The organism is Desulfomonile tiedjei (assembly GCA_016212925.1).
Lineage (GTDB): Bacteria > Desulfobacterota > Desulfomonilia > Desulfomonilales > Desulfomonilaceae > JACRDF01.
In genome coordinates this window covers 1-115,343 of record JACRDF010000037.1, presented here as the reverse complement: position 1 = coordinate 115,343, position 115,343 = coordinate 1, and the positions used below count along the sequence as shown (strand labels likewise).

Genomic DNA, 115,343 nt, shown 5'->3' with positions numbered 1-115,343 from the left:
TGAAAAATAGTACCTAAAGCCTCTTTCAAAGAGCTTGTCGGAGCTTGCGCCTCCGCTTATGAGGGGGTACTGGTATTTCTCCGCTACCGCGCTTTGAGCAAAGACCTGGCTGCTCCCGAACCCTCCGAGGAGCAGGTCCACTTTGTCGCTGACGATCAACTGTTCGGTCAACTTGGCATTGGTCGCGGGATCGCTCTTGTCGTCATAGAAAATAAGCTCAACTGGGTGGCCGTTCATCCCTCCCTTGGAATTCACAGCGTCCTTCCAAATCGTGTAAGCATCCTTGACGAGGGAACCGTCTTTGCCGAAAACCCCGGTCAGTGACACAGCCACTCCGATACGCCATGGCTTGACTTCCGCTGCATGGGAGGCCGTGCCTATTACAAGACAAATCGCCAAGGCCAGTCCCAATGCTTTTATGCCCTTTGAATGCATTTTTCCCTCCTGACTGGATTGAGGACGTTATTTCTTGGAAACCGCTTTCTCACCAAAAGGACTTGCAGACAATCACTATTCTGGAGACGATAGAATTCATCGCCTGAAAGCACCCTTGTCCTAAAACGTTGGGGGACTGATCACCCAGACGACGATTGCCTCGACATTGCCCGGGTTCGTCCAGCTGTGAGGCTGGGAAGAGTTGTAGTAGAAGCTTTCGTTCTCCCTGACGCGATGAATGGTTCCGTCCAGGTCGATTTCCAACTCTCCTTTCAGCACCAGGCCGAATTCTTCTCCCACATGACTGTACAGGCCGTGAGATCCGCCTCCGGGTTGTATCGTGGTGTAGAACGGGTGCATGCGTTTGGTTCTGGGATTTATCACCAGGGACTGAATCTCGGCGTTCCACCGCTCCAGTGATAACTTAATTCGTTTGTCCGGCGACAGAACCACGGGGTCGTCATCCTCAGATTCCACGAAAAAATCAGTGATTTTAGAGTGTAACGCGTCGGCTATCTTCTTCAGACTCGCTATGGAAGGCGACACACGCCCGTTCTCTATCTGAGATAGGTACGCATCGGTGCAGCCGACCTTTTCCGCCAACTGCTTCAGGGTCAGATGATTGCTCTGCCGGTGGGCCTTGATCCTTAGGCCGATCTCTGTTTCAACAGCCATGATACTCTTGGCACGAAGTATTAAGTATTTCTTAATCTAATAAGTATCTGTTAATATCTCCAGCTGTCAAGACAAATTTTTTCGACTGGCGACCAGTCACTAAGCCCGGCTTGTAAGCGGGTGCGGGGTAGCACGCGGGGCCGACAAGATGCCGGTCCTGCTTTGCCACGGGGATCATGACTCAACCGGGGGTAAAACGCGCGAGGTAGGACCCGCGTCCCGCCGGTCACTGTCATTTCCCTGAGCTATCGCTGCCTCCCGTGAAAGATGGAAGGGCTGCTCCGACTAATTACCTCTCCTTAATGAATGGCGAAAAGATGTTTTCGGGGAAGCGCGCTCCGGTGAAGAGAATCATCTAATGCCCGGACAACTTCCTGGAGATTCCTGAATGACTGTGCTAGATTAGTCAGCCGTTGAGGGAAACGGGCATGCCGCAGGCTACTAAGAAAATCAGTGCCAAAGACATCATGAATGATATTCGCGCGAGGATGACGGACAGTGACCTGATCGCGAAGTACAAACTGTCTCCAGAAGAGCTTCAGGTGGTCTTCAGAAAATTGCTGGACGCCGAGGTTTTGAGCCCCTTCGAATTTCAAGCGTGGTCCATCTTCTGCAATAAAACCGTTCCGCTGAAGCACGTTCGTCTCTTTCGCAGAGACCGCGTGAATTTCCCTCTGCCTATCTATGAGGCCGATGAACCCGAGAACCGGGGCAAGGTCGTGGACATCTCCGCCAATGGCCTGGGAGTAACGGGCATCGAGGCCGTAGTAGATGACATCAAGACCTTTGTCATCCCCACGGACGAACTCCTTGGCCTCCCTCCCCTGGTATTCGAGGCTCGATGCATTTGGATAGCCCAAAACGGCACCGAAGAAGGTCGCTCCAAGGGCGGATTCTACCTGATAGACGCGTCGGCAAAAATCTGGCAAGAATTGCGCAGATACATTCGAGAGCAGACAGGGACTTCCCCTCCCAATTGATCGATTTTGTGGGACGGTCTTTCAGGGCATACGCGGGCAAGCTCCTGTGGCGCGTTCGATCCTTGAACACGAGTTCGATGCCGAAATCCCCGCCTTCGGCAATGAATTGTCGGCCGCGCGACGATCGGGGACGGGAGTGCCGATGACCCAACACGGAAGGAATAACCCGGACGCAACCGACTCAAGCGTGCGAGACAGCATTGTCGAAGTGAACGCTGAGGCGTTGCTGGCCGCTGCGGAATCCGGAAACGAAGCCGCAGTCAGAGCGATCCTCGTGGCCGGTGGCAGCGCGGACTGGAGGGGTCCCTCTGATGACACCGCCCTGATCAAAGCTTCACAGCAGGGGCACGCGCAGATCGTAGAGCTGCTCATTGAGATCGGGGCCGACGTCAACGTATCGAATGCATACGGATTGACGCCGCTTATGAGCGCCTGTGAATTCGGACATCCCGAAATCGTTAGGGTCCTATTGCGAAGCGGAGCCGACGTCAACGCGGCGAACGTCCAAGGTGGCGCTACGCCCCTGATTATGGCCGCTGCGTGGTGCGCCTCCGATGCCGACTGCAAACAGATCGTGCAAATGCTTTTGGACCACGGCGCTGAAATTGATGCGCAGACCGAGGATCAGCGAACCGCGCTTCTGCATGCCGCCGGCGAAGGGCGCAGCGAAATAGTGGGACTTTTGTTGGACTACGGAGCAAACATTCATGCCAAAGACGGCCTGGGGCACAATGCGTTGTTGATGGCCGTTACAAAAGGTCGCCCCGAGGTGGTCGGTCTTCTGATGGAGCGCGGTGCTGATCCCAACGTAAGGGACAGGCTTGGATCGCCGGCCCTGGCCCTGGCCGCCCGCGGAGGCCCCAGTGAGGTAATCGCCAAGCTGTTGTCCTACGGGTGTGAAATCGAAACGCCGGACCCCAGAGGGTGGACGCCGTTGATGTGGGCCGCTTCCATTGGTCGCGACAAGGCGATCGAGCTTTTACTCGACGCAGGCGCGAACATTCATGCAACCGACCGGTACGGGGCAACCGCATTGATGAAGGCCTCGCGACGATGCCAGGCGCATTCTGCGAGACTGTTGCTGGATCGTGGAGCCAAGGTCAATGTGCACGATCACTCCGATGTCACAGCCTTGATGAGAGCCACAAGGACCGGCTGCATTGAAGTGGTGGGACTGCTTCTCCAGTGCGATGCAAATGTGAACCTTAGCGATGAGAATGGATGTACCGCTCTGATGTTTGCATGCAGCGCGGGGGAGACGGAATGCGCCGGACTGCTGATAAAATCAGGAGCAAAGGTTGACTCTGAAGACGAGTATGGCGCAACAGCCTTGATTTACGCGTGCAGGGCAGGGCACAGGCAAGTTGTGAACCTCTTGTTGGATTACCTCGCCGACGTCAACGCCTGTGACGAAGCCGGGCGCACCCCCTTGATATGGACCTGTATGGGTACAACCGTTCCGGCCTTGGGTGAGCATCACTCCGAACAATCAGCAAGGTCTCCCGGCAGAAGAGCGGATCGTGGGCTCGACCGAGCCGCCGTAGTGCGGAGTCTTCTTTCCGCAGACGCCGATCCCAACGCACAGGACCGCGATGGCAACACCGCGCTGATTGAGGCGGCTCGGAACGGATTTCATGAGGCGGTAACCGTTCTTTTGGAAACCGGTGTGAATTTCGACGCGGCCAATAATGACGGGCGCACGGCCTTAACGCTGGCTCAGTTCCACGGCCATTACGCTATAGCTGAGGAGCTGCGGGGATTGGGCGGCAAGTAAGTTCGCGTTTGAGGCAGGACTCGGAGAGTAAGACAGACGGTCCGGTCTTCGGTCAACACCCGTTGGTTGGCAGGAAATTTTCATGGAAAATGAGTTGATATATGCGGCTCAACAAGGAAACATCGAAAGAGCCGGACAATTGGTGGCCGACGGTCATGATTTGAATGCTGTGGACGACGTTTTCGCCGCGACCGCTCTCATTTTCGCGGCATCCGGCGGGCACGGGGCCTTAGTTGATTTTTTGCTCGAAAATGGCTCCGACGTGGACGCTCGCAACAAGCATGGAAGAACAGCCTTAATTGAGGCATCGGCGCGAGGTCATGTCGATGTGGTCAAGACCCTCCTGGACCACCATCCCGAGGTCAACGCCCAAGACTCTTTAGGTAAAACCGCTCTCATGGAATCCTGCCGGCTAGGCAGTACGGAGGTTGCCGCGCTTTTGATAGAGGCCGGTGCTGAAGTTGAGGTTCAGGACGAGTTGGGGAGAACCGCTGTTGTTATTTGCACGGTCGAGAACAGGGCCGAACCGGCGCGTCTGCTGTTGGCCGCCGGCGCAAATATCCATGCGCTTGACAGAGGTGGCTGGACTGCCCTGCACTGGGCCGCATTTGAAGGGCATGTCGAAATGGCGGAAGCCCTCCTGGACAAGGAGGCAAAAATTGAGTCCTGCAACGGCCGGCGGAGCACTCCGTTGCATGTTGCATCCCGTGCAGGGAGTACCGAAGTGGTCGAGTTGCTTGTTGCCAGGGGCGCCCGTATGGAGTGCGAAGATGCGAGAAGTCGTACAGCATTGTTCCTGGCGGCCGCCAAAAATCATTTGGACACGGTGGGCTTTCTCGTTGCCAATGGCGCGCAAGTAAACGTGAGGGACGTATTGGGAAGGACTCCGCTCATGATGGCCTGTGTAAGGGGCCATTGTGATGTGGCCGATGCGCTTCTGAGCCACCGGGCGGACTTTACTTTGGAAACCAAGGAAGGTTACACTGCCATGCTCAGCGCATGTGTCGCCGGCCAGGCGCGAATGGTAGAGTTGCTTCTAGACAGGGGTGTGGATGTAAACGCGGTCAATTCCCTCGGCTACTCGGCTGTCATGGTCGCTTGGAAAGCAGGCCGTCAAGACGTGGTGAAGCTTCTCCTCCGGAGGGGGGCTGCATCGTTCCTGAAAAAGGAAAACCATTCGCTGTAAACAGAGTCATTCTCCAGGATCGCAAAGAGAGATCAACGTGCCGTTAAGGAGGTCTTCCTTGCCCGTTTCCCCTGATATGGCCTCGAAAAGCTACTTTTTTTCCGAAAGGGCCAAAGCCTTGTGTTCAGCCCTAACACGGAACGCTCTGCTCGTAATGGTGGCTCTGGCCTTGATTGGCTGTCGGCTGCCGTCGCAGGAAGGCCTAAAAAGCCCTTATTGGGGCACGGAACAGGCCGATATCGAGCAACCCGCCGCGGCACAAACGGATCAAGGTCTCATAAAACCTACGATCCCGCCTGAACGCCAGATGGAGGAGGCGGGTCCCCCGCAACAAGGCCAACCCCCTCGACCTGTAAGAGTTGTCATAGAGCCCCAGGCAGACCCTAAACCCCAGAAAAATGACTGGGAGGATGATAGGATTAGAAGCGCGGCCATTGAAATGGCAAGGGCCACTCCATCAGTAAAAAAGATGAAAATCTGCCTCGATATCAAACATAGTGAATGGTGGGTGATTCTTTACGAGGACCTCGGTCCTGCCATAGAGTTGCGACAATTCGTTTGGAACAAAGACCAAAAAAGATTCGAACCTCACCTCGTTTTGGACAGAATCCCCCGAGAGCAGCTTGAAAGGCACGCGTCGGAATCGGAGCCCGGCCGGGCTTGCGAAGCGGTAGAAGTCGGCGGGAAGCCTTAGAACAACTACGGAATGTAAAGATAGCCCCGTCCGGTGCTTTCGTCCAACAGGAGATATCGTCGCCATTTGTTACCCAGGTACCCGCCAGGCGTCAAGACAACGATGTGGGATGATCATCCTCCAAAAAACTGGCCGGGGCAAGACCCGGGAGCCATCTTGCCCCGTGGCTAAATCGTCTGAATGGCTCACAGGAGTCGGGTCATCCGGGATACTGATCTATCCCCGGAATGTTAATTATGTGCTTTCCCGCGTCTTTTTGGATTACCAGTTCCAGGCTGTCATTACGTATTCCCAGGGCGAGCGTCCCCTGTCCGGTGGGGCCTTCCACTCCGGTAATTTCCCGCAAGATCTCCAGGCCTCTGGCGATAATGTGAGGAGGCGCCTTGGGCAGGGTGTAAGTGGAATTCGAGAAAACAGTCACCCCCTGGTCCTTATCAATGGAAAGTCGCGGGGCTCGCTCCTCGATGGCGTCGAGCAGCACCAATGCCATGTACTTCAGAGGGGATTCGTCCACGTCGGTGCCCGGTTCGTCTTTCCAGCCCGTTCTCTCCCATGCTTCCAGAGTCGGGCGGGGTGTCACTTCAAGTTGGCAGTCAATTTGTTGCTGTAAGCGAAGATGAGCGCTCTCTACGTCAGGCATTACAGTACCTCCTTGAAAGGGAGACAGCTTACTAATTAATGGCAAGTCGCGCAGGATGTCGCCGAACAACTGCTGCACCCTGACTTTGCGGTCCCAAACGTTTTGCCGTCGCTACCGGACCCGGCGCCACTCTTGAAATTGCAGCATGACATCTGCCGTTCCACTTGGCCGCCACATGCGGGACATGCCACTTCTTCTTGGCCAAAGACCAGCTTTTCAAATGTGTCGTTGCACTTAGAGCATTTGTACTCGTAAATCGGCATATGAACCGGTTCCTCCTACGCTTTGTCTTCTAGGAATGAAGATGCTATTCCGCTGCAAAAGATGCAAGCCCTGTCGCCGGAAAAACACCCACGCCGTGTCAGTCTAAATGAAGCTCGTAGTAGATGAGAGTTTCTCCCTTGGGAAAGGTGAGGGTGCTTCCTTGCTTGGTCTCCACGTACCGAGCGGGCAGAAATCGATTTTTGACGGCAAGCATGGTGTCTTTTCGCACATTATCGGGATTGATGCGTTTCCACGCGACCTTGCCGCTGGCGTATTGTAGAAGCATCGCACCGTGCGGAGAGACATCAATAACCCTGGCCCAGCCGTTCTTGGACAGGGGATCTGCGAATCCCTGGTAGCAAGCGGCCAGGATCAGCCCAAAGGCTGCAAGAGCAATGAGCGCGGTTTTCATCATAAGGTTGCCGACACGTGGAACATCTTGATATTTTTAACATAGTGGGGACCCGAAAGTCAATGGGAAGCGGGCGGAAAACCGCCGGATAAGGTTCCGGTACGGGCACGGGTCAGGTGGCTTTCGCAACAATTTCGCTTGACTTTCGTATTATGTTCGTTATCATATGGACAAGGCGTTAATCAGTGGTGAACGATGCGAAGTCTGACCAAAAAACAGAAACTTGTCTTCGATTACATACGGCGTTTCATGGAAGAGTACGGCCACGCGCCGAGCTATGAAGAGATAGCCCGCGGTTTGGGGCTTTCTTCCCCCTCCAACATACACGTTCACGTGGAAAATCTGAAAACCAAAGGCTTCTTAACAAAAAAATGGAATGCCAATCGTTCCATAGATCTTGCCGAACCAAGGCCAACAACCCATGTGATTGAGGAAGTGCCCCTCTCAGGCAGGATTGCAGCAGGAAGCCCCATCGAAGCACTGGAAGATACCGAAACCATGGCCATTCCCGCAGCTATGATGGGACGCGGCTCTACGTTCGTGCTGCAAGTGAAAGGCGATTCCATGGTTGAAGATCATATTATGGATGGTGACTACGTGATCGTGGAAAAACGCGATGCAGCCGTGAACGGTGAAATGGTGGTCGCGCTTATAAGAAACAGCGAAGCAACCCTCAAACGGTATAGACGACGTGGAAGCCGCATCATGCTGGAGCCGGCCAACCCCTCTTATCAGCCTATGGTTCTGGACGAGAAAGATGTAACGATACAAGGGGTCGTGGTCGGGATCTTGCGAAAATATAGAAAATAAGGAGCGCCCAACTTGACGCGTTCTTAGCTGACTTACTGTAGCAGCTCTTTTCAGTTCCACTTCCAACAAATGTAAGCAATGTTCAGCACCTCATTGATACTTCATGTGGACGCGGACGCGTTTTTTGCTTCGGTGGAGCAAAGGCTGAGGCCTGAGCTTAGAGGCAAGGCTGTCATAGTAGGTGGCAGCGATCGAGGTGTCGTGTCAGCGGCATCTTATGAAGCCAGGCGGTTCGGTGTTCATTCCGCGATGTCCGTAGTGCAGGCCAGAAGACTTTGCCCCCATGCCGTGTTTCTTAACCCGAACTTTGCCGCGTACAGCGAATTCTCAGGCAAAATGTTCGGGTTTATGCGCAATTACTCCCCTGCGGTGGAACAAACCAGTGTGGATGAAGGCTATGTGGATCTTACCGGGACCCTGAGGCTGCATAAAGCGCCTGCGTGGGAGGTGGCTCACAGGTTGATGTGCGAGATAAGATCAGAACTGCACATCAATGTCTCCGGGGGTCTCGCGGGAACGAAAACCGAGGCTAAGATGGCTGCCGGCCTGGCCAAGCCCAATGGCTTGCTCTACCTGGACCCGCATTTGGCGCAACACGTATTGGGCGGACTTCCGGTGGCCAGCGTCCCGGGTGTGGGCAAAAATGCCGAGGAAATCCTCAGGCGAGAGGGGATTAGGCTTGTGGGAGAACTCGCGGACGCGGGGCCTGATCGTCTCCGGCGCCTTTTGGGCCGATGGGGCGAGAAGTTGTGGGAAACCGCGGTCGGGAGAGACAGCCGTCAGGTTCGAACAGAGCCGCTGGAGGGTCAGAAATCCTATTCCAAGGAGCGGACCCTGGCCAAAGACACGCTCGACTATTCTTTCGTTCGGTCAGTGGCCCGCGAGATGGGCGAAAAACTGGCCGCTCGGGTAAGGGCCGATCAGCAGGCCGCCACCACGGTAAGCCTCAAGATCCGGTACGCGGATTTCGTCGATGTTACAAGATCCATCTCATTCAAAGAAGGGACCAACGGTAATCGTGAAATCCTGGAGTGCCTTGATAGACTGTTCAAGAAGACCATCACCCGCCGGACAAAAATCCGGCAGGTCGGGGTCAAGCTGTCAGGGATAGGCCAATCGACCGTGCAGACGGATCTGTTCGACCCAAAGCGCCTCCAGCGCGGAATTCGAGACGGCATCGTGGACACTATTCGCAGTCGCTTTGGATTTCATGCGGTTAGAGTCTCGGGATGAGTCTCATCCCGGACAAAGTGGGATGCGGCATTAGGCAACAGGCACGGAGAGAATCGCGAGCAGCGCACGTCACCCCGTGCCAATTTGTTGGCAGGAAGCACAGACTGAATCTACGGGCAGTGGGGTTAAGAGGTTTCCGTCTTTCCACCGGCCTCGGCTTCCTCGGTCGGAGCCTCGGCTTCCGCTTCCTCTTCCTTCTTCGGCGCGGCCAGTGTGGCCAGAGCTACTCCGGCGTCCTCCAGGGCCACGACACCCTTGGGCAAGGTGATTGCACCTACGTGTACGGAATCTCCAATATCCAGCCCGGAGACGTCAACTTTAATGACATCGGGAATGTCGTCAGGCAGACAGGAAATAACCAGTTCCCTGGACGCGACGTGAAACATGCCTCCCTTGTCCAGTCCCGCTGGTTTTCCTTCGAACTCCAGAGGGACGGTCACTTGGATGGACTCGTCCATGAAGACCTCCAGGAAATCCAGGTGAACCAAGGTTCCGTCCCAGGGCCTGGTCTGGCGGTCTTTCAACAGGGCACGGCGGGTGCTGACTTCCCCTTTTTCGGTGATCTGAAGGTCGAATAGCGGGTTGGTCCCAGCCTGTTCCACGGCCTTCCTGAACTCGTGATTGTCCACCGCAATCTTAATGGGTTCGGTCTTCTTACCGTAAAAAATGGCCGGCACTTTTCCTGCCGCCCTGAGGCGCCGCGCTGGGCCTTTACCTGTCTTATCACGGTTATCGACGGTCAATACGATCTTGGACATAAATTCCTCCGGCAAGAGCCCGAGCCGGCCTCAGGCAGGCGGGCTTGATTTTCTGCTGCTACGGTCATACAAAAAGTTCGGAAACCGACACCTCTCTGTGAATTCTGCTTATGGCTTCTCCCAGAAGAGGGGCCACTGATTCGACTTGAAGCTTGGGACACTTCAGAGACTTCTCTTCCGTCGGAATTGTGTCGGTTATGTACAGCTTTTTAATTGGGGACTCGTTAAGCTTATCGACTGCCTGGCCGGAAAGAACCGGATGTGTGGAACACGCATAGATGCTACGCGCTCCGGCATTTTCCAGGGCCTGCGCGGCTTTCACCAGCGTTCCGGCAGTGTCCACCATATCGTCGAGCAGGATTGCATCTTTACCAGTTACATCACCGATAACATTCATCACTTCAGATTCATTGGGTTTGGAGCGTCGTTTGTCAATTATGGCCAGGCTGCTGCCTAGCCTCTTGGCAAAAGCCCTGGCTCGCTCGACTCCACCGGCGTCAGGCGACACCACTGTACACTCGCTGGTGAAATGGTTGGCTTTTATTGCCTCGGCCATGATGGGGCCCGCGTAAAGATGGTCCACCGGGATGTCAAAGAAGCCTTGAATCTGTCCGGCATGGAGGTCGATGGTCAGGACCCGATCTACTCCGGCAGCGGTTATAACGTCCGCGACAAGTTTGGCCGTTATGGGGGCCCGGCTGGCTACTTTCCGATCCTGGCGCGCGTAGCCGTAATAAGGCAATACCGCTGTCACGCGACTTGCTGAGGCTCTCTTGAGGGCATCAACCATCACCAGCAGTTCCATGAGATTGTCGTTGACGGGCTGGCAGGTGGATTGAAGGACAAACACATCCATCCCCCGCACATTTTCTTTGAATTCCACCTGAATTTCGCCGTCACTGAAAGAGCCCACGGTTGCCACGCCCAGGGGGATGCCCATGTATCGGGTGATGGCCTCGGCCAGGCGCGGGTTTGAGTTGCCGGCAAATATCTTTAGCCCTACTCTCATCGACGGATCCTTTGTGAGACAAACCTGTCTGGTAAGAAAATATCCATCTTAGTCTCGTGTCGGTCGCGTGTCAACGGAAATTCGCTCGTGTGGGCAACCATTCGGTCTTTCGGGTGGGAAGGTTCCTTTGGTGGGGTAGGTTTTCTGAGACTGTCTCAGAATTAGTGGCTGGAGGATTTTTTATGTAGGGGCGCTTCGAGAAGCGCCCTGATTTCGGCCGTTCATCCCGCGTCCCGCGGGACGCCGTACCGATGCCATCGCAGAACCCTCGATTCTGAGACAGTTTCTTCCAGCCTGCCATTGTCGGCATTTTCCAACCGGCAGGCTGGAAAGCCTGCCCCACAGTCCCCTGACATCGGCCCGCGCGAAGCACGAGACTGAGGTCCCTTGCCCTCGGATAACTGACGGCGTACTCCTCTTGGATATAAGGTTTTGATTTCAGCACCAATTGTAATTATAGTGGACCATTGCTACTGCAAACCTAAGGAGAAACGGCCCATGAAAAAGCTAAAAGGGGTCCTTCTGATTTCCGTTATGGGAATCTTCCTGGCTTCAACCGCGCCTGTAAATGCAGATACAGTGACCGGCTCAAAGGCCACTCGAACGACGGTTTACAACGCAAAAGAAAAATGCCAGGTCATTTGCAAGGCGCCGAAGCCCATTTTGGAAGTCTTGGAGGACGGTCTGGCTTTTGTGCTGGATATCCCGCTGGCCATGTTGAGTCCCATCACTTGCCCGGTCGTCTCGGCAATTACGGACGAGGACGACGCAAGCTCTGTTAGGCGTCACAGGCGTTCCAAGAAATGAATTCAAATCCGGAGTGCCATCCCGCGGACGCTCTGTCCCGGGAGGACAAGAACCGCATCTATTTCAGTCGAGTTGTGGAACTGGCAATAGTGTCAGGGCTCCTGATTCCCGACCCTGACACAGAAGTGGGGCATTTTGCTTTTTCCCGGCATTATTACCAGGGCAAGGAACTTGACCGAAAGTTGCGGTTCGCTCTGATCCGGTTTGAAGCACACCATCCGGAGATTGCCCGCGAACGGCGAGACGTCAGAAATGAGAGTTTTTTAGGAGCTGTTGAGGACTTTCTCGCAGCGGAAGACAGGGACAAGATTCAGGAGTTGATTCTCATGGGCGCGTCGCACGCGATATGGCCTACGGGGACATCCTTCGTATTAACATATCCATGGGACTTGAGCGGGAAAGGCTGGCCGGTGCGTTTCCGTGACAATCTAACCGAGTTTATGAAACGCAGGGTGCTGGAGATACTGAGGAAGGCGGGGAAACTCAGAAATCCCGAACTGTTCGCGAACCCCTGACCCGCGGAAATGGAGGTTTCCTAGGTCAAGGCGCTGCGAAGCCGTTCACGAAGGACGCATGCCGGCGCAAATAAGGTTTGTACAGTCACATCATTTCAAAACGAAACATTTTTCGTCCGGGAGTTCGGCTTTGAGCAAGATATCCATTTTCTGGGAGGCCAAGTCCTTGCGGCGCCCGGAGAGTTCCCATTCCTTGGTTTCACCGTTCCAGAAATACTCGTCTTCATTTAGCTTTTTACCTTTTTGCACATAGAGGAGCAGGTGCCATCCGCCGTATGCCTTCGAATAGCAGGTCTTGACGTGTTTGACATCTTTCTGGCCCTGAGCAAACATCAAAGCGGCCCTGCTCACTTCATCTCTACCGCTGAAATCCGATGGTTTTATAAGCGTACTGGGAGCGCCCGTGCTTCCCACTAACTTGTCCGGAGGAGGCGGCGTGGCAAGGAGTCTGTCCAGTTCGCCTTTCGGCACATTTGGCATCTTTGTGGTGACTGCTGGAGCGGGAACGCCCTTTGCGTCTGAAACGCGTTCAGTATTAGAATCGGACTTGGAGGACCGCAGTCCCGGCACGCAACCTACTACTGCGACCGTGCAGACGATTGAGATGATCACCACAATGCTCAAGACATCTTTCATGAATCTGTTCCGTTCCTACGAGGAGAAGCTGGGCCGGCGCAGTTAAAATATCATCACGACACCGGCATTTCAAGACAATACAGTGTCAAAGCGTGTTCAATTACCCCGAAACGTCGGGGCCTGCAAAATCCGGTTTTACAGCAGAAAACGCTGCGGTGTTGAATCATACGGATTCGCCTTCAAACGGTGAAGATTGTTTGATCCAAAATCAGCACTGACCTGGTTCCCAGGGCAGTGGCACCCAACAGCCAACCAGCATCGGCCTTCGGGTGCCACGGACCTGAGGTCACTCAGGTCCGTGCAGGATCTATCTGATCCTTCAGTGTTTGAACGCGACCTGGTATTACGGCATGCACGGTGTCTCTGCCATGACAGGTCTCAGCGTTCCCGCGTGAGTGAATGGTTGCCTCCAACGGCCCGATTGTTCAGGCTTCGCTAAGAAACGCTGAGGCCCATGGCTTTGTTGATTTGCGCTGAACAGTATTGGCCGAATGTGTTATAACCTTGACCATGGCTAAGGCAGCGAAAACCCTGGTCGCTCTGGTGGGGCGGCCCAATGTAGGTAAATCCACCATGTTCAACATGCTCTCGCGCTCGCGCAAGGCGTTGGTTGAAGATACACCCGGACTGACCCGCGACAGGAACTACGCGGAGGTGACGGTACGAGACAAGCCGTTTATTGTGGTGGACACAGGAGGGTTTGAACCGACAAGCCCCGATGTGATGCTCTCCCAGATGCGCACCCAGACGCTAGTCGCCATAGAGCAAGCTGACATAATTGTCTTCATGGGCGACGGCAAGGTCGGCATCACTCCCTCGGATCACGAGATTGTCCGGATGCTGCAACAAACGGATAAGAAGGTGTTGTACGCGGTCAACAAGATCGATTCCGAGAAAAGGGAGGATTTTGCCGTCGATTTCTACTCTCTGGGCGTTGATCCGATTTTTCCTGTCAGCGCGATGACCGGTTACGGCATGGACGAATTCCTGGATGCCCTACTGGGACAAATTCCCGAGCGAATTCCGCCGGAACCGTCGGTCGAACCCGATTCCGAGGTCGAACCCATGATCAAGGTGGCAGTCGTGGGACGACCGAACGTGGGAAAATCAACGCTGATTAATCTTCTTCTGGGACAAGAGAGGTTGGTGGCCAACCCCGAGCCAGGCACGACGCGAGACGCCATAGATACTGTAGTGCGCCATCACGGCAAGGAATATCTTTTCATAGACACCGCGGGGATAAGGAGGCGTTCACGGATAGTTGATCGGCTTGAGAAATTCAGTGTCATAAAGGCCTTTCGGAGCATTGATCGGGCCGACATAGTCGTAATGATGATGGACGCCAGAGAAGGCGTGACGGACCAGGACGCACGAATAGCCGGCTACGCGTTTGAAAAGGGCAGGGGAGTCATTCTTGTGTTGAACAAATGGGACCTGATTGCCAAGGACAGCAATACGGTCAGCCATTACCTCGACGAGGTGCGCCATTCTTTGAAATATCTGGATCATGCGCCGGTGCTTACTTTGTCAGCTCTGAAGGGGACCAGAGCCGTCAAGCTTTTCGGCTTGATCGATGAACTCAATGCGCGCTATCGAAAAAGAATCTCGACCTCCGAACTAAACAGGTTCCTCGAACAGGTGGTAAAACAAAATCCGCCTGGAATGCATCGCAAAACCAAGAGGATCAAGATTTACTATTTGACGCAAGTTCAGGCGGCCCCGCCGACATTTATGTTCTTTAGCAACTATCCGGAGTCAATTCATTTCTCTTACAAGAGGTTTTTGGAGAATCGTTTGCGGGAGGCCTTCGACTTCGGTGGAGCGCCGTTAAGGTTGGTTCTCAAGAAACGCCAAGGAAAATCTTTGCCGCAACATTGAACCCGGCGGAATTCCCAGTGACAAATAACATTAGGCCTGACGTAATGCCAGGGCCTATAATTCTTTCAGCCAAAAAAGGCTAAGGCAGGTTAACACAAAGGATCCATGCCATCGACCGGCACACCCATAGTTAGATTCGGCGAAATCCAGGATCTGGTCAAGTCCTACTATCCCGACGCTGACCTGGACCTTATTCGTGCGGCTTACGTTTACTCCGCTCAAGTGCATTTGGGCCAGACGCGGAGATCAGGTGAGCCTTACCTGGTCCATCCCGTCGCAGTGGCCAGAATACTCGCCCAGATGAAACTGGATGAGGCATCTGTGTCCACTGGGCTATTGCACGACACTGTAGAAGATACCCTCGCAACCATTGATGATATTGAACGTTTCTTTGGAAAAGAGATCGCAACACTGGTGGACGGCGTCACCAAGATCAGCAAGATTGAATTTCAGTCAAAAGAAGAGAGGCAGGCAGAGAACTTCAGAAAAATGATTCTCGCGATGAGCCGAGATATCAGGGTCCTGCTGGTAAAGCTCGCCGACCGCCTTCATAACATGCGCACTCTGGGTTACCTCCCGCGAGTTGCCCAGCAAAGAATAGCCCGCGAGACCATGGATATTTACGCGCCGCTGGCGTCCCGGCTGGGAATCTATTGGATGCGCACGGAGCTGGAGGACCTGGCCTTCCAGTTCCTCGACTCGGAAACCTACGACACCATAAAAGCCCGCCTGGAAGAATCCATAAAACAAACCGAAGAAAACGTTAACAACGTGCTGAGGGTTATAAGGGAGACACTCAAACAATACAAAATCAAGGCTGTCACCAAGGGGCGTAACAAGGAAATTCACAGCATTTACCAGAAAATGGTGTCCCAGAACTTGGAGTTCGATCAGATCCACGACCTGACGGCCTTTCGGATAATCCTCGGCACGGTCAGCGAATGCTACGCGGTCCTTGGCTTGATACATTCACTTTGGAGGCCCGCGCCGGGCAGATTCAAGGACTACATTGCCATGCCCAAGGGCAACGGTTATCAGTCGTTGCATACCACGGTCATAGGGCCTGAAGGAAGGCGGATCGAGATCCAGATCCGAACCCACGAGATGGACCTCATAGCGGAAGAAGGAATCGCGGCGCACTGGTCCTACAAGGAGGGGAAGGTTGTAGAAGCCGAGGACGCCAAGGTCATCAATTGGCTGAGGCAGATGATGGAGTGGCAGCAGGACCTGGATGATCCACGGGAGTTTCTGGAAAACGTCAGGGTGGACCTGTATCCCGACGAGGTTTATGTCTTCACGCCAAAGGGAGAGGTCAAGGAGTTCCCCAAAGGCGCCTCTCCGCTGGACTTCGCCTATTCCATCCACTCCGAGGTGGGCCACAGGTGTGTGGGTGCCCGCGTAAACGGCAAGATGGTCCCGCTGAAATACCAGCTAAAGACCGGCGACACCGTCGAGATAGTAACCGCGGTCCATCAGAAGCCCAGCAAGGACTGGCTCAAATACGTCAGGACCGGCAAGGCTCGCACTAAAATCCGCCACTTTGTTCTGGCCGAAGAACGTGACCGATCAGTCGAAATGGGAAAGAACAGCGTGGATAGGGAACTGCGCAAATGGAGAATTGATCTCGGCCGCGCGGAAAAGGAAGGCGAAATACTAAAGGTCGCGCAGGATTTCGCGTTCAAGACCGAGGAAGATCTCTACGCTGCCATCGGGTACGGCCGCGTCTCACCAAAGGTCGTGACAACTAAGCTGGTGCCGCCCCAAGAGCGGGAGAAGGCTAAGACCGCAGTTGCCGAAGAAGGACACGTTAGAAAGCAACGGAGCACAAAGAAGAGCGGAGTCAGGGTTCAGGGCCTGGTGGACGTCATGGTCAACTTCGCTAAATGCTGTAATCCATTGCCCGGTGACCCTATAAGGGGATTCATAACTAGAGGTCGGGGTGTCACGGTTCACAAAGAGGACTGCTTCAACATACGTTCTACGGATTCCTCAAGAATCGTGGACGTGAGTTGGGACCAAGACCAGGACCTTAGCCGAATCGTAAGGTTGGGGATAAGGACTCAAAACAGGACCGGCATGCTGGCTACCATCAGTGGGGTTTTCTCATCCAATGATTCTGACATTGTGCAAGCCAATGTCAAAGCCGTAAATGAGGATCAGGCCCAGGGGACTTTCATGGTGGCCGTTAAGAACCTGGAACATCTCAACCGCATCATGAACGCGCTAAAGAACGTCAAGGGAGTAGAAAAGGTAGAACGACTGGGAATGGCGTAATATCAATTGAGGTAGGACCGCCGGTTACCCGACGGTCCTACCTCAATCGAATGGACGTTCACGTTAGGCCGGTCATGGCGCCTTGGAAACCTTGTTGGAGCGGATGCAGCGAGTGCAGACCTTTAGCTTTTTGACGCGACCCGAGGCCTCAACGATCCTGACCTTTTGCAGGTTGGGAAAGGAGATCTTTTTGGTTCGATTATGGGCGTGGCTGACGTTGTATCCCATCAACGGTCCTTTGCCGCAGATTTCACAGATTCGAGACATAAAACAAACTCCTTAAAGCATAAGAATGGCGGGTCAACTTACCGCGGTTCTATTTTGAGGCCTCCACAAAGACCATTCTCAATTGGAATAGAGTTTCCTTCAGAATGGCTTGTTCCTGGTCGGTAAGATTTCCGCGTGTCTTCTCCTCGAGCAACCCAAGGATGTCGATAGTCTGACGTGCCCCGTTTAAGTCTTTTTGGGGTTCTTCCGACTCCGAGGCCTTGATCAGTCCAAGCTGGAACAGGGCTGTATTAGCGAGACTCATCACCAAGGTCGAGAAGTCGATTTTTGGAGGCGGCTGCCGCTCACCGGCTTGATCTGTTTTTTGAGGCTCAGGCGGAGGCTCTTGCCGAACGGAGCTGCTTTCTTTGGCTTCCTCCCCGTGTTGGGACTCTCCCTCCGATGTGAACCTCCGTTTGTCAGTTACTTTGAATTCTTCTTTGGGTTCGGAATCGTCCATGACGATGCTCCTTCACCTTTCACCCGATTTTTTTCCAGAGACCTTCTCTAGGGTTGACGGGATTGCGTCGATCAAACTCGGCCATGAGATCACGTGATACGGAATCTATTGTCTCCGGAACATATATGTGCACGGTGACATAAAAGTCACCCGTGCCGCCCTCATCTTTGAGCGACGGAAAACCCTTTCCCTTGAAGCGAAAACTCGTCCCTGATTGGGTCCCACCAGGGATTTTCAGGGCCAATCGGCCGCCGGGACCGGGAATCTCCACCCTCGCTCCTCGTATGGCTTCCCCAATGCTGATGGGGAGGACCATGTGGACATCTTTTCCTGTCCTTCGAAACACAGGGTGCTCGACCACTGTTATGTCCAGGAACAGGTCTCCCGAGGGTCCTCCGCGCAGCCCGGGCGCTCCTTGTCCTGCGAGGCGAATTCTGGAACCTGTGTCAACCCCCGGAGGGATGTGGACATTTATCTTCCTGTGAAGGATCCTGACCACTGCCGTGACACCATGATAGGCTTGGTCAAAGTCAATGGTCAGACTGTGCTCAAGGTCACTCCCTCGCGAGGCTCGGTGCTCCCCGCTTGTCCGTCGGCCCGGCCCCTTAAAGTAATCGGACAGGATATCCTCGAATATTTTATTGCCCGAAGCGGAGGTAAAGCCTCCAAAGTTGAAACGATAACCCGATTGGCCAAAGCCCGAGTCCGTGAAGCCTTCCCAACCGGAGGATTCGCTAAAATTGGGGTTCAAGCCGTCATGGCCAAAGCGATCGTACCTATGGCGCTTCTCTTTGTCGGATAGAATATCATACGCGTCCGACACCTCTTTAAACCGGTCCTCAGCGGCCTTACTATTTGCATTCAGGTCAGGGTGGTGCTTTCTGGCCAGCCTGCGATAGGCTTTCTTGATTTCGTCGCCGGTTGCGGATCGACTGACACCGAGCACTCTATACGGATCGCGCTTTCCCATACAATCCCTGGTCTAATCGAGGGTTGGCAGACAGTGCCTATGCCCTGTCCGATGATTTATGAAAACGCCCCACCTCCCCGCATGACCGATCAAACGAAAAGCAGTCCGTGACACCATCGACAAGGCGCAAACTTTCTTCATACCATTTTAGGTCCGCTGAGAAAATAAAAAAAAGCACTTCCCGTGAAGATCGCTGATAAAGCAGGTTATCCAAGATGGACCACAGAAATGCTCCGCTCGCTCTCCTCTTCCGACTTCGGGAGTGACACCTCCAGGATACCGTCGCGGTATTTGGCCTTGGCTTTCTCCACATCCACCGGCCCCGGCAAATTGAAGCTGCGCTGAAAGACCCCATGAACTCTTTCGATGGCGTGATAGGCCGCGATCGGCGGGTCTTTTTCAGTCGGCCGTTCACCGGAAATGGTGATACGTGTACCCACAACCTCCACATTAATATTGTCTTTTCCGACACCCGGCAGTTCTGCTCGAAATATGTATGATTCAGGGGTCTCCAGGATATCGACAACAGGGCACCAGCACGCGGATCGGGCCAACTGTCTTCTTTTCGCGAAAGCATCCATGACATGGCTTACGCGTTCCTGAAAGCTTAACATGTCCCTAAAAGGGTCCCACCGATTGAGCGTCATCGTACTAACTCCAGGTTGGAAAACTACAAGACCTTACTATTATTCCTCAAAATTCCTCAGGCTGAGCTTAAGTCTTTTTGCGTCGGTAGTCAAGTTCAAACGGGGAAATACAGCCTTCGCCGGCTGATCAAGGTTTTGTCCCCGAAGCCAGGTACCCGGCTTCCTTGAGCTTATTGACCACGATCCAGCCCTTGCCTTTGGGAACTGCGATTACGTGGCTCTGATTCTTCCCCTTTTCAACAGCGGGGAATATCCCGGCGGCGGGCTTAAGTTTAGGATTTATCTCCATAATTTCGCGAGGCGACACCCCCGCGATCCGTGAGATCTCGGCAACCGAAAGGTCTTTGGCAAGAGACAATCCTGTGATCTGATCAAAGGTCAACGGAGGGGTTTTTTTGAGCTTCAACCCGAAGACCTCTCTGTGGGCGTTGATTATCCCGAGAGCAATCCACCGGACAATCAAGTCCTCCGCAGGTTCGGGGAGTGGAAGATCCCAGTAGGACCGAGTGTCCCAGCGTTGTCGAAGGTCCTGAATGGTTTTGGCAGAAGTCACGTAAGCGGCTGCGTCCATCAGCCAACTTTCGTCGCCTAAATCCTTACGAATACGCTTCAGACGCAAGGTGAAACATTTTGTGGAGAGTTCCAAATCCAATCTATCGTCATGCCAGGAGTCCTCTGACATCTCGATCCCCTCGGACGAATCGCAAGCCTTTTCCAAGGCCCAAAAGCCGCTTCCGGCAGGACGCGAGGAAGCCCTGCTCAGCCCGGCCAGAACCGGGGCGAACAGGACGAAGTCCTTGGGAATCCCTTCCTTTGAAAAGGATTCCTCAAATATCCACGCGTATCGGCTTTTCTCGGTAAGCCAGTCCATCAGGACACTTCTGGCATCTAGAAGCAGAAAGTTCAATTGCAGCGCTATGCGCGCCCGAACCTCATCTCTTTGGAGTGGAACTAGTTCACCTGCGAAGAAAAAGGGTTTCTCCAACACCGACGCGGGAATGGAATATTTTACGCAGCTGGAAGTGTTTTCCTTCCTTGGTCCGGCGGCCTCGGAATGAAGCGCACATAATCCCAGCACAAGGACCGGGAAAACGCGTGAAAATTGCTTTATCAGTGAACGACTCATAGGCTTCTACCAGACGCCTCGCCCCTGCAATAGGGTTCACGACGGCAGCGTCTCGTTAAACCGTCTCATTTCTCAAAAACCAACGCCCGTTCAAACAAAAAAATTGCGACAAAAACCTGCACTGCGCACAGGCTTTCCCCAAGACAGGAGGGGAGACAGATCCTCACTTCGGTTGTTCAGGGAGTTCTTTCTCTAATTTTTCTAGCTTTTCCTTGACCAAGACGTTGTCCGGGTTGGCCTGTAGAGATTTGCGGTATGCTTCCGCCGCATCCGACTTACGGTCCTTTGCGGCCAGAATGTCGCCAAGATGCTCCGCGATCACCGGGTCCCCCTTCACCTTTTCCGAGGCCTTTTCCACGTGTTGAAGGGCTTCGTCGAGTTGGCCTTTCTTAAAGAGAACCCACGACAAAGAATCCATGATATAGCCGTCGTCCGGTTTAAGCTCTACAGCCTTTCGGATCAGCTTTTCCGCTCTATCCATATCCTTCCCCGATGAAGCCATGGTGTAACCGATGAAGTTCATGGCGCTGGCGTCGTCAGGGTTTTCAACCAGTATTTTTTCCATTTCTTCCAGGCCGCGGCTTCGACGACCGCTCTTTTCCAGAACATTGCCCAAAGAGTAAAGTATCTTGACGTTTTTGGGATCCAACTCAAGCGCCTTTTCGTACGAGTTCAATGCCTCCTCATATCGATTAAGCTCTTCGAGGATCGAGCCCTTGATGTGCAGCAGGTCCACCTCTTTGACTTCGGGGTCAATGGCCTCTTCTATGAATCGAAGCGATTTCCCCAGTTCTTTCCCTTTAAGGAACATGAGCGACAGCATTATCCTCGAATTGAGGAAGGTCGGCTGGCCCTTCCGAATCTGAATAAGCTCTTTTTCAGCTTCCTCGATTTTACCCTGTTCCTTGAGCACCCTTCCCCGATGGAAGCGGGCCTGGTCCCATCCGGGCTTGTTTTCGATGATCTTGTCCAAGATCTCCATGGCTTTGTCGTGCTGCTTTTGCTCTTCCAGAATCAGGGCCATTTTGATCTGGATCCTCATATCAGACGGCGCCAGTTTGGAGAGTTCTTCGAATACCTGATAGGACTCATCGAACTTCTTCTGATTGGCCAAGGTTTGGGCAAGGTTGAGCCGGGCTGTGATATTGACAGGGTCCAGCTTTATCGCCTCCCTGAAGTGTTCCTCAGCCTCGGGATACTGCTTCTGGGCGAAATAGATTCCGCCCAATTCAAGATGAACCTGTGCCCCGCTGTCCGGGCGCTTTTCCAAAAGCTCTTTGAAAGTCTCTGTGGCCCTGTCGAACTGGTTTTCGTCGATGTAGACCTTCCCGAGATAGAAATAGCCCTCTCTCTCGTCGGGAAACTGCTTAATCATTTTCAGGAAGGTCTTTTCCGCGTCTTGAAGCAGCTTATGGGAAGCCTGCAAGGAACCAAGGTACACGTAAAGGTCTTTTTCCTCAGGTTTGAGTTCCAATGCCCGATTGTAAGCTTCAATGGCCCGCCATCGGTCGCCGGCGACGGTGTAGATTTTCCCTAGAAGCGTGTAAGCTTCTTCGTAGTTCGGGTCGAAGACGGTGGCATTTTGGGCCATTATGAGAGCTTCGGCCATTTTCCGGTTGTGGGCCAACATCGTAGCGACGCGAGTGTGTAAGTAGGCGGAAGTGGGATCAAGGGCTATTGCTTTTCGAAAATAGGTCAAAACCGCTTCCGTATCACCGGCGGCCTCCGCCTGCTCCGCCAGGAGGAAAAAGAACCCCGGGTCCTTTTCCAGGTCAGGAAGTTCAATTCCCTTTGGGTCGGTGTTCACATCCTTGGGCTTTGAGTCCTTGTTCTTGGCGGCTAATGAAGGGGTCGCGACCAAAAGGAGAACGGTCACAAGGAGTAACAGGATGCGAAATATTCGGTAGGTTTTTTTCATGGTCAACCTATATGATCTCTCTCTGTCAAGATACCGACGATTCGGTTGCATTGTCGGGGGTCGCCTTGCCCGGCGGCAAGCTTTTTCTGTTAGAAACGGCAAGCCGAGCTTCCTTTAGAAGGTATACGGCCGGGCTTACATTTTGGCCGCAGATTCCTGCATGGCCCAAGCTGCTCTTTATGAGACGAGTTGCCTTCAAAGAGACCCTGCATCGCGCAGCTGGCCAATGATCGCACGATAAGGAGGGTTCCCAAAAACCGCGCTGCCGGCAACGAACACATCGGCTCCGTCGCGTGCGAGGGCAGGCGCTGTTTTAGGGCTTACACCTCCATCTACTTCGAGGAGTATCTGATACCCGGAAGAATCTATCATCTCTCTGCAAGCCCTCACCTTGGGCAGCATGGTAGGGATGAAGGATTGCCCGCCGAACCCGGGATTCACCGTCATAAGCATGATTACGTCAAGTTCGGCAAGCACGTGTTTTACGGATTCCAACCCTGTGGAGGGATTCAAAGCCGCTCCCGACTTCATTCCCAGTTCTCTGATTCGTGTAAGGGTTCTGTGCAGATGATGAGTCGCCTCGGGATGGACCGTCAGGACGTCCGCGCCCGCCTCATGGAAGGCTTCGACGTAGTAGTCCGGATCGGCAATCATGAGGTGCACATCGAGAGGGACCCTGGCCACTTTCTTTGCAGCCGCGACAATCATGGGTCCTATGGTGATGTTCGGTACGAAGTGACCGTCCATAACATCTATGTGCAGCCAGTCCGCGCCCGCGTCCTGGACCGCTTGAATTTCTTCGCCCAGGCGGCTGAAATCAGCGGATAGCAAAGAAGGGGAAACCAGGATTTTTCGTGCGCTCATTCAACTCCTCGTTTCAAATCCGGAGCAAGAATATTTTGGAGGGGATTGTAACGCGAGTGCGGTTAAATCTCCACTCCGTCTATGCGAAACCCGCATTTGGGGCAGAGGCCCTCTTTGATTTCTTCCGTGGCTACTTCGTACCCGACCCGGTCTATCAAAAGGTGTTCGCAGCCGGGACAATATGTTTTTTCCCCCGGATCCATGGGAACATTGCCTGTATACACGTAGTAAAGGCCTTCCTCGATCCCCATCTGCCGCACTCTACGCAGGGCTTGAACATCCGTGGGCGGCAGATCGGTCTCCTTGTACTGCGGATAGAACCGGCTGACGTGCCACGGCGTCTCTCTGCCCAGTTCGCTCCGGATGAAACGAGCCATTTCTCGGATTTCCTGAACGTCGTCGTTCAGGGTCTGGATAAGAAGAGTAGTTACTTCCAGCCATATCCCCAACTCTTTCATGTACCGGAGCGTATCGAGCACTCCCTCACGTTTGGCCTTGCAATAGCGTGTGTAAAAGCGGTCGTTGAACGCCTTCAGGTCCACATTGGCCGCGTCTATGAGTCCCTTTGAATCATCGAGCATGTCCCGAGTCATGTATCCGTTGGTGACGAAAACGTTCAGCAGGCCTCTCTTTTTCGCGACTCTCATGGTGTCGCGGGCCAATTCATAATAGATTGTCGGTTCCGTGTACGTATACGCAATGCTTCTGCAGCCGGTCTGGATTGCCATTTCCACTATTTGCTCGGGGCTGTACCGCTCTCCGAGTATTTGGCCTCTTTCGTGCGGCATCTGGGAAATAGACCAGTTTTGACAGAAAGAGCATCGAAAATTGCATCCCACCGTCGCAATAGAGAAGGATTTGGTTCCCGGCGCGAAATGGAACAGCGGTTTTTTTTCGATCGGATCGACGTTGGTGGAGACAACTTTATCATAGACCAACGTGTACAACGTCCCGTCGGAGTTCATGCGCACGCCGCAAATGCCCTTTTTCCCGTCGTCAATTTTGCATCCGTGGCGGCACAAGCGGCATTTGACCTCGCCCGATTCCAGTTTGTCGTAGAGCGTAGCCTCTTTCATCTTACTCGCCCCTTGAGCCGGTTCAGAAGACGCACGTGGATGTTGTCAAAGCTTCCATTGGACATAATTAGCGCCACGTCTCCCGGAACTACCTGCTCCAAAAGAAAATCAATTAATTTGTCGGTATCAAGGAAGGCCCAGGCCTTCTTCCCTTCAGAACGGAGCGTTTTGGCCAGCAAATCGGAACTGAAGCGATCCCGCGGCGGAATAGCCTCCACATCGCGGGGTTCTCGGAGAACCACGATGTCCGCATCACCGAACGCTGAGGAATAAAGCTCCTGGAAAAAGGCCCTCTTACTGGTGTTGGTCCTGGGCTCGAAAACGGCCACCAGTCGGCGTTGTGGAAAATGTGACTTTATCCCTGCACAAGTTGCTTTCACCTCGGTGGGATGATGCGCGAAATCGTCTATAACCAATACTCCGGCCTGTTCACCGCGAATTTCCTGGCGCCGTTTCACCCCCTCAAAGGATTGAAGCGATTCCATAGCCTTCTGAGGAGCCACACCTAAACATGCGGTCGCGGCAATCGCTGCCAGGGCGTTTAGAACATTATGATAACCAACCACGGGCAATGTTCCGGCAGCGACCTGACGGCCCCGGTGCATTATCGTTGTCCGGAATCCGTTACTCTGATTCTCGGCACGCAGAACCTGCCATTCCGCGGCGTCGTCGGAGCCATATATATGGACGGGAGTACGAGTGTTCTCGACTATGGTGCGAACTCTGTGGTCCCCTCCGTAGGCTATCAAGCAGCCTCCACTGGGGATTAATGCCGTGAAAGCGGCGAACTGGCTTTCTATCTGTTCCAGACTGTCGTAAATGTCTCCGTGATCGAATTCACATGAGGTCATGATCCCCACATGGGGCTCGTAGTGTACAAATTTGGGGGTCTTGTCAAAATATGCGGTATCGTACTCGTCCCCTTCAATGACAAAATGCGGCCCGCTTCCCAGGCGATGGTTTTTGAGAAAATTTCCGGGTAGGCCCCCGATCATGAAGCCTGGGTCAAGCTTCTGATCGTGAAGAATCCAAGCGATCATGGAGCTGACCGTTGTCTTGCCGTGCGTGCCGGTAACCACGATTCGAGTTTTGTTTCGTGCAAAAAACCGTATGAGAGCTTCGGGCATGGAAACAAAGGGCACGCCCGAATTCTCCAACTCCACAGCTTCAGGGTTGGTGCGACGGATGACATTTCCTACGACAACAAGGTCAGGCCTTGGCTTGAGGTTGGACGCTGCGTACCCTTCCATGACCTTGATCCCCATTTGGCTCAAGAAATCGCTCATGGGAGGGTACACGCCGTTGTCAGAGCCAGTCACCGTGTAGCCATGCTCGTGGAACATGCCGGCCAGTGAGCCCATGCCTGTGCCGCAAATCCCCATCAAATGCACGTGAGCAGGTGGGCGGGGAATCGAGACATCTGCACGATCGTCTCTTATGAAGCGGTTTGTCATCACGCTGAGTTGCTATCATCCCCATTAAGCTATGTCAAGCAAGAGGCGCCGTGTAGAGCAGCGAAAAGGTAACATCGCTAAAGGGAATCGTCGCCGTTACCCCTGCGACCGTGTTCAGCTATCTGATGGGGCATAGAAGCACTTTTTGGGCGATACGACCATCCCTTTCTTCTTCAGCGAGTCAATTATCTTGGAAACTTCTTTGGAATCCATGTCCACTGATTCTGCCACGTCACGCGGCCTGACCGGTTTTCCCGCTCTTTTCATCGCATCAATGACTACCTTTTCCTTTTCCTCCATGAGAATTCGCTCCTTTTCCCCAATTGTTTAAATTCGCAGGAAACTAAGTAATGACATAAGAATCATTTTAAGGCCGGCAGTTGACAGGCGCAACTCTTAACCGCCATTCCGTAATGATTCATTGCTCCCAGGCAATCAATCTGGTACAAAATCGCCTTGTTCGAACAAAGTTGTACTGGCTCACCGGGCTTGAAGCGGTTTTGCGCCTATAGTTTGTACGAGAATTTGAGCTTGTCCCGGTGAACGGTTACGCCGAACTCCTATGAAAGGAGAAGCAGTATGCTGGAAGATTACCCCAAGGAGATCATGACCAAGGACGGGACACCCATTCTCCTCCGGCCACTAACACGTGAGGACGAGCAGCGGCTGGCGGAATTCTTTTTGAGAATTCCCGAGGATGAACGGTGGTTCCTGAGAGATGCCGTGGACGATCCCAAGATCATGCGCCAGTGGATCGAGAACCTCGACTATGATCGCATATTGCCCATGGTGGCGGTAAGACCCGACGACGGCACTATTATAGCAAATGTCAGGCTTCATCGCCGGCCCACTGAGTGCCTCCGGCACACTGCACATCTGCGCATCATGGTAGACCCGGGTTACCGTCAGCAGAGGCTCGGGACCTGGATGCTCTTAGACACGATCAAGCTGGCAATGAATATGGGAATAGAAAAACTGGTCGCGGAATTTGTCAGCGGGGTGGAAGAGGCGGCTATGAACGCGGCTCACAAGCTAGATTTCTTTGAACAGGCAGTGATCAAAGACTATGTCAGAGATCGTCGCGGAAAGTACCATGATCTGATAATCATGGTGAAAACCCTACATCGTGATTGGAGCGATTTTTGAGCCAAGAACCAACCGATCCTCCTGCTCCTTTTCGCTGTAACGCATCGGAGGTCTTGCACACATCCGAAGGCCCCATATCCATTTGCGGTCCCTGTCCTCCGGGATGCTTCAAGGACCTCAAATTGGATGCCGGTTTGGGGACCTTCGCGCATTATTCCTCCATCATACAGAAGCTGGAGGTCTTTGAAAAAGTTGCCTTATCAAAAGATGGAAGGGTGGCGCTTGCTCTGATCGAAGGGGCCACTGTGATCGGATACGTCACCTGCGCTTATCCCGGGCCGGAAGAGCGTTGGAGCAAGCTGGGAGAACTGATGTACGAACTGGCTGCAATCGAAGTCAGCCGCAACTTTCGGCACATGCAAATAGGTCAGGCCATGCTCGGAGCGCTGTTTGGCGATGCTTTCTTCGAAGACAAGATAACCTATATGAACGGGTTCTCGTGGCATTGGGACCTCGACGGAACAGGTCTGACCATGTCCCAGTACCGCCAGGTCATGATGAGGCTAGTGAAAGGATTCGGATTCCAGGAGTGCTACACGAATGAACCAAACATTGCCATGCGAGAAGAAAACCTCTTTATGGCGCGCACGGGCTCAAGAGTTTCTGAAGACGACCAGAAACGTTTCCGAAACCTCCGCTTCGGGATCGTAAACCAAGGCGGATCCTAAAATGAAAAAGATGCAGAGAGATTCCTGCCTGATGCTTGAAATCCCCATCGACATTCCCTTTGGCCCCGCTTCAATAAACCATCTCCGCGTTGGCCGGTTTGGCCTTACAATTTAATTCACTTGACAAGTCAAGATTATTGCCTTAGCCTATGTGTTGAACCTTAACTTGTGTTTCTCCAGTTGACCTCGCGTCAAGGACTACGGGCGTCATGCAAGGATTAAGATCCCAGGACATAGGCCCGTGCCGAGGACTCACGCAGTAATTTCTACCCCGTTTATCCCCGTTCACAAAGCGCCCTTGTTCGTATCCGTAAACGCACTCTCGTAAGACGCGTGGTGTGCTTTTTCTTAAGGAGTTAGAGTAATGAGTATCAAGATTTATGTAGGAAACCTGTCTTTCGATTCCACCGAAGGCGACCTCAAGGGCTTGTTTGAGACGTACGGGGCTGTTGAATCTGCCAAGATCATCGTTGACCAGTTTACGAACCGGTCTCGAGGGTTCGGATTTATCGAAATGCAAGACAGGGAAGAGGGTCTTAAGGCGATCCAGGAACTGGATTCCAAGGACCTCGGCGGCCGCAGCCTGAAGGTGAACGAGGCGCGCCCCAAGACCAATTCCGGAGACGGACGGCGAAGCGCGGGCGGATCATCCCGCTGGTAATCGGTTTGCTGTAGCCTCAATGTGAAGAACAGGCCGGAGTTTGCACATGCGAACTCCGGCCTGTTCGCTTCATGGGTCGGTCTCTACTAGGAAGAACCATCGGGCTCACCTTTCCAAGCGTGCCCTAATGTTATATCCTTATTCCCGAGACAGCCAATCCGCTCCACTGGGCCTTACGGCATTTCCTCGTTCAAGCCTGGAATATGCCTCGGCCCCTCTTGACCTCACGAAGAGCGGGTCACTCCGGTAGATCTCGGCATTCCGGGGGGCATTAGTTCCATTCCCGGCGTAGAGGGTTCGAGACAGGATGAAACTGGCCTTAATTATTCCCATGAATAGCTCCGACAACGGAAAGAGCTTCTACGACTATGATTTCTTCTCGACATTTTTGCTCACCAGGAGATATCTTTCATACCTTCTGGCTATTCCTACCCTGGCATCTCTGACCCCCCCACGACATGAGATCAGAATATTCGACGAAAACATAGAAGATATTGATTATAACTGGAAGGCAGACCTGGTGGGCATCAGTGTCAGGACGATGTTTGCCGAAAGAGCTTATGCGATATCTGAAACGTACCGCCAAAGAGGGGTTAAGACTGTCTTAGGAGGCATACATCCGTCCATGTGCCCGGAAGAGGCCCTCGAACATTGTGACAGCGTGGTGATTGGTGAGGCTGAGCGCGTTTGGCACACGCTCCTGGAGGATGCTGAGGATGGCCGCTTAAAAAGACTCTATAAGGCCGACGGGTTCGCGGACTTGACCGCCGCCCCTGTTCCCAACAGGGCGTCCCTTTCCAGAAACAGATACCTTCTGGATATTGTTCAGACTACAAAAGGTTGCCCGTTTCAATGTGAATTCTGCTCCGTCCACGCTTTTGATGGGCAGAAGATTAGGAATCGAACCATCGAGCAGATCGTCAGTGAGGTTCAGAGCATTAGTGGCTCCCGTGCCAAGTATAAGGAAAAGAAGGTCATATTTTTCGTCGACGACAACATTATTGCAAACAAGCAATTCGCTCGCGAGCTATTCTTGGCACTCGCACCTTACAACATTAACTGGATGTGCCAGGCGTCAATCAATATTTCACAGGAGGATGAACTCCTGGATCTAATGAGGAAGAGTGGGTGCGGAGCTATCTTTATTGGCTTTGAATCTATATCGAAGCAGAACCTGGCCATGATGCATAAGGGAATTAATCTTCGATATGATTATCTTCCCGCAATCAAAAGGATACAGTCATACGGGATATTAGTTCACGCCTCATTCATAGTGGGCTACGATTTCGATTCTAAAGCGGCATTTGAGGAATTAATAGATTTTATTCAAGAATCCAATCTATTAATGCCGTTAATTAATATTCTCACCCCGTTCCCGGGGACCAAGCTATTCAAACGCTTTGAGGAAGAGGGACGGATCATCCATAAGGATTGGAGTAAATATGATGCGAAGCATGTGGTGTTTCGCCCTTCCAATATGTCTCCTGAGGACTTATTAGACGGATACAGAAGGGTCGTCACAGCAGTTTATTCCTTTGATGCTATATTGAAGAGGCTTCAATATTATTGGGATATCGACTTCTGGCAACGCTCCAACGAGATTGACCCAGTTAAGCTTGAGTACCGGCTTCTCTTTGCCTTTCGGCTTTGTACACTGCTCTTTTCCCGCAATATGGACCGTTCAAGGTTTATCTTAAAGATACTGCCAAAAGTACTAAACAAACGTGTCAGAGTATCGACCATTCTCACCTCCATGGCTTACAACGATTTTGCCAGCGCGTTATAGAGAGCATTGCGGTTCGTAGGAGGGCGTCACTTAAAGTACGTGCATACCGAGGCAGACACAGGCCGCGGCGCGCTGTCCTTGCGACTTGGCGCACTGCGAAACCCTTGGGCTCATTCTGTATCCCCCCGATAAGCTCAATATCCAGCCTGCCGGGCAACTTCCCCTATCGGCGGAAGCTCCGCAGCGGCTTCGTCGCGAGCCCCCTACCGGTGGCTCAGTCTTGCGATGGATGCCCGAAACGCGGCCAGTGAGTCTTCGAAGTCTTTCTCGCCGAAAACCTCAAGGGTGAGCACGCCGCTGAAGCGATCGTTCAATAACTTGATTACGGGGTCGAGCACGGGTTCCGGCATGAGTGAAAGCGCCTTGTGATCGCTCCGGCCCACACCATGAATGTGAACCACACGACACCTCGGAAGCCACATTTCCAGGCAAGGAAGAGCATCCAGTCCCTGCTTCCACAGGTGGCCCACATCCACGCAGCAGGACACGGGGAGCCTGTCCAGGACGGCACTGACCATCGCGGGGGGCTGTAGATCCAGGTTCTCGACACAAAGAAGGTCCAAGGCGCCGAGTTCCTCACCAATGGCCCTCAGCACACCACAGGAATCCTCGACCCAGCGGTCCAGCTCTTTCGAGCCTGATTTGAAGCTGCCGTCAAGATGTATTATGAACGCGTGCGGAGACAACACCTTGGTCACTCGGACAACTTTCAAAGCCGTTTCCAGCGACTCAGGATTGGCAGGGAGCCCCAGGTACAGCGGGAGATGCACAGTGTACGTCATGTCGTGTCCAGAGGCCAGGCGGAGCAATTGGGCTACGGCCTCTTCATCGGGAAGGTCTGAATCGCTATTGGCTTCAAAAATTACAAGTTCCACGTCACGGACCTTGCCGGAAAGCCTCGTGACGTTGGTAATTATGTCGGCAGGATAAATATAAGAAGTGGTTCCCACCCTCATTGCAGTCACCACCTCAGGCAGGCTACCAATAGCACGACCACCTCTGAGAGTTCGCAGATTGCCCCTAAAACGTCTCCATTTACCGAACCGAGTCTTTTTTCAGCGAACCCCCGGAACCATAACGCAGCAAAATAGGCTGCGGCTACCGCAATGATTCCTTTCCAGCCGGCCAGCAGAGCGGGCGCAAATCCTATGACGCAGGTCCAGCGCACAGATCGGATGTCAAGGCCCGAAAGAAACAAAGCGGCCATGCCCTGGCCTCGATGCCGTGATCCGTATCCGACCGCTACCATCATGCTGCGGCTAATTACGGGAGACAGAAAGAGCATCAACAAAGGCAGATCCGATTGAGCCAAGGCTGCTGCCTTCAAAGCAAGTAACAACACAAGCGCCAAGGCACTGAACGCTCCCAGCCGCGAGTCTTTCAGAATTTCGAATCGCCGCTCAGGGGAGACCGACGCGGCCAGAGCGTCCCAGCAATCTGTCCATCCGTCGAGGTGCAGGCCGCCGGTCAATACGACCCACAGGGCGACAATCAGGATCGCTGCAATCACAGAGGGAAGGTGCCCCGCCGCGATGACGTGGGCCGCCACCAGCAAAATGCCGATAACTGCTCCTGCCAGTGGAAAGGCCCAGGCGGATTTTCCCACCTCGGCCATGTCGGGAACGGGCGCCGTGCGGGTCTTGAAAATTGTAAGGAATGCGAGTGCGATCTCAAATGCTCTTAACATGGGCTACAAACCGGCGTGTAAGCATGAGTTTATTGCATATGAAATTGGTCCTGAGCTGCAAAGAGCAGCGGTTCCTTGTGCCATCTGCGCGCTATTGACCATGGTGTTCCTTCTGTAATTTGGCAAATGTGCTTTGAGTTGCCTTCTTACGGCGGTTAAATTCCCCGGCTTCCTTTGGGGATGTGCACTGTGCCAGGGTGGAAAGTATCATCATATGGCCCTTCAAAATACTCACTGCGCCACCCGAAACCATGTAGTTGAGGCCGGAGAGCCGTAGATCTTCCGCCTCGAAGAAAGATCGCGCTTGGGGACTCAAGCACTTGTCCCGGCCGCTGAGTCCATCCTTTATCAGCGCGTAGACGAAGATGTTCGGGACACGCTGAACAATGGCCTTGAGATGAGGGAGCAATTCAGAGGGAACATCGCCATTCAGAAAAAGTGAGGAAAAAGCGTGAGTCACTACCCGGGTATCTTGCGACCCGTACCACAAACGATCGAACTTACCCGATTTCACAATTGGCCCAAATTTCTCCGAATCAGTCCTGGTCAAAAGTAAGGCCTCATCATCTCTGTATATGCACGCCCATTTCCCGGTGGACATCAGTCGTATGCCCAAGGAGTGTGTCGAGCGAATGCACACAAACTCAACTCGCGAAGTATCCAAAATAGCCATTGCTTGGTCCAGGTCCGAAGGAGTCGCCGCGTTAAGAATCAGGAAGTAAGCCCGCATAATCTCATCTGTGTACGCGGATTGATCTCGGCAGTCCATGAACACCTTTATTCGTGGAGTCTTGAACAGTAAGAGGTCTGAAAAGGTCCAATCCGCAAAAATCCTCCCTGAAATCCCATTTTTCCTCATAAAATCCGCGACATTCATCTCCATGTACGAGGAACTCATCAACCGATGAGACAATGGTTTGTCAAAATGCATGGGGTTTCCAGGAAGATAAAACAGGAAGATGTAGGAGTAGAACTTAAAACTCAATAGGCAAACCCACAGGACCAGAAATACCGTGGCGATCGTGGAGGCCCTTATTTCCGCCAGGCCCTTGGGCGCCTTCCACTTTTTTATCAATTCCCAACTGACGTTGATCAACAATGCTGCAATCGGCACTAGAGCAAGCGACGCGAACAGAATTAGTCGTCGAAAAGTGAAAGCCGCGGGAATCAACATGACCGGTATTAGGTATTCCATCATCACATCCGCGGATGATCCGCTTCCGGAAAACCTCTCCTGAGCCCCCGCGGTCCCCAATCTCCAGATTACGAAACAAAAAAGACCGATCGTGACAGCGACAAAGCCGACAAATGGCCTGACATCCGTCAACGCCAGTATCCCCCCTTGAGATACTGATTGGGAAAGGCTGGTCCAGTCCCCCGAAACAGAGGTCACCGGATTCACGGACAATTGCCGGAATGGCATCACAACATTGCTCAGGCCGTAAGGATTTGCCAAAACCATGATGAGAGCCGCAGCTACCAGAGTGAAGAGCCACCCGGCCACCTGGTATTGGTCTTCTGTTCGAGTGCCTGCGGACGGCGCAGATTCCTGTAGCGGAGCCCCTTCCGGACTTCCGATGGGCCCTGCCTTTTTGTCAGGCATTTGCAGGATGTTGAGCTTCGCCGCCAACTCGGCGGCAAATTTGAGGCCCAGTAGCACAAAACCGAGCATAAACGAACCGTGAGAATTGGACCAGACCGCAAATACTGCAATGGACCCGATCCATCTCCACTTGCCCCAACTGCGTGGGGCAGTCAAAAAGGTTGTCATGAGAACGAAGTAGAAAAGCGCGAAATTTTCCGCGCGAATACCGAGGAAGGGAGCGAGACTTAGCGTACCCAAGCTGAGGGCGAAACAGGAGATCTCAGGCGAAACGCCCAGAGCGCGGCACCTGAAATACAGAACCGTCAGGCAGCCCACCAGGAGCCCGACCTTGATCAATACGGGACCCCATTCCGCGAGGGCCAAATAAGACAGGTAGTAGACGGCATGAGAGAGCCACGACTGATCCACCCATATGGTGCCGCCGGTGGTGAAGGACCACTGATCCGGCCTGCCGAGGAGTCCTTTGAAGGTGTCCCGCCCCGAACAGAAGGCCAGAAACAAATCTTCATTGAATACACGCATTCCCCAGGCAATTAGAACAGATACTACGAGCGAGAGGAAAATCAGGAGGCGTGCAAAGCTCTTCAATTAACGGCGCCCTTTCCTTGTAGTGACAGCGCAGTTGGATAAGTCCGGCCGGACGAGAATTTATCCTTGGTACACCTACCATAATACGGCCGGCCCGTCATTTGTCAAATAAGAGTTCGGTAAATGGAAGTCTTTTCGGAGGGATGGACTGCCACAAAGGCTGCGCCGCGCTCTCGCACATGAGAAGCGCGGCAAGAATTCATGCCAACTCTGCCTTCATTTCCCTGAGCCACCTATCGAGGTCGGTTATCGAGGCCCCATCTGAGATTCGCGAGATTATCGCGCTGCCTACCACAACGCCATCCACGTGGGGTCTCAACCAGGAGGCTTGCCGGGGATTGGACACCCCGAATCCAACTGCCAAGGGTAGCCTACATGACCTCCTGATGTCGGCGCAAGTTGCCGCAAGATCTTCAGGAAGGGCATTCCTGGCTCCCGTGACCCCGGTGACGGAAACGTAGTACAGGAACCCCGAGCCGTCTTCGTCCATGGCTTCGACGCGCTCCACGGGGCTGGTAGGCGTAGCTAGATAAATCCAGGCTAACTTTGCCTTATCTGTCAGGGGCTTGAGCCAACCGGCTTCTTCCATGGGCAGATCCACAACCAACACGCCGTCCAGGCCGCATTCTTTTGCTCTGGCCACAAACCTTTCGGTGCCGTAATTGTGGATGGGATTGAAATAGCTGAAGAAAACTATCGGGACATCTGTTGAGCTGCGAATCTCGGCAATCATGTTTAAGGCTCTATCCATGTTCATGCCGTTTCGGATCGCTTCGGTCGAGGCTTTCTGAATCACGGGGCCATCGGCAATAGGATCCGAAAAGGGGAATCCGAATTCGATAACGTCAGCGCCCGAGCGGGCGAGTTGTAGGAAGATTTCTAAAGATCTTTCCGCGTCCGGATATCCGGCTATGGAGAAAGGAATAAACCCTGTTTCGTTTTTGGTTCGTAACTGTTTGAATGTCCTTTCAATACGCTCCATGTCACTCCTCGCTCATTACCTTTTCAATTATGGGCATGTCTTTGTCGCCCCTGCCCGAGAGGTTGACGAGGCAAACCTCGTCCTTGGCCAATTTCGGCAACTCCTTCATCGCAAAGGCCAGTGCGTGAGAAGACTCCAACGCCGGAATTATCCCTTCCGCGCGGCAGAGCGCGGAAAAAGCCTGCAGGGCCTCGGCATCGGTTATAGGGACATACCGAACTCGTCCCGAGGTAAGAAACAAAGAATGTTCCGGGCCGACTCCGGGGTAATCAAGGCCCGCGGAAATCGAGTGGGCCTCGCTTATCTGCCCCCCGTCGTCTTGGAGCACGAAGGAGCGAGAACCGTGGAACACACCAACCTGGCCGGAACAAAGCGTCGCGCCGTGCTTGCCGGATTCGATTCCCAGCCCCCCTGCCTCCACACCTATTAGCTCGACCCCTTCATCTTCGAGGAATCCCTGGAAAATACCGGCTGCGTTGCTTCCTCCTCCTACGCACGCGATTACCTTTTTAGGAAGCTTCCCTTCCATTTGGAGGATTTGGCGTCGCGCCTCAAGACCGATGACCGATTGGAACTGCCTCACCATCAATGGGTATGGATGAGGTCCGGCAACAGAGCCAATCACGTAAAAAGTGTCCCTGATGTTGGTTGCCCAGTGCCTGAGGGCTTCGTTCATCGCGTCTTTGAGGGTGGCCGTACCGGCGGTCACGGGGACAACTTCCGCGCCCATCAAACGCATACGGAATACATTGGGAGCCTGGCGCCGCATGTCCTCTTCACCCATGAAGACCTTGCATTCCAGTCCCAGCAGCGCGGCGGCCGCGGCTGTGGCAACTCCGTGCTGACCTGCTCCGGTTTCGGCAATCACTTTGGGCTTATTCATGTGCTTTGCCAGAAGGCCCTGACCCAGGGTGTTGTTTATCTTATGCGCGCCTGTGTGGAGCAGGTCTTCTCTTTTGAGGTAGAGTTTCGCACCTCCCAATTCATCTGCAAACCTCCGGCAGCGAAAAAGAGGTGTCTCCCTGCCTGCGTAGGTTTGCAGAAGCTCTTCCAATTCAGCCATGAATTCGGCTGATGCCGCGATGCCGAAGAAAGCCTCTTCCAATTCCTTAAGAGGGGTGATTAGGGTCTCGGGAACAAACCGACCCCCAAAATCTCCGAAATAACCTTTTGAATCAGGCCACGTCTTGGGTGAAGCCTGCTTTGCGGACCGCATGTATAAACTCCTTGATCATTTCTTCGTTTTTTATGCCCGGCTCTGATTCCACGCCACTGGAAACGTCTACTGCGTGGGGCTTCAGAAGCTCGATCGCTCGTCCCACGTTATCAGGGCTCAGACCCCCTGCGATCACCAATCGGCGCCGGACACCCTGAGGAGCGCCTTTGAGATATTCGTCCAGACGCTTCCAGTCCATCGGGATGCCGGTGCCTCCCCATATGCCGTCTGAACCTGAATCCATCAGCAATCCGGATACCTGATACCGCGCGATATCCGGAAAAGGTCCTGCACACGAGAACCGGAATGCCTTGATTACCGGTCGGCCGGCACCGACGCAGTCTTCCGGAGGCTCGTTGCCGTGGAGCTGAATTACGTGAATGCCGGATTTCGCGGCTATTTCCTCCACGTCCTCCTTGTCGAGGTTTACGAAAACCCCCACAGTGACTATGAACGGAGGGAGTGTTTTAATTATGGCCGCAGCCTGTTCCGGGGTCACGTATCGAGGGCTGGGGCGATGGAAGACGAAGCCCAGAGCATCAACCTCTGCGCGAACGGCCGCGTGAGCGTCCCTTACACTGGTTATGCCACATATTTTGACCCGAACGGTCCTGCTACGAGCGGCCATGAACCAGCTCCCGGATTTTGGCCGCGGGGTCCGATGAGGTCACGATGCTTTCCCCGATAAGAAAACCTGCCACCCCCGCTTCCTTTAGGCTCAAAATCTCCTCGCGCGTCCGTATTCCGCTCTCTGAGACCACTATCCTGTTCGAAGGGATATGTTTCATGAGTTGCAGGGTCACATCTATGTCTACGTTGAAAGTTGCAAGATCTCGGTTGTTGATGCCTATAATCCTTGCCCCTGATTCGAGAGCGATACTCAGTTCCGACAAGTTGTGGACCTCGACCAGCGGCTCCATTTGCCACTCGCGGCCCCGCTCTATCAAGTACCTCAGGCGCGGCGCGTCCAATAAGCCGGCGATAAGAAGAAATGAATCCGCGCCCGCGGCTCGCGTTTCCACCACCTGATATTCATCGACTATAAAGTCCTTGCGCAGGATCGGCACGGAGACCGCGTCTCGAACCTTTGTAAGTGCGGATAGGCTCCCCATAAAATGGTCTTGCTCTGTAAGCACGGATACGGCGACTGCTCCACCGTCTTCATAAGCCAGTCCCAGTGCCTTGGGATCAAAATTGGATTTAAGGAGCCCCTTGGAAGGAGAGGCTTTCTTGATTTCAGCTATGACATGTATTCCGGGACCCTTGAAAGCTGAGGCGAAATCCAGTGGCGGCGCTGTTTCGGTTGCTCTGCTTGCGAGTACGTCTACGCTTGTTACGAACTGCTCTTCAGCAAGTCTTGCCAGTCGCGCCTGAACGATTTTGTATAGAATAGTTGTCATTGCTGCTTGGTGAACTCCACGAAATCGTTGAATTTCTTGTTTGCCTTGCCGGAATCCACCGACTCGGCTGCGATTCTAAGGCCTTCAGTAAAATCCTCCGCACTGCCCGCAACAACAAGAGCTGCTGATGCGTTGATTAACGCCACATCTCGCCGCGGCCCAGGTTTGCCTTGCAACACATTGACGAGGTGTCGGGCGTTTTCGGACGCGCTCCCCCCTTTGATCTGGCCCAAACTGCACGCGTTCACCCCCAATTGGATTGGCTCGAACAAGCTGGTGCTAACCTGTCCGTCCTTGAGCCGCGAGATTTTCGTAGGACCGGCCGGCGATATCTCGTCTAGGCCGTCCATCCCATGGACCACCATGGCTGAACGAATCCCAAGACCCTCAAGGGCCCATGCCATAGGTTCGGTCAAATCGGCGTCGTAAACTCCCAGCAGTTGGCACGATGCTCCGGCAGGGTTTGTCAGTGGACCCAGGACATTGAATAACGTACGGATGCCCATCTCTTGCCTGGGGCCGGCAGCATGTTTCATGGCAAGATGAAACAAGGGAGCGAAGAGGAAACCAAACCCCGTCTCCTTGATGCAGCGGCCTACTGATGCCGGCGGTAGTTCCAACTCCGCTCCCAGCTCTTTCAGCACATCAGCGCTCCCGCAGGAACTCGACACCGACCGGTTGCCGTGCTTGGCCACCCGCACCCCTGCGCCTGCCAGGATAAACGCAACCGTGGTCGATATGTTAAAAGTCCCTGCACCGTCTCCTCCGGTCCCGCAAGTATCCAGCAACGGGGTCCCGTCGTCCTCCACCAGGACCGGCACTGCATTGCGCCTCATTACGGTGGCGGCGCCTGTGATTTCCGCAACGGTTTCACCTTTCATCTTTAGCGCTGTGAGCAGGGCGCCGATTTGAGCCGACGTGGCTTGCCCGGCCATGATTTCTTCCATGGCGGCTTCCATTTCTTGCTTAGTCAGGTCCTCTCTGTTGGTTGCTTTTCTTATTGCTTGTTTGACCATGGTCTTTCTCCAGTCGGGAACTAGTTCTTGCCAAGAGGCCTGACCGAATAGGGCCTCGCTTGCGGTCGTAGCGCTTCGTCACATGGGAAGACGCGCTCGACAAAGGAACGAATGAGGCGGCCAAAGGCTGTCCTAGGATCGAGCGCCATCCCTATTGCAGGGCGGGACTGGCGTCCCGAACATTGCGCGTGCCACGCGACCGCCTTCCGGACCTCACGAATCTCGTCAAACCTCTCCGTCGGTGTCCATCAGAGCCAGTGTGAATGCCACCGGGGTCCATCGGCTCCCTAAATCCAATTCGTCACCGGTCTCTCTTTCAACTGAGGTCCGTCGATCAGCGTCGATTTCTTCCGGATCGGCTTTGATGCTGTCTGCGATTGTAGCGGCTTGTTTCAGCATGATCCTGTCTCCCTCTGTGATTTCGACAATGCTATTGCGAGAGCCACGGGGACCCAGCGGCCCGCGGGCCGGAGGTCCTCACCGATGTCCTCATCCGCGAAGCCGAAACTTCCGGATATTGGGCTTTCTTTTTTGTCCGGCATGCGGAGTTCCTCCATCATGTCCTCAGTTGGGCGTAATGACCTCGCCCGGAGAAGATCCGGTTGGATCGAAAGTCTCAGCCGGTCTCGTCATTTCAGCGGGAGAATTCCAGTCATTGCGGGTAACACCAGGGGACCACTTGCCCGTACGGTGGAACTCTTCCGCCATGGTCAGAAAGTTCCTCAGAATCTGCTTTCCGCCTGGCGTCAGGATGGATTCCGGGTGGAACTGGACCCCCTCGATAGGACGGTCCTTATGGCGAATACCCATTATTTCTTGTTGGTCCGTTAAGGCCGTTATTTCGAGGCAGTCGGGCAGCGATTCCAGTTCCACGATCAGGCTGTGATACCGGCATGCCTGGAAGGGGACATCCATGCCCGAGAACAAACCCTGGCCGTTTGAGAAGATCGGCGAGGTCTTTCCGTGCATGAGCCTGCCCGCGGACACCACTCGACCACCGAATGCAGCGCCGATCGCCTGATGGCCGAGGCAAACCCCAAGAATGGGGATGCGGCTGCCCAGATTTGTTATCGTGAGCATGGACACACCCGCGTCCTGAGGCCCGCCGGGACCTGGAGAAATGACCACCGCCTCGGGTTTTAGCCCGTCGATTGCCTGAATGGTGATTTCGTCGTTGCGGTGAACCGCGACGTCTTCTCCAAGTTCTTGAAAATACTGAACCAGATTGAACGTGAACGAATCATAGTTGTCGATTACGAGTATCATTTAACTCTCCCCTCAAATTCATGGGCCGCGTTCAGGGCCTTGCGCATTGCCTCGGCCTTTCGCATGGTCTCCTGGTATTCCATCGCGGGTACGGAATCGGCCACGATACCTGCGCCGGCCTGAACGTACGCCTGAGACCCTTTCATCATCACGGTCCGTATCGTTATCCCCATATCCATGGCCCCGGTGAACGAGAAGTATCCGACGCACCCTCCGTATGGGCCGCGACGATCCGGTTCCAATTCTTCGATGATCTCCATGGCCCTGATTTTCGGCGCGCCGCTCAGCGTTCCCGCAGGGAAACAGGCCCTCAGGACGTCAAAAGCGTCGTAACCGTTCGCAGGTCTGGCACGCACATTGCTAACCATGTGCATCACGTGGGAATATCGCTCGACGGTCTTGAAGGCATCCACCGTTACGGTACCCGGCGCGGCTATCCTGCCGAGGTCATTACGGGCCAAGTCCACGAGCATGACATGCTCGGCCAATTCCTTGGCATCTCCCACCAGTTCTCTTTCCAACCTTTCGTCTTCAAACCGGTCGGCCCCCCTTGGGCGCGTTCCTGCAATGGGACGGACAACCGCCTCGCCGTTCCTCAACCGCACCATTACCTCCGGCGAGGAACCGGCAAGCACCTCATCGCCCATGCGCAGGAAGAACATGTAAGGGGACGGATTGATCATCCTCAGGCCCCTGTAGACATTGAGAGGCCTGGTTGAGACGGTTCCCTGAAATCTCTGGGAGAGGACCACCTGAATAATGTCTCCCGCGCGGATGTGCTCCTTCGCCCTCAACACCATGTCCTCAAACCGAGCCGGCTCGATGTTGGAGGAAAGGCGGATTTCTTGGTCATCTGTCGCTTCGGGAGCCACACTCGGTGCCGGGCGAGCCATCTTCTCTTTTAAAGACTCCAGCCTCAAACAGCCCTCTGTGTAGCCGTCTTTCAGGCTGGAGACCTCGGAAGGAGCCACCGTGGTTATGAGAAGGATTTTGTGAGCGAAATTGTCGAATATAACCATGTCGCGGGTGATCATGAACCAGGTGTCGTAAAACCCGGGGTCCGCCTTGTCGAGGTTCGGGAGCCGCTCAAAGCCCCTTACCACATCGTACGAAAGAAACCCCACAGCGCCGCCGTAGAACTCGGGAAGGCCCGGGACAGCCACCCCGCGATACTTCGCCATGATGTCTCTGATCAACAGAGTCGGATCGTCAATTCCGGATATATCTTCCTGCCGGCCGTTTTGAATGATTTCGGCGCGACTGCCTTTGGATCGAACAATTAGCCTTGGGTCCGCGCCCAAGAATGAATATCTCGCCCACCGCTCGCCACCTTCCACGCTTTCCAGAAGGAACGAAGCCGCCGGATCGTCAATCTTCAGAAAGGCGGATAGCGGGGTATCCAGGTCCCCTTGCATCTCCATGAAGAGCGGCACGAGGCCGCCTTGCTTGCTGAGTTCGTCAAACTGCTTGAAATCGGGCTTTATCATGTCGTGAAATCCTCGGTTGCTCCGCCGGGAGATTCATCGAGTTGTGAGGGCTTACAGTGGCCTCCCGCGATATCCGTGCTGTACATGCAAAAAGGCCATGAGCTGTCTGCTCATGGCCTTTGCTTCGTTTCCGTATTAGGTTAGTTTTTTACGCTTCGTGCTTTAGGCGCAGGCAGACCTCCCGTGTTCGATTATCCAACGCCACCACCAGTTTCTGTTGCTGACAGATATCATAGGGTTTCCGCCTGTGACCAGTAAGGGTATCGCAGGTCGGGACCCTTGTCAAGAACTAATTGGATGAACGGATTTCGCCTTGATTGTTGCCCGCTTCCATCCGTGGTTTTTAGTAGCCCGGTGATTACGACTCGTTTGCTCCCGGAACTACAAATCAAACGCTCGTATCCATTTAATTGTTCTTGATTCCGGTTGTTTGCGTATGATATAGTCAACACAGCGATACTTTAAGTTCTGAGGGGCCGAAACAGACAGACTGAAGTCCTTGTCGCTAGCCGGTGTGTGCGCGGGGTTGCAGCCGTGGACGTACCCATTAGACCATCGTACTGCCAATTGACCTTCGTTGCTCCAAGTGTTTTCAGGCAAGTTCCTGTGTGAGCTGTCCTCCGGAAAGACTAGGGAACCGCTTTTCGCGTTCCTGTCGCAGGCGGAGCGACAGCCTGAAAGTACGGGCCAACAAGGGGGCCAAGCAAGAACTGAGGAAATGAGTATTCACCAGCGGGTCACAGGAGAAAATGAATCCGAACTTGGCAGACAGCCTGAAGATCTGTCGGAGGTCATGGACTTCTCGAGTTACGACCTCCGCACCACGATCCGTTTGATCGTTTTGAGCGGCGAATCCAGGAGGGTGGATGTCAAGAGAGGGAGCCTGATCGGGTCCATTTTCGTCAAGGAGGGAGATATCTACCGAGCGGTGACGGAAGAACGGGAGGGTGACGAGGCCTTCTTCGAGATCTTGTCGTGGAGCAAAGCCGTGCACGCGGACGCCCAGGAATCCGCCCCTGTCGAAAGGAATATCCGGATTGCCACGCAAGTGCTCCTTGACCTTATGGATGCCAGGACTTCGAGCACGGAATAATCCAAGACGCCTTTGGGGACCAAGCTTGTCCGAAAAAAAGATTCTCATTGTTGAGACCGAACCCATAATCGGCGAATACATTGCAGATTCCTTTGCAGCCGTAGACGCCGGATATCATGTTCTGCACGCTTATTCGGTACCGGAGGCCCTTCAGAAAATAGGACGTAATGATGTGGATCTCGTCTTCGCCGATCACCAAGGGGGCGCAGGAATAGACGGGATTAAGCTCCTTCAGGGCATCCGCAAAATGGACATGGCTGTCCGAGTGGTCCTTGAGGCTGAAGACTACCTGGAACGAGACCGAATCCCTGCATTGTCACTTGGCTGCAGCAGCTTTCTTGTCAAACCGGTTTCTTACGAGAAGTTGGAGGAACTGCTTTTCAATATGCTCCAGTCGCAGCAGGGGTTCACCGGCAGAGTGGTGAAACTGCGCTTGGAAGATGTCATCCAGATGTTCTGCTACAGAAAGGACAGCACGCTTCTTACCATCTTTAACGGCCAAACCGAGGGTCGCATTTATATCCACGATGGCGGAATAATTCATGTGGAATGCGATTCATTGGACGGTGTGGAAGCGTTTTACGAAATCATCGGATGGGAGGGTGGCGAGTTTCTCTCTCAGATTGTGCTCCAGGTGCCGCCCCAGACCGTCTTCATCGACTGGCAGAGCCTTCTGATGGAAGGCATGCGCCAGAAGGACGAAATCCGTCACGCCCTGGCTCCTGCCCCCGAGGATGGAACGGGACGTCGCGCCGGTCGAAAAAGGCGGGCCGGCGCTGTTCGTGAGCCGGCCCCATCGGCGGTCCAGCAGCCGGACAAGAGAATAATGATCGTTGACGATTCTCGCTTCATACGAAAAATCGTTCAGGAGATTATTGAATCCGATTCCTCCCTTCAGGTGGCCGGCTATGCTACCAACGGACAAGAGGCCCTGGCCCGGATAGACGAATTGAAGCCCGATCTAATCCTTCTCGACTGGGACATGCCCGTTATGAAGGGGAGCACCACGCTGATGCACATAATGATCAGGAGCCCTTGTCCAGTGGTTATCCTCAGCGGGTTCGTCGGAGGCGTTGGAGCGAATCCTTTCGACTTGTTGTGTCTCGGAGGGGTGGATTTTCTGAGAAAGCCGCAAAATAATTGGCGCCTTGACGGAAGGGCAGATGATCTGGTTCGGCGGGTCAAGGAAGCATGCCGGATCAAATTCGACAGGATTCGACGGGTAAGGATACCGCCCCAAATCCAGCACGCGCAGGGAGTGGAACCACACCACGGTGCGCCTAAATTCTTGGTGGTATTTGTGTCTTCCACAGGAGGATGCACTGACCTTATCCGTCTTATTCCTTCTCTGCCCGAGAATCTGTCGGCGGCAATGGTGATCTTGCACGACATGCAAACAGAAGCGATAGGGGCATTTGTCGATTATCTGGATAGAAGGAGCCAGGTGAAGGTCCAGGGTTTGGAGCCGGGGACTCCTCTGGCCTCGGGCGTATGTTACATGCACCCCGCGTCGGTCCCCGCAGAACTCCTTCGGGAGCGAGACAGTATTTCGGTGAAGACTTTGAGCGATCAGCCTGCCCTATCCGCTGTGGACCATTTTCTTGTCTCGGCTTCCGAAGTGATGGGGCGCAATATTCTTGCCGGCCTTCTGTCAGGCGGAGAAAGCTGGGGTTCCGAAGGGTTGAAAGCCGTCAAGAAGGCACAGGGTATCACATTGGTCCAGGACCCGCTTTCCAGCACCGACCCCCGAATGGCAGAGAGGGCACTCCGGGCTGGTATTGTGGACTTCAAATGCGCAGCTGACAATATGGCCGGGACGATCAAAAACCTAATCAGGGCTGCGGCGAAAGCCGAGACTGCGCCCTCCAGACAGGAGAGTTTCCATGAACGCTAGGGAACACATAAGAAAAGCTACTCCCGAGAGCGAAGAGTCTGTTCAGATGATAAGTTTCTCCATAGGTTCAGAACACTTCGGGGTAAGAATCCTGGTGGTTCAGGAGATCATCATGATGTCCAACATCACCGAGATTCCCAACGCGCCCGATTTTGTGGAGGGAGTCATAAACCTGAGGGGAAACATCATCCCGGTCCTGGACCTGAGAAAGCGGCTGCGATTGAGGAATCAGCCTCACGTGGATGGGCACAAGCCAGGCACTCGAATTCTGGTGGTGGAGATCGAGGCAAATGTGACGGGGTTCATCGTAGACTCGGTGGCCAAAGTCATCACGGTTCCTGCTTCAAAGATCTCGCCGCCTCCGGACATCATCGTTGCAGGAGTTCAAAGTCAGTACATCAGCGGGGTGGTTCATCTTGACGAAACCATCCTCATCGTCCTGGATTTCAAGAAAATTCTCTCTATCGAGGAAAAGGAGGCCCTGGATCATGTCGCAGGGGTACTCCCCGCGGCAGCCGAAGGCGCGGCCTGATAAACCGGCGGAGACCGCGTGTTGAGAGCAGCGGTACCTTGCCGGTCGTGAGTTGAAAGTAGCCTTACCGGCTACCTCGTTGATCAAGAATCACAAATCTCATTCCCAGGAGGGAAAGGAAATGAGTATCTTTAAGAAGCTCCGTCTGGGAGGAAGCCTCAGAAACAAACTCTTGTTTTGGTTCCTCCTAATCACTCTTATCCCGATGGGTATTTCCGCTGGTTTGGGCCTTTATACGATCACCACGGAAGCGGAAAACTCAGCCTTTCGTGAAACCGCGAGGCTCGCCGATTCAGTGGGTCAGACTCTCAACGTGTTCATGAATGAGAGGGTGAACGACGTTAGGGCCTGGGCAGACCTCCGTCTGGTCAAAGAGGCCCTGGAAGTTGCCGAGGTGCGAGAGGATGCCTCCGAAACGCTGCGTGAGATCGTGAAACTTTACGGATCGTACGAAGCGATTTTTCTCCAGGACTCGAAAGGGATCTGCGTGGCCTCGAGTTGGCCCGCCCTGGTCGGAAACGATTTCTCGGCACAGGCGGCCTTTAAGGGCGCCAAGGCCGGGAAACTCACTCTGATCGATACTGAACCGTCTCCACTGGTGGAAAAGATTGATCCGGCCTCAAAGGGATGGAGTCTCTCCATCTCGGAGCCCGTTAAAGTGGGGGGCAATGTAACGGGTGTTATTACCGCTTACGTGAAGTGGAGCGTCGTTCAGGGTATTCTTGATGCGATCCCGGTTGGTACGACCGGCTATGTATGGGTTACCAACAACAAGCCGACGTTGATACTTCATCCGGGCAGGCACCTGTACGGGGAGGCTGTTGCCGGTTCTGTGATTAATTTGCCGCAATTGTCTGAAAGGATAAAGAAAAAACAGCCAAACCTTCGCTACTTCTTTAAGAACGTCAAGACCGGGAAACTAGATGACAAGATTGTCAGCATGGCTTACCCGGGCGCGTACGGGTCTTTCCCCGGCTTGGGATGGGTAGTTGGCGCCGGGGCCGATGTCAATGAGCTGATGGGATACGTCAATGTCATCATTCGGGACAACACGATCGTTGGCGCTGTTATGGTCGTCCTTGTCGTTTTGCTTTCTATCGGAGTTGCTGCAAGGATCGCCCGTCCCATTAAGAACCTGGCGGGAACGATGTCCCAGGTTGGCGAAAACCTGGACCTGACCCTTCGATCACCGGTTACAACCTATGACGAAACGGGCCGAGCGGCTGAAACGTTTAATGCCCTTCTCGAAAGGCTCCAGGAGTCTTTCTCCACGGTTTTGGAAGCGGTCGGAAGGGTGCGTGAATCGTCGCTGACGGTTAACGAGGTTACGCAGAATATCGTGGTTAACGCCACCGCGCAGGCCGAACGCGCACGAAACGTGTTGGAAAGGGTTTTGGCAATGGGTGAAACCGCTCAAGAGGTTGCGACCAATGCCACAGATACCCACAAATCAGCTAGCGTGACAGCGGAGTCACTCCAGGGTATGGCAACCGAAATCGAAGGAGTTGCAAAGAGCGCCGGAGAGCAGGATGCCCAAAGTCGAGAGGGTGAAACCATTGTCGACGCGATGGGCGCCACGGCTCGTGAGGTTGCAGGAAAGGCCGGTGAGCAGTTCACAGCGGCCCAGGAAACAACCGAGGCCGTTAACCGTATGGCTCGACTTATCGAAGAGATGGCCCAGAGCGCCGGTGAAGCGGCTCGGCAGTCGGAGCTGACCGACCGTTTCGCGCGTGAAGGTGGCGCGGCTGTTGAGAAGGTGGTGCAAGGTATGAGGGGCATCGCTGACTCTTCCGAGCAGATCAACGACATCATGGTCGTTATTTCGTCCATTGCCGAGCAAACCAACCTTCTGGCTCTTAATGCGGCTATTGAAGCTGCTCGAGCAGGGGAGCACGGCAAAGGGTTCGCGGTCGTTGCCGACGAAGTTAGGAAACTAGCTGAAAGAACAGCCGAGTCTACCAACGAAATCGCAGACCTTATCAAAGCAAGTAACAAGAGGGTCGAGGAAGGAGAGCGACTGTCTGCGACTAGCCGCGATGCTCTGATGCAAATTCAGGAAGCCGTGGCCAGAACCAACAGTCTCATAGCCGGCATTTCCGAGGCCACCTTGCGCCAGACGGAGGACGCGGCAGGCGTCCAGAAGTCCATGGAACGCCTGACAGCCCTTGCGCAGGACATTCTCGGACTAACGGGCGAGCAGGGCAAGCGCCGTGAGAGAGCTGCCAGCATCATGTCGGAGATTCGAACCCTGAGCCGGAGCATTCTGGAGAAATCAGGAGCCGAAGTGGAAACCTCGTCGGCGGTTAGCCAGGAAATGGCTGAAGTTACGGCCCGTGCGGAAAACATCACCAGGCTCACGAGCTTGCAGACGGAAAGGTCCGCTGTGCTGCGACAGATCATGGCAGAAATGTCCGAGGTTGCCAGCACGAACGCGCGCGGCGCTGCCAATGCGTCTCAAACAACTCAGGATCTTGCCAAAGTCGCGGATGAGTTGGGCCAATTGGTCGAGCAATTCAGGATCTCGCGAGAGATGTGAGATAGGCTCTAAGGCTGTGTAAGACTAACGTTCAGCGAGATGATGGGGTCCGTATTCTCTGCGTAGGGGCGACATCCCGCGATGACGCGGGATCGCCCTTGGGCGAGGCATGCCTCGCCCCTACAAAGGGATCCGACGCAACGCTATCCCGCTGAAGGGTTACGGGTTACCAAAGTGATCACGAGCGTGGCGCCACGCGGCTGACAAACGGCCGCGGCGGGCACTGGGGCGTTGCGTTTGTCACGATAATCGTATGTCAATGTGAGGTGTGTTATGGGCTTGCGGGTCCTAGTTGTCGATGACTCCGGCTTCATGCGCAAAAGAATTATCGAAGAGTTGCGGTCCAAGGGGCACTCCGTTATCGGGGAAGCAAAAGGCGGAAATGAAGCCGTAGAGATGTACAAAGCTCTCAAGCCCGACCTTGTTACCATGGACATCACCATGAGGGACAAAGACGGAATTACGGCTGCCAAGGAGATCCTGAGTGAAGACCCTCAGGCCAGAATCCTGTTCATTACCATACTGACGGACGAGAAGTACAAAGCCGAAGCGGAAAAGTTGGGCGCCAAGGGCTTCATAAACAAGACGGACCACCTATCCATCTCCAAGATCATTGAGGAAATGGAATAGGCAGCCATGAAAGCAATAGACCCCCAATCAAGGTCAACCAGAGTAGTCCCGGTGTCTGAACGCCAGGCGCCGGTGAAAACCAAACGACTTCCGGTCCTCCAAACCCCGTGGTGGACTCGGAAACTGGTCGCGATCTTTTCCCTCCTCGCTTTGATTGCCATCGCCGCCAACGCCGTAATCCTGGCGGAAGTCAGCGACGAAATAGCCAGGAAGAATAGTTTTTATGCAACACAATCCGCGGTGGACCGACAAAGTGAGGCACCACGCGATATGGCCGCGCTTTATGCGTACCGAAATCACATGATTGTTCTCCTGGGTATCACGATCGCATGCTTCGGAGCCATCATTTATCTATTCGTTAAGAAGGTGGCCGTGCCGCTCAACACAGTGGCTTATGCGGCAAAAGAAATCTCGCGGGGGAACCTTACGGTTACGGTTCCTTCGCGGCGGCGGCACGAAGTCGGGGACTTGGGACAACTTGTCAATGAAGTGGCGGCAAACTTTCAGGAGATCCTCTTACTAACAGGCACTACCGTAGGAAATGCCAACTGCGCGCTCCAACGCTTGGAAGACCTTTTGAAAAGCCAGAGTGGATTGGATTGTGCACCGGGATTGGATGAGCAGATCCGGGCCATAAAGCGAGATCTCGAAACGCTGGGCACCGTCGTGAAAAATTTTGAATTCTATGAAACTCGTTTCGACGGCTACAAGGTGACCCCGCGCACCGGGGAAGAGGGATAGAATCAGATAGAAGGAAGTGCGACGCACCACACCAGCCCTTCATGAATAAGGTTCAAACGCGTGGGCTAGGTCCGATCGAAAGGGAGCGAAGATGATTGATACTGAAATTCTTCAGGATTACAGCAGCGAGGCTCGAGAACTCCTCGACGAGATGGACCACAGCCTGCTTCGCCTCGAAAAGGAAGGCCGCAGCCCTGAGATCTTGAACAACATCTTTCGGGCGGTCCACTGCATAAAAGGGTCGGCGGAATATATAGGACTGGAGCGTTCAAGCACTCTGACACACGGCGTGGAAAACCTCCTGGACCGCCTTCGCGAAGGGCTCATTACGCTCGATGCACGAATTGTCGACTTCTTGTTTCGGGTCAAGGACATGATCGCCACCCTGATTCACGAAGTCTCGGAGTCCCACAAGGAAAAGACGGAAATTTCGGCCCTGATGGTGGAACTTGAAGGATTCCTGCAACCCACAGGATCCCCTCCCGAAGCCCCGCCCGGGACCGAAAGCGTGGAACGCACTACTGAAACGCTACCAGGCCAAGAACCGCCCTCGGACTCCCAGGCCCCTCCATCGGATGTCACAGAGGAGTTAGGCGGCGGTTCTGCTGTTCCTGCGGAAGATGCCCCGGACCAACCTTATGTTCAGGTTGCTTCCGAACTCGACGGCCACCCGGATTACAGCGCCGTCTCTCAAGAAGGCAGCGAGGATTTCGCCGGCCAGGCGGTTTCCGAAAATTCGTCGCCGGCAGGGCAGTCCGCATCGAGCGGGGAAGAAATACTTGGCGAACAATCCGCCTCTACATCGGAATTGTCCGGCGAGAAGGAGTCCACGGCTGAACACGTAGCGACGCTTGAACAAACCGTTCCCCACATTTTGAACATCTCGTTGTACCTCGACGACCTTCAGGACGGTTTAAATCCTCAGGAAATAATCACGCCGATCTCTGAGGCTCTCCAAAACCTGATCGATACCATGCGGCTCCTGGGGCGACCAAAGGCCGTTGATCTGCTTCAGACGTTGGAAAAGCAGATTGGCTCGATTCGCTCGGATCAGGAGCTGCTTTCGGTGGAGGAAGTCAACAAGCTGCGCGGGCTGCTTCATTCATTGAAAGAACATTATCCGGAGGAGGTATTCCCTCTATCGTCCGGAATGATGCCTGAGGCTGACATCGCCCCTCCTGAAAACCCCATTCCCACGGGCGTTCAAGAGGACTTGCCACTGGTACGGGAATTGGCAGACGTTCCGGAGGCGGACGAGACGGCAATAAGGGCCTTGGTCAGATTCGGCTTTTCTTCGAGGGCACAACTGGCGCGAGCTGATCTTAAAAGTTTACGAAACATTCCCGAGATTTCTCCTTCACTTGCTGAAGCAATATTGAGAGCGGTCGGGGTGGTGCCTGAGCCGACCACGACTCGTCGGATTTTTCCCAAGGGCGGTGAGCGGTCGATGCTGGCCGATGTGGACGATGAACTGCTCCAGGAATTCGAAGGGATCTTCGCGGACGGTAATCCTCTTGAAATCAGCGGCTTGGCTCGTCCAAGGTCGGATGTGGCTGATATGCTGGGAGAGCTTGATACGTTGGGCCAGGACGCAGATCGCGAGATAATGGAGATCTTTTTGGCCTATGGATGGGAGATAGTGGACAAGCTTCGGCAGGTGGCAGGACGAATCAAACCCGGCTCGGTCGAGCGCAGCGACCTTGAGACCTGCGCCGATCTCATTAAATCCATCCGATCCTCTTCCTCTTACATGGATTTCCAGAGCCTGGCAGCCTTCTTGGACGAATGGTACGACGAGACCACCGCCGCTGTAGAAAACGCGGAATCGCTTACCGCGGCGGATTTGCGCTTTATGGAAGCTAATCGCACACGATTTGAGGACTTTTTGGCAGGCCTGGACGGTGTGCTAAGTCCAGAGGCCGCAGCAAATGGCGCGGGAGCGGGCCCGGAAGACGTAACCCTCGCTATGAGCACGTCGGAATACCTTCCGACGCTTGATGTAGACCAAGCGGAAGTTCCTCCGGCCTCGGCATCGCAGGTAGGCCCATCCGAGTTTTCCGACGAACTCCTTCGGCCTGTGGAACCAACACGCACCGCCGATAGGGCACCGCAGCGCGGCAGCGTCCCAACCGAGGAATCCACAACCGAGCGAATTCAAAGAGAGGCTGCTCCGGAGCCGTCCCCTGTTCCCACAGGGGAATTGGCGCCTCCCCCTATGCTAGGCGACCGCGTCGCGGGAGAAATGGCTGTTCCGAGGGACCTCTCCCAGGAAGGCGCCATGGTGAGGACCATGCGCGTAGACTCAGGGAAGGTAGACGTGCTCCTCAATCAGGTCGGAGAGCTGGTTGTAAACAGATCATACGTGGAGCAGCTTTCTCTGGACTTGAAAACCTTCCATCGGGACCTGTTGAACGTGACGGAACTCGGGAAAAAAGACTTGCAAACGATTAAGGACTTCTCTTTGAAAGTTGGGGAGGCAAGTCTGTCGCTGGGGAGAATAGCTAATGACATCCAGGAAGGTGTCATGAAGCTTCGCATGCTGCCGATAGGCCAACTGTTTAATAGAATGCCCCGACTCATAAGAGACCTGTCACGGAGAGTCGGCAAGGTAGTGGCTCTCGAGGTTCGCGGGGGCGACACCGAGGTGGACAAGAGGGTGATTGAACAGATCTACAACCCGCTGGTACACCTGATTCGCAACGCTGTCGATCATGGTATCGAAGACAAGGCTATCCGAAAACAGTCAGGGAAGAAGGAAGAAGGGACGATCTCTCTGAGTGCGTATTCTCAGGGGAATCAGGTGGTCATCGACGTCGAAGATGACGGAGCCGGGATCAACAGCAAAGCGATCCTGGAGAAAGCGGTCGAAAGTCGCCTAATTGAGGCTCAGGATACGAAAGGCCTCACTCCCCAAGACCTTCAAAACTTCTTGTTTATCCCCGGTTTTAGTACGAGCAAAAGGGTGACGCGGACATCGGGTCGTGGCGTCGGCATGGATGTGGTCAAGAAAGACGTGGAAAAGATTAACGGCCACGTAGAGATCGAGTCCGAAGAGGGACAGGGCACCCGAATATCCATAAGGATACCCTTGACCCTCGCGATCATCCAAACGCTGCTCATTCGTGTCGACAAACACGTTTTTGCCATTCCTCTCACGTCCGTAAGAGAGATCCTTCAAGTTTCCCCTAGCGATATTACGACCATAGAAGGCTTCGAGGTCATCAAATTCCGCGATGAGACGATTCCGATTTTGAGGGTCGATCAGGTTTTCAACCTGAAAGACTACGATAAAAACAAGCAGCCCAGATTCCTGGTTCTCGCGATGTTTGGTATGAAAACGGTCGGTCTCCTGGTGGAGGAACTAATCGGCGAGCAGGACGTGGTCATAAAGCCCCTGGCGGAACATGTTTGCGAGAGCAGAGGCCTTGCAGGCTCGACCATTCTCGGAGACGGGACCATAGCACTGGTTCTCGACGTGACAGAGATGGTCGAAGATATTATAAATAGGCAGAGGCAGCTTGCAGCCTCGGGCGCCCGATTCTTTCAACCCAGTCGTCTGGCCGCTTTGAACAATCACGCGGACCTCTAAAAGGAACAAGAAAATATGGGCCAGGTCATAGCAATAGTCAGCCAGAAAGGTGGTGTCGGCAAAACAGCCACAGCGGTCAATTTGGGGGCCTGCCTTTCAGCAATAAAGAAGAAGGTCCTGCTGGTCGGACTGGATCCCCAGTGCGGCCTCACCAAATGCTTCGGCCTGGAGTCATCGGACGTACAGACAGGACTGCTCGATGCCTTACGGGACGGTAGCTCGCCCAGCGATCTTGTCTTCCAGACACATCCGCGGCTACCCCGCCTGGAAGTCCTTCCCGAAAACATTCGGTCAGTGGGAGATGAAATCCTGTATTTCGAGTTGCTGCAGAAAGACATGGGGCGCTTGAGCCGTGTTCTGACGGCGCTGAAGTCCAATTACGATTATGTTTTTCTTGATTGCCCTCCGAGGCTGGACAATCCGACCTACGCTGCTCTTGCAACTGCTGATTCGTACCTGATGCCGGTGCAATGCGAGTATGCCTCCCTGGGCACGGTCGGCCGAGTGCTCAGAGCAGCACTGGAAGTGAAAAGGAAACACAATACCAAACTGACTATTTTCGGCTTCCTCATCACCATGGCTGACAAAAGGGCTCGCTTTACAGTGAAGGTGGTTCAGGAAGTCAGACAATACCTCAAAGACAGGGTCTTCAGAACGATCATCCCAAGAGATCCCCGGTTGGCCGAAGTCCCCGATCGGCGGGAGCCTATAATCGCATATGACATTCAATCTCCAGGCGCAAAGGCCTATGTACAGTTGGCCCGGGAGATACTGGGCGGGCTGCGCTGAGGCATTCCGGCCCATCTAGTTGTGCACCCGCCGCCCATTGAGATCTACAGTTGTTCCAAGGTACATGATGAATGAGTGGTAATTCTGAAAACAATAAAATCAAGGTCCTGGTGGTGGACGATTCGGCTCTGATGTCCAGGCAAATCGCTGCTATCCTGAATGAAGACAATCAGATCGAGGTGGTAGGCCAGGCGAAGGACGGCATAGAAGCCATGCGCATGGTGGAGACGCTCAAGCCGGACGTGATTACCCTGGACGTAGAGATGCCGAAAATGAGCGGTATAACGGCTCTGAAACATATCATGGTCAAGCACGGCGTACCCACAGTGATGATCAGCGCTCTTACGAAAGAGGGCGCGAGGACCACCTTCGACGCTCTCCGGTACGGAGCAATTGACGTTATTGCAAAACCCTCCCGCAGGGACGACGAGAGCTTGGACAAGCAAAAGGCCGACATAATCGCAAAGGTGAGAAGAGCTGCAGCCATTAGGACAGGCAGATCCAAATACATCAGAGTAAGCGCGCCTCCTCCGCTTCGGAAGACGAGTCCCGTCGGCGTTGATTCCTCCTGGCCTTTTATCGGAGTGGGCGCGGGCACTGGAGGCTATTACTCCCTGCTTCGAATTGTCCCCGCGCTTCAGGCGGACTTCCGGGGCACACTAGTAGCGGTTGTTCTGGTCCCGGCACGTTATATAGAGCCATTTGTGTCGTATCTCGATAGTCACAGCGTTGTACGAGTCAAAGGTGTCAAAGAAGTTACCGTTCCGGAGCCGGGGGTCTGTTATGTGTGCTCGGGCGAAAGCGGAGTTGTCCTGGAAAGGAACGGCGACGGAACTACGGCATTGATGCCGGGCAGACACGCGGCGCCCCCGAACAATGGCCCTATAGATGGCATGCTGACCTCATTGGCCGCCATGGGCGAGCGGGCCATCGGCATTGTGATGACGGGAGCAGGCAGAGACGGGGCCGAGGGAATAGCGGAAATCCGGAGCGCCGGGGGGACGGGCGTTGTTCAAGATATAAACAATGCGATGGACCCATCTATGCCTTTAGCCGTTCTGGAGAAAGGCGCGGTGGAAAAAATCCTTCCGGACTACCTGATGGCCGAATTCATCATGAAGATCGGCACCTCGGAGACCGTGAGCTAACAGCAGGTTATGCCTTGCCGAAGCCCTTGCCCTGTCCAGCACACGAAATCGTCTGAACGAGTGCAGGGACCTACAGAGGCCCCTCTTCGGCATTTCTCTAAAGATCTTTCCCAATGGCACGTTCCCGTTGTGCCGGCGAATCCCGGATCTCAGGCCTGGACAGGAGCCGGGACCGGTCACTTCGGCGGAAGCCGGGGCCCGGGAGGACCCGCTTCCCGACTTTTGTCCGGGCGGCGCGTGGATTCCAGCTTTTGCTCGAATGACGCGAATTCACAATCGGAAAGTTCTTTCGAGAATAGCTGAAGAGAGCCTTTTGACCGGATGGTCGTCGTTCAGACGCGGCTTAGAATACTAGTTGTTAAGACGGGTGGACCATGAGCAGCCCTGAGGAGATTCTGATAGTCGAAGACAGCTCCATGCAGGCGAAACGCCTCAAGCGCTTGCTGGAACAAAACGGGTACCAGGTCAGGGTAGCTTACAATGGGCGAGAGGGCCTTGAGGCGGCTATTGAATGCAAGCCGTCTCTTGTCGTGAGCGACATTATGATGCCGGTCATGGACGGTTATGAAATGTGTCGCTTGATGAAGAACGATCCGCGTCTGAAGCACATTCCGATCATTCTATTGACCTCCCTTTCCAATCCGCAGGATGTTTTTTCCGGGCTGGAGTCCGGCGCGGACAGCTATGTTTGCAAGCCGTACGATGGCCGGGTCCTCCTTGCTCGTATACGGCACGGGCTTACATTTTCACATTCAGAGCAGAGCGAAAGTGATGGCCAGGATCTGGAAGTATTCGTTGGCGACAAACGTTACGTCATATCCTCGAACCGTCGCCAAATATTGAACCTCCTTCTTTCCACTTACGAAGATGCTGTCGAACAAAATCGAATCTTGCGCGAGATGCGGACCAAGTTGGTCATGGTCAACGAGACCCTTGAAAAACTGGTTTCGGAGAGAACCGAGGCCCTTCAGAAGGAAATCCTGGAGCGGCAACGTATTGAAGAGTCCTTGGCTTCGGAAAAAGAGCGCCTGTCCGTTACCCTCCGTTCCATTGCTGACGGCGTTATAACGACCAACACCGAAGGACAGATAATATTGATGAACCCAGCCGCGGAAAACCTTACAGGCTGGCCGCAAGAAGAAGCTATGGGCAAGTCGCTCACCACGGTTTTCAATCTCATAAAAACGAAAACCAGGGACGGGGGCCAAATAGTCGTCGAGAATATTCTCAAGACCGGGGGGGTGTTTGGTTTTGACGACCAGACAAGTCTCATTCCCCGAGGCGGCGTCGAGAGGATAGTTGCAGTGAGTGGCACGCCCCTTTTCGATCCCATGAACAGAATTATCGGCGTGGTCTTGGTGTTTCGAGACATCACCGACAGCAAGAGGATGGAAGAGGAACTGGTCAAAGCCCAGAAGCTTGAGTCACTAGGGGTTTTGGCAGGAGGAATCGCTCACGACTTCAACAACCTACTTACAGCGATCCTGGGAAATATCAGCCTGGCCAAAGTGCACTGCCAACGAGAGGAAAAGGTCCTTCAACGATTGGGCGAGGCCGAAAAGGCTTCATTAAGAGCTAAAGACTTGACCCACCAGTTGCTGACTTTTTCCAAGGGGGGGGCTCCGGTCAAGAGAACGTCCTCGATTCCTGATTTGCTCCGAGAGTCCGTGTGGTTCGCCCTGAGCGGTTCCAATGTGCGGTGCGATCTCTCAATTCCGGGCGATCTTTGGGCCGTGGAAGTGGACGAGGGCCAGATTAGCCAGGTCATCCACAATCTCATCATCAACGCGGACCAAGCGATGCCGCATGGCGGCGTCATCAAGGTGTATGCCGAGAACACCACTATAGATCCTGAACACCCGTTAGCCGCGCCATTGACGGCCCAGAGGTATGTCCGATTGTCGGTTGAAGACGAAGGGGTCGGAATTCCGCAGGAAAATATCAGTAAGGTGTTTGATCCTTATTTCACAACCAAGCAAAAGGGCAGTGGGTTGGGTCTCGCAAGTTGCTACTCGATCCTCAAGAATCATAGCGGTTTTATAACAGTTGATTCCGAAGTGGGGAAAGGGTCTACTTTCCACGTTTACTTACCGGCTGCCGCAACAAAGAAGGCAGCGCCGCGGCACATTCAGGACGGCCCTATCAATGGGAAAGGCTTGGTGCTCGTCATGGACGACGAGGAGGTCCTGCGAAACTTCGTGGCGGAACTCCTGAATTATCTAGGATATGATGTGCAGCTCGCCTCCAACGGATTGGAGACCCTCGATCTTTACATCAAAGCCAAGAAGGCCGGCCGGCCTGTCGATTGCGTCCTCATGGATCTCACAATTCCCGGCGCAATGGGAGGCAAGGAGGCAATCCAGAAATTGCTTGAAATTGATCCGGATGTTACTGCGATAGTGTCAAGCGGTTATTCTGACGATCCTGTGATGGCGGATTACGAAAGATACGGCTTTCGCGGGGTTGTGGCAAAACCGTACGACGCAACCCAGCTTAGCGAAGTACTCCACAAGGTAATTAAAAACCGCGACGAGAGTCTTCCCCCGCCTAACTGACCGACAAGCAATACTATATATACTTTTTCGTTTTGAGAAAATGAGACCATAAGTGGCAAATCTGTGTGAACCTTTTGGTTGGAATGGCCTCTGGGTCCTTTTCTTTTCAGTCGCATGCGATCAGAGCTTCAAAATCCCGGAGCGATAAATAAGATCAAGAACCACGTGTCGCAGGAGATACCCGCGAATCATCCAGAGGGCCTCCTCAGAAGTTACCGGTCGCCCGTGGCAACGCTCGCGCAGCCTGGCAACCTCAGGTTCTCCCCAAGCCCTCCTGGCTGCGGTAGTCTTCTGGCTCTCATGGACCCGAAAGGCTCCCAGAAACCGAGGTACCCGGACGAACTTGGCTCCTGCTTTTATGAATCTGAGTACAAGATCCCAGTCCATGGCATATTTAAAGGTTATATCCAGCGATCCCCCTATCTTCTCCCATATTCTGCGTCTCCAGAACAATGTCTCTTGCGGAAGGTAATCAACCCATCGGAGCACCTCACTATCGTGCCGAGGCAATACCCACCTCCCGATCTCTCGGTCTTGATCATCGATTAGGACACGATGGCCGTAAATCACATCCACTTCCGGATGCTCGTCGAAGAATCTGACCACATAGTTCAAGCACCCTGGTAGAAGCAGGTCGTCGGCATTCAAATAGGCCATTATTTCACCGGTCGTTTTTTTGAAGCCCAGATTAATTGCATGAGCTTGGCCGTCGTCAGGAGCAGATTCCCAGGTAAGGGCGTGATGAGAGAACCCCTCCAGTAGCTCCTTTGTTCCATCTGTTGAAGCGCCATCCCGGATCACATATTCCAGACGCGAGTATTCCTGGTTCAGAACACTTCCAATGGTACGCGCCAAGAACTGGGCTTGGTTCAAACTTGGAGTCACTATCGATATGGGTGGATGTGATTCGGGAGGCTCCGTCTGGTAGTAATGTTGAGGCAGTACTAGCTGTATAGGCTCGTGTTGCTTCAGGGCTCCCAACTTCGGCCGAAAAAGCATTGTCAGGGCATGGTTCCCTCGTTTTCGGAGCATTGTGCGGTATACGGCCAAAACCCAACTGCGAAGAGCAACGCGACCTCCCCTTTCTCCCGTCATCTCTTCCAGCCTCAATTCAGCCTGATTGAGGAGTCTCAGCCTTTCATCGCATTCCCGCTTCAGTAATCGGATCTGCTCTTCTTTGGCTTCAAGTTCTCGTATGAAAGGCTCAAGGCTGGTTTTCAAACTTTGGTCCCATTCCGAAGCAGTCCGACAAATCTCCGGATAGAAACTGAAATAGGAAAGTGAATCATATGGTTTCAAGACGACTTTATGCTACAGTTTTGCCATGTTGGCGGTCTTTAGGCCGATGACCCATCGAACGATGGTTACCAAGCCCCGAAAGGCCCCGTCCCTTCCCACAAGGCCCGACGTAGAAAAAACCGTCGTGATGTTGCCTGAAAAGCCTGTATATTCCTGTCTCTGAGCGTACCACTCTGCAGGTCATCGAATCAAGCAAAATGTTCTCGGCGGCGCTCAGCCGAACAGTATTGGAAACGTGTTCCGCTGATACAAGTTGGCAATAACTGCTGCCAACAGTTTCTTCGCCTGATTCGGGGTTCTCTATACGATGCATAGGTGCCGTTGGAGAATTACTCGGCTGTCTCCGATGGCCGGACGTATACTCTGTACCCTCGACCCTCAACAGAGGAAGTGCTCACAAGGCAAACTAGCTCCTGTCTCGCCCATTGCTCAATGTCTCCGCTCAAGGGAGTCACGGTATGGTTGAAGGGATAGTGCTCGTTCAACCCGAAGCGCTTGGACGCATCCCCCAAGAGGAGGACGTCTGTCTGCTTTAGCTGCCTGAACACTGCGTCCCTGTCCACTGCAAGAATCCTATTTCCCAAAAGGGGAGTCATGCGAATAAGAACGCCCCGCCTCTCGAATTGGACAACCGATATGGCTGGAGCAGACATTGTGTCACTGATCATGTTCACTGAAAATAATGGTCTGTGCTTCCAGCCTGCGGTTTCAACGTATTGGCCGATGGTATCGTATACCTTCGTCAACTGAGCAATCTCCGCTCGCCGGCTGTGAAACGGCCCGTGTCCAGTAAGATGAGAGATGTAGTTCCATGACCCGAAGGCCATGCTAACAGCGGCAAGCATGGCACATGCCCGAGGGGACACAAGGGTACCCTTGGCCCGGGAGTTCGTTCCCCCGCCAATGCTCAAGATTCCCAAGAGCACGATCAGCGCCACCGGAACTCCAACAATGCCACCCACCACCTGAGATTTTGAAATATCGAGCGTCAGAACGATAAGAGGAGTGACAATCGTTGCCACAAGAAAGGGAAACACGGAAATGCGACTGAGAGGATCGCTGCTCGCAACGGCAGGTTCGTTGCGAAGGGTCCTGCGGAAGATATACACTGCGCACAGAAGAGCCAAGGACAGCAGTCCGAAGCATGGGCCAAGATGATCAGACAGAATGGATTTTGGATAATATGTGAGGTGGCCGGTCAAGTCACGGATTTGGAGTTCGGCAGCACGTATATATTTCTCCGGACCTGCGAGATGACGCACCCCATAGTAATTCCATATCTCCTTTCTTGCCATATACAGGAAAGGAGCCGTGGTTACCGCGGCAATAGCCAAGCATAGCACGCCCCGCGTGATCTTCCCCAAGACTTCCTTGCGTTCCCGTGGTTCGAGAAGAAGACGGACAGGCATTAGGCTTATGAGCACCGTGGTGACCAGTACCACCCCCACTATGTACGGAAATGTTACAAATCGCGTTAGGATCAGCCAGGCTGCAACCAGCCCGGCAATGATCGTCCATTTGGCGTCTGAGAAAACGCCGGATCTCAAGACCACGAGAATCCAGATTCCATAGAGACAATACGCTGAGAAGTCGGTTCGGAAGTCGAAAAGCCCTCCCGCCCAGAAGAATGCCGAAATCTGACTTAACAGCAGCCCCACTCCGACAAACCCGAACCAGATGTTCCCGGTCAGCCATCGAAGGGTATAAATGAGACACGCTTGAAGGACTCCAAAGAGGATGAAGTTCACGCATAGGCAAGCCGTCCTCGTGGCTCCGAAGACAAGGCATAGGAAGAAACCCTGCACCGGAAACAACATCCCTTGAGGCGATGGGGCTTTCAGGTACTTCATCCAGGCCCCTATTCCACTACCTACGAAGTCCGTATACAGATCGTAGGTACGAAAGAGATAGTACGCCTGATCGTGGTTGTTAGGATAGGCCCAGATAACTTCTCTCTCGGCGTACCCCATGAAGAAGAGGAATTCCAGAAGCAGCAATACCCCGAAGAGGACGTAGGCAAGCGTGTTGTTTGAAAGGCTGTTCCATCGCCGGACGGCCTCAACACTGAAGGTCGGACCTGACATTATCCTTCTGTTCATCTCTAATCGCACATGCCAGCCGCCTCGTCATAACACCGCTAGTAATTACGTCGTCGCCCATGCTCTTCCCTGGACGGCTTTCGGTCAGGTGCACGAGGTTTCTCGAGTGGATCGCCGAATCCTGCGAATCGCCCTCCTATGTCACTCGGCCGTCGCAAAAGTTGCATTCCTGACATTCCTCCGGGTAATCCCCGGACAAAACTCGATTCCTGAACGTCCTGTACTCGGGCGAGTTCCAAATATCAAAAAGCGGCTTATAGCGAATGTTGCCAAAGATCTTAACAGGCCACGGAGAGCCTTCGGGTTCCATTCGCAGGCAAGGAACCACCTCTCCTGATAGCCACACATTCACCCCTTGCATGAAAACGCATCGCTTGTCATCGGCGCTACGGATCAAAGGGGCCACTACCCGGATCCCGTACCGTTCGCCGAGTTCGCGCGCTTCGTTCAAAAGAGCCTCAAGTTTCTCCTCGTCCCACGTGTGGATTTCTCCGGTTTTCATGTCCCTCATGTGTATAAACGCGACTGCGTCTATACCCAGGCTATGCACAAGCTTCATATAGGAAGGAATTTCCTCTAGGTTATTTGGATGCGTGACAAAGTTGGCAGAGAACCAGAGGCGTTTTCGCCCGGATTTACGCCCGTACTCGATTGCGTAAGCCAGGTTCCGGGTTACTACGTCAAAGTCGGCCCCTGGGCGCAAATCTTCATATACGCCCTTGCTCGCGCCGTCGAGCGATACAACCAGGGAATTGAGGCCCAGGTCAATCAGTTTGCGAGATGCCTCGGGGGTTAGGAGCATGCCGTTGGTCGTCGTGGCAAGTACTGATTCCGAAGGTATTCGCCGCTTGAATTCAGCGGCAATCTTAAAGATATCAGGGTTCAGGAGCGGCTCACCCAGGCCTTGGAGTCCTGCGTACACGTAGTGCGGGGCAGCCTCCAGGAGAGGAGCGAGCACATCCTCCGACACGTCGGCGTTCTCAAGACGGGCCGAGTTTTGCCGCGCGCACATGGGGCATTTAAGGTTGCACCGCTGGGTCAAGGGTATCATGATGCACTCGAGCGGCAAGTCCATCCCAGGCTGCCAGAATAGTACATCCCAGGTCTTCGATTCCCTTTGTACGGAAGTCCTCCCGGCATGTTCCTGCAGGGAAACATGGAAGGAGCAGTACCCACGGGGCTCCAACCGACCTTTCCATGCCCTCTGGAAGCCCCGCCCCCCGGAATATCCTTCTCGATGCAGCCGACCATCCCGGAACAGGAGCCCGATTCGCTCCTGCTTTATTGTGTGAAGAGCGATATCCCAGTATCCAAGGTGCCGCTCAGGATGGGAGGGAGCGTACGTGGTATACAAATCGAACCGCACAAAGTGCTTTCGAGAATCCACCAGTTCCTTATCCCTTAATCTCAGAACAATCCGCGCTTCCGCGCCGAATTTCATGGGCATATCCAGGTCAATACGTGGTCTCATAGCAAACCCCAATGATCTTGAATTATGCGACGGTCTTGCCATTCCGGGGGTGTCTATCGGCGCAGCCCGACTTCGCTTCGGAGATCGGCCAGGGCTGGCCTAACCGAATTTCACCTCCTGTCCGGTCATTGGTATGAGGTCAAGGACTCTCGCCGACTGCGTGGTGGGGACTCCGAGCAAACATTTGCAACCCCTATGATACGTGTCGAGTCCGGCTACGTATCGGAAGGGGATTCCGGCCCGCCACACTGAGTGGCCATGCCCCAGCCTGTCGACTCAGCCAGGGTTTTTTTGCCGTGGCGCACGATTTCCCCTGTGACCATGTATATGACTTCTTCTGCTATGTTTGTAGCCAGATCGGCAATTCGTTCCAGATGTCGAGACACTAGAAAGAGATGTGTAAGAGGCTGGATCGATCCAGATTCTTCCTTGACTCTGTCCTCGAACTCTTTGTGGAGGGTGTGTTTCATTCGATCTACTTCGTCGTCCTCTGCCAGAACTTCATATGCTGATTCGACACTCATGTTGACGAATGCGTCGAGGCTTGTTCTGAGCATGGATTGTGTTTTGCGGGCCATCACGAAGTAATCCTTGGGGACCTCTATTCTGGCCGCGCTGCTGAGGTGTACCGCGGTTTCGGCGATGTTGACCGCCAAATCGCCCGCTCTTTCCAAATCTTTGTTGATTTTAAGCACGGCAATAATGTGGCGCAGGTCCACGGCCACAGGCTGATGCAACGCGAGGATCTCCAGGCACTCCTCCTCCAGATCGACTTCTTCGCGATCGATTTCCACGTCACCGTCAATGACGCCGGCAGCCAAGTCCGCGTCCCTCGCCTCGATTGCTCTTACCGCAAGCTGGACCCCTTCCTCCACCTGGGCCCCAACGGAGACGAGCCGACTATTCAATTTTTCTATTTTTCTCCTGAGCCTGAGCCGCACATTGGTTCGCATTTTCCACTCCCGGGTTGGCTGATCGACGCCGAACCATGCAAGTTGTTATCGTCCCGCAATCTGTTCTGCAAACTGAATGGTGAAGGTAGTATGGGGGTCATTGGAGTTACGGTTGCGCGTTCGATGAGAATCGATCCCGGCCTAAGGTCCTAGTGGTTTTTCTTGGCAACAACTGTGCCAAAATCCGACAGAAAGAGGTGGGCCGCATCTAAATGGGATCACAGGCAACAGACGCCATGTGCTAGCGCGGGCATGAAGGCCCCGTGCCCGCTGTTTCTTTACAACCTGTAAAGCTTCTGCGCAGAAAGAGCGCCACTAACCTAGTTGGCTCCACGAGCCTTAAGGAATTCCACAACCGCAGCGTGCCCACGGGTCGAAGCAAGGCTTAACGCCGTGTTGCCTTCGTTATCTTTCGCGTTGATGTCCGCGCCCTTGGCCAGTAATTGCTCGATGACTTCCTTGTTTCCTTCAAAAGCGGCCACGATCAACGGAGTGGCTCCGTTCCTGTTCTCTTTGACGTTGACATTGGATCCCTTATCCAGCAGCATCTTAACCAAGTCTGATCTTCCTTCGAACGCGGCCCCGAACAGAGCTGAGACCCCGTCTTTGTTGACCGCGTTTACGTCAGCCCCTTTTTCCAGAAGCAGCTTCACCAGTTCGGAGTGCCCGGCGAAGCACGCCCCGATCAATGCGGTGTCTCCTTCTTCATTTTTCGCGTTTACGTCAGCCCCTTTAGCCATCAACGCCTTCACGATTTCCAGGTCGCCTTCCACCGAGGCCTCCATGAGTGGAGTGAATCCCTCTGCGTCCTTGGCATTGACGTTGGCCCCTTTGGCCAGCAACTGTTCCACCTTTTTTTGATCTCCAGCCCTGACGGCATTCAGGAGATCTTCTTCCAACGGGGCGGCTAGAGCCGCGCCCGAAAGGGAGCTTATCAGCAAGACGAACATGACTATCGATCGACCAATCAACCTGTTCATGACAGCTTCCTCCTGATAATCTCGCAGCCGCGAGCGTTTCCTCAGAAAGACCTCCACCGCAATTCTCCCTCTTGCGCTGGACTTAATGTCACAGCCCCTTCATGCCGTAACACAAAGGGACAATAGCCTCAAATCACGGCATTTTATTTGTGATCTTAGGAAGGGCATTGTATCTGAAAATGGACGCGGGGCAAACCTTTTATTGACGGGGCTATGAACAACCGCTGGTGGCGCCGCAGTTAAGGCAGTTGTAACAGGAGCCGTTTCTTACCATAATTGCACCACAATCGGGACAGGCAGGCGCGTCGGACTGCGGATTGAACGCGTGCCCACTCGTTCCGACCCGTCGCAATGGTTCCGCCGGAGTTGGGGCCGATCCGGACCCTTCGAGAAGCTGGTGGTTTGGCGTGCCGGACGGAAGCAGGCCCGCGGCCTCCTGCTGCTCCTTGTTCAGAAAACGGATGCCCAGGTATCGGAAAATGTAGTCCGTGAGCGACTTTGCCATCGGTATGTCCGGGTTGGAGGTGAAGCCGGAGGGTTCAAACCGTACGTGGATGAATTTGTTGACAAGGGCTTCGAGCGGCACACCGTACTGCAAAGAAATGGAGGTTAAGGTCGCGATGGTGTCCATGAGTCCCGAGATGGTGCTCCCCTCCTTAGCCATTCGGATAAAGATTTCTCCCACGGAGCCGTCGTCGTAAAATCCCGTGTGAATATACCCCTTTTGGCCGGCAACCTCGAATTTGTGACGAACGGTCGTGCAGTCCACCGGGAGGCGCCGACGAACGGGCTGCGCAGCCTTAACCGCCTCCTTGGCCCCCAGACCCAGGGGTTGAATGGCCTTGCATCCGTCTCTGTATACGGCGATAGCCTTCAAGCCAAGTCTCCACGCAAGCCGAAAAACCTCTTCGATTTGTTCAACCGTCACGTCATTGGGCAGATTCACCGTCTTGGAAATCGCACCGGATATGAAGGGCTGTATTGCTGCCATCATTCTTATGTGCCCCTCGGGTGAAATGCACCGCTTGCCGCTAATCGGCCTGAAGGCACAATCGAACACGGGCAAATGTTCGTGAAGGACCTCCCGAATACCCTCGATGGTACCTGTTTCCTCAATCTTTGCCAGAATGTCCTGAACCACCACCGGCGGATACCCCAGCCGCTCGAGCGCCCTGGCTACCGTTCTGTTAACTATTTTCAGGTGGCCGCCCCCGGAAAGAGTTTTGTATTTTATGAGGGCCAGCTCAGGTTCCACGCCCGTGGTGTCGCAATCGAGCATGAATGCTACCGTACCCGTCGGTGCCAGCACTGTGACCTGACAGTTGGCGAAACCATGCTCTTTCCCCATTTCCAGGGCCTTGTCCCATATGCCGACGATTTCGGCCACCATCTGTTCCGGCACGTCCAAAGGTCTAATCTGAAGGGCCTTTTCTCGATGTGCCTTTATTACGCCCAGCATTGCGGTTCGATTCTTCTTGAACTCGCTAAACGAGCCTCTCGTTGCCGCGATCCTGGCGGATTGCAGGTAGGCCTCGCCGGACATCAAGGCCGTGACGGTTGCGGCCCAGGCACGGGCTTCATCGGAATCGTACGCAAGACCCAGAGACATAACAAGGGCCCCCAGGTCCGCGTAACCAAGACCGAGGGCCCGCATATTGTGCGAGTTCGTGGCAATGGCCGGGGTAGGATATGAAGCCTTGTCCACCAGTATGTCCTGGGCCGTTATCATGATGTCCACCGCATGGCGGAAGGCATCCACCCTAAACAAATCACTGGGGTCCAAGAAGGCGGTCAACTTGAGAGAGGCCAGGTTGCAGGCGGAATCATCCACGTGCATATATTCCGAACAAGGATTGGAGGCGCGAATCGGAGCTGTTTCGGGACAGGTGTGCCAGCGGTTGATGGTTGTATCGAACTGAATGCCGGGGTCACCGCAGGTGTGGGCAGCCTGGGCTATTTCGCGCAACAGGTCCCGAGCGCGGTACGTGCCGGCCGTTTCCCCGGAAAGTATGAACCTTGTCTTCCACTCCCCGTCATCCTTCTCGGCTTTCATGAATTCGTCGGTGACACGGACTGAGTGGTTTGCATTCTGGAACGCGACCGTGGCATAGGCCTCTCCTTCCAGGGACCCGTCGTAGCCTGCACGGATCAGAGCTTGAGCCTTCTTCTCTTCGGTGGCTTTGCTTCGGATAAAATCGAGAATATCCGGGTGATCTGCGTTCAGTATGACCATCTTGGCCGCGCGGCGGGTCTTGCCCCCTGATTTTATTACTCCCGCGGACGCGTCGGCAGCTTTCATGAAAGAGATAGGTCCGGACGCGGTACCTCCCCCGCTGAGCTGTTCACGCGCGGACCTGAGCCTGGAGACGTTTACTCCTGAACCGGACCCCCCCTTGAAGATAATGCCCTCCTGGGTGTACCACCGGAGGATCGAATCCATTGTGTCATCCAAGCTCAGAATGAAGCACGCGGAGCATTGCGGCGAGGCCTCGATCCCCACGTTAAACCATACGGGACTGTTAAAAGACGCCTTTTGGAAAACCAAAAGGTAGATCAATTCATCTCGGAATATGTTCGAGTCGTCATCGGAAGCAAAGTAACCCTGTTCACGACCCCAATTAACGATGGTGTCCGCAACGCGCAGAATAAGACCACGAATGCTTGTTTCTCTTTCAGGGTTGCCGGCTCTGCCGCGGAAATACCTGGAGACCACGACATTTACCGCCATGTCCGACCAAAATGCCGGGGCCTCAACACCCGTTTGCTCGAAAATGACCTCTCCCTTGTCGTTGCGGATGATCGCCGAGCGCCGCTCCCACTCGACCATTTCCATGGGGTCGCGGCCGGCCACGGAAAAGAGCCTGTGAAATTTCAGGCCTTGAGCCGTGACCTCTACTGTTGAGGGGAGATCGTGGCGTCGCCGCTCCCTTATGGATGGAATTCGTTCAGCCATTGAAGTTCTCCGGGGCTACAGTCGCTCTGTCGGGACGCTATTCCCTGCCGGCAACTTTTCATGCTTTTCAGTCACGACGTATGACTGAGTTTGCATCATCAAATCCGACCGGGATCTGCCGGGGTGTGCCGGCCGATACACCTATCCCATCATTATCATACAATAATTTAGTAGGTTAATCAATGAAAAGCAAGATAGTGGGTCGGTTTGAGTTTTTCCATCTCTAGCGAAGACAGCTCTTTTCGTCACCCCGTTGAAAAACGGGATCCATCCCGCGTTCCTCGCGGGACTGGATTCCGGCTTCCGCCTTAATTACGGAAACGGCTGTGCGTCCTAGCGTGGCACCCTTTAGATCAAGATTTAGTAAGCGCGACCGGCATAGACCGACCCGGCCGCGTAAGGGAAAGGCCTGGAAGGCCTGGTGAGACGTCTCAGGTTCAGTTGCCTGCACCTCGGGCAAGCACTGAAATGGTACGACGAGACAAAGCCGCAGATCGCGCATTTGTAGGTTACACTGGACTCTGGTAGTTCTGCAAAAGGTATGTGGGACGCGTCTTTCCCGTGCCTTAATTCAATTCGCCGTACCATGTCATCCTTATTTAGGAACCCGCCGTAAAACAGCCTGCAATAGATTTTTCCCAACTGTTTCCAGGTGATTTTATATTTCATCAGCAGCTCTTCGTCATGCAGGTCGCCCATGATGTCCCCAAGGATTTCAGCCACTTTGAATAGTCTCGTAATTTTCGTCACTTTAACTAATTTTCTCATGGAAGACCCCTGTTAATGTAATACTTTAAGTATATAATAGATCATATTGATTTTTCAAGCAAAAAAAGTGTTAACAAAATAAGCATTCAGTTACCTGGAGGAAATATAGTGATTCTCAAAAGTTTTCGCGGAATGAACCCACAGTGGCGCCTGGGTCAACGGCGGCCAATAGGCCGCCCTACGGGAGATGAGACCAAGCTTGGGAGTACAAATGTAGGGCGGCCTATTGGCCGCCGCAAATTATGGGACGGGTCAAGATGAAGCCACCAGAGGCACACGCCAGCCAATCCGTGATTACTTTCGAAAACAGGTATACGTGGAGGGGGGACTAGCCGCGCTGAGCCGCGAGTACAGTAGGACCTGCAAGATGCCGGTCCTACCAGTCTTCGGCCGCGGTTGACGGTTCACCCTTTCACGCGTAACTGAACGGTTATATGGGGATTTTTGGCCTTCAGGGGGGAAGTGTCACTTCGGCCGTTGCCGAGCGGTCACTCAGCGGTCCAGCGGAAGGATTCCTGGATCTCTTTGACTGAAGTCTCCGGCGGAAACCCGCCTCGGAAGAGTTCATCCAGGCTGGTGATCACTCTGTCGCCCGAACGGCCTTCCGCGATGATCAGGATGTCGCGCCCCTCCTGCCGCGCGAACTCCTGGATATACTGGAGGCACGTTCCACACGGGAGAAGAGGTGAAAAGAGATCAGAGGCCACAGCGACAGCCAGGAAGCTCCGTTCGCCGTGGATTATGGCGTGGTTGACGGCATTGCGCTCCGCGCACACCCCGAGTACGGGGATAAGGCTTTCCGTGTTGCAGCCCTCAAAAATAGTGCCGTTGACAGTGAGGACGGCAGCTCCAACCCGGAAACGGCTCAAAGGGACGGACGCGTTCTCCTTTGCTTTGCGTGCTTTTTGGAGCAGCCTTTCGACGTCCCACTGGCCGGCGTGAGGGTCGCGTGAGAATCCATGATCACTTGAGTGCATGGCGATCCTCGATATCAGTACCCTGTGGGGGCGGTCAAGTACTGTAATGTAACGTGCGTAAGCATTTAGTTACGGGTGGGGAGGGTGGCCTGCCAACAAGGCCGGAAAACCGGTAGGGCCGGCATCTGAAACCGTCTCAGAATTCATCGGAGCCGAGAAACAGTGCTCCGCTGGGTGGCCCGGAGGCCACTGCCGCCGGGTTCCGAAGGAACAGGAGGGGTCAGCTCATAAATAGGCGATCGTCTTAACTCAGCTGCTGGAACAGCGCGCAGAAAATACACCTCTTTTCGCTTCGCGACCCGCTGGTGGGACCGGCACCTTGCCGGTCATCCCAATAGACAGGCTGGAAGCCTGTCCCACCACACCTCCGGGCCACCCAGAAGGGACAATTGCCGTCGCCGTAACACGATTCCCCCAGTTACTGCAAGATCATTGCGCCGGAGTGACGTGGAATGAGGCGGGACAGGTGGTTCGGCAGCAGTTGACGCAACGCCAATGGGGTTGCACAAGGACGCATTCCCGATCCGGTTATCACCTTGCCACCGGTGGCAAAGGCAATCACGCGTGAGTCGGCTCCCGGGCTTGTCCCGGAAGCCGATCAAGGACCTATGAAACGCGCCGAATCCAGGTAACAATTTTAGAGAAAACGCCGCGAAAAGGTGGCTCTATTTCTTCTCGCCCCACTGGAATTTGTTTTTCGGCTCGGACGGTTTCACATCCACTTGGCCCCATTTCATTTTCTTCTCGGGGGGCGGACTCGGCTCATCAGAGATCGTCTGCTCTCCCGCGCCCGGCTGAGTCTCGAGTTTCTTTGTTGCGGGCTTTGGGGCTTTTTCCTGAGAAGGCCTTATGGTCGTGCTTCTAACTCGACCGGTATCAGTCGACCTCGGGGCAACCCTTGGCTGCGGCGGCGCGACATCCGTGGCACGAGGAGTGCTCACGGCGCGGGGTGGAATCGGAGCGCCGGACTCGTAATCAGGCTCAGCGGGGTCGTCAGGTCCCGGCACGTTAATGACGAGGTTGTCGTCGTAGACCTCTAAGTCACCGAGTGACTTGACGCTTTTTGGCTCCCCGTACTTGTATTTGAAATCATCATCGGTGATTTCTTCATCTGCCGGGACGCCGTCCCAGTAGATCTCGGCGGCTTGCGCCATCCCTATGGGAAAGGAGAGCAGCAGCATCATAACCCATAAAAATAATACGCGTTTCATGTCAAACTCCTTTCGAGTCTTCCGTTCTTTTAAACAATCCTCTCTCCTCCCATCAAATGCGGAATTATAATTACATTAGTTTATCATAAGTAATCATTATCAGTCAATATTCTTGTTGACGCCATGCATCGGACGGGAAAGGAGCTTGCAGGAGATCATAGCACAAAAAAAAGGGCTGGGTTGTCGCGAGCCGGCGGACGACCCACAGACCCTGTCAATCAATACGGTACGCTGGAGGTCAGGAAGAAGTTTCTGGTAAAATACGCGTCACTGACGGGCACAAGACAATGGAATTCAGATGCCGAGCATGGAGGCGACCCAACTTATTTGGTCAATTGTATCAATGCACGATCAAACACGTAATATTGATGCCGGCCCCTACAGCAATATGCTAGCTGCCCCGCGGAAAGCGGGATTTCGCCCATTGAACTGATACGGGACCGCGGATTCCCCGGTGCGAGTGAAACGTCGCGGCGCGAACGGTTTCCCGCTATCGCCGGTTCATGAACTGTGATAATAGCCACCGGAAGGTTTTGAGAAGGTATAAACATGAATGAGGAACAGGCAAGGGGCTGGCGTTATACGCCTCATGTAATAGTATTCTTCAGCTCCGCCTTTATCATGGTCGTGGAAATAGTCGCAGGTCGCCTCGTGGCCAGGCACCTGGGGAATTCGTTGTATACGTGGACCAGCATTATAGGCGTGATCCTCGCGGGAATGAGCACCGGGAACTATATTGGAGGGCGGCTCGCAGACCGCTGGCGCCCTGAAGGACTTCTAGGATTTCTGTTCTTGGTGGCCTCCATAATGTGCCTTTCAGTGCTGCCCATGAACCATGTTTTCCCCGCATGGGACTATTTCGAGGAACTGACGTGGCCTACGCGCACCTTTCTGACGGTCTTCGGCATATTTCTTCTGCCGGCTGTAGCGCTCGGGACCATCAGTCCGCCGGCCGCGAAAATGGCCGTGGAACGCGGGGATACGGTGGGTCAGAGTATCGGATCGGTTTACGCGTGGGGCGCGGTGGGGAGCATCGCGGGAACGCTTGCCACCGGGTTCTGGCTGGTCGCATCCCTCGGTTCGAGGGGAGTGGTGCTGTCGGTATCATTCGCGTTGGCTGTGATGGCTGTCCTCCTTGGACCTAAACGATGGCTTCCCGCCATCTGGGCTGCAATCCTGGGAGCGCTCCTTGTGTTTTCTCAGCTTCCGCCTTACGCGGGGTGGAAAGCGGAAGAAGTGGTTGAAAAACTGGGACTTCGGGAAAACGTTGAAGGCCTTGTGGCCAAGGATAGCAATTACCAATTTATAAACGTCCACGAGACCCGGAGCGATACCGACTCGTCTCGACATATTCTCAGCCTGCGACTGGATTACCTCATTCACGGGTACGTGGATCTGAACGACCCATCGCATCTGGAATACAAGTACGAGCGCCTTTATCGAGACGTGGTGAGGAGGTTTTTCAGCGACAGGAAGACCGTTTCGGCCTTCTTTATAGGCGGGGGCAGCTATACCTTTCCCCGATGGGTATTGTTCGAATGGCCGGGATCAGTGGTTGACGTCGCGGAGATCGACCCCATGGTGGTAGATGTCAACTACGGCGTACTCGGGCTGCCCACGAACAGCCCCATCCGCACATTTCCAGCGGATGCCAGAAATGTGGTTGACTCACTTGCCGCTGAAGCTCGGTACGATCTGATTGTAGGCGACGCGTTCAACGACCTGTCCGTTCCGTTTCACCTGACCACCTTGGAATTTAACCAAAAAGTGGCCCGTCATCTCGCGCCCAAAGGGCTGTACATGGTGAATCTCATCGACGATTGGGAATTCGCAAGACTGCTGGGAAGCTATTTCCTGACCCTGAAGAAGACGTTTCGCCATGTGAACGTGTTCTGCACCGAGCTTGAAGGAGTCAAGGAGGGGCGGGAAACCTTTGTTCTTGCTGCATCTATGGAGCCGCTACAAGTGGACGACTGGCAGCCCGGACACGGTTCCGGATTTCCCGGGTCGGCGTTTACCGAAAAGCAGATCGCAAAACTTGCACGCAAATCCCAGGGACGCATCCTCATAGACGATAATGCCCCGGTGGAAAACCTCCTGGAGCCTGTGGTGAGGCGGCGACAGTAATATTGTGCGGCGCCCGCGCCGAGCGCTTGCAGGATTTCTTTTCCGATTTGCTTATTGTTGGCTCATTTGAGATGATTCGGTAGCTTGGGAATTGGCCTAGGCTAGCTTATTCGGATAGGCAATGCTCCGGAAGGAGGAGGACAAGATGATCCCGAAGAAAATACTCGTTTGTACGGACTTTTCAGAGAACTCCAGGCCCGCGCTTCAACACGCGATAGAGTATGCGAAGGCCTTTGGAGCCTCACTTTCAATTCTGCATGTTCTCAACTCATCGCGCCTCGGCTATCCCGCATTTGAAATCGGCGTCCCTTTTGATTTGCAATCGGTCCTGAAAGCGATTGAGGAATCGGTCGGCAAAGCCTTTGAGGACCTCGTCGACGAGTGCAAAAAGGAAATCGCCGACGTGAAGACGTTTTCCCGCATGGGTGTTCCGGCCGGTGAGATAGTTCGCTTGGCTGAAGAAGAGTCCATAGATCTAATCGTCATGGGGACTCACGGATGGACCGGATTCAAGCATCTTGTTCTGGGCAGTACAGCGGAAAATGTGGTCAGGAGCGCCGACTGCCCGGTTTTGACGGTCAAGTCAACCGCCGGAGCCGAGGACCTTTCCTGACAACCCATTGGCCGCAGATGCAGAGATACCGGTCGGTTGCGCAGGGCCAAGGCTGTTATTGCCAAGGCGAAAGACCCAAGCAATCCCCCGCGAGGCAAAAACCGAGATTGTCTGGTCGTTTCACTCCTCGCAATAACAAAGTGACACAGGGCTGAACTATTTTGCGTCCAAAAGATCGCCTACCTGAATACCCGATAAAGAGTTAATCGCTTAGAACGGGTTGCCGTCCATCCAAGAAGGCCCTCGGCAACAGGAGGTTGCATGGAAGAACTCTTGTTCGTGTTCAAGAAGGTTCTGGCCCGTCTTTTTTTTCCTGTATCGGTGGCTTTGTTGCTGGGGATCGCCGGCCTATTCTTGCGGCGCAGGCGCGGTATGTCTCTTTTCCTCCTTGGCGCAGCGACGCTGTGGCTACTGGTCTTCTCTTTCCCCATTACCGGGCTGATGCTCATCCGATCCCTGGAGTCTCGAGCAGGCGGTTATGCGGACCCAAAAACCTTGTCCGGTCTCGGGGTGCGCCACATAGTGGTCCTTTCCTCGGGCTTTCGTGAAGGCCACTTGTCTCACGCCGATCGGCTCGGGTGTTCGGTGCTTCGTCTACTTGAAGGCGTACGGCTCTGGAGAGCCACATCCGGAAGCAAATTGATTCTGACAGGCGGGACTATTCCAGGGTTGAATACCGAGGTCAGCATTGCCAAAGCAATGGCCGAAATGGCCCTGGACCTCGGTGTGCCGACCCGAGCGATGGTCCTGGAGAGCGAATCGTGGACAACCGAAGATCAGGCGAGGCTGGTTGCTCCCATTGTGGGAAAAGGCCCCTTTGCCCTGGTCACCTCCGGATACCACATGCCCCGTGCGGTCCTGATCTTTGAACGTGAAGGCCTGCGCCCCGTCGCTGCTCCCTGCGATTTCTTCGCGCGTAAGATCCTCTGGCATTACGATACCTTGATCCCTAATGCCGACGGCTTGTGGATGAGCCAGGTTGCTACCCAGGAGCACATGGTCCGCTGGTGGGTGCTGCTGAAACAGCGTCTAGGCTGGTAAAGGGGCAAAAAAAAGCCCGGTCAAGCCGGGCGAGAAACAGGGTATGGTTTTTTGTCTCAGATATTTATCCCACACAAATGGTAAGTTGTCAATATATTATAATTAAGTACATTAATGAATAGATATAACATATGGATATCAAATAGTAATACTCTGACAGGATGATGGCATGCCTTTGCGGCCAATGCCGGAATTCAGGTCCGTTTGGCTTCGATGTCTGCATCCGAGAACTGGTGAGGGTGGAAGCTGTCATTGGGAGGCCGCAAGCCCGAAGCAATTTCCATCGGTGGGACAGGCGTCTCGCCTGTCTGTTTGAATGACGGGCAAGATGCCCGTCCCACCGAAGATGAGACTGCTTTCCCGCGGAACGCGGGATTTCACTCCTCGCAGTGACAGTGACATAGATCTGCCGACCCAATAACCACGAGGCAATCGGACATTGTTTTGGCCCCCAACACAAGAGGTCGAACAAGCTAGGGGGGCGTCACTCTAACATACCGATATCATGACACTATGGTCGAATATCGCGGCCGATAACTTCCCGTCCGTGAAATAAATGTGCTACATTGACAGGTCATGGTTTCGACCCCATCTTCAAAAATGAACCCCTCGGCCACGATTGCACCAATGCGCGCGAAGAATTTACGGCCACCGAAGCGGTACGCCTCACGTGCTGCGTTTGCAGGGGCGCGGAGAAAAATCGCGGGTGCTCAGTTCGGCCCGATTAGGTAGATAGTATGAATTCAAAGGACAAGTTAGACCTTTCCAACAAGAACATTCTGGATATCTTGGTGGATTATCGCCGCGCCTTGTTGATAGTGGTGGTGTTGCTGACCGTAGCGTTGGCCTTCTTCGTTCCTCGCATGCAAGCGGATCCGTCTCTGAAAGCGGGGGTCGACCCGACTTCCGAATCTTTTCTTCAGCACCAGAAACTTGTGGAGATTTTTGGAAACGAAGAGTTCATTCTCGTGGCAATTAAGAATGAGCGAGGCGCTACTAATCCCGCAATGCTCAGGGCGCTTCAGGCAATAACCACCGGCTTGGAAGGGATGGACGATATTGGTGAGGTAGTCAGCCTCTCAAACTTGCGCGTCTTTCAAAAGAAAGGGGAGTTGTTCGGGGGCTATCCATTCATCCAAACCAAGGATGGGGAACTCTCCCTCCCTGATCCGGATCGATTGGAGAGCATGCGGAAGGCGCTGCCCATAACGGACCTGCTGTTATCCAAGGATTTGAAGACGCTGGGAATCCTGACAAAGCTGCAGGAACGGTGCCGCATGGACACCTGTTCGGTGGACCAGATTACGGCAGACATGGACCAGATAGCGAAGAAGCATGTCCCGCCGGGGTCGGAGACTCGCATGATAGGTGCGCCTCTGATCCGGCAGGCCATCCACAGGTACAACATCCAGACCGGTATAATCTTCGGGACTCTGTGTCTGCTCATAGGCACTGTCGTGTCTGTGTACGTCTTCAGGAGTTGGAAGGTCACCCTCATCTCCAACGGCATACTGTGCATATGCGTTCTTTGGGTCCTGGGACTGATGGCCCTGTTGGGCATACCGTTGAATTCGACCACGTCGCTTTCGTTTGGATTCATTCCGATTGTAACCATAGAGTTGGTTATCCACATGGTGGTGCGATACCACCAATTTCATCGGACAGCCTCAAATAAGCTGGATGCGATTAAATTGGCCGTCCGGTGGTTGGCTCGACCTTGCTGTATTTGCTGCATGACAACGGCCGTGGGTTTTGGATCATTAATGGTCAGTTCGATTCCAATGGTCCGGCAACTCGGATTCATTATGTCTGTCGGGATCATGATGTCGTTCGGTCTCTCGATGATCCTGATCCCTGCAATCTTCAGCTTTCTGAAGTCTCTCGATGTTCCGGAAGAATCAAGCGTGGTAGTGGGTTGGCTCGATAAGGCTCTCGGCAAGATTGAAAACGCGATTTTCAGCCATTATCGGGCCTTCGTGGCATTTGGAGCCGCAATCACGGTGCTGCTATTCGCGGGCGCTCCAATGGTGAAAAGCGATCCTCAAATCTTACGCTGGCTAAGCGATTCCACTCCTGAGGTGAAAGACCTCCAATTTGTTGAGAAAAACCTTGCGGCGTTCAATTCGATGGAGCTGATGGTGCAAGCATCGCCAGGCACGTTCAAGGATCCTGCGGCCTGGAAGAAGGTTTCCGAGCTGGAGAAAGCTCTCCGGGCAAACCCCGAAGTCGCGGGCATTGATTCGCTGCTCCCATTGCTACAATATTTGAACAATCTCCTTGGCTCCGGAACTGATCCGGAAAAAGACCTCTTCTCCAATAAAGCCCTGATTCCCCAGCTTCTGACGCTGGCAACCATGAGCCCCGAGGGCAAGCGGGTCGTTCGTAGGTTTGTCAATGACAGCTTCGACGCGGTTCATATTTCGGTCCGTATAAAGAATTCCCCATCAGTGCCCATCGGAAACACTATCGACACCATTCGTTCAACGGCAAACTCGATAATGGGAGCCACAGCCCGAGTTACAGTTACCGGAGATCTTGTGGTGGTGCAGGATCAGGCGGCCAACCTGATCAAGGACCAAATTTGGTCTATGTTCCTTGCCATTACGATTATAACCGTGCTGATGATGATACAGTTGGGTTCCCCGCTTCTGGGGCTGCTATGCCTCATTCCGAACGTCCCGCCGGTGGCCGCGGTTTTCGGCATCATGGGTTGGTTCGGGATTTCTCTGGATTCCATAACCGTTTTTGCTGCAACTGTGGCCATTGGTCTGGCGGTGGACAACACGATTCATTTCCTGACCCAATTGAAGAGGGAGATCAGTCTGAGTCCGCAGAACGGAATTGACGAGTGCGTAAGGCGGGCATACCGGCTTACCTCCAAGCAAATTATTTCGTGGTCTACGGTGACGCTGTTGGGATTTATCGCTCTGGCAGTCTCCCCGTTTCGACCTGTTGTCTTCTTCGGAATCCTGGGATGCTCGTCCCTGCTGCTAGGACTGTACGGAGATCTCATTTTCGTCCAATCATTGATCCTGTGGTCCCCGGCCGTAAAACGAACTATAACGAAGCTGATTGAAAAAGAGCTGAGGCGCTCCGAGGGTTCGGAACATTACGTCGGCTCCGCTTCGCGGGAAGTCGAGCCCAGAGTGAAGATCGGATGAATTGACCCTCACCATCAGCGCGCCTCACATTCATTGCCGTGAGGAGACACCATGTTGAAGCCCGCCCCGAGTTATGACCAGGCATGTAAAGCCTTTCAGTGGCAAATTCCTGCTTTTTACAACATAGGAATGGACATATGTGACAAATGGGCAGCAGATGAGCAGCGGGAAGCCCTGATCTACGAGAGCGCGTCGGGCGAGGTGGAAAGGTACACTTTCCGCGATTTGAAGGGGCTGTCAAACCGGCTCGCGAACGGTCTTAGGGCTCACGGCATCAGGCAAGGAGACAGGGTCGGCATTTTGTTAAGCCAGAGCCCTGAAACAGCCATCAGCCACATTGCAGCGTACAAACTGGGGGCTGTGGCGGTGCCGCTTTTCACACTCTTCGGTACCGATGCGTTGGAATATCGGCTTTCAAACAGCGCGGCTTCCGCTGTAATCACGGACGACGCAAACCTCCCCAAGATTTTGGAAATACGGGGCAACCTTCCGGACCTGAAACTCGTGATATCCACCGCGGGGGACAGACCGGACAACGTCCTCGATTTCCGGGAATTGATAGAGCAAGGTTCAACCGAATTTGAACCGGTCAAAACCGGGTGCGACGATCCGGCTCTGATCATCTATACCTCGGGAACTACCGGTCCGCCCAAGGGCGCGCTTCACGCGCACAGGGTCGTCCTGGGCCATTTGCCCGGAGTGGAATGGCCTCACAATTTCTTCCCCAAAGATGGTGACCGTTTCTGGACGCCTGCTGACTGGGCCTGGATCGGCGGCCTGATAGATGTGCTCTTCCCGAGCTGGCACCATGGGATTCCTGTGGTTGCGCATCGAGCAAGGAAATTCGACCCTGAGGAGGCTTTTCATCTGATAGCCAAGCACGGGATTCGCAATGCCTTCATGCCCCCGACTGCCCTCAAGATGATGCGGCAGGTGAAGGACCCGCGGGGCCGTTACAAGTATCAGATGCGAAGCATAGGCTCGGGCGGTGAAACCCTCGGTTCCGAGCTGCTCGATTGGGGCAAGGAAGTAATGGGCGTGACCATCAATGAGTTCTACGGACAAACCGAAGTCAACCTCGTGGTGGGAAATTGCGCGGAGGTCATGGAAATTAACCCGGGTTCCATGGGCAGACCAATTCCGGGTCATTTGGTGGAGACAGTCGATGAGTCAGGCTCTCTGGTGCCGACAGGAGCGGTGGGAGAGGTGGCTGTCAAGCGGCCTGATCCTGTGATGTTCCTTCAGTATTGGGGCAACCCTGAAGCCACCCAGGAAAAATACATCGGTGATTGGTGTCTCACAGGGGACCTGGCCCGCAAGGATGAAGACGGTTACTTGTGGTTTGTGGGTAGAAAGGACGACGTAATTACCAGCGCGGGCTATCGCATCGGGCCTGCTGAAATCGAAGACTGCGTTCTCAAACATCCGGCCGTGAGCATGGTCGCTGTCATAGGCAGTCCCGATGAAGTGCGCACCGAGGTCGTGAAGGCCTTTATCGTCCTCAAGCCCGAGGTCGTTCCGGACAAAAACCTCGAAAAGGACATCCAGAGCTTCGTCAAGGTTAGATTGGCGGCTCACGAATTTCCGAGAGAAATAGAATTCGTCAATGAACTCCCCATGACCGCGACCGGCAAGATTATGCGAAAAGAGCTGAGAGCCTTGGAAGAGCAGAGAAAATTGAAGAAAAAGTGAACGAAACTTTGTCCAAGGACAAGAATTCGCCCTCGACGTGTTGCCGCAATCCCTCTCCGGTCAAACGAGCACTTTAATTTCGCGTCGTGATTCAAGAAAGGCTCTGATGATCATGCTGTCGGTGAATTGCTGGCGCTCTTCCAGCTCTGTCTGTGTAATCAGGCCGAAATCCACGAGATGTCCCAGGACCGTATCAAGACCTCGCAGGGACAAATTATACTTTTCAATCAATTGAAAATCCGTAGCGCCTGACCGGATATCAGAAATAAATTCGTTCGCCTTAATTGTGTGTCGGACTCTCATCGCGCCCCCCGACCTCAACCGTTACGGCTCACTCTATAGCAGTTTTCGAAAGAAATCACGGACAAACTTGTGTATGTCCCCCCGGCGCGGGGCCGTCTTGTCCGGCAGTGCGAGGCCATTCGTGAAAACCTCTTGAGAATCATAATAGTAGGTGTGTTTCGACGCAGGAGAAGTTCCCATGCGTGTGGCGTTGAGCAGGGGTTTGGTCACCTGCGGCATGTCTCATCCACGAAGAATGGCCCAACCGGCCCGGTTCTCGGACAGTGCCGCAGGCTTCGGGAAAATCACTCAGTTGCGGCTGTCAAGTTGTTGTAAGAAGGCGCCATTACGACCATGGGGCCGCTTTCTCGAGTCTGTACGGCAATCGCGCGCCTGTAATAGTTACTTGCCAGGGTAGGCGACCCGGCATTTCGATACGCGTCACCGAGGCGCTTCAAAACAGAGTACATCAAGAGGCCGTCGGGATGTTTTTTTGACTCCAGCAACCCCAGGGCTTTTTCGTAAGAAGTTGCTGCCCTCCAGTATTCTCCTCGTGCCATATGGACGTCGCTACGACCAATCAGGCTTCGGACCGCGACAAGACACAAAGGCTCACCATACTTGCTGGACCGATCACATAGCTCGAACGCCTTAGTGAAAAGGATTACGGAGTCCTGGTGACGGCCTTCTCCGGCCTTCAATGCCGCCAGCCCGAGCAATGCCCTTGCCGTCTGCGGATCGTCGGCATTCTGGCCGGCTTTTACTGCCCTGAGGAAAAACTCGCCGGCCCGGGCGGGCTTCCCCTGGTTTGCATACGACTCGGCCAGCAAAGTCAAAGGCCCAATCGTGCTCACGTGGTTCGCACCGAAAAGATCGTTGCGAATTCTGATCGCCTTCAAATAATGGATCTCCGCTGAAGGGTATTTTCCTCGCTGAGCATAAAGTTCGCCAAGCAGAATGTGGGATTTCGATGCGTTGAGGCTATCGCGGCCGAATGATTGCTCCGCCTTTGTCAGAGCAGTCCTGGCCTCTCTAAGAGCGTCAGCCCAGTCGCCCTGCTGCTTCAGGTTCACGGCCTGGGCAAGTGTTTGCTTCCAGGTCGGACCTTCTGCTATGGCGTAAATGTTTAGGGGCAGCAGAAGAATTGTGAGCACTGTCACGGCGGCTAGAATTTTCATGATGACTTCTCCTCAGCTTTCACAGCAGGTCAGCCATCAGCCATGAACGGCGTATGGCTGACATACCGGTAGCGTGGACGTGTTGGCGGCTAAGGCCAATGTCTTCAAACCTAATGACCAACACCCATGCGCCCTGAGGTACCGAAAACTCAGCCGCGTTTTCCGGGCGCCCCGTGGATCTCCCCCCCAGCAACTGATACGTCTGACTGCACAACATCGGATCCACCGAGCGCTTCCCCCCCGGTTCACGCTTCAAGGGCGCGCTGGTATTAGAAAGCGTTTCTCATTGGGTCTTTGGGATCACCTCCCACGATCACGTGGATCGTAAAACCGTCAAAGGATGCCTTCAAAGGCTGAGGGCGATCTCCTCTCCCCCCCGGAATGAGGAGATCGCTCTATGCAAGGAGTTCATCTACTTCTCTGTGGGAAAACGTAGACAAACGTATAGGCACTGATGCAAATCAGGGGCCAAGAACAGTCAAAAGAGATCGAATATGGCCAAGGGGTTAGAATTAGAGGGACATTTTTACGCGGCAGTGCGGGTGGTCTGGTCCCCGATTAGGGGAAAGCGTTTCTTGGGGTGTAATCGATTGGGTAAATTTACCCAGTTTTCTGAATGCCGGATCAGATTGCGTTGCGTTGTCAATGGGTTACTCACAGGGGATTTTCGCCGATGCGTGAGCGCTTCACCGCCATTCCGGCCCCAGCTTTTTCATCTCATGGCGCAACACGTCACGGGATACTCCCAGGCTCCGGGCAGCCGCTGATACGTTTCCATCCGAGAGCCTCAATGCCTCGGAGATGAACCCCTTTTTTGCCTTTTCGATTAGGTCTTTCATGGAAGCCCCGTCGGAGATCTTCATAACCACTGCAACTTCATCTTTGGAATCTTCCGGAGACTTGGTTGCTGCAATCTCCACGTGTTTGGGACCGATATGAGTTTCGTTACATAAAATCAGGGCCCTTTCCAAAACATTCCTCAGCTCCCGTACATTTCCGGGCCAATGATAAGAGCGAAGTATTTGTATGGTCGTGGGAGCCAAAACGGGCATATGCTGGCGACCGAGCTTCTTCGATAAGCCCTCCAAAATCTCCTCGGAAAGCAGTGGAATATCTTCGGGCCTATCGCGCAGAGGTGGCACGATGATCGGGAACACGTTAATCCGATAGAAGAGATCAGACCTGAATCTGCCGGCCTCTGCCTCTTTCGCAAGATCTCTGTTGGTGGCGGCCAAGATCCTGGCATTTACCGAAATGCTCTTTTGGCCACCGATTCTTGTGAAAGACTGGGTGTCCAGAAACATTAACAACTTTGCCTGCAAACCTGGCGACAGCTCCCCTATTTCGTTTAATAGGATGGTTCCTCCTTCGGCCAATTCCAAAAGACCGCGTTTTCGCCCTGAAGCCCCTGTGAACGCGCCCGCCTCATGGCCGAAAAGCTCAGATTCCGCAAGCTCGCTGGGCAACGCGGCGCAATTTATGGCAAAGAACGGCCCGGTGGACCTTTGTGAATTTTCATGAAGATATCGGGCCAGATAGTCCTTGCCGCTGCCGCTCTCTCCCAGAAAGAGGACGATGGACTCGGTTTGAGCCACCTGCTGGACTTTCTCCAAGGTGGCGCGCATGACCGCGGAGCCGGATTCAGGATTTCCGACCGTTTTCTCAACCTTCCAGGGCATCTCGTCGGTTATGTCTCGGCCCATGCCGCATAGCCCGACTATTTTGCCTGACGAGTCATGGAGCGGGACCCTTGAACATCGAAAGACTCTGTGGCGTTCGCCAACATTTACGACGTGTTCGGATTCAATAGCTTGTCCCGCCAAAACCCGGGATTCCATCTCCTTCAGGTAATCGTTTTTGGACGGTCCAAACACTTCGTCATCTGTCTTTCCGATGATGCCCTTGTCCGCGAATCCGAAGCAATGGAACATGGCAGGATTTACATGGGAATATTTCAAGTCTCGGTCTTTTATGAAGATGAACTCTTCGGCGCTCTCAAAAACTGCTCTAAATCGCTCTTCGCTGGATTGGAGTTCCCTGTGAATTCGATCTCTCTCTCTAATATACAAGACAAGCTGCTCGTTGGTGTCCTTCAAGCTGGCTGTCTTTAACGCCACCTGGCGCTCCAAATCCTCACTCGCCCTCTTTAAGGCTTCCTCCATCTCCTTCCGCCCGGTAATATCGCGTGAAATCCCCAGAATCCCGGTGGGGTTGCCGTCGGCATCTCGCAGGAATGTGGCAGAAATCTCGGCCCAGACAATGCCGCCATCTTTCCTCACTTGCTCTATCTCCTCCGTTCGCGATACGAACGGGCCTCTCGGACCCAAAGATTCCTTTTTCAGGTCCTCCCTCATGGCTTTAGTTACGCGCTCCCCGGAGTCCGGAGTAAGGATCGCGCAGGGGCCTAACGACATGACTTCCTCAACCGTATAACCAAGCACATCGGTAATTGACGGGCTGACATAACTAAAATTCCAAGCCAAGTCCACGGTCCAGATTATGTCTTTGGCTGTTTCTACCAGCATGCGGTGCAGTTTTTCGCTTTCTTCCAAAAGGACCTGCGCTTGCGCTTTCCACTCCAATTCGACCTGTAATCGCTCGTTGGCCTTTGCCAGCTCATCCGTTCGCCTTTCCACCAGGAGTTCTATAGCCCGCTGAGTCTTCTTCAATTCGACTTCTGCTCGCTCCCGATCGCTGATCTCTATGAGAAGCCTTCGGTTGGCGGCCCGCACGTCTTCGGTGCGTTCCTCCACTAGACTTTCCAAGCTGGACAATAGACTTCTCAAGTCGTCTTCCGCCTTTTGCCTTTGTGAAATTTGTGAATTCAGCATGGAGTTCAGGCCGTCCGCCGCATTTTTCCGATCGTTTACTGCCTGTACCAAGGACTCCGTCTTCATTCTGAGCAGCAACGAATCCTCTAGGACAGCGTGCACGCGTCTGCCGACGAAAATCAGGACCCCTGCAAAGAGGAATATGATAGCCCCGATTATGAGATTTTCGCCGCCTTCGTAAAAGAATCGCGCTGATAAGGGTAGCAACCCCGCCAGGATGCACGGAAGATAACAATTGGTCGCAGCAAACATCACCGCAGCCGCGGTGGTAATTCCTGTAACACAGACGGCCAATATGAATTGGTGCGGTACCGATTCTGCAGGAAAGAGGAAAACAGCGGCCATCCCCCAGAACAAGGTTCCAGCGGTTGCTCCCACTTGGAACCGGCGATCCCAGGGAATTGCGGCCTCCCCTTCGGGCGAGGCCTTAAAAAATCTCGCAATCAAGATGTGCCGCAATCCGTGAACAAGTGAATAGCCGGTGAGCCAAAGAACTAGACGGAGGGAAGAGACAGCGCCCCATAGTGACGCAGTAAGAATGAAAGCGCCGACAACGGCGCCAAATGCGCCGAAACGAGCTTGTGAGTACAGGTGGTGTATTTGGGCAGACCTTAATCTCGCTGGCACAGCACCGGTAGCCCAGCTCGGCGGATCGTCCTGCATTGACCCCCTCCTATATCACCTGTTTTGCGGGCCCTTTTCCCGACTATTAGGCCACAATTAGGGGAAAAAATCCAGGGAGTCAAATTCTTTCGGCCACCGTTGGCCTTGGCAGGGCTCCAATAACATAACGCTTTCACGCGGAAGATTGACAAACCGGTTCATTGCCGGCCCCGCGGGCCCGCTCATACCACCTAGCTTTCAAACTGTGAACGTGGGTTCGCAGCAAAAGCAACACTGACCTGGTGCCCAGGTCAGTGGCACCTGACAGCCCATCAGCATCGGCCCAGGGGTGCCACGGGCCTGGGCCTTGGCAGGTCTGTGTCCGATTCAACGGATTATTCATTGTTGGCCCGCGCAATGGTATCAGCTGCTAATTGCCGGGCCCGTCGTCGCTTCGGAGACCCACCAAGGCGGATTTCGTTCCCTGTAAACCGAATGGTCCCCGGTCTATTTCATCCCTATTTCTTTGAAGAAGCTCGTGACCGCGTCTTTGCAAACATTCGGGCCGCGGAATACCGCGTAATGGGCCAACGGACTTTCGTAGCCCACCAGCTTTGCGCCCTGGATTCTTGACGCGGCTTCTTCCGCCAGGACGTACCTGAGCCATTGATCGTTTTTCACGTGGAGGATCAGAGTCTTTGCTTTGATCCGGCCGAGTTGATCGTTGATGTCGTAGGTTTCGAGGCACTGGTTGCGGCAGAGCAGGTCATCCACGTCAAAATCCTTGGCCTTGGACACCAGGTTGGCCCCTTCGCCATCCTTAGGCTCCCAGAAGAAAACCTCCTTCTTGACCTCATCCCATTTTTGCTTCACTCGGAAATCAAAGCCGAACCCGGTCTCCCCGAGAACCGACCATCCAAACATCATGCCCTTGTTGGGATGTTGGTCCTTCGGGAGCGAGTAGTAATCTCCTTTTGTTTTCTGCCAAACAGGGTCGCTCTGCATGGCCGCGGTCATGAGTTGAAACAGCCACCGTGAAACCGGATCAGAGGCCGTAATTCCGCCAATCGGCATAATCGCTTCCACGAAATCGGGATGGAGCACAGCCAGAACATAGCTCTGAATGCCGCCCATGGAGACTCCGGTGGCCAGCTTTACCTTGGCCACGCCCAGGTGATCTTTAAGGAGACGATAATTGGCCTGCACACAATCCGAGATCGAGTACTTCGGGAATTTCATTCCCAATCCGTCGCTGGGCTTGCTCGTCCCCCAGAGTCCCAATGCGTCAAGGAATATGACGTAGTGCTTGTCAGTGTCGATGAGCTTGCCTGGTCCTACATACGGACCCTCTGCGAACGCGTTCCCTTTTTGGCCGTCATACCAGAAAAAGTACATGAAAGCCGAGTCACCCGAGTAATAAGAGCTTACGATCACCGCGTTCACAATCTTGCCGTCCTTGTCGCGCTGTGGGGTCCCTACCGCTATGTATGACAGGCGGAGCGGTTCCCGCCCCAAAGATTCCAGTGTTACGCCTCCAGTACCCCCGAACTCGAAGGACGCTTCATTCTGCACATCGTACTTTCCACCGATGGCAAAATTAGGCACCGAATAGTATTTCTTGAGCGATTCCAGGTCCGGCACCCCGGAAAGCCTCGTTATTGGCTCCGCACACACAAGTGAAGCCGCAACGATCAGAACCAAAACGAGCATGGACGACAAAAGGCTACTCCACAGCCTGTTGGGTGAGGATCTCATGAGCTTACCCCCTTTCACCTATTACATAGGTTGTAGCGATAGAAACCGTTTTTACCGGTTAGTGACCTAGACCACCAAGTCGCGACCAAACAGATAAGGTTATTGAAGGCTCACAGCGACGCCAGCCCTACCACGATTCGCCTGCGGTCCCGCGGGGCACGAATGCCCGCCATGCCTAACTCCGGACATGCGAATTGGCATAAGGGAATGCGATGCAACGTTACTAGTGTGATGTTCCACAATTAGATTGCAGGTCCTCAACCGGGCCAGCACACTAGTCAGTGTCATTGCGAGGAGCATGGCGACGAAGCAATCTCTAGCGCTTGGTGTCCGCCACGTGAGATTGCTTCGCTGCGCTCGCAATGACAAGCCTGCCCCCCGTTCACCTCGTCGGAACGCCTGAGATGGCCTCCGATGCCGGGTTATGCGAGTCGTTCGCGGGACTGGGCACTAGACAGCTAGATAACGCTTCTTGATTTCTTCATCCCGTTCCAGGTCCTTGATGCTCCCCTCGTATTTGATGTGCCCGTTGTCGACTATATAGGCACGATCGCAGTGTTTCAGAGCGAACTTTACATTTTGCTCGGAAAGGAGGACGGTCATCCCTTCTTGTTTTATCAGGTCGATGAAATCGCCGAGCACTTTGACGATGATGGGAGCGAGTCCTTCGGAAGGTTCATCAAGTAGAATCAGATCAGGATTGCCCATCAGGGTGCGGGCTATGGTAAGCATCTGCTGTTCTCCGCCGCTAAGATTGCCGCCTCGGCGAGCGGACAGTTCCCTCAGCCTTGGAAAGAGTTCATAAATGCGGTCGATGGTCCAACCCTTGCCCGTGGACCGCGATTTCTGGCGGCCGACATCCAGATTGGCGTGGACCGTCAGATCCGGGAAAATCCGCCGGTCCTCCGGCACGAAACCCAACCCCAGCCGGGCAACTTTGTAAGGAGGCAGAGCGGTAATGTCTTTCCCGTTGAAACTTACTTTCCCCTGCTTCGGCGGGGTGAGGCCCATGATGCTGCGCATAGTGGTGGTCTTGCCGGCCCCGTTTCTCCCCAGCAGAACTACCGCCTCGCCTTGGTTAACCTGAAGGGAGACATCGAACAGGATGTGGCTCAGTCCGTAGTATGTGTTGATCTTTTCCACTTCCAGGTGCATGGTCAAACCTCTTCACCAAGATATGCCTCGATTACTTGGGGGTTGGACGAGATCTCTTGCGGAGTTCCTTCAGCCAATAGCGTTTTGTAGCAGAGCACGCGCACTTTCTGGGAAATCCCGAAAACCATATCCATGTCGTGTTCGATGAAAACCATGGTAATCTTCAGGCGCTCCCAGAGTTGCTTGACCAGTTCCACGGTTTGCCAGCGCTCTTCAGGGCTCATTCCCGCCATGGGCTCGTCAAGGAGGAGCAACTCCGGCTCCAGGGCAAGCGCCACGGCTATGTCCAGTCTCTTCTGGTTACCGTGCGCCAGAGTACCGCTTTGGCGGTGAGCAAGATCCGTAAGCCCCACACTGTCCAGCACCTCGTACGCTCTCTCCCGCACAACTTTGAGCTTGCTTACGGCCGTGACCATATTTAAATTGCCGCGATTTTTAGTGATGAGGGTGGCAATCAGATTTTCCAGAACGGTCATTCTGCGAAAGATATTGGTGATCTGGAAAGCCCTCGCCATTCCCAGCCTGACGATGTCGAAAGGCTGCATCCCCGCGATGTCTTTCCCTTTGAATATGATCCGTCCTTTGTCCGGAAGGTGGTACCCGGTTATCAAATTGAACAATGTCGTTTTCCCCGCGCCGTTGGGGCCGATAATGGCACTCAATTCGCCCGGGGAGACGCCGAAATTCACGTCGTTGAAAATTTGGTTGCCCTCGAACGACTTCGACAGCTTTTCAATTCGCAGAATGTGATCGGTCATTTTAGCCTTCACCGCCCGTGGATTTGTCTCGACTTGGTCGCACCCGGCCACTTCTTGAAAAATCGTCGGTAATCGCAGTCAGTTCACGATTCCGACTTGCCGAAAAACCTGTCGTACAGGCCTACCAGACCGCCCGGCGCAAAAAGGACTACCACCAGTAGGATTAAGCCCAGGACAATGGCCCACATCTCCACCATACTCCTGTGCAACTGCTGAAGAATGATTTTGAGGAACATCAGGACAGCCGAACCGATCGCGGGCCCTACAAGCGAATACATTCCTCCCACTAGGCTCGCCAAAATGGGCTCCGCGGACTTGCTCCAGTGGAGAAACTCCGTTTGAGCGAAGCGATTCAGCTCGGTCAACAAGCCGCCGGCCAATCCTGCGAACGCACCTGCAATAATAAAATTGATCAACTGATAGCGTCGCACATTGATGCCTATGAATTTCGCCCGTTCCAGGTTCTCTCTTATTGTTCGGATACTCAGACCGAAAGAAGAATTGACTATCATTCGCATGACCAGGAAACAGATGAGGAAAAGGACCACGCAGAGCCAATAGTAATTTATTGCTCCAAGGGACTCCGGCCTGGGGATTCCGTGGATCCCGTCATCCCCGCCGGTGAAGGTGTACCATTGGAAGACTATCATGTACAGAAGCTGACTGAATGCGAGCGTCAGGATGGAAAAGTACAGCCCCAGGAGCCTCACACAGAACCAGCCGATAATCGCCGCGGTTATGGCAGCCACTACGGGCGCGGCCGGAAGGGCCAAATAAAGCGGCCACCCCGCCTTTTTCATTAGCAACGCAACCGTGTACGCGCCTACTCCGAAAAAAGCCGCATGGCCAAAGCTCACCATTCCGCCGAAGCCCAGGATCAGGTTCAGGCTCATGGCAAATAGGGCCATAATAATCATTTCAGTTGTGACCCAGATCCAGTATTCGCCCGTCTTGCCGAACCGGGCCAATACCAACGGGAGGACGAAAAGAGCCACCGCCACGACCACACCGGCGATCCAGCTAATATTGTTGTTTGATGGTGACTTGTCCATCGATGGATTCTCCCCCTGTCTGCTATCGTTCCGGTTTTCCAAACAGGCCCCAAGGCCTCCAGATGAGTACCAGGGCCATGAGGGCATACGGAAACACCAGAGCCCACCGCCCGAACGGAAGCTGGAAGAAAGTAATTCCCGTGCCTATGATGAGAGAGCCCAACAATGCGCCACCCACGCTTCCCAGACCTCCAATGACCACTACGGCGAAGCACTCGATGATCTTCTCCATTCCGATGCCAAGGTCAATATTGGCGAGGGCTGCGGTCAGGACCCCGCCAAGCCCAGCCAACCAGCACCCCAGCATGAAGGTCGAGGTCATGACCCATGAAACGTTGACCCCTAATGCGCCCAAAGTGTCCGGGTAAGAAACCGCCGCCCGAATCACGTTGCCGGTCCGCGTCCGGTATAGGAGGAACCACAATCCAAAAGCTATTATCGGCCCCACCGCCAGTATGAATACGTTGTAAGTGGGCAGGGCCAATCCGAGAACATCCACCGAGCCCGCGAGTATCTCAGGCCGCGCAACATTCCTCGGGTCTCCGCCCCACACCACTCGCACCAGGTCGTCCAGGATCAGGACCAAGGCGTAAGTGAGCAATAACTGCAAGAGATGTTCCTGGCCGTATACCCGGCGGAAAAGGGAGACCTCCAGTAGCAGGCCTATTACACCGAGGATAGGAGGAACGACCAACAGCAACACCAGAAAGCTGTACAGGGTCCCACCGGCCATAAGAGTGGATAATGAAAACGCGACGAATGCCCCGATCATATAAAGGGACCCGTGAGCAAAATTGATCACCCTGAGAACCCCGAATACCAGAGAAAGCCCGGACGCGATGATGAACAGGAGCATCCCCTGGCTAAGGCCGTTGATCAGCATGAATATGAAGTATTCAATGGTCATGGTTTTCCCGCCCGCAAAGGATGGTTTGATGGGTGACGGCCGGTCCCCTTCAAAAAAGTAAGACGGATTCCGGTCCCATTCGGCACGGACCTGCGCACGCTGGTCCATGCGTCTTTATGGTGAAATCATATCCTCGTGTCTCGTCCGGACCAGTACGGTTCTCGAAGGACTCGCTTCAGGGTTTTTCCCGCAACGCTGCGAGGAAAATCATCCATCACTACTACCGATGATACCTTTTGAAAGCGCGCTTCTATTCGTTCATTGATCCAATCACGCAGCTCGTCCGTCGTTGCAGCCCCCGGGTGGCTTAACACCACGGCAGCCATCGGGGTCTCCCCCCACTTGTCGTGCGGAACGCCAAAAACAGCCACTTCCGAAACCGCGGGATGCTGCACGGCTATTTCCTCGATATCTCGCGGATAAACGTTGATTCCGCCGGAAATAATGAGATCCTTCTTACGATCCACGAGGTACAGAAAGCCGTCTTCATCGACGTATCCCATGTCGCCGCTGTACAACCAACCGTCAATCACAGCCTGGGCTGTCAGATCCGGCCGTTTGTAGTATCCCGCCATGAGTATGGGGCCGCGACCCACGATCTCACCCACTTCTCCCGGGGCCGCGTCTTGGCGCTGCTCGTTGACGATCCGCATTTCGAAAAACTGAGGCGGCGATCCGACTGAAGCGGATTTGCGAACAGCGTCATTCTTATCCAGGATGGTCACAAAGCCTTCCGTCAGCCCGTAAAGCTCATAGAGCCTGCCTGGCAGGACGCGATTGAGTTCGTCCTTATATTCGTTGTGCAGCGGGGCTCCCACCGAACCCAGCATCTCCAGCGACTGCAAGGTTTCCGCGGAAAAGTGCGGTGTATGAAGCATGGCAATGATCTGGGAGGGGACCATGATGGTATGCGTGACTCGTTCCCGCTGAATAGTCTCGATCATTTTCTGAGGGTTGAACTGGCGTTCGAGAATATACGTCGCGCCTGCAAAAAAAGCAGGCATCAGGGTAACGAACGCGCCGTTGAACACCAAGGCTCCAGCATGCAATACTACGCTTTCCGGCGAAAACCGAAATGAAGACGCGAAAATCGTGCCGTACATCGCCCTGATATAATGTGTGTGAACGATCCCTTTGGGCTGCCCCGTTGTACCGCTCGTGTACATGATATTGTAAGGATCTGAGTCATTGACTTCGATACCTTCGGGATCGTTGTCGGCCGCTGCGGCCTTCAACGCGTGATAATCCTGATAATCGCCGGAGTTGTCTCCGTCGGTCATCAGATACCGCTCGCGATGGATCGAAAGATCGGGACGTACGGCGTCGAGATGTTCCTGAAACGAGGAATCGGTGATGACCACCGCGGAATCCGAATCCTGGAGCATGGTGATCAGGCCTTTGCCTCGGGTCATAGTGCTCAACGGAACCATGACCGCCCCTATCTTAGCTACGGCCCAATAGGTTTCCAGGAGTTCAAGGGAATTGGGCAAGATGGTTGCGACCTTGTCTCCCTTCACTATTCCCAAATTCAGAATGGCGTTCGCCAGCCTGTTGACGCGCTCGTTGAACTCACGCCAGGTGAGCCTGTTTTCCTCGAACACCACGGCTAAATGGTCGGGACGGTAGCGGGCGTGGCGAGTTGTCAATGTCCCGATGTTCATGCAATCCTCCCTGAGCACTATCGTTGTTGAACAAACGCGAACACACATTCGAGGCGGAGGCTGGCCCCTGAAGCATTGTGCTTCAGGAGCCAACCGTGACAACTTATTATTTCCCCGAATCATTCACTTGGAAAAGAATGCAACTGTCATTGCGAGGGCGCAAGCCCGAAGCAATCTCCAGTGATGGCAGATGTGTCAGGTGGGACAGGTTTTCAGCCTGTCTGTAAGAATGACCGGCAGGATGCCGGTCCCACCAAGATGCCCGTCCCGCCGAAAACGAGATTGCTTCGTCGTTTCACTCCTCGCAATGACACCGGTATGTCCCGGTGACTCGTTGTCAACGGCATAATCCCGTTATTTCTTTTGGGCCTGGAGCTTCTTGACCTCTTCCACGGGCAGCCAGACCTTTTCCGCCGGTACTTCCTTCACATCCTTCATGATGAGGAACTCTTTGTAGTTTGGATCCTTGGTGGTCACGCCTACGTAAATGCCGACATTGGCCATGTGATCTTCAGCGCGAATGTAACGCTCGCCCCTCAAAGATTTGAACTTGAGCCCCCCGAGGACCTTTACGACCTGCTCGGAGTCGGCACTGTTTGCTTTCTTTATAGCCTCGGTCAAGGCAATCATGCCGTCATAGGCCATGAGAGCCCAGTCCGCGGGCCATTCCTTGTATTTGTCGAAGTATTTCTTGGAGAATTCTTTCATCTGAGGCGTATCGACCGCATAAAACGGACAGCGTGCATAACCCGTCAGATCTTCAGGCAGGTCCTGTCCGACCGCTCTAAGGAAATCCAGGTCAAAAAGAGAGCTGAAAGCGGCCTGTTTGAAAACTCCGTAAGGCTTGCCCTGCTTTACGAACGTGCTAAGTTGGCCGCCCCAGAAGGCGGAATAGATCGCATCCGGCTTCTTGGCCATAAGTGTGGGAATAAACGGGGAAAGGTTTGATTCTCCGATCTTGACCCACACCGTCTCTACGATCTCGGCATCGGGTTTGAGCTTCGCCATTTCCGCCTTAAAGGCACTTAGATTGTCGTGGCCGTACGCATAGTCAGGACCACAAAGACCATATTTCTTGTACGGCTTTTGGGAGAGAAATAGGGCCATTCCACGACCCTCAATCCCGGTGTTAGGGACCACCTGGAACATGTAGGGCTGAAAATCAGTGGTGGTCAGCGCCTCGGTATTTGAGGTGTGGAAGTACACGATTTTCTTGAACTCGCCTGCCACCTTCGTTACGGCCAGAGCCACCGCGCTGCTGGTGGGTCCAATGAGAAAGTCGCACTTTTCGCTGAGGATAAGCTCCCTGGCCATATTTGCGCCAATATCGGGCTTCAGTTGGGCGTCGCGTACCACCAACTCCAGTTTCTTGCCCAGAACTCCGCCCGCGGCGTTGGCCTCCTCAATAAACATGTCAAGCGCAGCTTTCTGGGATTTGTAAAAGGTCGCGCCGATGCCTGAGACGTCCGCGACAAATCCGAGCCGGATGGTGTCTGCTGCCGTGGCCGCACTCGCGGCGACCAATCCGCCGATCAGCAGCATGGACAAGAAGAGTGCAGCGATTCCAGTTCCTTTAATTCTCATTTTGCCCTCCAGATTGAGATTGTTGTAAGGTGCGAGGGACCCTCGACGAGCCGAAGATCCCCACTCAAACAAGCGCGCCATACGAGTTCGCTTTTCATCCGTGAATATCCCGCAAGCTTGACAGGGCAGCTTCGCTCAGATCGCTTTTGCCACTGACGGCTCCGCCTGGCGTCACTTTGGAAACCGCCGCAAGTGCCGCCAACCGTCTTTATGGCAAGGAAGCAAACCACCATCAGCCGGCGCCTTCGGGGCCGCGCGTGAAAATGTTGCCGTGATCAATAGGTCAGGACTACCCCACCGTCGAACAAGAGGTCCCCGCCCACCAAATACTTCGCGTGCCTGGAGAAACCGAAAATGAACAAGTTGGCCGATTCGATGGGCGACATCATCTCCTTCACCCGTGATTTGCCCATCATCACGTCGCTGATCACTTCCTCTTCTGAAATTCCGCGCTGTTGGGCCTGAGCGGGAATTTGCCCCAACGCCAGCGCGGTTTTCACAAAGCCCGTGCTTAGGGTGAAAGATCGGATGCGGCCTTCGCCCTCAGCAGATATGGACTGCGACAGTGCCCGCAGGCCGAATTTGGCAATGTTGTAAACAGGCTTGTTTACGGTGCAAATATGGGCATGAATGGACGCCATGTTCCCAATGACGCCAGTTCCCGAGTCACTCTTCTTCATGTGGGGTATACAGAGTTTGGAGAGCAGGAAAGGGGCTCTAAGCATAATCCTTTGCATAAGGTCATACTTTTCCATGGGAAAGTTTTCTATGGAATCGATGTGCTGGATGCCGGCTATGTTTGCCAGATACTTCACGGTCCCGATTTTAGCCGCCTCGGCAACCGCATGCTCTATCTCTTCATCGCGAGTGAGATCCGTCGGGATAAAGATCATTTGGCCGCCCACATCACGGGCCATCTTCTGAGTCTTTTTCCCTTCTTCGTTATTGATATCCAGCCCTATGGTCATCAGGCCGTTGGCCGCGGCCGCAACCGCGATGGCTCGCCCGATCCCTCCGCTGGCTCCGGTGACAATGCACACGTTGCGGGAATTGAAATCGTCTTCGACTAAAACGAGGATGTCTTCGCGTCTGATCTTAGGTTCGGAGATATCCATACTTGCCACTCCCCGTTCGTGTGAATATGAGGTGTGATGCCTCGAGGGATGCAAGTGACATGCCAGCCAAAAGAGGTGTCGGAGTGGAGACACCATGCACGCACTATCGCGATATAAATCAACTAGATATAAACCCCAGGTAATTGACGCCGAGGCCCCGGCCTGCCACAAGGAGTGTGCTGGCGACAATGTTTTGTATCAAATTGACTACACATCTGCGCGAGTGCATAAAGTTCGCAGGACTGAGATCAGGCATTTTTCCGAATGGCTGTCATGGCAATTCCCGATCAAAAGGTTACTGAGTTGAAGGCTGTCATGGAAAGACTGTCTCAGAACCGAGTTTTAGAGAAGCACAGTGTCACAAATTGACCGGCAGCCCCGGAAGGTGGGTAACCCGGCGTCTCCTGCCTTCGGGTGCCTCAGTCATGAGAGGTCCGGACCTGTTATATATGAACCGAATTATCGGCCACGTACGGCGCGCACGGCGTGGGCCCCTACTACAAGGATTGATTCGGCCGTCAGACCTTCTGTCGCTACACAGCCCGGACGTAGTAAGAGACTGTCTCAGAATTGGTGACCGGAGGATTTCTTGTGTAGGGCGCTTCGAGAAGCGCCCTGATTTCGGTCGGTTCACGAACCGCCCCTACCGGTGCTATCGCAGAATCCTCGATTCTGAGACAGTTTCTAGTAACGTCCGGGCCACCCCGTGCTTAACATGATGGCCCGTCGTAGTTTCATGCTGAGGTGGTCTCGGAACGAGGAGTGGATTTTGGTAACACATGCAATTGGACGGCTACTTGATGCCGAGCTAGTTGACGCATGAGTACATTGTAGACAAATTGATACACCCAGTATAAGGAGGTTTTCCTGAAAACCCATTTGGCCGGCCTCTCGCCCCGCCGTCAGCTTCGAAAAACAGTTCGCGGGACGAGATCCGCAGGCTAACCGGAATTCCGGACTCAGCCTCGAAGGGACAAACCTTCTCCTCAACTTCCCGGCCGGCGCTTGTTCAACACACCGGAATGCGCCCTAGTTGTCAGTACAGGTAGCTATCACCCGACTGAAAATTGTAGCACCTGTACTTATAACCGTTCCACACGCAGGTTTTGGTCGGCGTGTCCAGGTAGCTGCCGGAATAGCCATACCCCGAATAGCCGCTGGGGTATCCGCCATACCAACCGTAGCCCCGGCCTGGGAACCCGCCAAAGTACAGGCCGCCGCGGAATCCAGATCCACCGCCAAATTTGTGGACCTGCAGAACCGGTACGGATGCCTCGCTTCCTAGCGCGAAGACAGCGGTTGCCCCGAGCCCGAGCCCGGAACTCTGATCGGCCAAGCTCTGACCTGAAAAAAGGACCGTTATGGTCAGGGAAAGCAAACCTGCCAACAATATTATGCCTAAACGTCTCATTGTTTTTCCTCCCTACCGGCGTCAAAAAGCTGCGCGTCGATCGCCCCGAATCGAATACTCGCTCCGGGCGCCGCTTTTTCAAAAGGATGCACGCTCATAATTCCTACATCCGATGTGGAAACATCCTTTCTGACGCTTCTTGTCGGTACGTTGTCCACCCCGCATGTTAATGTCAAACTTGCAGATGCCGGAGGATCGCGTCCACCCTACAATGGCCGGCGCAGCCCTTTACGGGTTTGCATTGAACAGTGTTTGGGATATAATACGCTGAATGATTAAGAGGGGTCTGAAATATGGTTCAACATTTGGCAGTGTATTTCACTTATTTAATTGAAAAGCTAGGATATTTCGGCGCGGGCTTTCTAATGGCCCTTGAAAGCATGGTTGCGCCGGTTCCCAGTGAGCTGGTGATGCCTTTTGTAGGATTCCTGGCTGTAGAAGGCAAGTTCTCGGTGCCCGCGGCTATTTTTGCGACCTCCCTAGGTTCCTTAATCGGGTCGCTCGTGTCCTATTACATGGGGTACTTGGGAGGCCGACCTTTTGTGTTGAAGGTCGGGCGCTATCTCTTCTTGAATAGAGAACATCTGGAGTGGACTGAGCGGTGGTTCGATCGGAACGGCTCGTGGACGATTCTGGTCAGCCGTTTCATACCTGTTGTCAGGCATCTCATATCAATCCCCGCGGGGCTGGGCAAGATGAGGCTTCTGCCTTTCTGCCTGTATACCGCAATCGGCGCGACGATCTGGAACACCTTTTTGCTCATTTGCGGATACAAATTGAGACAGAATTGGACGTTGGTGGAACAGTACTCCCACGAGGTGGATTTGGTCGTGGCCGCCGCGCTTGTGCTGGCTGGAATCTGGTTTGTCGTGACACATCTCCGACGTGGCCGGGCTTTCGCCGTCACAAACGGCAAGTGACCAGAAGCGGTCTACAAATTGTGTCTAAACAGTGCTGTGACGATTTGTTTATAGGCATTGCGAATTAGTCGATCTTTTCCTCGTTCCCGGGCTGGAGCCCGGGAACGAGATGGATAACGATTATCAGGCCAATGCGGCGAGAAACGCCCTAATGTTTTGAGAACTCCTGTCTTAGTAATTCATTCATCGCTCGCATCGAGCGAATCCTGCCGGACGAATGGTCCCCCGGTTAGCAGCCCTGTTTTTGCTCTTTTTATTTCCAAAACATTCGACTATTCTGGTCTAAATTGATCTGATACGAGTTCTCTTTCAAAACGATGAAGACGGTTGGAGGTCGCTTCCGGCAGGCCTCCTCCGCTGCGGACGGCATAGCCCGACTTCGCTACGGAGGCCTGCCGGAAGCGACCTTGGCACACTTCGGGAGTCTTCACCGACGGAAAGCGAAGTCGTGTGAAGTGAGGTCATTTATCTCAAATGCCAGGACAACTGCATGAATGACAAGGAATTCCCAACTTTCAGCGAATCTGAGGAGGATGATACCTCCACCATAAGGTTTGGGAAACTCGATACCGCGGTTACCGAACCCATCCTACTGGACGACATGTTGTCCGAAGATGTCACATCATCGGGGAGCTTCGACTTCAGGCGCTTCCGCAGAACAGCCTTCGGGAAGCTTCTGAGCGGCCTTCCGATTCCTGCTCTCTTGATAGATCAGGCCTGGTCCATAGTTTTCTGCAACCAGGCGTGCCACAAGACCGTCCGTGACATGGAGAGTTTTGTTGGCTCGCAGTTCAGGTCCCTTTTTCCTATTCCTGACGAATTGAGCGGTGCCCAGAAATGCCTGGAAAAGGTTTTCGAAGAGCGAAAACCCGTTACGTGGGAAGGTCTGGTTCAGTTGGGTGAAGCTCAGATATGGGGACGGTTGTATTTCCGATCGATCAGGCTCGGCGAGGACAGGCTGGCAATGGTTCTTATAGAGGACCTGACGATTGAGAAAAAGCAAATAATTCTCAATGAAAAGTATCGCCAACTGGTCAACATAGTCCCTGTCGGAATAGCCGAGTTTGCTCTCGCCAACCCGATCTCGCCCCGTACAGGAAGGCCGGAGTTACTTTCCAGAATCGTGGAAGCAAGACTGGTCGACGGGAATGCCGAATTCGCAAGGCTCCACGGTCTGGGAAATGTCCGCGACCTGCGGGAATCACCACCGGGAGTATTGTTGAAGTCTCTGCCCGACTATGGCCCTCTGCTCGAGGTGTGGGTGAGACACGGATGCGGAATTTGGAACGGAGAGTCCAAGGAAAACCTACCGGAGGGGACAGTCAGGTACACTGAAAATACCTTGATTGGCAACATCGATAACCGTCTTCTTAGGGGATTCTGGATGCTCAGCCGCGACATCACACAGCGCAGGCTCCAGGAAGAAGCTTTGAAGGAAAGCGAAAAACGCTTTCGACAGCTCTACGACAATTCCCCCATAATGAAGCACTCCATAGACGAACAAGGGATTATCCGCAATGTGAATCAACAATGGCTGACGGAGCTTGGCTATAGCCGTGACGAGGTAACAGGGACCAGAATAGATAGTTTCATGACGCCCGAGTCGGCACATCGCGCGTTTTCTACTGTTCTTCCACAGTTTTGGCGTGACGGGCGAATTAGCAACGTTCCGTATCAATATGTCAAAAAGGACGGGACCGTTATAGACGTGATCCTGGATTCGATAGCAATTAACGATCCCCAGTGGGGCCGCGTGAGTTTATCCACCGTTCGGAACATAACCGATCGCAAAAGGGCGGAAGAGGAGGCCGCGCGCACAAAGTCCCTGCTGACGACGATAGTGCAGAATCTTCCTACCGCGATCTATCTGAAGGATGCCGATAAATTACGTTACATCCTGTGGAACAAAGCAAGTGAACACCTCTTCGGTTATCCAAGCGAAGAAGTGATGGGCAAAACGGTTTACGATTTATTCCCGGGCGGTCAGGCGGATTCCTTTACCGCACAAGACCAGCGGGCGCTGAAAAACAGAACTCTGTTGGACATACTCGAGGAGCCTGTAGACACTCGAAAAATGGGCACACGGATAGTGCATTCAAAAAAACTGCCCATATTCGATGTGAACGGCAGGGCTAGGTTTCTGCTGGGAATTTCCGAAGACATCACAGATAGCAAAAGGGCTGAGCAGGAGATCATTGAAGCCAGGGAAGAAGCAGCGGCCGAAGCGAACAAGCTGCGCTCGATGATCGAAGGGATGGACGCGGGAATTGTCATGGCTGATGGCAACGACATCATAACTGAAGCCAATAGCTGGTTCCTTGAAAAGATGAACCTGCGGCGGGACCAAGTGGTGGGAAAAAGTTTATGGGGTTTTCACCCCAATGCGGGAATCGCGGACAGAGTGCGGCAGATGCTGGAGGACTGGAAGAGCGGTAAAAGAAAATCCGGTATGGTCTCCAACACAAACATGGCAGGAATGAAGGTGGCCTTGGGCGTTCAACCCATAACCACGGGAGATGTCTATGCGGGAGTCATCCTTAACGTAACCGACGTGACCGACCTGATAGAGGCCAGGGTAGCCGCTGAAGCGGCCAACCAGGCCAAGAGCGACTTCCTTGCAAGCATGAGCCACGAGATCCGCACCCCCATGCACGGAATTATGGGTATGACGGAACTGGCCCTGCAAACTGCTCTTACGGACGAGCAACGAGAGTACCTGGAAACCATCAAGCTTTCGGCCGATTCACTTCTGGCCGTGATAAATGACATCCTGGATTTTTCCAAAATAGAGGCAGGAAAATTTGACCTTGAACCGATTGAATTCAATCTGCGGGACACAATAGCCTCCACCCTCGAATCAATGCGCGTTCACGCTCAGACCAAAAATCTCAGTTTGGTGGCCCAGATCGCGTCGGATCTGCCAAACCCTCTGGTCGGAGACCCGGGGCGTGTGAGACAGATCCTGGTAAATCTACTGGGAAACGCTATCAAGTTCACAGAATCGGGTCAGGTGACGGTGCGGGTGGCGGTGGATTCTCTGACGGGCACGGATCTGGTCCTGCATTTCGCTGTGTCGGACACTGGAATCGGCATGCCGGAATCGAAACTGGAAGAGATCTTTGCTCCATTTACACAGATCTCCACAGGAATGTCTCGAAGGTACGGAGGCACAGGCCTGGGTCTGGCCATTGCCAAAGAGCTTGTAGGAATGATGGACGGGAGGATATGGGTGGACAGCCAGGTTGGATCAGGGACCACGTTCCATTTCACCGCAAGGTTCAGTGTCAAGGAAAAACCTGCCGGAACTATGAGTCTCCCTGCCTGCAATCTGGATCTTCACGAGCTTTCCGTCTTGGTTGTTGACAACAATGTAACAAACCGCCGCATTCTGGAAGACATGCTAAGACATCTGGACATGCGGGCCACGACATGCGAAAGCGCTGCAGCAGGACTTGCCAAGCTGGATCAAATCAGAGATTTGGGCCTATGCTTTCCCGTGATAATTGTTGATGCCCAAATGCCGGAGATGGATGGGTTCGCGTTCGTTGAACAGGTCAACAAGATTCCCGGCTTGCCGAAACCGACTCTCATAATGTTGACCTCCGCAGGGCGGCGACAAGACATTGAGCGGTGCAAGGAATTGGGCATCTCCGCTTACCTCACGAAACCGGTAAGGCAAACGGAATTGTTTCGGGCCATCAGAACAACTCTGGAAATGTCTACAACGGAAGCCTCAGAAACCAGCCTCGTTACCAAACATTCCCTGCCTTCCATGGAACGGCCCCTGTGCATTTTGCTCGCGGAGGATAACCTGGTGAATCAAAAGCTGGCAACACGCATGCTGGAGCAAAAAGGCCATTCAGTGGTTGTGGCATCCAATGGGAAAGAGGCTCTCGAAGCCCTGGCCCATGGGCAGTTCGATCTGGTACTCATGGATGTGGAAATGCCGGAGATGAGCGGTTTTGAAGCGACAGCGGCCATCCGGGAGCAAGAGAAGGCCACCGGGGCGCACACGCCCATCATAGCTGTTACCGCCCATGCCATGAAGGGAGATATGGAACGTTGTCTGGAAGCAGGCATGGACGGTTACCTCGCCAAACCGATCAGGAGCGCGGAGCTATTTGAAGTCATCCGAAAATTTGCCAGGAATACTCAAGAAGGCCGTGCCCTTTCATCCCGCCGAAATACCCTTGAGCCGGCGCTGGACAAGTCGGCGCTCATGAATCAGGTCGGTGGCGATGAAGGATTTGTTCGGCAGTTGGCCGTACTGTTCTTGAAAGAATCTCATGATCAGTTGTCCGCATTGGAACAGTGCGTAAAGGACCGCGATGCTGACGGAATTGCCCGTTACTCTCATAGTCTCAAGGGCGCCCTGGGATCTCTGCATGCGGCGAGGGCAGCGCAAGCGGCTCTAGAACTGGAACAGCTTGCCAGGCGCGGGGACGTTGATCGGGCCGCGGAAGCGTTTGACACATTGAAAAAGAAAATCGAAACTGTGAGGGCTGCTCTGGAAAAGTTAGGCCGCTGGGATTCACAATGATGCAGCCGGCGGAAATCATGTCGAGAAATTGCGCTGTGGAGTTGGACAAATAGATGACAAAAGGGAAGTCTGAAATCCTGGTCGTGGAGGATAGCCCGACTCAGGCTGCGTTGCTGAAACACCTGTTGCGAGGCCGCGGCCATGAAGTAACCGTGGCTAATTCGGGGAAAGAGGCCTTGTTGGCTCTGGCTCGCAAAAAGCCCGATCTGATAATCAGCGACGTGATCATGCCGGAAATGGACGGGTTTGAACTGGCCCTTGCCACCAGACAAGACCGCAATTTGTGCGACGTGCCGATCATGCTGTTGACTGCCTTGACCGATACCCAAGATATTATTCGCGGTTTGGAGGCAGGAGTTGATTACTATCTGACCAAGCCGTACGACAACGACTACTTGCTGGCTCGGGTCCAAGCAATCCTTTCCGATTCTTTAGCCCAGCCGGGCGTCCAGGAAGAGCTTGAGTTCGTCGTAAAGGCGGACCGCGAACCCCACACCATAAGGTCCACACCTCAAAGACTGGTAAATTTGTTGCTCTGTACATACGAGAATTCAGTGCAGATAAACCGGAGTCTAATCAAGGCCCAGGAAGAGTTGTCAATCCTCAATCAGCAACTGGAGGCCAAGGTTCGAGAGAGAACCGCGAATCTGCAACGGGAAATAGAACAGAGAACACGAGCTGAACGGGATTTGCTGAAGGCCCATGATGAACTTGAACGGCGAGTGCAGGAGCGCACAGCGGAACTGGCCTCGGCAAATACGCAACTACGAAACGAAATGCGTCAACGCGAGGCGGCCGAAGAGGCCATACGTAGAAGTGAGCGCAAGTTCCGCCTACTGGTTGACAACTCTCCCATCGGGATCATTTACGCGGATCGGCAAGGGAACATCCTTGGCGTGAACCGCCGACTGGTGGAAATCTTTGGGGCACCTTCCGCGGAAGACGCCGAGTCTTTAAATCTGCTGAGTTCGCCCGCTCTGGTGACGTCCGGAATTTCGGATCTCCTCAACGAGGCCATGGAACACGATCGCGGGGTAAGGGCCGAGTTCCCGTACAAGAGCATTTGGGGAAAGGAAGTTTACTGCAGAATAGTGGTAACCCCCATGCGAACGACCGACGGCGAGGTCTACGGAAGTCAAGCGGTAGTGGAAGACATCAGCGACACCAAGAAAGCTGAGCGAATAATGTTGGAAAGCCAGCGCGCCAACGCTCTGGCCGAGTTGGGGGGACTGGTGGCCCACAACTTTAACAATGTGCTCCAGGTTGTCATAGGAGGGGCACAACTGGCTTTGACCAATCTTGAACTGGGAAACCTGGATGATATAAGGAATTCGCTTCAACAGATCTTGCAGAGCGCCTTTGGAGGAGCCGAGACCGTTAAACGGCTGCAGTACCTGGTGCGAGTCCAGCCCGAAGAAGAATCTTTGGACAAGGTCTTCGATCTCTCGCTGACGGTTCATCGTGCGATAGAAATGAGCAGGCTTTGGTGGCAAACCAACCCTGAGAAATTCGGCATCAAGGTGTTGGTAGACCGGTATCTGGGGGAGGGATGCTTCGTCAGAGGCAGTAGTAACGAACTCTTTGAAGTGGTCGTGAACCTCATCAGGAATGCAACAGAGGCGCTACCCAATGGCGGTAGAATTACCGTGAAAACTTTCGCCAAGGACGGTAAATCAATTCTGCAAGTGGCCGACGACGGTGTCGGCATACCCGAGCAAGACCTCGGCAAAGTATTTGACCCTTTCTGGACCACCAAAGGATTGCCCGGGAGCGGCATAGGACTCTATTCAAGCCGAATGATCATCGCCAAGAATGGAGGTGACATCTCCGTCGAAAGTCGCGAGGGAGCGGGCTCGACAGTGACGGTCACCCTGCCTCTCTGCGCTCGTCCCGAGGAAAAACCGGAAGCGGCCCGCGGGGATGAACCAAGGAGCAAACTCAATATCCTGCTGATTGATGACATGAAACCGGTTCTAACCATGCTCCAGGAAGGGCTGGAACTCCACGGACATAAGGTCTACTCGGCATTATCGGGCAACAAAGCCCTTGAGATCTTCAAACAGAGGCAGATCGATATAGTAATTTGTGATCTGGGTATGCCCGAGATGAACGGGTGGCAAGTCGGTCAGGCTATTAAAGGTTATTGCGCGGAAAACGGCAAGCCGAAGTCGCCGTTTATACTGATAACCGGGTGGAGCGGGCAGCAGAACGCAAAAGACAGAATAGCCGAAAGCGGCGTGGACGCAGTGGTCGAGAAGCCCGTGGAACTCAGCCGGCTACTGGACCTGGCCGGCAAAATACTCGCTGAACGGCTGCGAGAGACTGGTGCCGAATGAACGATGAGTCCAGGCCGGAGGCAGGCGGCCCCGCTCGTCCGGATAGGCCGCCGTGTTAGTAAGAGGGTGTGATTACACGTGTACAAGCAGTATAAGCCGTACCAGTATTTTCTGGTAATAGCGGACTTTTTCCTCATAGTAGCGATTTTAGTCATTGCGGTGAAATTACGACCGCTTCTGCCGGGGAAAACCATTCTGGCCGCTGACACATTTGCCGATTTTAGCCATTTCTGGCCGATGTTTCTCGCAGTCCCCATTCTTTTCCACATTGTTTTTGCAATGACAGGGGTGTACGAACTCTCACGAGTACCTTTTTTTTCCCTTCAGATCTCTCGCTTGGTGTCGTCTTACCTTCTCGCTGTGCTTGTGGCCGCGGGGTTTTTTTATTTCACGTACAGAGAGGTATCCAGGCTCCTGGTTGTTTATTTCAGCCTGATCACCTTTGCAGCCATGGTTGCTGAGCGCTATCTTCTAACGCTGTTTATGGCGAAGCGTGCGACGATGGCTGAACGGACCAACGTTTTGATTGTGGGTGGTACTGAAAGAAGTATTGCCCTGGCAGAGAGGTTGTTCCAGCAATATGGCTCGGTCTATAACCTGGTCGGCCTCGTGGACAGTGGGGACGGTTTTGACAGTGCTCTCCCGGCCCCTTTGATAGGCACCATTGAAGATCTGCCGCGACTTGTCCGAGAGCATGACATTCAATTGGTCCTCATAGCCCTTACGAGGAGCAAATACCAGGAAGTGGAAAAGCTGATCGTCGATCTTTACCCTCTTCCGGTACGGATCTATCTAATCCCCGACGTGTTGGAATTAAGCCTTCGGCATTCTGAAGTAGAGACATTCGCAGATGTTACCGTTATAGGTATCAGAGAACCTGTCATACAGGGTGCCCAAAGGGCCGTTAAAAGGATCTTTGATGTGGTCGTAGCCTCGGTGGCGCTGATTTTGAGTTCGCCTCTGTGGCTGGTGATTTGGATAGCCATTAAAATGGATTCTCCCGGACCTGCCATTTTCAAAACAGACAGAATAGGAGAAAACGGCAAAATCTTCACCATGTACAAATTTCGGACCATGGTGGTTGGGGCGGCTAGACTTCAGGATAAGGTCATGGCTTTGGATAAGGACGGGGAGCCCGTGTACAAGCTTTCAGTCGACCCGAGAATCACCGGAGTGGGCAGGTGGTTGAGACGTTGGTCTCTGGACGAGTTGCCTCAGTTCATTAATATTCTCAAAGGGGAAATGTCCCTCGTGGGCCCAAGACCCGAGCAGGCTTTCATCACCCAGGACTACGACGCTTCACAATGGCCGCGGCTTTCGGTGCCGCCCGGATTGACCGGATGGTGGCAGGTCTCCGGGAGAAGCGACCTCCCTCTCCATTTGAACACCCAGTATGACCTCTATTACGTGCGGAATTATTCCTTTGTCTTGGATTTGAAAATCATTCTCAAAACCATCGGCGTTGTTCTCCGGGGTAAGGGCGCTTACTGAACCTTGGGCGACTGTTCGGGATATCAAAGCCGTTCATGCGAAAAGCCTTGACACTCCTGGTTACCGTCCCTTACATTCAGCCAGAATGTAAGATTTGACTAGCTTAATAATGCTTTTCTAGCCACTGGAGGGAGGAGTGACCATGCCGCGCAGACTCTTTGTGTCAGTCCTGGCAATAATGCTGGGGATCGCCCTGAGCTTTCCGGCAGGGGCGGTCGAAGAAATCAAAATCGGTGTGCTTTATCCCTTGACCGGCGGTGCGGCCGCGGAGGGCAAGGAACTACGGGACGGCGCCGAGCTGGCCACCGAAATCGCAAACAACGCGAAGTCTGAACTGAGCATGACAATGGCCAAAAACGCGGGTATCAAGTCCCTCGGCGGGGCCAAAATCAAGCTGATAATTCAGGATCATCAGGGCAACCCCCAACTGGGCGCGGACCTAGCCAAAAAACTGATCCAGGACGACAAAGTAGTCGGATTGATGGGAGCTTACCATTCAGCTGTCACCAAGACCGTGGCCGCGGTTGCCGAACGTTACGGCGTACCCCTGATCAACGAGTCCTCTACCAGCCCGGCGCTCACCAAGGAAGGAAACAAGTGGTTCTGGAGGACCACGCCCCATGACACCACTTTCACAAACGATCTGTTCGTGTTTCTGGAGGGCTTGACCCAGGGCAAGGTCAAAGGCGTAAAGGCCTTTGACAAGAAGGACCTCCTGCCGGTAGTCTCCGCGTGCGAGAAAACCGAGTGGGGCTCCAACGTGGATGCAGCCATAAAGGAACTGGGGAAAGCCAAAGGCTTCGAACCCCAGGTGAGTCTGTTGTACGCGGCCAAAGCCCCGGACCTCTCGTCGGAAGTTCAGAGTCTCCTTGCCCCCAAGCCCGGCACCATGCTGTTCGCTGGTTACGGAGCGGACGCTATTCTCATGGTCAAGACCCTGAAGTCCATGAAAGCCAAGCCCAAGGTGATTTGGGGCCAGGACGCGGGATTTGAAAGTCCCGAGTTTGTCTCGACTCTCGGGGACGATGTGGAAGGAATCCTCACCCGCACCGTGTTCAGTCCTCGTGTGGGAGATGTCAAGAAGGTCGCCAAAGAGGTAAACGACCTGTACAAAGCCAAGACCGGCCGCGACCTTAGCGGAGCGTCAGCCAGGAGCTTCACCGCCACTCAAGCGTGGGTCCATATCCTGGAAAAGGCCGGTTCCACTAAGCCGGAGGCCATCCAAAAGGCGGCCAATGACATCAAGATCGACGCGGACGAGCTGATTGTGCCTTGGAAAGGGATCAAATTCTCCACCAGCGGCCAGGACCTGGGCCAGAATGAGCTGGGCACGGGCATGATCGGACAGTACCAGAAGGGCAAAGACGGGAAGATGATCCTGGAAATCGTCTACCCATTTGAACTTGCCACCACGAATATGATTTATCCTGTCAAAGGGTGGTAAGAGGTGGCCGTCGAGGCCATCGCCATGAATTCGGTAGGCATAAGATCATTAGTAGGGCAGGCCTCCGTGCCTGCCCGAGCCGAAATCAGGCAGTCAAGGCCGGGCGGACGCGGGGGTCCGCCCCTACGCAGCCGCTGATTGACCTCAAGCCGAGATGTACGGTCCCACGCGAGTTCGGCATGAGAAATCGGACGTCATTTTCGGCAGCCGACATAATTTGTTGAAAAGTTCGGGAGACCCCTAAAAGTTTCCCGCGGCCATCCTTTTCATTCGCTCGCACAAAAATAAACAATGGAAGATCTGTTTATTCAAATATCCAAGGCCGTGGTCGCGGGCCTGATGATGGGCCTGGTCTTTGGCCTGGTGGCTCTGGGTTTGACGATAATCTTCGGTGTCATGGACATCGTCAACTTTGCCCACGGCGAATTCCTGATGATCGGGATGTATGCCGGCTTGCTCACCGCGACATTACTTCGCGTGGACCCTCTAGTGGGATTGCCGGTGGCCGCGGTGGTCGGGATCCTGCTTGGCCTCGTTTGCTATTACAGTCTGGTGCGGTTTCTTTTGCGAGGGCCGATAGTGGCTCAGCTCTTCGGGACCTTCGGCCTCATGCTTTTTCTGCGCAATGTAGCTCTCATGGTAATGGGCGCGGAGCCGCAAAGCCTTCATCATGGGATTTTGGTGGGCAAGTCTTTTGTCGTGGGCCCTGGAATGGTCATAGAGCTTACCAAACTGGCCGCGGGCGTGTTGTCACTGGCGGCCTTTGCAGGAACGTGGTGGCTGCTGAATCGGACCAAGATAGGCAAGGGGCTGACAGCGACCGCGCTGGACGGTCAGGCGGCTCGTTATATGGGGATTCCCACCGAGAGGATGAACGCTTTCGCGTGGGCATTGGGGGGAGCTACGGTCTCTGTGGCGGGGGCATTACTGGTGAACTTCTGGCCCGTGGACCCGAATGTGGGACTTTTGTTCACGATGATAGCGTTTACCACCGTGGCTTTAGGGGGCTTCGGTTCCATTCCCGGCGCTGCGCTGGCCGGTTTGATTGTGGGGATGATGATCAATATCGCGCCCATGTGGGACGCGTGTGCCGTGTACTTGGAGATGGAGGTCGGATGGCTTCATCAATTCAAATACTCTTTTGTTTACCTGGCCTTCTTTCTTATCATGGTCTTTAGACCTCGAGGACTCTTCGGTTGGAAGCACTGAAAAGCGCCTTTGATTTTTCAGATTTTCCCAGAACCGACATCTGGGTGGCCAGAGCGGTTGCCGCGGGTCTGCTGGTTTTCCCGCTGCTCCCGCATTCCAGCTTTGCCATGGCCACGATGATTCAGTTTCTGATGTTCTCCGTGTACGGAATGGGATGGAACACCATTGGCGGGTACGGAGGACAAGTGGACCTGGGCAAGGCGCAATACGTAGGCATCGGTGCATATACCACGGCTGTCATGATGATCCGCTGGGACGTGCCCTTCTGGTTCTCGTTGCCCATCGGAATGGGCCTTGCGGTCTGCTGGAGCTTCATAATCGGCTATCCCCTTTTTCGTTTGAAAGGCCATTACTTTGCCATCGCCACCATAGCAACTTCACTGATTCTGAAGGACGTTTTTGAGTCTTGGTCCTTCATCGGCGGGGCAAGGGGCCTGAAGATCCCTCTCAAAGGAGAGATGCCGAACTTCCTCTACATTCAGTTTCGCGAGGACTACTACTATTACTACATTATGTTAGGCTTTTTTTTTATTGGGCTTTTTTATCTCAATTGGTTCCGGCACAGCCGCATCGGGTTTCAACTGCGCTCTATTAAGGACAACGAGGACGTTGCAAAGAGTCTGGGCATCGATTCGCACTGGTCAAAGATAAAGGCATACGCGGTTGCAACAGCTTTTGTGGCCGCTGTTGGCTCGTTTCACGCTTGTTACAACTTCAATATCGAGCCCGAAGATGTCATGAGCCTGGATCTGTCGGTGCTCATAGCATTGATGGCCATGTTGGGCGGTGCAGGGAGCCTATTCGGACCCATAATCGGCGCGGCTGTTCTGGTTCCGATGAAGAACTATCTCGGGGCATGGTTCGGGGCCAGGGCCGGACTTGTAGGACTGGACCTCATCATCTATGCCACCATCATAATGGTGATTGCTGCGTTTGAGCCCCGAGGGATCTGGGGGCTGATCACCCGCCTGCGGGAACGGCGGAGCGACTGATGGCCCTTCTAAAGGTTGAAAACCTCGGCATGATGTTCGGAGGGCTCCACGCCAACAGGGACATTTCCTTCGAGGTCGCGGAAGGTGAACTCGTCGGATTGATCGGTCCGAACGGGGCCGGGAAATCGACGCTTTTCAACTGCATGGCTGGGCTTTATGAGCCAACTTCGGGAACCATCTATTTTAAAGATCAAGACGTGACCGGCTTCAAACCCTATCAGATGGCTCGCTTGGGGCTGGCGAGAACTTTCCAGGTCTATGTTGCGACAGGGGACCTGAGCGTCCTTGAAAACGTCATGGTCGGCAGCTTTCTCAGGACCAGGTCGCGTTTGGAGGCCAAAGCCAAGGCTGAGAGCCTGATGGAGAAAATGGACCTTGTTGACCTGTCGCAAGCGCGGCTGGCCAACTTGCCGGTCGCGGCCCAGAAAAGAGTCGTCATGGCCACAGCGCTGGCCACCGATCCTGCTCTCCTACTGCTCGATGAAGTGGCAGCAGGCTTGAATCCATCGGAAATCGAGCAAATGATGGAAGTAATCCGCTGGGTGCGCGCGGATTTGAACATCACGGTGATTCTCATCGAACACGTAATGGAGCTGGTCATGAACCTTTCTCATCGGGTGTTGGTTCTTGATACCGGCCGGCTTATCGCCGAAGGCGAGCCGAAGGAGATCGTGCGCAGGCCTGAGGTCATCAAGGCTTATCTGGGTGAACGATACGTGGCCGAACACCTTGGGAAGATGTCCTGACAAGCGAGTTGGACAGGAGAACTGATTTGGACCCAACCACCGACCCTATCCTGAAGTTGGAGGATGTCAAAGTCCGCTACGGCGCGGCTCCGGTGGTTCAAGGAGTCAGTCTTGAAGTGTTTCCAGGTGAGACGGTTTCTGTCGTCGGTTCCAACGGGGCCGGCAAATCCACTCTCCTCAAGGCTATAATGGGCTCTCAGCCCGCGCACGCGGGACGAATATTCTTTGATGGGCTGGAAATCCAGGATCGTCGCACCGAAGATATAGTGCGAATGGGCGTGATTTACGTGCCGGAGGATCGGAAGTTGTTCAAGCCGCTGTCGGTGGAGGAGAATCTCCTGCTGGGCGCTTACACCCTGGATGACGAAGAACGGAAAAAGGCTAATCTGGAGTCCGTGTATCAGCTGTTTCCTGCACTGAGTCATCGGAAGGAACAGGCTACAGCGACCATGTCTGGTGGCGAGCAGCAAATGGTGGCCATCGGCCGCGGACTTATGAGCAATCCCAGGATATTGATGCTCGATGAACCGTCCCTGGGCCTGGCTCCCCTGTTGGTGGACGAGGTCCTGGATACGGTGCGAAGGCTCAAAGAGCAGGGGCTGACCATCCTGCTTGTCGAACAGAATGTGCGAGAAGCTCTGGAGATCTCGGATCGGGCTTATATACTGCAAACAGGCCGGATCACAGACCAAGGTCCCGCCAAGGACCTGCTCCGCTCGGATGAAATAAGGAAAGCCTTCTTGGGGTTGTGAGCCAACCGATTACGGGCTTTGCAAAAACGGGGTCGCGTGACCATCTTTTATAGTGCCATTTATTGATAATGGATGCCCCTAAGGCCTTGTACCCTTTATAACGCGTAGCGGCACAGTGAGGAAGTCAACCTAAAGCAATGTCCCGGAAGAGGAAAAGCGAAACCGTCAAATCAAAGAAAGAACTCCCTAATGTGAGCTTCTTCCCCGCTTGGTGCAAACGATGCGGGAATTGCGTGGCATTTTGCCCCAAGAATACGTTGGAAACCGATGAATGGGGCTACCCATACGTAGCCAGGCCTGAGAGTTGCATCAGTTGCCATCTGTGCGAAAAGCTCTGTCCGGATTTCGCGATAACCGTCGGGGAGAAGACCCCTCCCACTGAAGGCCAACGGACCGCGAGAGATTTGCCGGCTGACCGCAAGGCCGACGCGGGACGCAGCCACAGCCCTGAAAGGGTGGCTCGCACACCCAAGGCGGAGGAGGAAAACGATGCATAAAGGCCGTGGACAACTCCTCCAGGGAAATGAAGCCATAGTCTTGGGCGCCCTGGCAGCGGGCTGTAATTTCTTCGCGGGCTACCCGATTACTCCTTCCAGCGAGATCATGGAACTTATGAGCCGTGAATTGCCGGCAAGAGGAGATGTTTTCATTCAAATGGAGGACGAAATAGCATCTCTGGGCGCCTGCATCGGCGCAAGCCTGGCCGGCCGCAAGTCCATGACCGCCACGAGTGGACCCGGGTTTTCTCTCATGCAGGAGAACCTCGGGTACGCGTGCATCGCCGAGGTGCCTGTGGTCCTGGTCAACGTGATGCGAGGCGGACCGTCGACCGGCTTGCCTACCAACGTGGCGCAGGGCGACGTGCAGCAAGCTCGATGGGGGACCCACGGCGACCATCCCGCGATAGTACTCTGTCCCTCGACGGTCTCAGAATGCTTTCAGCTAACGGTGACAGCTTTCAATCACGCGCAACGTTTCCGAACGCCGGTTATTCTCCTGGCCGATGAGATGGTGGCCCATACCCGAGAAAAAGTGGTCCTGCCGGACCCCGGCGAGATTGAAGTGATTAGTCGCCGTCACCCTACAGTGCCGCCTGACTGGTATCTGCCGTACAAGACCGACGGGAGTCTGATTCCGATGCTGGCCGATCTGGGCCAGGGTTACCGTTACCATGTGACGGGGATGGTGCATGACGAGCGCGGATTTCCAACCCGCCGGCCTGACGAAACGGGACCGTTCCTGAATCGGCTGTTCGCAAAGATCAGCCGCCAGTTCGGCTACCTGGAGAACGTCAAACCCTTTCAATTGGATGATGCGGACGAACTCATTATTGCTTACGGTTGCATGGCCAGATCTGCAAGGGCCGCCGTACGTATGGGGCGAGAGCGCGGCTTGAAACTGGGGCTCTTGCAGCTTATGTCCCTCTGGCCTTTCCCACGCCGGGCCGTGTCGGAGGCGCTAGCCGGGAAAAGGGCGGCCGTTGTACCTGAACTTAATATGGGACAGCTTCGGCGGGAAGTTATGCGCGTGAATGACGGCCGTACAATAGTGCTGGGCCTTAGCAGGACGGACGGCACCATGATCGATCCGGACGACATTTTGAAACGCCTGCGTGAGGTGTAACAATGGAGCAAGTAAACCGCAGCGTTGTTTACGACTGGCTCCGCCACGACAAGAAATTCCCTCACGTCTGGTGCCCGGGCTGCGGACTTGGAATAATTCTGGGCGCGCTTGTCAGAGCACTGGTGAAAAGCGGTCTGAGTAAGGACGAGGTAGTGCTGGTCTCTGGCATCGGATGTTCGGGAAGGCTCCCTGTTTACGTGGATGTGGGTAGCGTGCACACCACTCACGGCCGAGCGCTGACTTTTGCTACGGGGATAAAGCTGGCAAAACCTGAACTCACGGTGATCACGGTCATGGGGGACGGTGACGCCCTTGCTATAGGCGGTAACCATCTCATTCACGCCGCCAGGCGCAACCTGGACATCATGGCTCTGATAGTCAACAATCAGAATTACGGCATGACGGGCGGCCAGTACAGCCCCACGACCCCATTTGGGGCCAGGGCTTCTACGGCATTGTATGGCCAAATCGAACCGCCTTTTGATATGAGTAGTCTGTGCGCTGCGGCCGGCGCGGCCTTTGTGGCTCGCTCCACAGTCTATCACGTGGACCAGATGGAAAAGCTCATGGGTCAGGCTATGACCCATCCGGGCTTCAGTGTTCTGGAAGTCCTTTCGCCCTGCTACACCAACTTTGGTAGGCAAAATCGGTTCGCATCGCATATAGAAATGATGAAAGAACTCAAAACATCCAGTGTTCCGATCAGTCGTTGGGAAAAGATGACCGAAACCGAGCGGGGAGGCCGCTTCTCCACAGGAGTGCTGGTTGACCGGGACCTGCCACGGTATTTGGATTCCTATCGCAGAGTCTGCGAGACCGCGGCAAAGCTGAAAGCCGAGGGCGAGTTATGAGCCGCAAGGACCTCTCTCCCTTGCCGTCCCTGCGCGTGGAAGTCCGGCTTGCCGGTTCCGGCGGCCAGGGAATTGTCCTTGCAGGACTGATTCTTGCCGAGGCCGCGGGAGTTTTCGACGGCCGTGAGGTGGCGATGGTGCAGTCTTATGGTCCGGAGGCACGTGGAGGTACCAGTAAAGCCGAAATCATCATCAGCGACAGCCCCATCGACTACCCGCTATGCACGCAGGTGGACCTTTTGCTCGCCATGAATCAGGAAGCCTGTGATGCTTTTTGCTGGGATCTCAAGCCCGGTGCTTTGGCAGTCGTGGACAAGGACCTGGTGAGCCATCCGCCGAGCAGCCGCGCAGTTGCATTGCCGTTTACGTCCGTGGCGCGCGACAAGCTCAAAAGGACCATGATGGCTAATGTGGTGGCTCTGGGTGCTGTCGCGGAACTCACCGGCCTCGTTACACGGAGATCTCTGGAAAAGTCGCTTCTGAACCGGCTTCCGGCCAGCACCCACGAGCTGAACAAAAAAGCGCTCGGTCTGGGCACACGCATGGCTAAGGCAATTTCGGGCAAACCGAGCGTGACAGAGGACGAGGACCTGGATGCCGAAAGCCTGTGATCAGACGATGGCTGCTCCAGCCGCATTTCCCGTTGAACAAGGTCAATCATGCAAGAAATAGATCTCAACTGTGACATGGGCGAGAGCTTTGGAGCTTACAAGCTCGGGCTCGACGAAGAAGTCATCAAATATATCTCATCGGCCAATATAGCCTGCGGCTGGCACGCCGGAGACCCCATGGTAATGGACCGTACGGTCCGACTGGCAGCCTCACATGGTGTGGGCATCGGCGCGCATCCGGGCTATCCGGACCTGATGGGCTTCGGGCGTCGCCAGATGGACTGCACAGGGACTGAGATACGGAACTATGTGATTTATCAGATAGGCGCTCTGAAAGCCTTTTGCGTTGCCAATGGCGTGAGGATGCGCCACGTCAAGCCTCACGGGGGCCTTTACTGGGCCGCGGCCGAGAGCCAGGCGGCGGCTGAGGCCGTAGTGGAGGCAGTGGCCTCTGTTGATCCTGAACTGATGTGTTTGGCTCTGGCAGGTCCCAAAGGCGAACTGATGGCCGCAGCGTGCCGGAGAGCCGGGCTTCAAATCGTGCGAGAAGCTTTCCCGGACCGCGCGTACACGCCTGAGGGCATGTTGACGCCAAGACGCCTGCCCGGCGCGGTGATCTCGGATCCGGAAGCGGTGGCGGCAAGGGCCTTAATGATAGCCAAGGAAGGCCAAATAGAGGCGGCCGAAGGGACTCGTATAAGGCTTGAGGCTCAGACCATCTGTGTCCACGGCGATAATCCCACAGCCGTGGACCTTGTCAGAGGCATTCGCCGGCTGCTTGAATCAGAAGGCGTTGCAGTTCGCCTTATGTGCATGGCCGCAGGTCCGGGGAAAACATGACCCCGCGGGTCTTTGAAAGGCCTGTAATCAGGATCGTTGGTGACATGGCCGCGCTCGCGGAGTACGGCGACGCCATCTCTCCCGAGATCAACCGCAAAGTCCGCGCCGTGGCTTTGGCTCTCGATCGGGAGAAACCTGCCGGGTTCATAGAAGTTGTCCCCACATACCGGTCCATATTAATCATCTACGATCCGACGGTCGTGAATTTGGAGGGGCTAACCGGGGTCCTCGTCAACCTGGAAAATCGCCTGGACAGCTTTGAAATCCCGGGCCCTAGAACGGTCGAGATTCCTGTTGCTTACAACGGCGATTTCGGGCCGGACATTGACTTCGTGGCAAAGCACGCAGGTCTGAGCGTCGCGGACGTGATTCGCATCCACTCTTCGCAAGCCTACCAAATCTACATGATAGGGTTCACACCGGGGTTTCCTTTCCTGGGGGGGTTGCCGGAGGAACTGCACACACCTCGGTTGGATACCCCCCGTCCTTTGGTTCCCGCTGGATCTGTGGGGATCGCGAACAATCAGACCGGCGTGTACCCCATAGAAAGCCCGGGTGGTTGGCGATTGATCGGTCGGACTCCTCTGACTTTGTTCAAGCCTTCTCGCAAGGACCCTTTCCTTTACCGCACCGGAGACCTGATAAGGTTCGTGCCCATTTCCACGGCGGAGTACCATCGGATTGCCGGGACGGAGGCCGACTGATGGAAATCTTCCGGGTTTTGGAACCCGGCGCATTTACCACCGTTCAAGACCTTGGGCGATACGGCTTTCAACAATTTGGCATTCCGATTTCCGGGGCGCTGGACAAGTCTTCATGTCGTATAGCCAACATGCTGGTCGGTAACCCGGAGTCCGCCGCGGTCCTGGAAATCACCTTCGTAGGGCCCAAGTTGGAGGTCTTGTCAGACGGTCTCGTTGCAGTTACCGGCGCGGACATGCCTGTGCTGGTAAATGGACTATCACAGCCCGGATGGGCGTCCGTTCAAGTCAGGCGCGGGGATGTCATAAGCTTCAGGGCGGCACGGCAAGGCGTCAGGGCCTACCTGGCCATCAGCGGAGGGGTCCTGGTGCCCATTGTGATGGGCAGCCGATCAACCTACACAGGTGGGAAGATCGGCGGAGTGCAGGGGCGTGCTTTACTCAAAGGAGACGTTATCTCTCGCGGCGAACCAGGGGCCGTTTCGCTCCGTCTGGTGCTTCCGGAAGCTCTCAGGCCGACCTTTAGCCGGGAGATAGCCTTGAGAGCAGTGCCCGGCCCTCAGAACCATTATTTCCACTCGGGGACCGAGGTGTTCTTCAACTCTGAGTTCTCCGTCACCTCGGAAGCAAACCGCGCAGGATACCGATTGGCAGGTCCTGTTATTCCTTTTGTGGAGGGCGTTCCCAAAAGCATCATTTCTGAAGGGAATATGCCGGGAATGGTCCAGGTTCCGGCGGCCGGACAGCCGATTATTGTCCTCGGAGAACAGACCGCGAGCGGGTACGCAAAAATCGCCACGGTAATTACAGCGAACCTTGATTTGGTGGCCCAGGCCAAGCCCGGCGATGTAATCCGTTTCGCCCGCGTTGATCTTGCCCAGGCGCACGCCGCGCGCTTTCGGTACGTTCAGAAACTTGAACACGTCAGGGCAATCTTCCAGGCCCAAATGAGTTGATCACATCCGAAGCATGTTTTCTTAGATATTTAAGGTGATAAGGTATTCGCGGCGAATCCGTGCCCCGGGCGTTCCTCAAGTATGAGAGCGTGTCATCTAATGTCATTCCTCTACTAAGGAGTACCAAAGCCGCTATCATTCCCGTCCTATCGAGGCCTTGCCTGCAATGGACATAGCTCGGCGCATTGCCCTGCACGGCCTGCGCAATTTCCAGGAGTCTCGTCACTCGAGGCAACCAGTAGGTCCACAACGGGAACCGCAGTTGGTTTGCGCCGGCAGGAAGTAAGCTTTCGTAGCTCTTGATGCCATACACCCACTGTTCGTCGCGTCTGGTCAGGTTTATGTAAGATTTGACGCCTTCCGCTGTCAGCCGCTGAATAGCCGCAACATCGGGATATCCTCCAGCCCAGACGCGGTCGCACAATTTGTAAATGAAGCATGAACGAATTTTGTGTATCATGGTATGAGCCCAAAAACTCCCTATTACTGTCCCGCGCTTGCTTGGATCGTTTGCCCCGAGCTTTCAGCCTGATTGTTCCGGTGGGCTTGCCATAGTATACCAAGGCCCCCGGTCGCGGGCAACGCTTCCCCTGAAGCAGTTGCAAGGAGTGTTTTCGCGTTAAAGAGAATCACTCTACAAATGGGCTGTTGAAAGCACTGAAATTTAGTTCAACTCAGAATCCCACGTGCTGGGCACGTGGTCAGAGTTCGTTGGCTCAGCCGGAAAAAATCCCCGATGTATCCGAGCAGGCTCGGAGTCACAGGACGTCGCCCCGGCGAAAGCCGGGGTCCAGGATTCGATGAAAATACTGGATTCCTGCTTCCGCAGGAATGACGGTAAAAGGCGTCGCACTAGAGGCAGGCTGCCTCAATCAACGTCAGTGGCCCCCTATGGGGGCCGACCGCAAGGCCACGT

General features: G+C 54.1%; 97 protein-coding genes (1 of these 97 running past the window's edge). 45 read left to right on the top strand and 52 right to left on the bottom strand.

The features are described 5' to 3' along the window. Positions 1-435, bottom strand: partial view of an amino acid ABC transporter substrate-binding protein gene (locus tag HY913_15380; protein ID MBI4964660.1) — the start only. The gene continues 792 nt to the left of window position 1, outside the view; the window shows 435 of its 1,227 coding nt (coding positions 1-435); it begins with the start codon at positions 433-435; the stop codon falls past the left edge of the window. A 120-nt stretch (positions 436-555) separates the two neighbouring features. Continuing rightward, complete coding sequence (locus tag HY913_15375) at positions 556-1,110, bottom strand: helix-turn-helix transcriptional regulator (GenBank protein ID MBI4964659.1); 555 nt, start codon at positions 1,108-1,110, stop codon at positions 556-558. A gap of 428 nt (positions 1,111-1,538) precedes the next feature. Here HY913_15375 and HY913_15370 point away from each other — a divergent pair, with 428 nt between their 5' ends. The 4 genes from HY913_15370 to HY913_15355 all read left to right on the top strand — a co-directional run bounded on the left by HY913_15370 (position 1,539) and on the right by HY913_15355 (position 5,744). Beyond that, complete coding sequence (locus tag HY913_15370) at positions 1,539-2,090, top strand: PilZ domain-containing protein (GenBank protein MBI4964658.1); 552 nt, start codon at positions 1,539-1,541, stop codon at positions 2,088-2,090. Positions 2,091-2,232: 142 nt separating this feature from the next. Beyond that, on the top strand, positions 2,233-3,864 hold the full coding sequence (locus HY913_15365) for an ankyrin repeat domain-containing protein (protein ID MBI4964657.1): 1,632 nt from the start codon (positions 2,233-2,235) through the stop codon (positions 3,862-3,864). Between the two features lie 82 nt (positions 3,865-3,946). After that, entirely contained in the window at positions 3,947-5,050 is a 1,104-nt protein-coding gene (locus HY913_15360) for an ankyrin repeat domain-containing protein (GenBank protein ID MBI4964656.1), read from the top strand. Positions 5,051-5,108: 58 nt separating this feature from the next. After that, a complete protein-coding gene (locus HY913_15355) occupies positions 5,109-5,744 on the top strand; it encodes a hypothetical protein (GenBank protein MBI4964655.1) in 636 nt (211 codons plus the stop codon). 199 nt (positions 5,745-5,943) lie between these two features. Here the strand turns inward: HY913_15355 and HY913_15350 are convergent, their stop codons facing one another. The 3 genes from HY913_15350 to HY913_15340 form a co-directional block, all read right to left on the bottom strand. Next, on the bottom strand, positions 5,944-6,384 hold the full coding sequence (locus HY913_15350; GenBank protein ID MBI4964654.1) for a hypothetical protein: 441 nt from the start codon (positions 6,382-6,384) through the stop codon (positions 5,944-5,946). Between the two features lie 35 nt (positions 6,385-6,419). Continuing rightward, positions 6,420-6,647: a zinc ribbon domain-containing protein gene (locus HY913_15345; GenBank protein MBI4964653.1), complete on the bottom strand. Its 228-nt coding sequence runs from the start codon at positions 6,645-6,647 to the stop codon at positions 6,420-6,422. A gap of 98 nt (positions 6,648-6,745) precedes the next feature. Further along, the gene (locus HY913_15340; protein ID MBI4964652.1) at positions 6,746-7,063 is read right to left on the bottom strand and encodes a hypothetical protein; all 318 of its coding nucleotides are present in this window, start codon (positions 7,061-7,063) and stop codon (positions 6,746-6,748) included. Between the two features lie 192 nt (positions 7,064-7,255). On the opposite strand from HY913_15340, the gene lexA reads away from it, so the two are divergent. Then, the gene (gene lexA / locus HY913_15335; GenBank protein ID MBI4964651.1) at positions 7,256-7,870 is read left to right on the top strand and encodes a transcriptional repressor LexA; all 615 of its coding nucleotides are present in this window, start codon (positions 7,256-7,258) and stop codon (positions 7,868-7,870) included. 78 nt (positions 7,871-7,948) lie between these two features. Further along, positions 7,949-9,103, top strand: a complete 1,155-nt coding sequence (gene dinB, locus HY913_15330) for a DNA polymerase IV (protein MBI4964650.1) — start codon at positions 7,949-7,951, stop codon at positions 9,101-9,103. 125 nt (positions 9,104-9,228) lie between these two features. Here the strand turns inward: dinB and HY913_15325 are convergent, their stop codons facing one another. Both HY913_15325 and HY913_15320 read right to left on the bottom strand, forming a co-directional pair. Then, positions 9,229-9,861, bottom strand: a complete 633-nt coding sequence (locus HY913_15325; protein ID MBI4964649.1) for a 50S ribosomal protein L25 — start codon at positions 9,859-9,861, stop codon at positions 9,229-9,231. A gap of 64 nt (positions 9,862-9,925) precedes the next feature. Then, complete coding sequence (locus HY913_15320; protein ID MBI4964648.1) at positions 9,926-10,870, bottom strand: ribose-phosphate pyrophosphokinase; 945 nt, start codon at positions 10,868-10,870, stop codon at positions 9,926-9,928. Positions 10,871-11,368: 498 nt separating this feature from the next. Here HY913_15320 and HY913_15315 point away from each other — a divergent pair, with 498 nt between their 5' ends. Together HY913_15315 and HY913_15310 are read left to right on the top strand one after the other, a co-directional pair. Further along, positions 11,369-11,677, top strand: coding sequence for a hypothetical protein (locus tag HY913_15315; protein MBI4964647.1), 309 nt, complete (start codon positions 11,369-11,371; stop codon positions 11,675-11,677). After that, positions 11,674-12,192, top strand: coding sequence for a hypothetical protein (locus tag HY913_15310; protein ID MBI4964646.1), 519 nt, complete (start codon positions 11,674-11,676; stop codon positions 12,190-12,192). The genes HY913_15315 and HY913_15310 overlap by 4 nt, the downstream gene beginning before the upstream one ends. Positions 12,193-12,282: 90 nt before the next feature. Here HY913_15310 and HY913_15305 read toward each other — a convergent pair whose 3' ends face one another. After that, the gene (locus HY913_15305; protein ID MBI4964645.1) at positions 12,283-12,828 is read right to left on the bottom strand and encodes a hypothetical protein; all 546 of its coding nucleotides are present in this window, start codon (positions 12,826-12,828) and stop codon (positions 12,283-12,285) included. Positions 12,829-13,338: 510 nt separating this feature from the next. Between HY913_15305 and der the strand changes: the two genes are divergently transcribed. Together der and HY913_15295 are read left to right on the top strand one after the other, a co-directional pair. Then, positions 13,339-14,706, top strand: coding sequence for a ribosome biogenesis GTPase Der (gene der, locus HY913_15300; GenBank protein ID MBI4964644.1), 1,368 nt, complete (start codon positions 13,339-13,341; stop codon positions 14,704-14,706). A 126-nt stretch (positions 14,707-14,832) separates the two neighbouring features. Then, positions 14,833-16,980 (top strand): bifunctional (p)ppGpp synthetase/guanosine-3',5'-bis(diphosphate) 3'-pyrophosphohydrolase, encoded by a 2,148-nt coding sequence (locus HY913_15295; protein ID MBI4964643.1) that lies wholly within the window; start codon positions 14,833-14,835, stop codon positions 16,978-16,980. Between the two features lie 72 nt (positions 16,981-17,052). On the opposite strand, the gene HY913_15290 is transcribed toward HY913_15295, so the two are convergent. From HY913_15290 to HY913_15245, 10 genes are all read right to left on the bottom strand, one after another. Further along, positions 17,053-17,247 (bottom strand): 50S ribosomal protein L28, encoded by a 195-nt coding sequence (locus HY913_15290; GenBank protein ID MBI4964642.1) that lies wholly within the window; start codon positions 17,245-17,247, stop codon positions 17,053-17,055. A gap of 49 nt (positions 17,248-17,296) precedes the next feature. Further along, positions 17,297-17,707, bottom strand: a complete 411-nt coding sequence (locus tag HY913_15285) for a DUF1844 domain-containing protein (GenBank protein MBI4964641.1) — start codon at positions 17,705-17,707, stop codon at positions 17,297-17,299. Between the two features lie 19 nt (positions 17,708-17,726). After that, on the bottom strand, positions 17,727-18,677 hold the full coding sequence (locus HY913_15280; GenBank protein ID MBI4964640.1) for a DnaJ domain-containing protein: 951 nt from the start codon (positions 18,675-18,677) through the stop codon (positions 17,727-17,729). Between the two features lie 206 nt (positions 18,678-18,883). Further along, a complete protein-coding gene (locus HY913_15275; GenBank protein MBI4964639.1) occupies positions 18,884-19,324 on the bottom strand; it encodes an Hsp20/alpha crystallin family protein in 441 nt (146 codons plus the stop codon). A gap of 127 nt (positions 19,325-19,451) precedes the next feature. Continuing rightward, positions 19,452-20,450, bottom strand: a complete 999-nt coding sequence (locus tag HY913_15270; GenBank protein ID MBI4964638.1) for a hypothetical protein — start codon at positions 20,448-20,450, stop codon at positions 19,452-19,454. A 163-nt stretch (positions 20,451-20,613) separates the two neighbouring features. After that, positions 20,614-22,368, bottom strand: coding sequence for a tetratricopeptide repeat protein (locus HY913_15265; GenBank protein MBI4964637.1), 1,755 nt, complete (start codon positions 22,366-22,368; stop codon positions 20,614-20,616). 195 nt (positions 22,369-22,563) lie between these two features. Further along, entirely contained in the window at positions 22,564-23,232 is a 669-nt protein-coding gene (locus tag HY913_15260; protein ID MBI4964636.1) for a ribulose-phosphate 3-epimerase, read from the bottom strand. Positions 23,233-23,294: 62 nt separating this feature from the next. After that, a complete protein-coding gene (gene amrS, locus HY913_15255) occupies positions 23,295-24,308 on the bottom strand; it encodes an AmmeMemoRadiSam system radical SAM enzyme (protein ID MBI4964635.1) in 1,014 nt (337 codons plus the stop codon). Beyond that, positions 24,305-25,762: a UDP-N-acetylmuramate:L-alanyl-gamma-D-glutamyl-meso-diaminopimelate ligase gene (gene mpl, locus HY913_15250; GenBank protein ID MBI4964634.1), complete on the bottom strand. Its 1,458-nt coding sequence runs from the start codon at positions 25,760-25,762 to the stop codon at positions 24,305-24,307. The genes amrS and mpl overlap by 4 nt, the downstream gene beginning before the upstream one ends. Positions 25,763-25,876: 114 nt before the next feature. Beyond that, positions 25,877-26,062, bottom strand: a complete 186-nt coding sequence (locus HY913_15245; protein ID MBI4964633.1) for a transcriptional regulator — start codon at positions 26,060-26,062, stop codon at positions 25,877-25,879. Between the two features lie 279 nt (positions 26,063-26,341). On the opposite strand from HY913_15245, the gene HY913_15240 reads away from it, so the two are divergent. The 4 genes from HY913_15240 (at position 26,342) to HY913_15225 (ending at position 30,023) form a co-directional block, all read left to right on the top strand. After that, on the top strand, positions 26,342-26,908 hold the full coding sequence (locus HY913_15240; GenBank protein ID MBI4964632.1) for a GNAT family N-acetyltransferase: 567 nt from the start codon (positions 26,342-26,344) through the stop codon (positions 26,906-26,908). Between the two features lie 53 nt (positions 26,909-26,961). Then, a complete protein-coding gene (locus tag HY913_15235; GenBank protein MBI4964631.1) occupies positions 26,962-27,576 on the top strand; it encodes an N-acetyltransferase in 615 nt (204 codons plus the stop codon). Between the two features lie 364 nt (positions 27,577-27,940). Continuing rightward, positions 27,941-28,237, top strand: a complete 297-nt coding sequence (locus tag HY913_15230) for an RNA-binding protein (GenBank protein MBI4964630.1) — start codon at positions 27,941-27,943, stop codon at positions 28,235-28,237. A gap of 307 nt (positions 28,238-28,544) precedes the next feature. Continuing rightward, on the top strand, positions 28,545-30,023 hold the full coding sequence (locus HY913_15225; protein MBI4964629.1) for a radical SAM protein: 1,479 nt from the start codon (positions 28,545-28,547) through the stop codon (positions 30,021-30,023). A gap of 203 nt (positions 30,024-30,226) precedes the next feature. Here the strand turns inward: HY913_15225 and HY913_15220 are convergent, their stop codons facing one another. The 12 genes from HY913_15220 to trpE form a co-directional block, all read right to left on the bottom strand. Continuing rightward, on the bottom strand, positions 30,227-30,979 hold the full coding sequence (locus HY913_15220) for a sugar phosphate isomerase/epimerase (GenBank protein ID MBI4964628.1): 753 nt from the start codon (positions 30,977-30,979) through the stop codon (positions 30,227-30,229). Between the two features lie 5 nt (positions 30,980-30,984). Then, on the bottom strand, positions 30,985-31,710 hold the full coding sequence (gene cobS, locus HY913_15215) for an adenosylcobinamide-GDP ribazoletransferase (GenBank protein ID MBI4964627.1): 726 nt from the start codon (positions 31,708-31,710) through the stop codon (positions 30,985-30,987). A gap of 91 nt (positions 31,711-31,801) precedes the next feature. Beyond that, positions 31,802-33,904, bottom strand: a complete 2,103-nt coding sequence (locus HY913_15210; protein ID MBI4964626.1) for a hypothetical protein — start codon at positions 33,902-33,904, stop codon at positions 31,802-31,804. 199 nt (positions 33,905-34,103) lie between these two features. Continuing rightward, positions 34,104-34,886 (bottom strand): tryptophan synthase subunit alpha, encoded by a 783-nt coding sequence (locus tag HY913_15205; GenBank protein ID MBI4964625.1) that lies wholly within the window; start codon positions 34,884-34,886, stop codon positions 34,104-34,106. Position 34,887: 1 nt separating this feature from the next. Further along, positions 34,888-36,102: a tryptophan synthase subunit beta gene (gene trpB / locus HY913_15200; GenBank protein ID MBI4964624.1), complete on the bottom strand. Its 1,215-nt coding sequence runs from the start codon at positions 36,100-36,102 to the stop codon at positions 34,888-34,890. Next, a complete protein-coding gene (locus HY913_15195) occupies positions 36,062-36,730 on the bottom strand; it encodes a phosphoribosylanthranilate isomerase (protein MBI4964623.1) in 669 nt (222 codons plus the stop codon). Before HY913_15195 ends, trpB begins: the two co-directional genes overlap by 41 nt. Then, positions 36,717-37,502, bottom strand: a complete 786-nt coding sequence (gene trpC, locus HY913_15190; protein MBI4964622.1) for an indole-3-glycerol phosphate synthase TrpC — start codon at positions 37,500-37,502, stop codon at positions 36,717-36,719. Before trpC ends, HY913_15195 begins: the two co-directional genes overlap by 14 nt. Beyond that, on the bottom strand, positions 37,499-38,518 hold the full coding sequence (trpD, locus tag HY913_15185) for an anthranilate phosphoribosyltransferase (protein ID MBI4964621.1): 1,020 nt from the start codon (positions 38,516-38,518) through the stop codon (positions 37,499-37,501). The genes trpC and trpD overlap by 4 nt, the downstream gene beginning before the upstream one ends. 225 nt (positions 38,519-38,743) lie before the next feature. Continuing rightward, on the bottom strand, positions 38,744-38,917 hold the full coding sequence (locus HY913_15180; protein MBI4964620.1) for a hypothetical protein: 174 nt from the start codon (positions 38,915-38,917) through the stop codon (positions 38,744-38,746). Next, positions 38,911-39,060: a hypothetical protein gene (locus HY913_15175; protein MBI4964619.1), complete on the bottom strand. Its 150-nt coding sequence runs from the start codon at positions 39,058-39,060 to the stop codon at positions 38,911-38,913. Before HY913_15175 ends, HY913_15180 begins: the two co-directional genes overlap by 7 nt. Positions 39,061-39,082: 22 nt before the next feature. Continuing rightward, positions 39,083-39,784, bottom strand: a complete 702-nt coding sequence (locus tag HY913_15170) for an aminodeoxychorismate/anthranilate synthase component II (GenBank protein MBI4964618.1) — start codon at positions 39,782-39,784, stop codon at positions 39,083-39,085. After that, complete coding sequence (gene trpE, locus HY913_15165; protein MBI4964617.1) at positions 39,781-41,271, bottom strand: anthranilate synthase component I; 1,491 nt, start codon at positions 41,269-41,271, stop codon at positions 39,781-39,783. Before trpE ends, HY913_15170 begins: the two co-directional genes overlap by 4 nt. A 718-nt stretch (positions 41,272-41,989) precedes the next feature. On the opposite strand from trpE, the gene HY913_15160 reads away from it, so the two are divergent. The 10 genes from HY913_15160 (at position 41,990) to HY913_15115 (ending at position 56,778) form a co-directional block, all read left to right on the top strand. Beyond that, positions 41,990-42,364: a DUF4388 domain-containing protein gene (locus HY913_15160; protein MBI4964616.1), complete on the top strand. Its 375-nt coding sequence runs from the start codon at positions 41,990-41,992 to the stop codon at positions 42,362-42,364. Positions 42,365-42,389: 25 nt separating this feature from the next. Beyond that, entirely contained in the window at positions 42,390-44,258 is a 1,869-nt protein-coding gene (locus HY913_15155; GenBank protein MBI4964615.1) for a response regulator, read from the top strand. Then, positions 44,248-44,790 (top strand): purine-binding chemotaxis protein CheW, encoded by a 543-nt coding sequence (locus tag HY913_15150; protein MBI4964614.1) that lies wholly within the window; start codon positions 44,248-44,250, stop codon positions 44,788-44,790. The genes HY913_15155 and HY913_15150 overlap by 11 nt, the downstream gene beginning before the upstream one ends. A 121-nt stretch (positions 44,791-44,911) precedes the next feature. Continuing rightward, a complete protein-coding gene (locus HY913_15145) occupies positions 44,912-47,326 on the top strand; it encodes a methyl-accepting chemotaxis protein (protein MBI4964613.1) in 2,415 nt (804 codons plus the stop codon). 273 nt (positions 47,327-47,599) lie between these two features. Beyond that, on the top strand, positions 47,600-47,956 hold the full coding sequence (locus tag HY913_15140; protein MBI4964612.1) for a response regulator: 357 nt from the start codon (positions 47,600-47,602) through the stop codon (positions 47,954-47,956). Between the two features lie 6 nt (positions 47,957-47,962). Then, positions 47,963-48,697 (top strand): HAMP domain-containing protein, encoded by a 735-nt coding sequence (locus HY913_15135; GenBank protein ID MBI4964611.1) that lies wholly within the window; start codon positions 47,963-47,965, stop codon positions 48,695-48,697. A gap of 91 nt (positions 48,698-48,788) precedes the next feature. Further along, the gene (locus tag HY913_15130) at positions 48,789-52,286 is read left to right on the top strand and encodes a chemotaxis protein CheW (protein ID MBI4964610.1); all 3,498 of its coding nucleotides are present in this window, start codon (positions 48,789-48,791) and stop codon (positions 52,284-52,286) included. A 15-nt stretch (positions 52,287-52,301) separates the two neighbouring features. Next, complete coding sequence (locus HY913_15125; protein MBI4964609.1) at positions 52,302-53,075, top strand: ParA family protein; 774 nt, start codon at positions 52,302-52,304, stop codon at positions 53,073-53,075. Between the two features lie 71 nt (positions 53,076-53,146). Continuing rightward, entirely contained in the window at positions 53,147-54,223 is a 1,077-nt protein-coding gene (locus tag HY913_15120; GenBank protein MBI4964608.1) for a response regulator, read from the top strand. Between the two features lie 374 nt (positions 54,224-54,597). Further along, entirely contained in the window at positions 54,598-56,778 is a 2,181-nt protein-coding gene (locus tag HY913_15115; protein ID MBI4964607.1) for a response regulator, read from the top strand. Between the two features lie 120 nt (positions 56,779-56,898). Here the strand turns inward: HY913_15115 and HY913_15110 are convergent, their stop codons facing one another. The 9 genes from HY913_15110 to HY913_15070 all read right to left on the bottom strand — a co-directional run bounded on the left by HY913_15110 (position 56,899) and on the right by HY913_15070 (position 69,489). Beyond that, positions 56,899-57,999 carry a glycosyltransferase gene (locus tag HY913_15110; GenBank protein ID MBI4964606.1) on the bottom strand — a complete coding sequence of 367 codons (1,101 nt, stop codon included), beginning with the start codon at positions 57,997-57,999 and terminating at the stop codon, positions 56,899-56,901. A 407-nt stretch (positions 58,000-58,406) separates the two neighbouring features. Next, complete coding sequence (locus HY913_15105) at positions 58,407-60,161, bottom strand: hypothetical protein (GenBank protein MBI4964605.1); 1,755 nt, start codon at positions 60,159-60,161, stop codon at positions 58,407-58,409. 151 nt (positions 60,162-60,312) lie between these two features. Continuing rightward, positions 60,313-61,647 (bottom strand): radical SAM protein, encoded by a 1,335-nt coding sequence (locus HY913_15100; GenBank protein MBI4964604.1) that lies wholly within the window; start codon positions 61,645-61,647, stop codon positions 60,313-60,315. 215 nt (positions 61,648-61,862) lie between these two features. Further along, positions 61,863-62,600, bottom strand: a complete 738-nt coding sequence (gene phoU, locus HY913_15095; GenBank protein MBI4964603.1) for a phosphate signaling complex protein PhoU — start codon at positions 62,598-62,600, stop codon at positions 61,863-61,865. A 320-nt stretch (positions 62,601-62,920) separates the two neighbouring features. After that, entirely contained in the window at positions 62,921-63,580 is a 660-nt protein-coding gene (locus tag HY913_15090) for an ankyrin repeat domain-containing protein (protein ID MBI4964602.1), read from the bottom strand. 211 nt (positions 63,581-63,791) lie between these two features. Continuing rightward, entirely contained in the window at positions 63,792-66,533 is a 2,742-nt protein-coding gene (locus HY913_15085; GenBank protein ID MBI4964601.1) for a vitamin B12-dependent ribonucleotide reductase, read from the bottom strand. 360 nt (positions 66,534-66,893) lie between these two features. Beyond that, on the bottom strand, positions 66,894-67,301 hold the full coding sequence (locus HY913_15080; protein ID MBI4964600.1) for a hypothetical protein: 408 nt from the start codon (positions 67,299-67,301) through the stop codon (positions 66,894-66,896). A 488-nt stretch (positions 67,302-67,789) separates the two neighbouring features. Then, the gene (locus tag HY913_15075; GenBank protein MBI4964599.1) at positions 67,790-68,278 is read right to left on the bottom strand and encodes a cytidine deaminase; all 489 of its coding nucleotides are present in this window, start codon (positions 68,276-68,278) and stop codon (positions 67,790-67,792) included. A 665-nt stretch (positions 68,279-68,943) separates the two neighbouring features. Beyond that, on the bottom strand, positions 68,944-69,489 hold the full coding sequence (locus HY913_15070; protein MBI4964598.1) for a hypothetical protein: 546 nt from the start codon (positions 69,487-69,489) through the stop codon (positions 68,944-68,946). A gap of 549 nt (positions 69,490-70,038) precedes the next feature. Here HY913_15070 and HY913_15065 point away from each other — a divergent pair. The 5 genes from HY913_15065 to HY913_15045 all read left to right on the top strand — a co-directional run bounded on the left by HY913_15065 (position 70,039) and on the right by HY913_15045 (position 78,123). Next, positions 70,039-71,616: a fused MFS/spermidine synthase gene (locus HY913_15065; GenBank protein ID MBI4964597.1), complete on the top strand. Its 1,578-nt coding sequence runs from the start codon at positions 70,039-70,041 to the stop codon at positions 71,614-71,616. A gap of 145 nt (positions 71,617-71,761) precedes the next feature. After that, positions 71,762-72,229, top strand: a complete 468-nt coding sequence (locus HY913_15060; GenBank protein ID MBI4964596.1) for a universal stress protein — start codon at positions 71,762-71,764, stop codon at positions 72,227-72,229. Positions 72,230-72,490: 261 nt separating this feature from the next. Further along, entirely contained in the window at positions 72,491-73,270 is a 780-nt protein-coding gene (locus HY913_15055) for a YdcF family protein (protein MBI4964595.1), read from the top strand. A 737-nt stretch (positions 73,271-74,007) separates the two neighbouring features. Further along, positions 74,008-76,431 carry an MMPL family transporter gene (locus HY913_15050; protein MBI4964594.1) on the top strand — a complete coding sequence of 808 codons (2,424 nt, stop codon included), beginning with the start codon at positions 74,008-74,010 and terminating at the stop codon, positions 76,429-76,431. Positions 76,432-76,482: 51 nt separating this feature from the next. Next, a complete protein-coding gene (locus tag HY913_15045) occupies positions 76,483-78,123 on the top strand; it encodes an acyl-CoA synthetase (protein MBI4964593.1) in 1,641 nt (546 codons plus the stop codon). 60 nt (positions 78,124-78,183) lie between these two features. Here HY913_15045 and HY913_15040 read toward each other — a convergent pair whose 3' ends face one another. The 12 genes from HY913_15040 to HY913_14985 all read right to left on the bottom strand — a co-directional run bounded on the left by HY913_15040 (position 78,184) and on the right by HY913_14985 (position 94,415). Then, positions 78,184-78,426: a hypothetical protein gene (locus tag HY913_15040; GenBank protein ID MBI4964592.1), complete on the bottom strand. Its 243-nt coding sequence runs from the start codon at positions 78,424-78,426 to the stop codon at positions 78,184-78,186. Between the two features lie 284 nt (positions 78,427-78,710). Continuing rightward, positions 78,711-79,583, bottom strand: a complete 873-nt coding sequence (locus HY913_15035) for a tetratricopeptide repeat protein (protein ID MBI4964591.1) — start codon at positions 79,581-79,583, stop codon at positions 78,711-78,713. Between the two features lie 686 nt (positions 79,584-80,269). Continuing rightward, on the bottom strand, positions 80,270-83,077 hold the full coding sequence (locus HY913_15030; GenBank protein MBI4964590.1) for a sigma 54-interacting transcriptional regulator: 2,808 nt from the start codon (positions 83,075-83,077) through the stop codon (positions 80,270-80,272). A 447-nt stretch (positions 83,078-83,524) separates the two neighbouring features. After that, positions 83,525-84,772: an alpha/beta hydrolase gene (locus HY913_15025; protein ID MBI4964589.1), complete on the bottom strand. Its 1,248-nt coding sequence runs from the start codon at positions 84,770-84,772 to the stop codon at positions 83,525-83,527. Positions 84,773-85,222: 450 nt separating this feature from the next. Beyond that, positions 85,223-85,927 (bottom strand): ABC transporter ATP-binding protein, encoded by a 705-nt coding sequence (locus HY913_15020; GenBank protein ID MBI4964588.1) that lies wholly within the window; start codon positions 85,925-85,927, stop codon positions 85,223-85,225. Between the two features lie 2 nt (positions 85,928-85,929). After that, positions 85,930-86,685 (bottom strand): ABC transporter ATP-binding protein, encoded by a 756-nt coding sequence (locus HY913_15015; GenBank protein MBI4964587.1) that lies wholly within the window; start codon positions 86,683-86,685, stop codon positions 85,930-85,932. 83 nt (positions 86,686-86,768) lie between these two features. Further along, entirely contained in the window at positions 86,769-87,737 is a 969-nt protein-coding gene (locus tag HY913_15010; protein MBI4964586.1) for a branched-chain amino acid ABC transporter permease, read from the bottom strand. A 22-nt stretch (positions 87,738-87,759) separates the two neighbouring features. After that, positions 87,760-88,644 carry a branched-chain amino acid ABC transporter permease gene (locus tag HY913_15005; protein ID MBI4964585.1) on the bottom strand — a complete coding sequence of 295 codons (885 nt, stop codon included), beginning with the start codon at positions 88,642-88,644 and terminating at the stop codon, positions 87,760-87,762. Between the two features lie 125 nt (positions 88,645-88,769). Next, positions 88,770-90,305: an AMP-binding protein gene (locus HY913_15000; GenBank protein MBI4964584.1), complete on the bottom strand. Its 1,536-nt coding sequence runs from the start codon at positions 90,303-90,305 to the stop codon at positions 88,770-88,772. 354 nt (positions 90,306-90,659) lie between these two features. Next, positions 90,660-91,889 (bottom strand): ABC transporter substrate-binding protein, encoded by a 1,230-nt coding sequence (locus HY913_14995; GenBank protein MBI4964583.1) that lies wholly within the window; start codon positions 91,887-91,889, stop codon positions 90,660-90,662. 275 nt (positions 91,890-92,164) lie between these two features. Next, complete coding sequence (locus HY913_14990; GenBank protein ID MBI4964582.1) at positions 92,165-93,004, bottom strand: SDR family oxidoreductase; 840 nt, start codon at positions 93,002-93,004, stop codon at positions 92,165-92,167. Between the two features lie 1,036 nt (positions 93,005-94,040). After that, the gene (locus tag HY913_14985) at positions 94,041-94,415 is read right to left on the bottom strand and encodes a hypothetical protein (GenBank protein MBI4964581.1); all 375 of its coding nucleotides are present in this window, start codon (positions 94,413-94,415) and stop codon (positions 94,041-94,043) included. Positions 94,416-94,708: 293 nt separating this feature from the next. Between HY913_14985 and HY913_14980 the strand changes: the two genes are divergently transcribed. From HY913_14980 to HY913_14905, 16 genes are all read left to right on the top strand, one after another. Continuing rightward, positions 94,709-95,335 (top strand): DedA family protein, encoded by a 627-nt coding sequence (locus HY913_14980; GenBank protein MBI4964580.1) that lies wholly within the window; start codon positions 94,709-94,711, stop codon positions 95,333-95,335. Positions 95,336-95,825: 490 nt separating this feature from the next. Continuing rightward, on the top strand, positions 95,826-99,875 hold the full coding sequence (locus HY913_14975) for a response regulator (GenBank protein MBI4964579.1): 4,050 nt from the start codon (positions 95,826-95,828) through the stop codon (positions 99,873-99,875). Between the two features lie 53 nt (positions 99,876-99,928). Then, positions 99,929-102,211, top strand: a complete 2,283-nt coding sequence (locus tag HY913_14970; protein MBI4964578.1) for a response regulator — start codon at positions 99,929-99,931, stop codon at positions 102,209-102,211. 78 nt (positions 102,212-102,289) lie between these two features. Continuing rightward, complete coding sequence (locus HY913_14965) at positions 102,290-103,702, top strand: sugar transferase (protein MBI4964577.1); 1,413 nt, start codon at positions 102,290-102,292, stop codon at positions 103,700-103,702. A 142-nt stretch (positions 103,703-103,844) separates the two neighbouring features. Then, a complete protein-coding gene (locus HY913_14960) occupies positions 103,845-105,146 on the top strand; it encodes an ABC transporter substrate-binding protein (protein ID MBI4964576.1) in 1,302 nt (433 codons plus the stop codon). Between the two features lie 291 nt (positions 105,147-105,437). Continuing rightward, positions 105,438-106,355, top strand: coding sequence for a branched-chain amino acid ABC transporter permease (locus HY913_14955; protein MBI4964575.1), 918 nt, complete (start codon positions 105,438-105,440; stop codon positions 106,353-106,355). Continuing rightward, positions 106,343-107,347, top strand: a complete 1,005-nt coding sequence (locus HY913_14950) for a branched-chain amino acid ABC transporter permease (GenBank protein MBI4964574.1) — start codon at positions 106,343-106,345, stop codon at positions 107,345-107,347. The genes HY913_14955 and HY913_14950 overlap by 13 nt, the downstream gene beginning before the upstream one ends. Beyond that, entirely contained in the window at positions 107,347-108,093 is a 747-nt protein-coding gene (locus tag HY913_14945; GenBank protein ID MBI4964573.1) for an ABC transporter ATP-binding protein, read from the top strand. Before HY913_14950 ends, HY913_14945 begins: the two co-directional genes overlap by 1 nt. A 47-nt stretch (positions 108,094-108,140) precedes the next feature. Continuing rightward, complete coding sequence (locus tag HY913_14940) at positions 108,141-108,845, top strand: ABC transporter ATP-binding protein (protein MBI4964572.1); 705 nt, start codon at positions 108,141-108,143, stop codon at positions 108,843-108,845. A gap of 137 nt (positions 108,846-108,982) precedes the next feature. After that, positions 108,983-109,342 carry a 4Fe-4S binding protein gene (locus HY913_14935; GenBank protein ID MBI4964571.1) on the top strand — a complete coding sequence of 120 codons (360 nt, stop codon included), beginning with the start codon at positions 108,983-108,985 and terminating at the stop codon, positions 109,340-109,342. Continuing rightward, positions 109,335-110,468 carry a 2-oxoacid:acceptor oxidoreductase subunit alpha gene (locus tag HY913_14930; GenBank protein MBI4964570.1) on the top strand — a complete coding sequence of 378 codons (1,134 nt, stop codon included), beginning with the start codon at positions 109,335-109,337 and terminating at the stop codon, positions 110,466-110,468. The genes HY913_14935 and HY913_14930 overlap by 8 nt, the downstream gene beginning before the upstream one ends. Positions 110,469-110,470: 2 nt before the next feature. Next, positions 110,471-111,319 carry a 2-oxoacid:ferredoxin oxidoreductase subunit beta gene (locus tag HY913_14925; GenBank protein ID MBI4964569.1) on the top strand — a complete coding sequence of 283 codons (849 nt, stop codon included), beginning with the start codon at positions 110,471-110,473 and terminating at the stop codon, positions 111,317-111,319. Then, entirely contained in the window at positions 111,316-111,930 is a 615-nt protein-coding gene (locus tag HY913_14920; protein MBI4964568.1) for a 2-oxoacid:acceptor oxidoreductase family protein, read from the top strand. The genes HY913_14925 and HY913_14920 overlap by 4 nt, the downstream gene beginning before the upstream one ends. 48 nt (positions 111,931-111,978) lie before the next feature. Continuing rightward, on the top strand, positions 111,979-112,770 hold the full coding sequence (locus HY913_14915; GenBank protein ID MBI4964567.1) for a LamB/YcsF family protein: 792 nt from the start codon (positions 111,979-111,981) through the stop codon (positions 112,768-112,770). After that, a complete protein-coding gene (gene pxpB, locus HY913_14910) occupies positions 112,767-113,474 on the top strand; it encodes a 5-oxoprolinase subunit PxpB (GenBank protein ID MBI4964566.1) in 708 nt (235 codons plus the stop codon). The genes HY913_14915 and pxpB overlap by 4 nt, the downstream gene beginning before the upstream one ends. After that, on the top strand, positions 113,471-114,427 hold the full coding sequence (locus tag HY913_14905) for a biotin-dependent carboxyltransferase family protein (GenBank protein ID MBI4964565.1): 957 nt from the start codon (positions 113,471-113,473) through the stop codon (positions 114,425-114,427). Before pxpB ends, HY913_14905 begins: the two co-directional genes overlap by 4 nt. Here HY913_14905 and HY913_14900 read toward each other — a convergent pair. Then, positions 114,396-114,887 (bottom strand): dual specificity protein phosphatase family protein, encoded by a 492-nt coding sequence (locus tag HY913_14900; GenBank protein MBI4964564.1) that lies wholly within the window; start codon positions 114,885-114,887, stop codon positions 114,396-114,398. The genes HY913_14905 and HY913_14900 overlap by 32 nt on opposite strands. Positions 114,888-115,343: the final 456 nt, after the last annotated feature.

Excerpts from the sequence above, each read along its gene's own strand:
- HY913_15375 (MBI4964659.1), bottom strand. The coding sequence starts at position 1,110 with ATGGCTGTTGAAACAGAGATCGGCCTAAGGATCAAGGCCCACCGGCAG.
- HY913_15370 (MBI4964658.1), top strand. The coding sequence starts at position 1,539 with ATGCCGCAGGCTACTAAGAAAATCAGTGCCAAAGACATCATGAATGAT.
- HY913_15365 (MBI4964657.1), top strand. The coding sequence starts at position 2,233 with ATGACCCAACACGGAAGGAATAACCCGGACGCAACCGACTCAAGCGTG.
- HY913_15360 (MBI4964656.1), top strand. The coding sequence starts at position 3,947 with ATGGAAAATGAGTTGATATATGCGGCTCAACAAGGAAACATCGAAAGA.
- HY913_15350 (MBI4964654.1), bottom strand. The coding sequence starts at position 6,384 with ATGCCTGACGTAGAGAGCGCTCATCTTCGCTTACAGCAACAAATTGAC.
- HY913_15345 (MBI4964653.1), bottom strand. The coding sequence starts at position 6,647 with ATGCCGATTTACGAGTACAAATGCTCTAAGTGCAACGACACATTTGAA.
- HY913_15340 (MBI4964652.1), bottom strand. The coding sequence starts at position 7,063 with ATGATGAAAACCGCGCTCATTGCTCTTGCAGCCTTTGGGCTGATCCTG.
- lexA (MBI4964651.1), top strand. The coding sequence starts at position 7,256 with ATGCGAAGTCTGACCAAAAAACAGAAACTTGTCTTCGATTACATACGG.
- dinB (MBI4964650.1), top strand. The coding sequence starts at position 7,949 with ATGTTCAGCACCTCATTGATACTTCATGTGGACGCGGACGCGTTTTTT.
- HY913_15325 (MBI4964649.1), bottom strand. The coding sequence starts at position 9,861 with ATGTCCAAGATCGTATTGACCGTCGATAACCGTGATAAGACAGGTAAA.
- HY913_15320 (MBI4964648.1), bottom strand. The coding sequence starts at position 10,870 with ATGAGAGTAGGGCTAAAGATATTTGCCGGCAACTCAAACCCGCGCCTG.
- HY913_15315 (MBI4964647.1), top strand. The coding sequence starts at position 11,369 with ATGAAAAAGCTAAAAGGGGTCCTTCTGATTTCCGTTATGGGAATCTTC.
- HY913_15310 (MBI4964646.1), top strand. The coding sequence starts at position 11,674 with ATGAATTCAAATCCGGAGTGCCATCCCGCGGACGCTCTGTCCCGGGAG.
- HY913_15305 (MBI4964645.1), bottom strand. The coding sequence starts at position 12,828 with ATGAAAGATGTCTTGAGCATTGTGGTGATCATCTCAATCGTCTGCACG.
- der (MBI4964644.1), top strand. The coding sequence starts at position 13,339 with ATGGCTAAGGCAGCGAAAACCCTGGTCGCTCTGGTGGGGCGGCCCAAT.
- HY913_15290 (MBI4964642.1), bottom strand. The coding sequence starts at position 17,247 with ATGTCTCGAATCTGTGAAATCTGCGGCAAAGGACCGTTGATGGGATAC.
- HY913_15285 (MBI4964641.1), bottom strand. The coding sequence starts at position 17,707 with ATGGACGATTCCGAACCCAAAGAAGAATTCAAAGTAACTGACAAACGG.
- HY913_15280 (MBI4964640.1), bottom strand. The coding sequence starts at position 18,677 with ATGGGAAAGCGCGATCCGTATAGAGTGCTCGGTGTCAGTCGATCCGCA.
- HY913_15275 (MBI4964639.1), bottom strand. The coding sequence starts at position 19,324 with ATGACGCTCAATCGGTGGGACCCTTTTAGGGACATGTTAAGCTTTCAG.
- HY913_15270 (MBI4964638.1), bottom strand. The coding sequence starts at position 20,450 with ATGAGTCGTTCACTGATAAAGCAATTTTCACGCGTTTTCCCGGTCCTT.
- HY913_15265 (MBI4964637.1), bottom strand. The coding sequence starts at position 22,368 with ATGAAAAAAACCTACCGAATATTTCGCATCCTGTTACTCCTTGTGACC.
- HY913_15260 (MBI4964636.1), bottom strand. The coding sequence starts at position 23,232 with ATGAGCGCACGAAAAATCCTGGTTTCCCCTTCTTTGCTATCCGCTGAT.
- amrS (MBI4964635.1), bottom strand. The coding sequence starts at position 24,308 with ATGAAAGAGGCTACGCTCTACGACAAACTGGAATCGGGCGAGGTCAAA.
- mpl (MBI4964634.1), bottom strand. The coding sequence starts at position 25,762 with ATGACAAACCGCTTCATAAGAGACGATCGTGCAGATGTCTCGATTCCC.
- HY913_15245 (MBI4964633.1), bottom strand. The coding sequence starts at position 26,062 with ATGGAGGAAAAGGAAAAGGTAGTCATTGATGCGATGAAAAGAGCGGGA.
- HY913_15240 (MBI4964632.1), top strand. The coding sequence starts at position 26,342 with ATGCTGGAAGATTACCCCAAGGAGATCATGACCAAGGACGGGACACCC.
- HY913_15230 (MBI4964630.1), top strand. The coding sequence starts at position 27,941 with ATGAGTATCAAGATTTATGTAGGAAACCTGTCTTTCGATTCCACCGAA.
- HY913_15225 (MBI4964629.1), top strand. The coding sequence starts at position 28,545 with ATGAAACTGGCCTTAATTATTCCCATGAATAGCTCCGACAACGGAAAG.
- HY913_15220 (MBI4964628.1), bottom strand. The coding sequence starts at position 30,979 with ATGAGGGTGGGAACCACTTCTTATATTTATCCTGCCGACATAATTACC.
- cobS (MBI4964627.1), bottom strand. The coding sequence starts at position 31,710 with ATGTTAAGAGCATTTGAGATCGCACTCGCATTCCTTACAATTTTCAAG.
- HY913_15205 (MBI4964625.1), bottom strand. The coding sequence starts at position 34,886 with ATGGAGCGTATTGAAAGGACATTCAAACAGTTACGAACCAAAAACGAA.
- trpB (MBI4964624.1), bottom strand. The coding sequence starts at position 36,102 with ATGCGGTCCGCAAAGCAGGCTTCACCCAAGACGTGGCCTGATTCAAAA.
- HY913_15195 (MBI4964623.1), bottom strand. The coding sequence starts at position 36,730 with ATGGCCGCTCGTAGCAGGACCGTTCGGGTCAAAATATGTGGCATAACC.
- trpC (MBI4964622.1), bottom strand. The coding sequence starts at position 37,502 with ATGACAACTATTCTATACAAAATCGTTCAGGCGCGACTGGCAAGACTT.
- trpD (MBI4964621.1), bottom strand. The coding sequence starts at position 38,518 with ATGGTCAAACAAGCAATAAGAAAAGCAACCAACAGAGAGGACCTGACT.
- HY913_15180 (MBI4964620.1), bottom strand. The coding sequence starts at position 38,917 with ATGCTGAAACAAGCCGCTACAATCGCAGACAGCATCAAAGCCGATCCG.
- HY913_15175 (MBI4964619.1), bottom strand. The coding sequence starts at position 39,060 with ATGCCGGACAAAAAAGAAAGCCCAATATCCGGAAGTTTCGGCTTCGCG.
- HY913_15170 (MBI4964618.1), bottom strand. The coding sequence starts at position 39,784 with ATGATACTCGTAATCGACAACTATGATTCGTTCACGTTCAATCTGGTT.
- trpE (MBI4964617.1), bottom strand. The coding sequence starts at position 41,271 with ATGATAAAGCCCGATTTCAAGCAGTTTGACGAACTCAGCAAGCAAGGC.
- HY913_15160 (MBI4964616.1), top strand. The coding sequence starts at position 41,990 with ATGAGTATTCACCAGCGGGTCACAGGAGAAAATGAATCCGAACTTGGC.
- HY913_15150 (MBI4964614.1), top strand. The coding sequence starts at position 44,248 with ATGAACGCTAGGGAACACATAAGAAAAGCTACTCCCGAGAGCGAAGAG.
- HY913_15145 (MBI4964613.1), top strand. The coding sequence starts at position 44,912 with ATGAGTATCTTTAAGAAGCTCCGTCTGGGAGGAAGCCTCAGAAACAAA.
- HY913_15140 (MBI4964612.1), top strand. The coding sequence starts at position 47,600 with ATGGGCTTGCGGGTCCTAGTTGTCGATGACTCCGGCTTCATGCGCAAA.
- HY913_15135 (MBI4964611.1), top strand. The coding sequence starts at position 47,963 with ATGAAAGCAATAGACCCCCAATCAAGGTCAACCAGAGTAGTCCCGGTG.
- HY913_15130 (MBI4964610.1), top strand. The coding sequence starts at position 48,789 with ATGATTGATACTGAAATTCTTCAGGATTACAGCAGCGAGGCTCGAGAA.
- HY913_15125 (MBI4964609.1), top strand. The coding sequence starts at position 52,302 with ATGGGCCAGGTCATAGCAATAGTCAGCCAGAAAGGTGGTGTCGGCAAA.
- HY913_15120 (MBI4964608.1), top strand. The coding sequence starts at position 53,147 with ATGAGTGGTAATTCTGAAAACAATAAAATCAAGGTCCTGGTGGTGGAC.
- HY913_15115 (MBI4964607.1), top strand. The coding sequence starts at position 54,598 with ATGAGCAGCCCTGAGGAGATTCTGATAGTCGAAGACAGCTCCATGCAG.
- HY913_15105 (MBI4964605.1), bottom strand. The coding sequence starts at position 60,161 with ATGTCAGGTCCGACCTTCAGTGTTGAGGCCGTCCGGCGATGGAACAGC.
- HY913_15100 (MBI4964604.1), bottom strand. The coding sequence starts at position 61,647 with ATGAGACCACGTATTGACCTGGATATGCCCATGAAATTCGGCGCGGAA.
- phoU (MBI4964603.1), bottom strand. The coding sequence starts at position 62,600 with ATGCGAACCAATGTGCGGCTCAGGCTCAGGAGAAAAATAGAAAAATTG.
- HY913_15090 (MBI4964602.1), bottom strand. The coding sequence starts at position 63,580 with ATGAACAGGTTGATTGGTCGATCGATAGTCATGTTCGTCTTGCTGATA.
- HY913_15085 (MBI4964601.1), bottom strand. The coding sequence starts at position 66,533 with ATGGCTGAACGAATTCCATCCATAAGGGAGCGGCGACGCCACGATCTC.
- HY913_15080 (MBI4964600.1), bottom strand. The coding sequence starts at position 67,301 with ATGAGAAAATTAGTTAAAGTGACGAAAATTACGAGACTATTCAAAGTG.
- HY913_15075 (MBI4964599.1), bottom strand. The coding sequence starts at position 68,278 with ATGCACTCAAGTGATCATGGATTCTCACGCGACCCTCACGCCGGCCAG.
- HY913_15070 (MBI4964598.1), bottom strand. The coding sequence starts at position 69,489 with ATGAAACGCGTATTATTTTTATGGGTTATGATGCTGCTGCTCTCCTTT.
- HY913_15065 (MBI4964597.1), top strand. The coding sequence starts at position 70,039 with ATGAATGAGGAACAGGCAAGGGGCTGGCGTTATACGCCTCATGTAATA.
- HY913_15060 (MBI4964596.1), top strand. The coding sequence starts at position 71,762 with ATGATCCCGAAGAAAATACTCGTTTGTACGGACTTTTCAGAGAACTCC.
- HY913_15055 (MBI4964595.1), top strand. The coding sequence starts at position 72,491 with ATGGAAGAACTCTTGTTCGTGTTCAAGAAGGTTCTGGCCCGTCTTTTT.
- HY913_15050 (MBI4964594.1), top strand. The coding sequence starts at position 74,008 with ATGAATTCAAAGGACAAGTTAGACCTTTCCAACAAGAACATTCTGGAT.
- HY913_15045 (MBI4964593.1), top strand. The coding sequence starts at position 76,483 with ATGTTGAAGCCCGCCCCGAGTTATGACCAGGCATGTAAAGCCTTTCAG.
- HY913_15040 (MBI4964592.1), bottom strand. The coding sequence starts at position 78,426 with ATGAGAGTCCGACACACAATTAAGGCGAACGAATTTATTTCTGATATC.
- HY913_15035 (MBI4964591.1), bottom strand. The coding sequence starts at position 79,583 with ATGAAAATTCTAGCCGCCGTGACAGTGCTCACAATTCTTCTGCTGCCC.
- HY913_15030 (MBI4964590.1), bottom strand. The coding sequence starts at position 83,077 with ATGCAGGACGATCCGCCGAGCTGGGCTACCGGTGCTGTGCCAGCGAGA.
- HY913_15025 (MBI4964589.1), bottom strand. The coding sequence starts at position 84,772 with ATGAGATCCTCACCCAACAGGCTGTGGAGTAGCCTTTTGTCGTCCATG.
- HY913_15020 (MBI4964588.1), bottom strand. The coding sequence starts at position 85,927 with ATGCACCTGGAAGTGGAAAAGATCAACACATACTACGGACTGAGCCAC.
- HY913_15015 (MBI4964587.1), bottom strand. The coding sequence starts at position 86,685 with ATGACCGATCACATTCTGCGAATTGAAAAGCTGTCGAAGTCGTTCGAG.
- HY913_15010 (MBI4964586.1), bottom strand. The coding sequence starts at position 87,737 with ATGGACAAGTCACCATCAAACAACAATATTAGCTGGATCGCCGGTGTG.
- HY913_15005 (MBI4964585.1), bottom strand. The coding sequence starts at position 88,644 with ATGACCATTGAATACTTCATATTCATGCTGATCAACGGCCTTAGCCAG.
- HY913_15000 (MBI4964584.1), bottom strand. The coding sequence starts at position 90,305 with ATGAACATCGGGACATTGACAACTCGCCACGCCCGCTACCGTCCCGAC.
- HY913_14995 (MBI4964583.1), bottom strand. The coding sequence starts at position 91,889 with ATGAGAATTAAAGGAACTGGAATCGCTGCACTCTTCTTGTCCATGCTG.
- HY913_14990 (MBI4964582.1), bottom strand. The coding sequence starts at position 93,004 with ATGGATATCTCCGAACCTAAGATCAGACGCGAAGACATCCTCGTTTTA.
- HY913_14985 (MBI4964581.1), bottom strand. The coding sequence starts at position 94,415 with ATGAGACGTTTAGGCATAATATTGTTGGCAGGTTTGCTTTCCCTGACC.
- HY913_14980 (MBI4964580.1), top strand. The coding sequence starts at position 94,709 with ATGGTTCAACATTTGGCAGTGTATTTCACTTATTTAATTGAAAAGCTA.
- HY913_14975 (MBI4964579.1), top strand. The coding sequence starts at position 95,826 with ATGAATGACAAGGAATTCCCAACTTTCAGCGAATCTGAGGAGGATGAT.
- HY913_14970 (MBI4964578.1), top strand. The coding sequence starts at position 99,929 with ATGACAAAAGGGAAGTCTGAAATCCTGGTCGTGGAGGATAGCCCGACT.
- HY913_14960 (MBI4964576.1), top strand. The coding sequence starts at position 103,845 with ATGCCGCGCAGACTCTTTGTGTCAGTCCTGGCAATAATGCTGGGGATC.
- HY913_14955 (MBI4964575.1), top strand. The coding sequence starts at position 105,438 with ATGGAAGATCTGTTTATTCAAATATCCAAGGCCGTGGTCGCGGGCCTG.
- HY913_14945 (MBI4964573.1), top strand. The coding sequence starts at position 107,347 with ATGGCCCTTCTAAAGGTTGAAAACCTCGGCATGATGTTCGGAGGGCTC.
- HY913_14935 (MBI4964571.1), top strand. The coding sequence starts at position 108,983 with ATGTCCCGGAAGAGGAAAAGCGAAACCGTCAAATCAAAGAAAGAACTC.
- HY913_14930 (MBI4964570.1), top strand. The coding sequence starts at position 109,335 with ATGCATAAAGGCCGTGGACAACTCCTCCAGGGAAATGAAGCCATAGTC.
- HY913_14925 (MBI4964569.1), top strand. The coding sequence starts at position 110,471 with ATGGAGCAAGTAAACCGCAGCGTTGTTTACGACTGGCTCCGCCACGAC.
- HY913_14920 (MBI4964568.1), top strand. The coding sequence starts at position 111,316 with ATGAGCCGCAAGGACCTCTCTCCCTTGCCGTCCCTGCGCGTGGAAGTC.
- HY913_14915 (MBI4964567.1), top strand. The coding sequence starts at position 111,979 with ATGCAAGAAATAGATCTCAACTGTGACATGGGCGAGAGCTTTGGAGCT.
- pxpB (MBI4964566.1), top strand. The coding sequence starts at position 112,767 with ATGACCCCGCGGGTCTTTGAAAGGCCTGTAATCAGGATCGTTGGTGAC.
- HY913_14900 (MBI4964564.1), bottom strand. The coding sequence starts at position 114,887 with ATGATACACAAAATTCGTTCATGCTTCATTTACAAATTGTGCGACCGC.